The 114,142-nt window shown below is 72.4% G+C and carries 103 protein-coding genes (1 of these 103 cut by a window edge); 41 read left to right on the top strand and 62 right to left on the bottom strand.

The features are described from left to right. The 4 genes from PYR91_RS06755 to hutI form a co-directional block, all read right to left on the bottom strand. Positions 1–228, bottom strand: a 228-nt coding sequence (locus tag PYR91_RS06755) for a hypothetical protein (protein ID WP_279778279.1), incomplete at its 3' end; no start/stop codon positions are given. Positions 229–609: 381 nt separating this feature from the next. After that, a complete protein-coding gene (locus PYR91_RS06760) occupies positions 610–1,413 on the bottom strand; it encodes a ComEA family DNA-binding protein (RefSeq protein ID WP_279778280.1) in 804 nt (267 codons plus the stop codon). A gap of 550 nt (positions 1,414–1,963) precedes the next feature. After that, positions 1,964–2,845, bottom strand: coding sequence for a DegV family protein (locus PYR91_RS06765; RefSeq protein WP_279778281.1), 882 nt, complete (start codon positions 2,843–2,845; stop codon positions 1,964–1,966). Positions 2,846–2,944: 99 nt separating this feature from the next. Next, on the bottom strand, positions 2,945–4,153 hold the full coding sequence (gene hutI, locus PYR91_RS06770) for an imidazolonepropionase (RefSeq protein WP_279778282.1): 1,209 nt from the start codon (positions 4,151–4,153) through the stop codon (positions 2,945–2,947). Between the two features lie 619 nt (positions 4,154–4,772). Here hutI and PYR91_RS06775 point away from each other — a divergent pair. The 6 genes from PYR91_RS06775 to PYR91_RS06800 are packed head-to-tail and all read left to right on the top strand — an operon-like array spanning position 4,773 to position 10,368. Then, positions 4,773–5,630, top strand: coding sequence for an STAS domain-containing protein (locus PYR91_RS06775; protein ID WP_279778483.1), 858 nt, complete (start codon positions 4,773–4,775; stop codon positions 5,628–5,630). After that, the gene (locus PYR91_RS06780) at positions 5,630–6,016 is read left to right on the top strand and encodes an STAS domain-containing protein (protein ID WP_279778283.1); all 387 of its coding nucleotides are present in this window, start codon (positions 5,630–5,632) and stop codon (positions 6,014–6,016) included. Before PYR91_RS06775 ends, PYR91_RS06780 begins: the two co-directional genes overlap by 1 nt. Next, positions 6,013–6,432: an ATP-binding protein gene (locus PYR91_RS06785; RefSeq protein WP_279778284.1), complete on the top strand. Its 420-nt coding sequence runs from the start codon at positions 6,013–6,015 to the stop codon at positions 6,430–6,432. Before PYR91_RS06780 ends, PYR91_RS06785 begins: the two co-directional genes overlap by 4 nt. Beyond that, the gene (locus PYR91_RS06790; protein WP_279778285.1) at positions 6,420–7,427 is read left to right on the top strand and encodes an ATP-binding protein/SpoIIE family protein phosphatase; all 1,008 of its coding nucleotides are present in this window, start codon (positions 6,420–6,422) and stop codon (positions 7,425–7,427) included. Before PYR91_RS06785 ends, PYR91_RS06790 begins: the two co-directional genes overlap by 13 nt. Continuing rightward, positions 7,427–8,794: a sensor histidine kinase gene (locus PYR91_RS06795; RefSeq protein WP_279778286.1), complete on the top strand. Its 1,368-nt coding sequence runs from the start codon at positions 7,427–7,429 to the stop codon at positions 8,792–8,794. Before PYR91_RS06790 ends, PYR91_RS06795 begins: the two co-directional genes overlap by 1 nt. Beyond that, entirely contained in the window at positions 8,791–10,368 is a 1,578-nt protein-coding gene (locus tag PYR91_RS06800; protein ID WP_279778288.1) for a fused response regulator/phosphatase, read from the top strand. Before PYR91_RS06795 ends, PYR91_RS06800 begins: the two co-directional genes overlap by 4 nt. Positions 10,369–10,411: 43 nt before the next feature. Here the strand turns inward: PYR91_RS06800 and hflX are convergent, their stop codons facing one another. After that, a complete protein-coding gene (gene hflX, locus PYR91_RS06805; RefSeq protein WP_279778289.1) occupies positions 10,412–11,818 on the bottom strand; it encodes a GTPase HflX in 1,407 nt (468 codons plus the stop codon). 166 nt (positions 11,819–11,984) lie between these two features. Continuing rightward, on the bottom strand, positions 11,985–12,680 hold the full coding sequence (locus PYR91_RS06810) for a DUF4097 family beta strand repeat-containing protein (RefSeq protein ID WP_279778291.1): 696 nt from the start codon (positions 12,678–12,680) through the stop codon (positions 11,985–11,987). Positions 12,681–12,838: 158 nt separating this feature from the next. On the opposite strand from PYR91_RS06810, the gene aceB reads away from it, so the two are divergent. Genes aceB through PYR91_RS06835 form a run of 5 tightly spaced genes read left to right on the top strand, consistent with a single transcriptional unit; the run spans position 12,839 to position 19,169 of the window. After that, positions 12,839–14,443: a malate synthase A gene (gene aceB / locus PYR91_RS06815; protein ID WP_279778292.1), complete on the top strand. Its 1,605-nt coding sequence runs from the start codon at positions 12,839–12,841 to the stop codon at positions 14,441–14,443. Further along, positions 14,440–15,894 carry an FAD-linked oxidase C-terminal domain-containing protein gene (locus PYR91_RS06820; protein WP_279778293.1) on the top strand — a complete coding sequence of 485 codons (1,455 nt, stop codon included), beginning with the start codon at positions 14,440–14,442 and terminating at the stop codon, positions 15,892–15,894. The genes aceB and PYR91_RS06820 overlap by 4 nt, the downstream gene beginning before the upstream one ends. A 52-nt stretch (positions 15,895–15,946) precedes the next feature. Further along, a complete protein-coding gene (locus PYR91_RS06825; RefSeq protein ID WP_279778295.1) occupies positions 15,947–17,167 on the top strand; it encodes an FAD-binding oxidoreductase in 1,221 nt (406 codons plus the stop codon). Then, on the top strand, positions 17,167–18,435 hold the full coding sequence (locus PYR91_RS06830; protein ID WP_279778297.1) for a heterodisulfide reductase-related iron-sulfur binding cluster: 1,269 nt from the start codon (positions 17,167–17,169) through the stop codon (positions 18,433–18,435). Before PYR91_RS06825 ends, PYR91_RS06830 begins: the two co-directional genes overlap by 1 nt. Continuing rightward, positions 18,432–19,169 (top strand): IclR family transcriptional regulator, encoded by a 738-nt coding sequence (locus PYR91_RS06835; RefSeq protein WP_279778298.1) that lies wholly within the window; start codon positions 18,432–18,434, stop codon positions 19,167–19,169. Before PYR91_RS06830 ends, PYR91_RS06835 begins: the two co-directional genes overlap by 4 nt. A gap of 28 nt (positions 19,170–19,197) precedes the next feature. On the opposite strand, the gene PYR91_RS06840 is transcribed toward PYR91_RS06835, so the two are convergent. Together PYR91_RS06840 and PYR91_RS06845 are read right to left on the bottom strand one after the other, a co-directional pair. Beyond that, a complete protein-coding gene (locus PYR91_RS06840; RefSeq protein WP_279778300.1) occupies positions 19,198–19,986 on the bottom strand; it encodes a VOC family protein in 789 nt (262 codons plus the stop codon). 71 nt (positions 19,987–20,057) lie between these two features. Further along, positions 20,058–21,008 carry an SPFH domain-containing protein gene (locus PYR91_RS06845; RefSeq protein ID WP_279778302.1) on the bottom strand — a complete coding sequence of 317 codons (951 nt, stop codon included), beginning with the start codon at positions 21,006–21,008 and terminating at the stop codon, positions 20,058–20,060. On the opposite strand from PYR91_RS06845, the gene PYR91_RS36380 reads away from it, so the two are divergent. Beyond that, the gene (locus PYR91_RS36380; protein WP_347942919.1) at positions 21,007–21,300 is read left to right on the top strand and encodes a PepSY domain-containing protein; all 294 of its coding nucleotides are present in this window, start codon (positions 21,007–21,009) and stop codon (positions 21,298–21,300) included. The genes PYR91_RS06845 and PYR91_RS36380 overlap by 2 nt on opposite strands. Before the next feature lie 28 nt (positions 21,301–21,328). On the opposite strand, the gene PYR91_RS06855 is transcribed toward PYR91_RS36380, so the two are convergent. The 9 genes from PYR91_RS06855 to miaB all read right to left on the bottom strand — a co-directional run bounded on the left by PYR91_RS06855 (position 21,329) and on the right by miaB (position 31,929). Further along, positions 21,329–22,066, bottom strand: a complete 738-nt coding sequence (locus PYR91_RS06855; protein ID WP_279778305.1) for an HNH endonuclease family protein — start codon at positions 22,064–22,066, stop codon at positions 21,329–21,331. Positions 22,067–22,277: 211 nt separating this feature from the next. Next, entirely contained in the window at positions 22,278–22,640 is a 363-nt protein-coding gene (locus PYR91_RS06860) for a phosphomannose isomerase type II C-terminal cupin domain (protein WP_279778306.1), read from the bottom strand. 95 nt (positions 22,641–22,735) lie between these two features. Then, positions 22,736–25,024 (bottom strand): tetratricopeptide repeat protein, encoded by a 2,289-nt coding sequence (locus PYR91_RS06865; RefSeq protein ID WP_279778307.1) that lies wholly within the window; start codon positions 25,022–25,024, stop codon positions 22,736–22,738. Between the two features lie 111 nt (positions 25,025–25,135). Beyond that, positions 25,136–25,984, bottom strand: coding sequence for a diaminopimelate epimerase (gene dapF / locus PYR91_RS06870; RefSeq protein WP_279778308.1), 849 nt, complete (start codon positions 25,982–25,984; stop codon positions 25,136–25,138). A gap of 11 nt (positions 25,985–25,995) precedes the next feature. After that, the gene (gene miaA, locus PYR91_RS06875) at positions 25,996–26,913 is read right to left on the bottom strand and encodes a tRNA (adenosine(37)-N6)-dimethylallyltransferase MiaA (RefSeq protein ID WP_347942920.1); all 918 of its coding nucleotides are present in this window, start codon (positions 26,911–26,913) and stop codon (positions 25,996–25,998) included. Further along, entirely contained in the window at positions 26,910–27,452 is a 543-nt protein-coding gene (locus PYR91_RS06880) for a methylated-DNA--[protein]-cysteine S-methyltransferase (RefSeq protein WP_279778309.1), read from the bottom strand. The genes miaA and PYR91_RS06880 overlap by 4 nt, the downstream gene beginning before the upstream one ends. Positions 27,453–27,532: 80 nt before the next feature. Beyond that, a complete protein-coding gene (locus PYR91_RS06885; protein WP_279778310.1) occupies positions 27,533–28,255 on the bottom strand; it encodes a hypothetical protein in 723 nt (240 codons plus the stop codon). A gap of 99 nt (positions 28,256–28,354) precedes the next feature. Beyond that, the gene (locus PYR91_RS06890) at positions 28,355–29,518 is read right to left on the bottom strand and encodes a CAP domain-containing protein (protein ID WP_279778312.1); all 1,164 of its coding nucleotides are present in this window, start codon (positions 29,516–29,518) and stop codon (positions 28,355–28,357) included. Between the two features lie 911 nt (positions 29,519–30,429). Next, the gene (gene miaB, locus PYR91_RS06895; protein ID WP_279778313.1) at positions 30,430–31,929 is read right to left on the bottom strand and encodes a tRNA (N6-isopentenyl adenosine(37)-C2)-methylthiotransferase MiaB; all 1,500 of its coding nucleotides are present in this window, start codon (positions 31,927–31,929) and stop codon (positions 30,430–30,432) included. Positions 31,930–32,105: 176 nt separating this feature from the next. Here miaB and PYR91_RS06900 point away from each other — a divergent pair, with 176 nt between their 5' ends. From PYR91_RS06900 to PYR91_RS06925, 6 genes are read left to right on the top strand one after another with little or no spacing between them, the layout of a single operon-like run. Continuing rightward, entirely contained in the window at positions 32,106–32,861 is a 756-nt protein-coding gene (locus PYR91_RS06900) for an amino acid ABC transporter ATP-binding protein (RefSeq protein WP_279778316.1), read from the top strand. A 47-nt stretch (positions 32,862–32,908) separates the two neighbouring features. Next, positions 32,909–33,766, top strand: coding sequence for a glutamate ABC transporter substrate-binding protein (locus PYR91_RS06905; protein WP_279778317.1), 858 nt, complete (start codon positions 32,909–32,911; stop codon positions 33,764–33,766). Between the two features lie 60 nt (positions 33,767–33,826). Then, positions 33,827–34,510 carry an amino acid ABC transporter permease gene (locus PYR91_RS06910; RefSeq protein ID WP_279778319.1) on the top strand — a complete coding sequence of 228 codons (684 nt, stop codon included), beginning with the start codon at positions 33,827–33,829 and terminating at the stop codon, positions 34,508–34,510. Continuing rightward, on the top strand, positions 34,507–35,382 hold the full coding sequence (locus PYR91_RS06915) for an amino acid ABC transporter permease (protein WP_279778321.1): 876 nt from the start codon (positions 34,507–34,509) through the stop codon (positions 35,380–35,382). The genes PYR91_RS06910 and PYR91_RS06915 overlap by 4 nt, the downstream gene beginning before the upstream one ends. Before the next feature lie 53 nt (positions 35,383–35,435). Further along, a complete protein-coding gene (locus PYR91_RS06920; RefSeq protein ID WP_279778323.1) occupies positions 35,436–36,290 on the top strand; it encodes a transporter substrate-binding domain-containing protein in 855 nt (284 codons plus the stop codon). Positions 36,291–36,328: 38 nt separating this feature from the next. Then, positions 36,329–38,227: a prolyl oligopeptidase family serine peptidase gene (locus PYR91_RS06925; protein WP_279778324.1), complete on the top strand. Its 1,899-nt coding sequence runs from the start codon at positions 36,329–36,331 to the stop codon at positions 38,225–38,227. A 123-nt stretch (positions 38,228–38,350) separates the two neighbouring features. On the opposite strand, the gene rny is transcribed toward PYR91_RS06925, so the two are convergent. Continuing rightward, positions 38,351–39,970 carry a ribonuclease Y gene (gene rny / locus PYR91_RS06930; protein ID WP_279778326.1) on the bottom strand — a complete coding sequence of 540 codons (1,620 nt, stop codon included), beginning with the start codon at positions 39,968–39,970 and terminating at the stop codon, positions 38,351–38,353. Between the two features lie 407 nt (positions 39,971–40,377). Between rny and PYR91_RS06935 the strand changes: the two genes are divergently transcribed. Beyond that, positions 40,378–41,343: an LLM class F420-dependent oxidoreductase gene (locus PYR91_RS06935; RefSeq protein WP_279778328.1), complete on the top strand. Its 966-nt coding sequence runs from the start codon at positions 40,378–40,380 to the stop codon at positions 41,341–41,343. 218 nt (positions 41,344–41,561) lie between these two features. On the opposite strand, the gene recX is transcribed toward PYR91_RS06935, so the two are convergent. From recX to PYR91_RS06955, 4 genes are all read right to left on the bottom strand, one after another. Beyond that, positions 41,562–42,560 carry a recombination regulator RecX gene (gene recX / locus PYR91_RS06940; protein ID WP_279778329.1) on the bottom strand — a complete coding sequence of 333 codons (999 nt, stop codon included), beginning with the start codon at positions 42,558–42,560 and terminating at the stop codon, positions 41,562–41,564. 19 nt (positions 42,561–42,579) lie between these two features. Next, positions 42,580–43,692, bottom strand: coding sequence for a recombinase RecA (gene recA, locus PYR91_RS06945; protein ID WP_279778331.1), 1,113 nt, complete (start codon positions 43,690–43,692; stop codon positions 42,580–42,582). 188 nt (positions 43,693–43,880) lie between these two features. Beyond that, entirely contained in the window at positions 43,881–44,075 is a 195-nt protein-coding gene (locus PYR91_RS06950; protein WP_279778332.1) for a DUF3046 domain-containing protein, read from the bottom strand. A 57-nt stretch (positions 44,076–44,132) separates the two neighbouring features. Further along, positions 44,133–44,621: a VOC family protein gene (locus tag PYR91_RS06955; RefSeq protein WP_279778333.1), complete on the bottom strand. Its 489-nt coding sequence runs from the start codon at positions 44,619–44,621 to the stop codon at positions 44,133–44,135. Between the two features lie 137 nt (positions 44,622–44,758). Here PYR91_RS06955 and PYR91_RS06960 point away from each other — a divergent pair, with 137 nt between their 5' ends. Further along, complete coding sequence (locus PYR91_RS06960; RefSeq protein ID WP_279778334.1) at positions 44,759–49,711, top strand: ATP-dependent helicase; 4,953 nt, start codon at positions 44,759–44,761, stop codon at positions 49,709–49,711. A 64-nt stretch (positions 49,712–49,775) separates the two neighbouring features. Beyond that, positions 49,776–50,261, top strand: coding sequence for a hypothetical protein (locus PYR91_RS06965; RefSeq protein WP_279778335.1), 486 nt, complete (start codon positions 49,776–49,778; stop codon positions 50,259–50,261). A 406-nt stretch (positions 50,262–50,667) separates the two neighbouring features. Here PYR91_RS06965 and PYR91_RS06970 read toward each other — a convergent pair whose 3' ends face one another. Then, positions 50,668–51,315 carry a M15 family metallopeptidase gene (locus PYR91_RS06970; protein WP_279778336.1) on the bottom strand — a complete coding sequence of 216 codons (648 nt, stop codon included), beginning with the start codon at positions 51,313–51,315 and terminating at the stop codon, positions 50,668–50,670. A 425-nt stretch (positions 51,316–51,740) separates the two neighbouring features. Continuing rightward, a complete protein-coding gene (locus PYR91_RS06975; protein ID WP_279778337.1) occupies positions 51,741–53,120 on the bottom strand; it encodes an ROK family transcriptional regulator in 1,380 nt (459 codons plus the stop codon). A gap of 211 nt (positions 53,121–53,331) precedes the next feature. On the opposite strand from PYR91_RS06975, the gene PYR91_RS06980 reads away from it, so the two are divergent. Genes PYR91_RS06980 through PYR91_RS06995 form a run of 4 tightly spaced genes read left to right on the top strand, consistent with a single transcriptional unit; the run spans position 53,332 to position 58,048 of the window. Then, the gene (locus tag PYR91_RS06980) at positions 53,332–54,666 is read left to right on the top strand and encodes a sugar ABC transporter substrate-binding protein (protein ID WP_279778338.1); all 1,335 of its coding nucleotides are present in this window, start codon (positions 53,332–53,334) and stop codon (positions 54,664–54,666) included. A gap of 2 nt (positions 54,667–54,668) precedes the next feature. Beyond that, on the top strand, positions 54,669–55,685 hold the full coding sequence (locus tag PYR91_RS06985; RefSeq protein WP_279778339.1) for a sugar ABC transporter permease: 1,017 nt from the start codon (positions 54,669–54,671) through the stop codon (positions 55,683–55,685). Continuing rightward, positions 55,682–56,533: a carbohydrate ABC transporter permease gene (locus tag PYR91_RS06990; RefSeq protein WP_279778341.1), complete on the top strand. Its 852-nt coding sequence runs from the start codon at positions 55,682–55,684 to the stop codon at positions 56,531–56,533. The genes PYR91_RS06985 and PYR91_RS06990 overlap by 4 nt, the downstream gene beginning before the upstream one ends. A 42-nt stretch (positions 56,534–56,575) precedes the next feature. Next, positions 56,576–58,048, top strand: coding sequence for a glycoside hydrolase family 3 N-terminal domain-containing protein (locus PYR91_RS06995; RefSeq protein WP_279778342.1), 1,473 nt, complete (start codon positions 56,576–56,578; stop codon positions 58,046–58,048). Between the two features lie 133 nt (positions 58,049–58,181). Here the strand turns inward: PYR91_RS06995 and PYR91_RS07000 are convergent, their stop codons facing one another. Next, complete coding sequence (locus PYR91_RS07000) at positions 58,182–59,360, bottom strand: ROK family transcriptional regulator (RefSeq protein WP_279778345.1); 1,179 nt, start codon at positions 59,358–59,360, stop codon at positions 58,182–58,184. Positions 59,361–59,606: 246 nt separating this feature from the next. Here PYR91_RS07000 and PYR91_RS07005 point away from each other — a divergent pair, with 246 nt between their 5' ends. Together PYR91_RS07005 and PYR91_RS07010 are read left to right on the top strand one after the other, a co-directional pair. Next, complete coding sequence (locus PYR91_RS07005; RefSeq protein WP_279778346.1) at positions 59,607–60,056, top strand: Rrf2 family transcriptional regulator; 450 nt, start codon at positions 59,607–59,609, stop codon at positions 60,054–60,056. 6 nt (positions 60,057–60,062) lie between these two features. Continuing rightward, positions 60,063–60,854, top strand: a complete 792-nt coding sequence (locus tag PYR91_RS07010) for a DNA-formamidopyrimidine glycosylase family protein (RefSeq protein WP_279778348.1) — start codon at positions 60,063–60,065, stop codon at positions 60,852–60,854. A 95-nt stretch (positions 60,855–60,949) separates the two neighbouring features. On the opposite strand, the gene PYR91_RS07015 is transcribed toward PYR91_RS07010, so the two are convergent. The 6 genes from PYR91_RS07015 to PYR91_RS07040 form a co-directional block, all read right to left on the bottom strand. After that, positions 60,950–61,315 (bottom strand): helix-turn-helix transcriptional regulator, encoded by a 366-nt coding sequence (locus tag PYR91_RS07015; protein WP_279778349.1) that lies wholly within the window; start codon positions 61,313–61,315, stop codon positions 60,950–60,952. A 253-nt stretch (positions 61,316–61,568) separates the two neighbouring features. Then, on the bottom strand, positions 61,569–62,075 hold the full coding sequence (locus PYR91_RS07020) for a nicotinamide-nucleotide amidohydrolase family protein (RefSeq protein WP_279778350.1): 507 nt from the start codon (positions 62,073–62,075) through the stop codon (positions 61,569–61,571). After that, on the bottom strand, positions 62,072–62,674 hold the full coding sequence (pgsA, locus tag PYR91_RS07025; protein WP_279778351.1) for a CDP-diacylglycerol--glycerol-3-phosphate 3-phosphatidyltransferase: 603 nt from the start codon (positions 62,672–62,674) through the stop codon (positions 62,072–62,074). Before pgsA ends, PYR91_RS07020 begins: the two co-directional genes overlap by 4 nt. After that, positions 62,671–64,077: a 30S ribosomal protein S12 methylthiotransferase RimO gene (gene rimO / locus PYR91_RS07030; RefSeq protein WP_279778352.1), complete on the bottom strand. Its 1,407-nt coding sequence runs from the start codon at positions 64,075–64,077 to the stop codon at positions 62,671–62,673. The genes pgsA and rimO overlap by 4 nt, the downstream gene beginning before the upstream one ends. Positions 64,078–64,171: 94 nt before the next feature. After that, positions 64,172–64,915, bottom strand: a complete 744-nt coding sequence (locus PYR91_RS07035; protein ID WP_279778353.1) for a helix-turn-helix domain-containing protein — start codon at positions 64,913–64,915, stop codon at positions 64,172–64,174. Positions 64,916–65,015: 100 nt separating this feature from the next. After that, complete coding sequence (locus tag PYR91_RS07040; RefSeq protein WP_279778354.1) at positions 65,016–67,547, bottom strand: DNA translocase FtsK; 2,532 nt, start codon at positions 67,545–67,547, stop codon at positions 65,016–65,018. Positions 67,548–67,733: 186 nt separating this feature from the next. Between PYR91_RS07040 and PYR91_RS07045 the strand changes: the two genes are divergently transcribed. Beyond that, positions 67,734–69,230, top strand: a complete 1,497-nt coding sequence (locus tag PYR91_RS07045; protein WP_279778355.1) for a Na+:solute symporter — start codon at positions 67,734–67,736, stop codon at positions 69,228–69,230. Between the two features lie 67 nt (positions 69,231–69,297). Here the strand turns inward: PYR91_RS07045 and PYR91_RS07050 are convergent, their stop codons facing one another. Further along, a complete protein-coding gene (locus PYR91_RS07050; protein ID WP_279778356.1) occupies positions 69,298–69,483 on the bottom strand; it encodes a tautomerase family protein in 186 nt (61 codons plus the stop codon). 80 nt (positions 69,484–69,563) lie between these two features. Between PYR91_RS07050 and PYR91_RS07055 the strand changes: the two genes are divergently transcribed. Further along, positions 69,564–70,502: a sugar kinase gene (locus tag PYR91_RS07055; RefSeq protein WP_279778486.1), complete on the top strand. Its 939-nt coding sequence runs from the start codon at positions 69,564–69,566 to the stop codon at positions 70,500–70,502. Between the two features lie 44 nt (positions 70,503–70,546). Here PYR91_RS07055 and PYR91_RS07060 read toward each other — a convergent pair whose 3' ends face one another. The 9 genes from PYR91_RS07060 to PYR91_RS07100 all read right to left on the bottom strand — a co-directional run bounded on the left by PYR91_RS07060 (position 70,547) and on the right by PYR91_RS07100 (position 79,073). Then, positions 70,547–71,326, bottom strand: coding sequence for an IclR family transcriptional regulator (locus PYR91_RS07060; RefSeq protein ID WP_279778358.1), 780 nt, complete (start codon positions 71,324–71,326; stop codon positions 70,547–70,549). Positions 71,327–71,358: 32 nt separating this feature from the next. Continuing rightward, positions 71,359–72,105, bottom strand: coding sequence for an SDR family oxidoreductase (locus PYR91_RS07065; RefSeq protein WP_279778359.1), 747 nt, complete (start codon positions 72,103–72,105; stop codon positions 71,359–71,361). Further along, on the bottom strand, positions 72,105–72,917 hold the full coding sequence (kduI, locus tag PYR91_RS07070; RefSeq protein WP_279778360.1) for a 5-dehydro-4-deoxy-D-glucuronate isomerase: 813 nt from the start codon (positions 72,915–72,917) through the stop codon (positions 72,105–72,107). The genes PYR91_RS07065 and kduI overlap by 1 nt, the downstream gene beginning before the upstream one ends. A gap of 89 nt (positions 72,918–73,006) precedes the next feature. Then, complete coding sequence (locus PYR91_RS07075; RefSeq protein WP_279778361.1) at positions 73,007–73,789, bottom strand: IclR family transcriptional regulator; 783 nt, start codon at positions 73,787–73,789, stop codon at positions 73,007–73,009. A gap of 40 nt (positions 73,790–73,829) precedes the next feature. After that, positions 73,830–74,606: an NAD(P)-dependent oxidoreductase gene (locus PYR91_RS07080; protein ID WP_279778364.1), complete on the bottom strand. Its 777-nt coding sequence runs from the start codon at positions 74,604–74,606 to the stop codon at positions 73,830–73,832. Then, positions 74,600–75,751 (bottom strand): enolase C-terminal domain-like protein, encoded by a 1,152-nt coding sequence (locus PYR91_RS07085; protein ID WP_279778365.1) that lies wholly within the window; start codon positions 75,749–75,751, stop codon positions 74,600–74,602. Before PYR91_RS07085 ends, PYR91_RS07080 begins: the two co-directional genes overlap by 7 nt. A 173-nt stretch (positions 75,752–75,924) precedes the next feature. Then, on the bottom strand, positions 75,925–77,250 hold the full coding sequence (locus PYR91_RS07090; protein WP_279778366.1) for a sugar ABC transporter substrate-binding protein: 1,326 nt from the start codon (positions 77,248–77,250) through the stop codon (positions 75,925–75,927). 27 nt (positions 77,251–77,277) lie between these two features. Then, the gene (locus tag PYR91_RS07095; RefSeq protein WP_279778367.1) at positions 77,278–78,165 is read right to left on the bottom strand and encodes a carbohydrate ABC transporter permease; all 888 of its coding nucleotides are present in this window, start codon (positions 78,163–78,165) and stop codon (positions 77,278–77,280) included. A gap of 11 nt (positions 78,166–78,176) precedes the next feature. Further along, a complete protein-coding gene (locus PYR91_RS07100) occupies positions 78,177–79,073 on the bottom strand; it encodes a sugar ABC transporter permease (protein WP_279778368.1) in 897 nt (298 codons plus the stop codon). Positions 79,074–79,297: 224 nt separating this feature from the next. Here PYR91_RS07100 and PYR91_RS07105 point away from each other — a divergent pair, with 224 nt between their 5' ends. Continuing rightward, positions 79,298–80,239: a 5-dehydro-4-deoxyglucarate dehydratase gene (locus PYR91_RS07105; protein ID WP_279778369.1), complete on the top strand. Its 942-nt coding sequence runs from the start codon at positions 79,298–79,300 to the stop codon at positions 80,237–80,239. Positions 80,240–80,297: 58 nt separating this feature from the next. Then, the gene (locus PYR91_RS07110; protein ID WP_279778371.1) at positions 80,298–81,632 is read left to right on the top strand and encodes a pectate lyase; all 1,335 of its coding nucleotides are present in this window, start codon (positions 80,298–80,300) and stop codon (positions 81,630–81,632) included. Positions 81,633–81,715: 83 nt separating this feature from the next. Here PYR91_RS07110 and PYR91_RS07115 read toward each other — a convergent pair whose 3' ends face one another. From PYR91_RS07115 to dapA, 3 genes are all read right to left on the bottom strand, one after another. Beyond that, the gene (locus PYR91_RS07115) at positions 81,716–82,246 is read right to left on the bottom strand and encodes a DUF402 domain-containing protein (protein WP_279778373.1); all 531 of its coding nucleotides are present in this window, start codon (positions 82,244–82,246) and stop codon (positions 81,716–81,718) included. A gap of 72 nt (positions 82,247–82,318) precedes the next feature. Continuing rightward, positions 82,319–84,004 (bottom strand): ribonuclease J, encoded by a 1,686-nt coding sequence (locus PYR91_RS07120; protein ID WP_279778374.1) that lies wholly within the window; start codon positions 84,002–84,004, stop codon positions 82,319–82,321. A 216-nt stretch (positions 84,005–84,220) separates the two neighbouring features. Next, positions 84,221–85,135 (bottom strand): 4-hydroxy-tetrahydrodipicolinate synthase, encoded by a 915-nt coding sequence (gene dapA, locus PYR91_RS07125; RefSeq protein WP_279778375.1) that lies wholly within the window; start codon positions 85,133–85,135, stop codon positions 84,221–84,223. Between the two features lie 458 nt (positions 85,136–85,593). On the opposite strand from dapA, the gene PYR91_RS07130 reads away from it, so the two are divergent. From PYR91_RS07130 to PYR91_RS07140, 3 genes are all read left to right on the top strand, one after another. Next, entirely contained in the window at positions 85,594–86,340 is a 747-nt protein-coding gene (locus tag PYR91_RS07130; protein WP_279778377.1) for a GntR family transcriptional regulator, read from the top strand. Positions 86,341–86,658: 318 nt separating this feature from the next. Next, a complete protein-coding gene (locus PYR91_RS07135) occupies positions 86,659–87,240 on the top strand; it encodes a GNAT family N-acetyltransferase (RefSeq protein WP_279778378.1) in 582 nt (193 codons plus the stop codon). Between the two features lie 378 nt (positions 87,241–87,618). Further along, positions 87,619–88,494 (top strand): 1,4-dihydroxy-2-naphthoate polyprenyltransferase, encoded by an 876-nt coding sequence (locus PYR91_RS07140; protein ID WP_279778380.1) that lies wholly within the window; start codon positions 87,619–87,621, stop codon positions 88,492–88,494. Between the two features lie 48 nt (positions 88,495–88,542). On the opposite strand, the gene dapB is transcribed toward PYR91_RS07140, so the two are convergent. The 13 genes from dapB to rimP form a co-directional block, all read right to left on the bottom strand. After that, the gene (dapB, locus tag PYR91_RS07145) at positions 88,543–89,283 is read right to left on the bottom strand and encodes a 4-hydroxy-tetrahydrodipicolinate reductase (RefSeq protein ID WP_279778382.1); all 741 of its coding nucleotides are present in this window, start codon (positions 89,281–89,283) and stop codon (positions 88,543–88,545) included. Between the two features lie 79 nt (positions 89,284–89,362). Beyond that, positions 89,363–90,676: a pitrilysin family protein gene (locus PYR91_RS07150; RefSeq protein WP_279778384.1), complete on the bottom strand. Its 1,314-nt coding sequence runs from the start codon at positions 90,674–90,676 to the stop codon at positions 89,363–89,365. Further along, the gene (locus tag PYR91_RS07155; protein ID WP_279778387.1) at positions 90,673–92,985 is read right to left on the bottom strand and encodes a polyribonucleotide nucleotidyltransferase; all 2,313 of its coding nucleotides are present in this window, start codon (positions 92,983–92,985) and stop codon (positions 90,673–90,675) included. Before PYR91_RS07155 ends, PYR91_RS07150 begins: the two co-directional genes overlap by 4 nt. Before the next feature lie 405 nt (positions 92,986–93,390). Then, positions 93,391–93,660, bottom strand: a complete 270-nt coding sequence (gene rpsO, locus PYR91_RS07160) for a 30S ribosomal protein S15 (RefSeq protein ID WP_279778389.1) — start codon at positions 93,658–93,660, stop codon at positions 93,391–93,393. Between the two features lie 172 nt (positions 93,661–93,832). After that, positions 93,833–94,780, bottom strand: a complete 948-nt coding sequence (locus PYR91_RS07165; RefSeq protein ID WP_279778487.1) for a bifunctional riboflavin kinase/FAD synthetase — start codon at positions 94,778–94,780, stop codon at positions 93,833–93,835. A gap of 128 nt (positions 94,781–94,908) precedes the next feature. Continuing rightward, a complete protein-coding gene (gene truB / locus PYR91_RS07170; RefSeq protein WP_279778391.1) occupies positions 94,909–95,811 on the bottom strand; it encodes a tRNA pseudouridine(55) synthase TruB in 903 nt (300 codons plus the stop codon). A 28-nt stretch (positions 95,812–95,839) separates the two neighbouring features. Next, a complete protein-coding gene (locus PYR91_RS07175) occupies positions 95,840–96,958 on the bottom strand; it encodes a bifunctional oligoribonuclease/PAP phosphatase NrnA (protein ID WP_279778392.1) in 1,119 nt (372 codons plus the stop codon). Continuing rightward, the gene (gene rbfA / locus PYR91_RS07180; protein WP_279778488.1) at positions 96,955–97,452 is read right to left on the bottom strand and encodes a 30S ribosome-binding factor RbfA; all 498 of its coding nucleotides are present in this window, start codon (positions 97,450–97,452) and stop codon (positions 96,955–96,957) included. The genes PYR91_RS07175 and rbfA overlap by 4 nt, the downstream gene beginning before the upstream one ends. Before the next feature lie 69 nt (positions 97,453–97,521). Beyond that, complete coding sequence (locus PYR91_RS07185; RefSeq protein WP_279778393.1) at positions 97,522–97,821, bottom strand: DUF503 domain-containing protein; 300 nt, start codon at positions 97,819–97,821, stop codon at positions 97,522–97,524. An 86-nt stretch (positions 97,822–97,907) separates the two neighbouring features. Next, positions 97,908–101,255: a translation initiation factor IF-2 gene (infB, locus tag PYR91_RS07190; RefSeq protein ID WP_279778394.1), complete on the bottom strand. Its 3,348-nt coding sequence runs from the start codon at positions 101,253–101,255 to the stop codon at positions 97,908–97,910. 151 nt (positions 101,256–101,406) lie between these two features. Continuing rightward, the gene (locus PYR91_RS07195) at positions 101,407–101,700 is read right to left on the bottom strand and encodes a YlxR family protein (protein ID WP_279778395.1); all 294 of its coding nucleotides are present in this window, start codon (positions 101,698–101,700) and stop codon (positions 101,407–101,409) included. Continuing rightward, positions 101,684–102,685, bottom strand: coding sequence for a transcription termination factor NusA (gene nusA, locus PYR91_RS07200; protein ID WP_279778397.1), 1,002 nt, complete (start codon positions 102,683–102,685; stop codon positions 101,684–101,686). The genes PYR91_RS07195 and nusA overlap by 17 nt, the downstream gene beginning before the upstream one ends. A 23-nt stretch (positions 102,686–102,708) precedes the next feature. Next, positions 102,709–103,224, bottom strand: a complete 516-nt coding sequence (gene rimP, locus PYR91_RS07205; RefSeq protein WP_279778399.1) for a ribosome maturation factor RimP — start codon at positions 103,222–103,224, stop codon at positions 102,709–102,711. Positions 103,225–103,410: 186 nt separating this feature from the next. Between rimP and PYR91_RS07210 the strand changes: the two genes are divergently transcribed. From PYR91_RS07210 to PYR91_RS07220, 3 genes are all read left to right on the top strand, one after another. Next, positions 103,411–103,929, top strand: a complete 519-nt coding sequence (locus tag PYR91_RS07210; protein WP_279778401.1) for a hypothetical protein — start codon at positions 103,411–103,413, stop codon at positions 103,927–103,929. Beyond that, positions 103,926–104,387, top strand: a complete 462-nt coding sequence (locus tag PYR91_RS07215) for a ferritin-like domain-containing protein (protein WP_279778403.1) — start codon at positions 103,926–103,928, stop codon at positions 104,385–104,387. The genes PYR91_RS07210 and PYR91_RS07215 overlap by 4 nt, the downstream gene beginning before the upstream one ends. A gap of 97 nt (positions 104,388–104,484) precedes the next feature. Next, positions 104,485–104,679 (top strand): DUF4236 domain-containing protein, encoded by a 195-nt coding sequence (locus tag PYR91_RS07220; RefSeq protein ID WP_279778405.1) that lies wholly within the window; start codon positions 104,485–104,487, stop codon positions 104,677–104,679. Positions 104,680–104,697: 18 nt separating this feature from the next. Here the strand turns inward: PYR91_RS07220 and PYR91_RS07225 are convergent, their stop codons facing one another. Then, positions 104,698–106,455, bottom strand: a complete 1,758-nt coding sequence (locus tag PYR91_RS07225) for a proline--tRNA ligase (RefSeq protein WP_279778406.1) — start codon at positions 106,453–106,455, stop codon at positions 104,698–104,700. A 544-nt stretch (positions 106,456–106,999) separates the two neighbouring features. Here PYR91_RS07225 and PYR91_RS07230 point away from each other — a divergent pair. Beyond that, positions 107,000–108,331 carry an FAD-dependent oxidoreductase gene (locus tag PYR91_RS07230; protein ID WP_279778407.1) on the top strand — a complete coding sequence of 444 codons (1,332 nt, stop codon included), beginning with the start codon at positions 107,000–107,002 and terminating at the stop codon, positions 108,329–108,331. Positions 108,332–108,388: 57 nt separating this feature from the next. Here PYR91_RS07230 and PYR91_RS07235 read toward each other — a convergent pair whose 3' ends face one another. From PYR91_RS07235 to PYR91_RS07250, 4 genes are all read right to left on the bottom strand, one after another. Beyond that, positions 108,389–109,585 carry an aldolase gene (locus PYR91_RS07235; RefSeq protein WP_279778408.1) on the bottom strand — a complete coding sequence of 399 codons (1,197 nt, stop codon included), beginning with the start codon at positions 109,583–109,585 and terminating at the stop codon, positions 108,389–108,391. Between the two features lies 1 nt (position 109,586). After that, positions 109,587–110,267, bottom strand: a complete 681-nt coding sequence (locus PYR91_RS07240) for a copper homeostasis protein CutC (RefSeq protein WP_279778410.1) — start codon at positions 110,265–110,267, stop codon at positions 109,587–109,589. A 127-nt stretch (positions 110,268–110,394) separates the two neighbouring features. Then, positions 110,395–111,048, bottom strand: coding sequence for a GNAT family N-acetyltransferase (locus PYR91_RS07245; RefSeq protein WP_279778412.1), 654 nt, complete (start codon positions 111,046–111,048; stop codon positions 110,395–110,397). Positions 111,049–111,246: 198 nt separating this feature from the next. Continuing rightward, positions 111,247–111,996 (bottom strand): GntR family transcriptional regulator, encoded by a 750-nt coding sequence (locus PYR91_RS07250; protein WP_279778413.1) that lies wholly within the window; start codon positions 111,994–111,996, stop codon positions 111,247–111,249. Positions 111,997–112,270: 274 nt separating this feature from the next. On the opposite strand from PYR91_RS07250, the gene PYR91_RS07255 reads away from it, so the two are divergent. The 3 genes from PYR91_RS07255 to PYR91_RS07265 all read left to right on the top strand — a co-directional run. Continuing rightward, positions 112,271–112,489, top strand: a complete 219-nt coding sequence (locus PYR91_RS07255) for a hypothetical protein (protein WP_279778416.1) — start codon at positions 112,271–112,273, stop codon at positions 112,487–112,489. 343 nt (positions 112,490–112,832) lie between these two features. After that, the gene (locus PYR91_RS07260) at positions 112,833–113,348 is read left to right on the top strand and encodes a flavin reductase family protein (RefSeq protein WP_279778418.1); all 516 of its coding nucleotides are present in this window, start codon (positions 112,833–112,835) and stop codon (positions 113,346–113,348) included. A gap of 96 nt (positions 113,349–113,444) precedes the next feature. Continuing rightward, on the top strand, positions 113,445–114,142 hold the 5' portion of the coding sequence (locus PYR91_RS07265) for an SDR family oxidoreductase (RefSeq protein WP_279778419.1). It continues 61 nt past the right edge of the window; only the first 698 of its 759 coding nucleotides appear in the window; the start codon lies at positions 113,445–113,447; the stop codon falls past the right edge of the window.

The following is a 114,142-nucleotide window of genomic DNA, read 5'->3' on the forward strand; positions in this document are numbered from 1 at the left end:
GTCATGGAAGCCCCGGCCGATACCAGGAACGCGGTGATCGAGGACCTGACCGATGCCGGGGACGCCGTCATGGAAGCCCCGGCCGATACCAGGAACGCGGTGGTGAAAGGCGAGCACGGCCATCGCGGCGAGCGCCGCGAGGGCGGTGGCGAGTGCGGCGACGGCGGGCAGCCCCAGCAAGACGGAGGCCGTCGCCCACACGGCGCCCGCCGGCGCCAGGAGCCCCATCGACCGCGCCCCACCCCCGCGCCCGCCGTCGCCTCCACCCGCCCCCCACCCACCGTCCCGCCCACCATCGCCCCGTCGCGAACTCCGCCCGACATCACCCCTTCGAGCACCCCGCCCGGCATCCCGTGCGCCCTCGCCCGCTCTAACAGCATGCTCACCATCACCTTCTGGGCCATCCCGCTCCGCGTCGCCACCTCGGCCACTCCACCCGGCATCGCCCTTCTCGAACACTCCGCCGGCATCCCGGACGCTCTCGCACGCTCTGACATCTCGTTCGCCATCGCCCCCTCGGGAATCGCGTCCGCCTTCGCCCTGTTGGAGGTCCACTCGTCAGCCCTTTCACCGGTCGTCATGGAGGCCCTGGGGGTCGGGGGAACCGGGTCATACGCGGACCCGGGCGCGGAGCTCGGCGTACTTGCGGTCGCCTATGCCGGTTACTTCGCGGAGCTGGTCGACGCTTGTGAAGCCGCCGTGGCTCTGGCGGAACTCCGTGATGCGGCCGGCGAGGACCTCGCCGACTCCGGGGAGCGTCTCCAGTTCGGCGGTGGTGGCGGCGTTGAGGTCGACGACGGTTGCCTGGCCGGGGACGGTCACCGGTGCGGGGGCCGCGACGGTGCCGGCGGGGGCTCCGACGACGATCTGCTCGCCGTCGACGAGGCGGCGGGCCAGGTTGAGCCCTCCGGCCTTGGCACCGGCACGCATGCCGCCGGCCGCCGTCACGGCGTCGGCGATGCGCGCGCCGCCGGGCAGGGTGATCAGGCCGGGCTTGCGGACCTTGCCGGTGACATGGACGATGACCTGCACTGACGGCGAAGGCGTGGCGGCGGCCGAGGGTGGGAGCGGCACGCTCACCGGGACCGGCGGGGGCAGCGGCTCGGAGACCGGACGGGACCGCCATGCGAAGAAGCCACCCACCAGCACGGCCACCAGCCCGAGCACCAGCAGCACCCGCAGCCCCGGGCGTCCGGGGTCGAGAAGCGGCACCTGCCCGGCCAGCGCCTCGGCCACCCGGTCGCGCAGCGAAAGCAGCGGACGCGGGCCTTCGCCCCCCTCACCCGGCCGCTCGCCCCCCGCCCCGGCCCCGGGACTGAGCCGGTGGACCCTGAAATCACTCGACCGTTCGGGCCACGTGCTCTGGCGGTCGTGCTCCCGCAGGGGCCCGTCGAGCCCTTCATGCGATGACACCCCCGACCCGGGATCGAACTGCGGCCCGCCCGACCTGCCATCCCTTACCACCTGCCACCTCGGCCCCGTCGGCGCCGTATCGGCTGAGGCCTCCAGGTCGGCCTCGAGATCCGTCGCGTTCGGCCCGCCACCATTGAGCGCCCGCCACCGTGATCGGGGGGCTCCATCAGGCGGGACGTGCTGGGAATGAGGCCGGGCGCTTCGGACGGCGTCGCGGCGAGGCTGGGGGATTCGGTGGGTGGCCCGCCCGGGTTGCGGAATCGCCGGGGCGGGATCGGGAGGATCGGGGCGGTCGACGAGTCTGAGACGGGATTCGGCGACTTCGCCTTCTGGGGGACCGCTGGTTCTGCGCACGGGCGTGACATTAGGAGGGTCACGCCCGGCGGAAATCGGCGAACGCCGTTCTGTGGATAACGGCGAGCGCGGTCACCGGGGGGCGGGTCGCAGGCTTGGCGATCGCCAGGCGCCCAGGCCCCTGAGGAAGATCGCCACGCACCCAGGGAGGGCCAAGGCCCGCGAAGGCTGGGGAGCGGCTTGAACGGGCGGACCCTCAGGAGGAGGGAGTGGCAGGGCCGTTGGTGGGGGTGAGGCTGGGGGTGAGGGTGACACCCAGCATGCCGGGGCCTACATGGACGCCTACGGCGGCGCCTACCTCGACGACGCGGAGCCTCACCAGGTGGGGGATGCGGTTGGACAGGTGACCGGCGAGCGTGCGGGCACGGGCGGGCGCCTGCAGGTGGTGGACGGCCACGTCGACCGGGCGGTTGCCGGACGCCCGCACCGCGAGGTCCTCCAGTCGGGCGATCGCACGTCCCGTGGTGCGCACCTTCTCCAGCGGCGCGATCGTGCCGTTGGTGATGTGCAGCAGCGGCTTGATCGACAGCGCCGACCCGAGAAGGGTGGCCGCGGCTCCGATGCGCCCTCCCCGGCGCAGGTGCTCCAGGGTGTCCACGTAGAAGTAGGTGCGTGTCACCTCGGCGCAGGCGCGGGCCACCGCGACGACCTCCTCGCGGGTGGCGCCCCTGCGCGCGGCCTCGGCGGCGGCGAGCACCGGGAACCCGAGCCCCATCGCCAGCGAGCCGCTGTCGACGACGTCCACGGGCACCGGCGCCTCGGCCGCCGCGATGCGGGCGGACTCCACCGTGCCCGACATGGCCTCGGAGAGGTGGATGGAGACCACCCCCACCGCGCCGCGCGCCGCGGCCAGCTCGTAGGCGTCGGCGAAGCGGGGCGGGCCCGGCCGCGAGGTGGAGACCGGGGACCAGGCGCCCAGCGCGGCCGCCACTCCCCCCGCGTCGATCTGCACGACGTCGTCAAGCGTGCGGCCGCCGACCACCACCTGGATGGGGATCACGACGATGCCCAGCCGCTCGGTCTCCTCGGATTCGAGATAGGCGGTGGAATCGGTTACCACGGCGACCGCTTGCGACATGTCCCGAATCGTACCCGTAGCGTGACCGCTCCCTCCCGGAGAGGGATGATCGCCTGACAGTTGTCACTTATCGGACGGACGGCCGGAAAACGGGAGGGGCTACTGGACCGGGGTGCCACCGCGCCACACGCGGCGCGGCTTGAGACCGAAGGCCCAGGCGAAGGCGCCCTCGTGGTCGGCGTCCCACTGGACGATGTCGGCCAGGCGGCCGGGGGCGAGCACGCCGCGGTCGGGAGCGCCCAGCACGGTGGCGCCGCCGAGGGTGGCGGCGCGCAGGGCGTCGCCCACGCTGATGCCGAAGGCGGCGACGGCCAGGCTGATCACCAGGGACATCGAGGTGATTCCGCAGTGGCCGGGGTTGTGGTCGCTGCCGAGGGCGACGGTGACACCCTGGGAGAGCATGCGGCGGACCGGCGGGACCGTGCCGAGCTGCATGGCGGTGCCCGGGCAGACGACGGCGGGCACGCCGTACCTGGCGAGGAGCGCGATGTCCTCGTCGGTGGCGTTGTGCAGGAGATCGGCCGAGGCGCAGCCGAGCTCCGCGGCGAGCTGAACCGCGCCACGGCGCTTGTGGGCACCCGCGTGGACGCGGGGCTGGAGGCCGACGTTGCGGCCGGAGGCCAGGACCCAGCGGGCCTCGTCGGTGGTGAAGTGGCCGTCGTCGCAGTAGACGTCGACGCTGTCGGCGCCGGCCGCCGCGGCGTCGGCGCACCAGGAGCCGACCGCCTCGACGTAGTCGCGCTGGCGGCCGAAGTACTCCGGCGGCACCACGTGGGCCGCGAGGAAGGTGACGTGCACCCGCGGCATCATGGGCTCCTTCTCGAGCTCACGAAGCAGGCGGACGTCGGCCAGCTCGCCGTCGCGGGTGAGGTGGTAGCCGGTCTTGGCCTCCACCGTGGTGGTGCCGTTGAGCAGCCAGTCGCGCAGGCGCTCGCGGACGCCGTTGCACAAGGTCCACGGGTCGGTGCCTCGCGTGACCGTGACGGTGGACGCGATGCCGCCGCCCGCGGCGGTGATGGCGCTCGGCGTGGAGCCGCCGGAGCGCATGGCCATCTCGGCCCAGCGGTTGCCCGCGTAGACGGGGTGGGTGTGCGCGTCGATGAGGCCGGGCGTCACGAGGGCGCCGCCGAGGTTCTCGACGTGGTCGACGTCGACGATGTCGTCCACGACTCCGGGCACGCTCTGCGGGAGGTCGGCCGCGCGGCCGACCCAGGCGATGCGATCGTTGTGCACGAGGATCGCGGCGTTGCTGCAGACGTCGTTGCCCGTCCAGAGCCGTCCGATGTTGGTGAGCAGCCGAACCGTCATGGCATCACCGCCCCGCCGATGGCTGTGGAGACGCCCGGCGACGCCATCGGAGCCCAGCTCACGCCGGGCGCCACGCCCGCTGGGTCCGCCAGGTTTCCGGACGTCATTGGGGGGTCTCCTGATCTCATCCGCACTGGTGTGCGATGACGGTACCGCCCGGATCTTGGCCAGGCGATTTCAGTTCAGTTACGTTATTTCACAGGTCGGCTCGCTGTACAGGGTTATTGAGAAGAACGCCGGTTCGTCTCGCCCCGCTTGGGCGGACCACCTTCAGCCTGTCACGCCGAAACTCCGTCCCCGGGCGACGCCTCACACCGGCCAGCCCCTGCAACAGCAGCAGTCACATCTGTCGCCACGGCGAAACCAGCACCAGAATGTCTCGTTAGGGTTTGCATATCGTAGCAATAATCGGCCCGCGCGGGCCACAGCGCTTTTCCTGCGCTTATGCGAAGTTTCCTCCGCCACCGCGCGTCTGCGCCGTTTGAGCCCCTTCATTCCAGCCGGGCTCCGGCCCCCGGCCGGTCAGGCGGAATGATCTTCAACTGACTCGGTGTAGCCTGCCTGATGAGAACGACTTTGCTTGTCGAAACATAGGGTTGGCCCGGGAGTTGCCTTGACCGTGCAGGAGAATACCAGCAAGCGTCACATCGAGGAGCTGCTGCGCGGCAAAGAGGAGGAGATCCTCAAGCGCTGGGTGGAGATCTCAAGCCGGCCGCTCCGCGGACGCCTGAACGAGACCCAGACCGCCAAGGAGCTGCGCGAGATATACCGGGCGCTCCTGCGCTCCTTCGACCACGCCGACGGCGCCACGGAGCTGCGCGCCCTGCTCGCCGAACTGTCCCGGTCGCGCGCCCAGCAGGGGTTCACTCCCGGCGAGACCGCGATGGCGGTCTTCGGGCTGAAGGACGCCGTGTCCGAGCTCGTCGAGGCCGAGGCCGGCGTCGAGGCCCTTCGCGGTTTCCTCTGGCTGTCCAGCACGATCGACGGCCTGGGGCTGTACACCTTCGAGGCCTACACGACCGCCCGCGAGAAGATCATCGCCGACCAGGCGGAGGAGCTGCTGGAGCTGTCGACCCCCGTGGTCAAGCTCTGGGAGGGCATCGTGGCCGTCCCCCTGGTGGGCACGCTCGACTCGGCGCGCACCCAGGTCGTCATGGAGAAGCTGCTGCAGACCCTGGTCGACACCGGCTCCGAGTACGCGGTGATCGACATCACCGGCGTCCCGGCCGTCGACACCCAGGTGGCCCAGCACCTGCTGAAGACCGTGATGGCCGCCCGGCTGATGGGCGCCAACTGCGTCATCTCCGGCATCCGCCCTCAGATCGCCCACACGATCGTCACGCTCGGCATCGAGTTCGGCGACATCATCACCAAGGCCACGCTCGCCGACGCCCTGGCGTACGCGCTGCGCAAGAGCGGGGTCGAGGTCGTCGGCAGGAGACAGACCCGCGTCGCCGTGCGCACCGAGGAGAGCTGATGGAGCGCGTCCCCATCCTGAAGATCGGCGACGTCCTCCTGGTGTCCATCCAGGGCGACCTCGACGACCAGGCGGTGCTGACACTCCAGGAGGACCTGGCGGAGAAGGTCGTCACCACCAGCGCGGTCGGCGTGATCATCGACATCACGTCGGTCGAGATCGTCGACTCCTTCGTGGGGCGCATGCTCTCGACGATCGCCGGTATGGCCCGCATGCTCGACGCCGAGACGATCGTCGTCGGCATGCGCCCCGCCGTGGCGATCACGCTCGTGGAGCTCGGCCTCACCCTGGGCGGCCTGCGCACCGCGCTCGATCTGGAGAAGGGCATCGCCCTTCTGGGCCGCGCGAACGAGTCCGCGGAGACGCTCACAGCGGTCGCGAAGTGAGTCAGCCGCCCGTGGTGGACACCGCGGAGGAGCTCGCCATCACCTCGAACGACCAGGTCGTGATCGTGCGTCAGAAGGTGCGCTCGACCGCCATCGACCTCGGCCTGTCCCTCATCGACCAGACCAAGGTCGTCACGGCCGCCAGCGAGCTGGCCAGGAACACGCTCGTGCACGCCGGAGGCGGGCGGGCGCGCATCGAGATCGTCCAGGCCGGCCTCCGCCGGGGGCTGCGCCTGGTGTTCAGCGACGAGGGCCCGGGCATCTCCGACCTGAAGCTCGCGCTCACCGACGGCTGGAGCAGCGGCGGCGGCCTCGGCCTGGGCCTCAGCGGCAGCCGCCGGCTGGTCGACGAGTTCATCCTCGACTCCGAGCCCGGCCGCGGAACCATCGTGACGGTGACGAAATGGACGCGCTGAGCCCCAGCCGTCAGGACGTCTGGCTGCACATCGAGGACGCCAGCGCCATCGGCGCGGCGCGCAGGATCGCCGTCGCCCTCGCCCGCGAGGGCGGTTTCGACGAGGAGCACACCGGCCAGATCGCCGTCGCCGTCAGCGAGGCCGCGAGCAACCTCGTCAAGCACGCCAGCGCCGGCATGATGCTGCTGCGCACCCACCCCGCCTCCTCCGCCACCATCGAGATCATCTCGCTGGACACCGGCCCCGGCATGGCCGACGTGGCCGCCCCCGCCCGCGACGGCTTCTCCACCGCCGGCACCCTGGGCATCGGGCTCGGGGCGATGATCCGCCTGGCCGACCCCTGCGACATCCACTCCGCCCCCGGGCGCGGCACGGTGGTCAGCATGCACTTCACGGCCAGGAACGCGGCGCCCGCCGGCGACCGCTCCTGCGGGCTGTACCGCCCGGTCGGGGAGGAGATGGTCTGCGGGGACGCCTTCGCCGTCGAGGACACCGGCGAGACGATCACGGCGATCGTCTGCGACGGGCTGGGGCACGGCATCGCCGCCGCCGAGGCCTCCAGGGAGGCCGTGAGCGTGTTCCGCGCCGATCCCGCCGCGTCCCCCTCCGCCATCGTCCGCAACGTCCACGAGGCGCTCGGCCGCACGCGCGGCGGGGCCGTCGCGGTGGTCCGCGTCGACCGGGCCGCGAGCGCGGTCACCTACTCCGGCGTGGGCAACATCTCGGGGTGGATCGTCCACTCGGCCGGCCGCCAGGGGCTGGTGTCGGTCCCCGGCATCGCCGGGCACAAGGCCAGGAACCTCCGGGAGTACACCTACACCCTGCCCCCGCACGCCGTCGTCGTCATGCACTCCGACGGTCTCACCGAGCGGTGGGACCTCGCCGCCTACCCGGGCCTGCTGGCCCACTCGACCCACGTCATCGCCGGCACCCTGCTGCGCGACTGGGCGGTCCGGCGCGACGACGCGTGTGTGCTGGCCCTACGGGCGGCGTGATGACCGAGCACCTCGTCACCATCGTGGTGCGCGACGACCGCGACGTCTTCGCGGTGCGCCGGCTGGGCCGTGAGGTGGCCGAGGCGGTGGGCCTCGACGATCTCGACCGCATCCGCGTCGGCACCGCGCTGAGCGAGGTCGGCCGCGAGATCGTCGCTGGAGCCCGCGACGCCGAGGTCACGTTCCGGCTCAACGGCCCCAACGTGCTCGTGGTGAGCATCGACTACTCCCCCGGCGCCGGCGGCATAGCGCCCGCCGGGGTGACGCTCGCCGGCCGTCTGATGGACATGGTCGACCACGACACCGACCGGCGCACCATCACCATGAGCAAGCGCGTCACCGGCGGGCGCCCGCCCGACAGCGCCTCCCTGGCCGAGATCCGCGAGCGGCTCGGGGAGCCGATCCCCGAAGGCATGCTGGAGGAGCTGCGCCAGCAGAACCGCGAGCTGGCCGCGGCCCTGGAGGACGCCCAGGAGCAACGCGAGCGGCTGCTGCACCTCAACGCCGAGCTGGAGGAGACGAACCAGGGCGTGCTGGCCCTGTACAACCAGCTCTCGGAGGAGCTGGAGGAGACCAACCGGGGCGTGGTGGCGCTCTACGCCGAGCTGGACGAGAAGTCGGCCCAGCTCCGCGAGGCCAGCGAGGCCAAGAACCGGTTCTGGGCGACGATCAGCCACGAGCTGCGCACCCCGCTCAACTCGGTGATCGGCCTGGTGCGGCTGCTGCTCGGCCCGGGCGGGGAGGATCTGAGCGAGGAGCAGCACCTGCAGGTCGAGCTGATCGGCGACTCCGCGCGCACGCTGCTCGCCCTGGTGTCGGAGCTGCTCGACATGGCCAAGGCCGAGTCGGGCCTGCTGACGCCGCAGTTCGCGCCCGTCGACCTTCCGGCGCTCGCCGACGGGCTGCGCCTCACGCTGCGCCCCACCAGCGGCAGCGAGGGCCTGCGCCTCACCGTCGACGTCTCCCAGGGCCCGGCCGTCGTGACCACCGACGAGGTGCTGCTCACGCGCATCCTGCGCAACCTGCTCTCCAACGCGCTGAAGTTCACCGCCTCCGGCGAGGTGAGCCTCAAGGCGGGCATCGAGGACGACACGGTGCTGTTCGTCGTCACCGACACCGGCATCGGCATCCCCGAGCAGTACCAGCACCGCGTGTTCGAGGAGTTCTACCAGGTGCCCGGCACACTGAAGGCTGACGCGCGGGGCACCGGCCTGGGGCTGCCGTATGCCCGCCGGCTCGCCGAGGCGCTGGGCGGAACGCTGACGCTGGCGAGCACGCCCGGCGAGGGCACGACGGTGACGGTGCGCCTGCCTCCGGCCCCAGTCGCCGCGGCGGACGGCCCGGGGAGTATCAAAGAGGGACGATGACCGATAACTCCAGCACTATCCTCGTGGTGGATGACACGCCGACCAAGCGCTACATCCTGGGGAGCTGGCTGCGTCGCGCGGGCCACGAGGTGGTGGACGCGACCTGCGGCGAGGAAGCGCTGCGGCTCGTCCGCACGCTCTCGCCCGACCTGGTCGTCCTCGACGTCCGGCTGCCCGACATCAGCGGTTACGAGGTGTGCGAGCGCATCAAGGCGGATCCCGTCACGACCGCGATCCCGGTGATCCAGATCTCCGCGCACGCGATCTCGGTGACCGACCGCACGCGCGGCCTCGACCGGGGCGCGGACGCCTACATGGTGGAGCCGATCGAACCTGAGGAGTTCATCGCCACCGTGCGGGCGGCGCTGCGGTACTACAACGCCCGCCAGCGCGCCGAACGCATGGCGCAGCGGTTGCGGCAGCTCACCGAGGTCACCCTGGAGATCAACTCCGCCATCACGCTGGACGAGCTGCTGCGTGTGGCGGTCCAGGGCACCGCCACCATCCTGGGGCGCCGCAGCGGCGCGCTGGCCATCGGGGTCGACGGGCGGATCCGCCGGTACACCGTGCTGGTGCCGGGTGAGAGGGCGACGTCCCTGGCCGCCCCGCAGGAGACGCTGGTCAAGATCACTAGCATGGTGCTCGGGGACGCCGCGGGCACCGCCGAGTTCTCGCTGCCGCTGTCGTCCTGGCTGGAGCTGCTGCCCGACCCCCGCACCCGCGGCGAGTCCTCCGGCGTCGTCTCGCGCACCAAGGCGGGACGCCCTCCGGTCTATCTCGGCGTCGAGAGCACCGACCCGCTCGACCCCGACGAGCTCGACATGCTCAAGCAGCTCGGCCAGGCCCTGGCGCTCGCGGTCGACGCGCTGCGCGCCTACGCCGAGGAGCACCTGATCGCGCTCACCCTGCAGCGCAGCTTCCTGCCGTCGCGCATCCCCGTCGTCCCGGGGCTGGAGGTCGCGGTGCGCTACCAGCCGACCGTCGACAACGTGGAGGTCGGCGGCGACTTCTACGACGCGATCCCGCTCGGCGACCGCCTGCTGGTGGCCATCGGCGACGTGCAGGGGCACTCGCTCTACGCGGCCACGGTCATGGCGGAGCTGCGCCACGGCCTGCGCGCCCTGGCCGTCGTCGGCGCCGACCTGGGCAGGATCATGGGGCGGCTCAACGACATGCTCCGCCGCGACCACCCCAACATGACGGCCACCATCTGCCTGATGCTGATCGACCCGGTCAGCGGCGAGGTCGAGATGACCAACGCCGGCCACATCCCGCCGGTGATCGTCAGCGACGGCAAGGCGCGCTACCTCGGCTGGGGCAACCTGCTCATCGGCGCGGCGTCGGAGATCTACCGCGTCGACCGGTTCTTCCTGCCGGAACGGTGCGCGGTCCTGCTGTTCACCGACGGCCTGATCGAAGACCGCTACATTCCGCTCGACCGGAGCATGGAGGTCGTCCGCCAGATGGCGACCGCGTTCGACAAGGACCCCGAGGTGTTCTGCGACCGGCTGATCGACCACTTCGGGGCCAGGGAGGACGACGTCGCGGTGGTCGCCCTGCGCCGCACGCGCTGACGCCCCGCCCGGCGTGGCCGGGCGGGGCGTCGAGGCGGGTGGGTCAGACGGTCTCGACCGGCTTGGCGACGCGCTCCAGCTCGGCGTAGAGGCCGGCCGGCACGCGGGCGTGCAGCACGGTGCCGTCGGGCGTGTGGTCGACGGAGACCACCTCGCCCTCCTGGTGCGCCCGTGCCACCAGGTCGCCGCGGTCGTAGGGCACGAGCAGGTGCACCTCGTGGTCGAGCCGCGGCAGCTCGCGCTGGATGACGTCGATGAGCTCCTCGATGCCGGCGCCGGTGCGCGCGGAGACGACCACGCTGCGCCGCTCGCGCGTCGCCAGCCTGGCCAGCACGACGGGGTCGGCGAGATCGGCCTTGTTGATCACGATGAGCTCGGGGATGCCGGAGGCGCCCTCGATGTCGGCCAGCACCTCGCGGACCGCCGCGATCTGCGACTCGGGGTCGGGGTGCGAGCCGTCCACGACGTGGACGATGAGATCGGCGTCGCCGACCTCCTCCAGCGTGGAGCGGAACGCCTCGACGAGCTGGTGCGGCAGGTGCCGGACGAACCCGACGGTGTCGGCGAGCGTGAACAGCCTGCCGTCGGGCGTGCGGGCCTGGCGCACGGTGGGGTCGAGCGTGGCGAACAGAGCGTCCTCCACCAGCACTCCGGCGCCGGTGAGCCGGTTCAGCAGCGACGACTTGCCGGCGTTGGTGTAACCGGCGATCGCCACCGACGGCACCTCACGCCGCGTGCGCTTGGACCGCATGGTCTCCCGGGCGACGGACATGCCGCCGATCTGCCTGCGCAGCTTGGCCATGCGCTCGCGGATGCGCCTGCGGTCGAGCTCGATCTTCGTCTCACCGGGGCCGCGGCCGCCGATGCCGACGCCGCCGGCCGCCCGGCCGCCGACCTGGCGCGACAGGTTGCCGCCCCAGCCGCGCAGGCGCGGCAGCAGATAGCTGAGCTGGGCCAGCTCGACCTGCGCCTTGCCCTCGCGGCTCTTCGCGTGCTGGGCGAAGATGTCGAGGATCAGCGCCGTGCGGTCGATGACCTTGACCTTGACGACCTCTTCGAGCTGGCGGAGCTGGCCGGGGGTCAGCTCGCCGTCGCAGATCACGGTGTCGGCGCCCGTGGACTCCACGATGTCGCGCAGTTCGACGGCCTTGCCGGAGCCGATGTAGGTGGCGGTGTCGGGACGCTGGCGCCGCTGGATCAGACCTTCCAGCACCTCCGAGCCCGCGGTCTCCGCCAGCAGCTTCAGCTCCTGCAGGGAGTTCTCGGCGTCGGTCAGGGTGCCGGTGGTCCAGACGCCGACGAGGACGACCCGCTCCAGCCGCAGCTGCCGGTACTCGACCTCGGTGATGTCCTGCAGCTCCGTCGACAGGCCCGCCACGCGCCGGAGCGCCTGCCGCTCTTCGAGCTCGTAGTCGCCGTTTGCCGCGTACTCGCCTGGCTCGTTGTACATGTACGTCATCTCTGTGGCTATTTCGCGCTCCTAGGCGCTCGTGGGTTCACCGCTTCGCAACAGTTCAACACGGGGACCCCTGCGGTGTCTTCCCCGATGGTGCCACGGCGGCCATCGGGATTCACCTCTTTATCCCCCACCTCGCCCGCGCGTCTCCGGGGAGCGCTCAGACCTTGAGCACCTTCGCGTCGCCCGACCCGGTCTTGACGACGATGCGCCGCGGGGCGGACTCGTCGGTGGTGACCTCGACCTGCCGGCTGCCCGAACCCGTGCTGGTGGTGACGTGGTAGGTGCCCTGCGGCACCCACACGGCGCCCGTGCCCGAGCCGGTGCCCACCTTGACGTCGTCGGGCGTGGTGGTGAAGCGGAGCTCGACGTCGCCCGAACCGGTCTCGGCGATCGCGCGCTTGCCGCCCAGGCCGTTGGCGTCGATCGCCCCGGACCCGGCCTTGGCGTGGACCTCCCCCGACAGGGCCCTCAGGGTGATGTCCCCCGAGCCGCTGTCCGCGTTGACCCGCAGGCCGCGCGGGACCTCGACCCGGTAGTCGACGCCGCATCCCCAGTCGTTCTCGCCGCAGTTGTAGTCGAGCAGCAGCGTGCCGCCGTCGACCGGGTGCCGCGTGACCGGCTTGTCGCCCTTCCAGTGCATCGTCTCGACCACCTTCACCGAGGAGCGCGAGGACTCGGAGACGACGATGGTGCCCGACCCGCTCTTGACGTGCAGCACGCCGAGCGTGCCGGTGACGTCGTAGGTCTTGGTCTCCTCCTTGGTGGGGGAGGCGATGTGCTGAAGGCCGCAGCCGCTGAGGATGAGGCCTGCGCCGAGCACGGCTCCCGCGGCGATGAGGGGTGTCTTCGTCATGTCTTGAGCGTGGCCCGTGTGACGGCCCGGGCCCATCGGGGAAGGCCCCGAGTGGGCCCTGGCCCGACCCTCAGGGTCGGGGGGCGTTGACCCCTGAGTCGGCCATGAAGTAGCGTCGATTCCGCGATTCAGAACTGAGTTTCCGCAGAATGGAAACCATGGAGAGGACGGCCATGGACGGCGTCGAGATCAAGGGCCCCATGCTCGCGGGCTTCGACCAGATCCTCACCCCCGAGGCGCTGGCCTTCACCGCCGCCCTGCAGCGTGAGTTCGACGGGCGCCGGCGCGAGCTGCTGGAGGCCCGGCGGGCCCGCCAGGCGAAGCTGTCCGCCGGAGGCACGCTCGACTTCCCGCCCGAGACCGCGTCCGTACGCGAGGACGACGGCTGGCGGGTCGCCGAGCCCGCGCCCGGCCTGGTCGACCGCAGGGTCGAGATCACCGGCCCGGTCGACCGGAAGATGACGATCAACGCGCTCAACTCCGGCGCCAAGGTGTGGCTCGCCGACTTCGAGGACGCAAACTCCCCGCTGTGGGAGAACGTCGTCAACGGCCAGCTCAATCTGCGCGACGCCCTCGACCGCGAGATCGACTTCGAGGCGGGCGGCAAGAGCTACACGCTGCGTCCCGACGACGAGCTGGCCACCGTCGTGGTCCGCCCGAGGGGCTGGCACCTCACCGAGAAGCACGTGGAGGTCGACGGCGCCCCCTTCTCCGCCTCGATCTTCGACTTCGGCCTGTACTTCTTCCACTGCGCGGACCGCCAGATCGCCAAGGGCCGCGGGCCCTACTTCTACCTGCCCAAGATCGAGTCGCACCTGGAGGCCCGCCTCTGGAACGACGTGTTCGTGCGTGCGCAGGAGCTCCTGGGCATCCCGCACGGCACGATCAGGGCCACCGTCCTCATCGAGACCTACCCGGCCGCGTTCGAGATGGAGGAGATCCTCTACGAGCTGCGCGACCACTCGGCGGGGCTCAACGCCGGCCGCTGGGACTACCTCTTCAGCGTGATCAAGTCGTTCCGCACCCGGGGCCGGGAGTTCCTGCTTCCCGAGCGCAACGCGGTGACCATGACGGCCCCCTTCATGCGCGCCTACACCGAGCTGCTGGTGCGCACCTGCCACCGGCGCGGGGCGCACGCGATCGGCGGCATGGCGGCGTTCATCCCCTCGCGCCGCGACCCCGAGGTCAACAAGGTCGCGCTGGAGAAGGTGCGCGCCGACAAGTCCCGCGAGTCCGGCGACGGGTTCGACGGCTCGTGGGTGGCCCACCCCGACCTGGTGCCGATCTGCCGTGAGGTGTTCGACTCCGTGCTCGGCGAGCGGCCCAACCAGCTCGACCGGCTCCGCGAGGACGTCTCGGTGTCGGCCGGCGACCTGCTGGCCGTCTCCAGGACGCCCGGGGACATCACCGAGACCGGCCTGCGCAACAACGTGGACGTCGCCCTGCGCTACCTGGCCGCCTGGATGGGCGGCACCGGCGCCGCCGCCATCCACAACCTCATGGAGGACGCCGCGACCGCCGAGATCTCCCGCTCGCAGATCTGGCAGTGGATCCACAACGACATCAAGCTGGCCGACACCGGCGAGGTGGTCACCAGGGAGCTGGTCGAGCGGGTGATCTCCGAGGAGCTGGCCGCCGTCCGCGAGGAGCCGGGCTACGACGCGGCGCTGTTCGAGCAGGCAGCCGAGCTGTTCAAGGAGGTCGCCCTGGACGACGACTTCGCCGACTTCCTCACCCTGCCCGCCTACGCCCGCATGCCGTGACACCCGCACTGGCCGAGCTGTCCGGCCTCCTCCCCTCCCTGCTGGGCCCCGACGCGGTGATCACCGACCCGGTGCGGCTGCGCACCTACGAGTGCGACGGGCTGACCTACCACCGGGCGACGCCGGCGATCGTGGTGCTGCCGGAGACCGCCGAGCAGGTGGCGGCCGTCGTCACCGAGTGCGTGCGCACCGGCACGCCGTTCGTGGCCCGGGGCTCGGGCACCGGCCTGTCCGGCGGCGCCCTGCCACGCACCGACGGCGTGCTGATCGTCACCTCGCGCATGCGCCGGGTGCTGTCGGTGGACGCCGGGAACCGGCGCGCGGTCGTGGAGCCGGGGGTGACCAACCTGGCGATCACCGAGGCGGCGCGGCCGTACGGCTACTACTACGCCCCCGACCCCTCCAGCCAGCAGATCTGCTCGATCGGCGGCAACGTCGCCGAGAACTCCGGCGGCGCGCACTGCCTGAAGTACGGCTTCACGGTCAACCACGTCCTGGCCGTCGAGCTGGTCACCCCGGACGGCGAGATCGTGTGGCTCGACACCATGGATCCCGGTTACGACCTGCTCGGGGCCTTCATCGGCTCGGAGGGCACGCTCGGCATCGCCACGAAGATCGTCGTGCGGCTCACGCGGGCGCCCGAGGTGGTGACCACGCTCCTGGCCGCCTTCCCCGACGTCGAGTCCGGCGGGGTGGCCGTGTCGGCGATCATCGCGGCCGGCATCGTGCCCGCCGCGATCGAGATGATGGACGCGCTGGCGATCGAGGCCGCCGAGGCCGCGGTGCGCTGCGACTACCCGGCCGGGGCCGGGGCGGTGCTCATCGTCGAGCTCGACGGGCCGGGCGCCGAGGTGGCCGGCCAGTTCGCGCGGGTCGAGGCCATCTGCCGCGACAGCGGGGCCTTCGAGCTGCGCGTCGCCGACGACCCCGACCGCCGGGCGGCGATCTGGAAGGGCCGCCGGTCGGCGTTCGCGGCGGTGGGCCGCATCAGCCCCGCATACCTCGTGCAGGACGGCGTGGTGCCGAGGACGGCACTGCCCGCCGTATTGGCCGGCATCGAGGAGCTGTCGGCGCGGTACGGGGTGCGCGTGGCCAACGTCTTCCACGCCGGCGACGGCAACCTGCACCCGCTGGTGCTGTTCGACGACCGTGAGGAGGGCGCGGGCGAGCGCGCGGAGCAGGTGTCCGCCGAGATCCTCGACCTGTGCCTGGCGCACGGCGGGTCGATCACCGGGGAGCACGGCGTCGGCGTGGACAAGTCCCGGTACATGCCGAAGATGTTCACCGCCGAAGACCTGGACACCATGCAGCTCGTGCGGTGCGCCTTCGACCCCCGGGGGCTGTCCAACCCCGGCAAGATCTTCCCCACGCCCCGGCTCTGCGGCGAGGCGCCGGGCGTGCGCAAGGGCCCGCACCCCCTGGTGGCCTCCGGAGAGGTGGACCTGTTCTGATGCTCCCGTCTCCCCCCGCCCACGCCCCCGCGCCGCTCCCGGGCGGGCCGAGGTGAACGCCGGCGAGGCGCTGGCCGCGAGCGGCGTGACGGTCCGCGCGGCCGGGCCCGGCGACGCCGTCGCCGGCGCGTCGCCCCGCTGGGTCGCCCTGCCCGCCACCACCGCCGAGGTCGCGGCCGTCATGGGCGCCGCCGCCGAGCACGGCCTGGCCGTCGTCCCGGTGGGCGGCGGCACCAAGCTCGGCTGGGGCGACCCTCCCGAACGCTGCGACCTTCTGCTGGACACCCGCCGCCTGAACCGGGTGCTGGAGCACGCGGCGGGCGACCTCGTCGTGCGGGCGCAGGCCGGCGTGACCATGCGGGCCCTCGCCGGGACGCTCGGCACGGCGGGGCAGGAACTCGCCCTCGACGTGCCGCACGAGGGGGCCACCGTCGGCGGAACCCTCGCCGCCGCCACGGCGGGCCCGCGCCGGCTGCGGTACGGCACCGCCCGCGACCTGCTGATCGGCGTCACCGTGGTGCTGGCCGACGGCACGACGGCGCGGTCGGGCGGCAAGGTCGTCAAGAACGTCGCCGGCTACGACCTGGGCAAGCTGTTCACCGGCTCGCTCGGCACGCTGGGCGTCGTCGCCGAGGCGACGTTCCGCCTGCACCCGCTGCCCGCCGCCCGCGCCTGGATCACCGCCGACGCCGACGCCGGCACGATCGGCGCGGTCGCGGCCCTGGCGGGCTCCCAGCTCGAACCCAGCGCCCTGGAGGCCGACCTGCCCGGGGCCGGCGCACCGGGCACGGTGGCCGCGTTGTTCGAGGGCGCGGCGGCCGACGAGCGGGCCAAGGCCGCCGCCGAGCTGGTGGGCGCCGGAGCGCCCGCCGCCGAGCCGCCCGCGTGGTGGGGACGGCTGCCGGGCGAGGAGTTCCTGCTCGAACTGCGCGTGCTCCCCGCGGCCGTCCCCGGCGCGTTGGAGGCCGTCGCGCGGGCGGCCGAGGCGGCCGATCTCCGTCCACGTCTTCGCGGGTCGGTGGCCTCGGCCGTCCTGCACCTGGCGCTGCCCGCGGACACCCCCGCCCGGGCCGCCGAGGCCTTCGTCCCGGCCCTGCGGGCGGCTCTGGCCGCCCACGGCGGCAGACTGGTGGTGTGGACGGCGCCGCGCGAGGTCGCCGCGCGCCTGGACCGCTGGGGGCCCGCCGGGGCCGCCACGCTGATGGGCCGGGTCAAGGAGCGCTTCGACCCCGGCGGCCGGATGTCGCCGGGACGGCTGAGGAGCGGACGGTGATGGACCCCGAGCTGATCAGGGACTGCGTGCACTGCGGGTTCTGCCTGCCCGCCTGCCCCACGTACGCGCTGTGGGGCGAGGAGATGGACTCGCCGCGCGGCCGGATCCACCTGATGAAGCAGCACGTCGAGGGCACGGCGCTGACGCCGGAGATGGCCGGGCACTTCGACGCCTGCCTGGGCTGCATGGCCTGCGTCCCCGCCTGCCCGTCCGGCGTGCGTTACGACAGGCTGATCGAGCAGACCCGGGCCGAGGTCGAGCGGTCCCACCCGCGCTCCCCCGCCGACCGGGCGTTCCGGGCCGCGGTCTTCAGCATGTTCCCCTATCCGCGCCGGCTGCGGGCGATGCGCCTGCCGCTGCGGCTCGGCCGGCGCCTCGGGCCGCGCCTGCAGCCCCTGCTGGAGCGGCTCGACCCTCGCCTGGCCGCCCTGGTGGCGCTCGCCCCCCCGGCCCCCCGCCGCGTGCGGCTGCCGGGCCGGGTGGCGGCGCGCGGGCGGCGGCGGGCCACCGTCGGCGTGCTCACCGGCTGCGTGCAGGGGGAGTTCTTCCCCGGCGTGAACGCCGCCACCGTCAGGGTGCTCGCGCTGGAGGGGTGCGACGTCGTGATCCCGCCCGCGCAGGGGTGCTGCGGGGCCCTTTCCGTGCACTCGGGGCGCCCGCAGGAGGCGGCGCGGTTCGCCCGCCGGACGATCGAGACCTTCGAACGCGCGGGCGTCGACACCGTCGTGGTGAACGCGGCCGGGTGCGGGTCGAGCACCAAGGAGTACGCCGACCTGCTCTCCGGCGACCCGGCGTGGGCGGGCCGGGCGCGGGCCCTGCGCTTCGCCGACCTCGCCGAGTACCTGGCCGAGCTGGGCCCCGCGGCCGAGCGCCGCCCTTTGCCGATCACCGTCGCCTACCACGACGCCTGCCACCTGGCCCACGCGCAGGGCGTGCGCGCGCAGCCGCGGACGCTGCTCGCCGGCATACCCGGCCTGCGCCTCCGGGAGATCCCGGAGGGCGCGATGTGCTGCGGCTCGGCGGGCACCTACAACCTGTTCCAGCCGGTGGCCGCGCGCGAGCTCGGCGACCGCAAGGCCGCGCAGGTGCTGACCGTCGCCGCCGACCTGCTGGTGTCGGCCAACCCTGGCTGCACGATGCAGATCGCCTCCGCGGCGCGGCGGCGGGGTGAGCGGATCGCGGTCGCCCACACGGCCGAGGTCCTGGACGCCTCCCTGCGCGGCCTGCCCCCCTCGGCGCTGCTCGCGCCGGGCCGGAGCACGCCGTGAGCACCGTGCAGAGCGTCGACCGGGCGCTCGACGTGCTGGAGGCGCTGGCCGACCAGGGCGGGGAGGCCGGCCTGTCGGAGATCGCCGCGCGGACCGGGCTGCCGTACGGGACGATCCACCGGCTGCTGCGGGCCCTGCTCCTGCGCGGGTACGTGCGCCAGGAGTCCGACCGCCGCTACGCCCTGGGCAGCGCGCTGGTGCGGCTCGGCGGGGCGGCCGAGCGCATGGTCGGGGTGTGGGCGCAGCCCTACCTGGAGAAGATGGTCGCGCTGTCCGGCGAGACCGCCAACCTCGCCGTGCTGGAGGGCGACTTCGTGGTGTACGTCGCGCAGGCGGCCTCCCCGCGGCGGCTGAGGATGTTCGCCGAGGTGGGGCGCAGGGTGATGCCGCACAGCACGGCGGTGGGCAAGGTGCTGCTCGCCGAGCGGCCGGACGCGGCGGCCGTCCTGGCCCGCACCGGGCTGCCGCGCCGCACCGAGCACACGATCACCTCGGTCGACGCCATGCTGGCCGAGCTGGAGGTCGTCCGGCGGCAGGGATACGCGGCCGACCTGGGCGAGGAGGAGCTGGGCGTGCACTGCCTCGCCGTCCCGGTGCGCGACGGCGGGCGCGTGGTGTCGGCCATGTCGGTCTCCGGGCCGACCGCCCGCATCGAGGCGCTCGACCTCGGACGGCTGGCGGACGGCATGCGCGGCATCGCCGCCGAGTTCGGCGCCGAGATGTCGCCTCCCTGACCGCCGCCGCGGCGCCGGGCGAGGGGGGTCAAGGAACGGCGGCGTTGCCGTTGTCGTGCTGGCAGAGGGCGAAGCGGGCACCGCCCGGGTCGGCCGCCAGCGCGACGAGGCCGTGCGGCATCTCGTAGGCGTTGATCAGCACCGAGCCGCCCTCCCGCTCGATGACGGCCTGGCTCTTCCCGATGGTGTCGACGGTGAAGTAGTTCACCCATCGGGGCGCGAACCCGTCCTGCTCGTACGGGATGCGCAGCCGCCCGCAGGCCGTCTCCCCCCGCACCTTCCACAGGACGTAGTCGTAGTCGACGCCGTCGCCGGTCTGCTCGCACTCGTACCCGAACAGCGACTGGTAGAAGTCGTCGGCGGCGCCCGGGTTCTGGACGTGCAGCTCGTTCCAGCACAGCGTGCCGGGTGTCCCCTTCGGCGGCGGCCGCACCCGGGAGCTCGGCTGCAGGAGCCCGAAGGGCGCCCCCTCGCGGTCGTGGACCACCGCCATCCGCCCGAGGGGCATCTGGGTCGGCAGCACGAGCGGTTCGCCGGAGTTGGCCTGGACCCGCACCAGAGAGGCCTCGACCTCCGAGGTGGCCATGAAGATCGTCCACGACGGCTTCGGGACGTCCAGGCCGGGGGGAGGGGGCGCCATGCCCGCGACCGGGCTGCCGTCCAGCAGGCACAGCGTGGAGTTCCACACCCGCGGGCCGAGGTGCTCGTACGTCCAGCCGAAGAGGCGCCCGTAGAACCGCGTCACGGACGCGGGTTCCGGTGTGGTGAGCTCCGGCCAGCAGGGGAAGCCGTCCAGGTAGCCGGCGTTATAGGCCATGACCCCTCCTAGCTGGACGGATACCCCCATATCCTCATGGTTTCATCAACCGCCACGGGCCCCGCGGCGGGTCAGCGGGTCTGCGGGGTGATGTTCACCGACCCGTTCTGCGGGACCGGAACGACCTGCACCCTGCCGTCCTGCACCGCCTTCCACAGGATCGCGCCCTGGGGGCCGAGCACCTCGACCAGGTCCTTGATCGACTCCAGCTCGGTCTTCACCTTGGTGTTGATCTGCTGCTGCGCCAGGTTCTGCTGCTTGGCGGCCTGCTCGGCGGCCAGGGCGTCGATCAGGCTCCGCGGCGGCTCGGGCTTCTGGATCGTCAGCACCACGTCGCCGCAGTCGCCGACGCCGGCGAAGTTCGGCTGGCAGAAGTAGTCGGCGCCGGCCGTCTCCTTGATGAACTGCCGGGCGAGCTGGCCCACCCGCTGCTCCCACTGCTGCTTGGCGTTGGGGTCGTTGAACAGCTTCTTCCACTCGAACTCCTGCGAGGCGGCGTCCATCGCGCGGTCGAGCGGCTGCTTGAAGTAGAAGTTCAGCATGCGCCGCCAGCCCGACGACGTACGCTCCTCGTCCTCCAGGTAGGCCCCGTACTTCAGCCCGATCTTCTCGTGGAACTGCCGCAGGGTCGTGCACGAGGTGTTCAGCGTGAACGTCGCCGAGCCCGCCACCTGGAGCTCGACGTTGTCCTTGGACACGATGCTGATCGGCTTGGACTCGGAGTCGTCGACTCCGGAGAAGTCGAAGGTGCGCTGCCCGAACGGGTAGGGGTAGGAGGTGTCGCCCGGGCCGAGGAACGTCGCGCCGCTGGAGGGGTTCACGCATTTGACGAACTTGATCGGCTCGAACGGCCCGCCCGCGTAGTGCAGTCTCACCTCGTCGGGAGCCGTGCTGATCTTGGTGGAGCAGCTCGCCACGATGCCGAGGAGCACGACGGCGATGACGCCGAGCAGCACCCCCCTGATCGCCAGCCGCCTGCCGCGTCCCCCTGGTGCCCCGTCGACGTCCTTGCGTGCGCTCATGATCGTCCCCGCCTTTACTCGCGCTTTACGGGCGACCCTAGAGCACCCCGGCGTCAGTCGTTCCGCACTTCGGGGACCGGCCGCCCGCCGGAGCGGCCGACCTCGGTCATCACCGACGTGCGGCGCTCAGAGGAAGGTGCCCGGCGCGCGGGTGACCAAGATCGAGCGCGAGTGGGAGCACGGCCACCGCGCCCGGAAGATCGAGCTGCACAAGGGGCACCGGGAGTACCGGGTCTACGTCTCCGCCCGCACCGGCAAGATCGTGAAGTTCCGCCAGAAGTACGACGACTGACGGGACGTGCCGGCCGCCGGGTGCGCGGCTACGCGCACTGGGCGAGCATCGCGTCCTTGTCGGCGGCCGTGACGGCCAGGTCGTACTTCAGCGCCACCTGGGCGAACCGCACGGCGTAGGAGCAGCGGACGCCCTTGGCGGGCGGCAGCCAGGACGCGGGCCCGGAGTCGCCCTTGGAGGAGTTGGTGGAGCCGTCGACCGGCATGAGGTTCAGCGGGTCGTTGGCGATGCGCACCCGCTTCTCCTTGCTCCACCGCGACGCGCCCATCTGCCAGTTGTACGACAGGGGCATGACGTGGTCGATCTGGACCTCGGCCGCGTCCTGCTTGGTCCACTCGATCGTCCTGCCGGTGTAGGGGTCGTCGAGCGTCATGGAGGTCAGGACGCACGACGACCCCGACCGGTACTTCAGCTTCTGGCCGTCGCGGGCCAGCACGTCGTTCCTCGTGTCGCAGCCGTTGCGCGCGAACGGCACGTCGACCGCGTTGTCGGCCCACGCGTACCCGAACTCGTCGCGGTCGTAGCCGGTCTTCGGGCCGCGCCCCTTGGTCGCCACCTTCTCGATCAGGTTGACGGCCGCAGTGCGGTCCTTGCCGGACTTGATGGGCGCGAGGCCGGGCTCGGTGCCCTTGGGGTTGTCCAGCGGGATGACGCCGGACGAGGAACCGCCGCCGTCCCCGGACCCGGACCCTCCGTCGCCCCCCGCGCTGGTGGCGTCGATCGGCCCGCATCCGGACAGCATGACGACCGCCGCGAAACCGGCCACGATCCCGCGAGCTCCGCGCAGGCGCACCGCCACCCCCAGGTAAAGGAGAAGTAATCCCGAGGTAGAGCATCTACCCGCGAAAACCCGCAATATCGCAAAAGCCCCCGGAAACCGCGCGCGGTTGATTCCGGGGGCGCCACGTTGCGCGGACGCCGTGAAAGCGTCCGCGCGTCCGGCCGGGACGCCCCGGCCGGACGGTCAGGCCGGACGGTCAGGCCCGGCCGTAGGCGTCGTCGAGGCGCTCGATGTCGTCCTCGTCGAAGTGGCCGAAGGCGACCTCGAGGATGCGGGTCGCCGGCCCGGAGGAGCTGAGGCGGTGGGTCTGGCCCGCCCGGATCAGCACGCGGTCGCCGACGGACGGCTCGATGCGCTCGCCGTCGATCTCGAACACCACCCCCGGGTCGAGCGCCACCCACAGCTCGTCGCGCAGCTTGTGCCGCTGCAGGCTCAGCCGCTGCCCCGCCGCCACTTCGATGATCTTGACGGTGGACGTCTCGTTGTGGGTGTACCGCTCGAAGTTGCCCCACGGGCGCTCGTCACGGATCACCGCGGCGAGCCGATCGCTCTCCAGCACACTGCCTCCAGCACCTGATGGTCGTTCCGGTGCGACTCTCCCACAAACCGGCCAAGCACGCGCAACGGGGACCAGGCCAGGAGGCGACGCCCGGGCTACAGGCCGTACTCCTTGGTGATGCGCTCGTGCCGCTCCACCTCGATGCCGGCGCTGCGCGCGAGGTCGAGCCAGGCCAGCGGATGCACCCACCGCTCGGTGGCGTCGTCCAGCAACGCGTCGACCTCGACGTCCTCGACGTCCGGCGGGACGGCGATCCAGCCGTAGACGCCCTGGAGCCGCTCGCCCGTTCCCGGGTGGGTGACGGTGTAGTTCTCGTCGCTGTACACCCACATGGGCCAGCCGCGCTCGGCCATCACCTCGTTGAACTCGGTCCAGTCGTCCTCGCTGGGGGCGACGCCGTCGAAGAACCAGCTGGTGTACCCGCCCGGGCGCAGCATCGACACGGCACCGAACGGGATGACGAAGTTCTCCTGCTCCTCGGCGCTCTCGGGGACCGGCTCCAGCGGGCGGGGGTCGATGACCACGATGTCGCCCGCGTTGTAGTCCATGCCGCGGGGCTGGGGGATGAGCAGGCGCGCCGTGGCGGGGCCCGTGCGCACGGCGAGCACCTCGCGGCGGCTGCCGTCGGAGGCGGGCAGGACCACCCTGACCAGGTGCCACTCCTCCTCGATCGGGCCCTCGGTGGTGGCCACCGGCATGCCCAGCGCCTCGGCGCCCTTGCGGACCAGCGGCCAGTCCTCGGAGGCGGTCGCCATGACGATCATGCGCCAGACGTCCTCCTCCTCGGCGACCCCCGACGCGACCAGGTCGCGCAGGATGGCCGCGCCCTTGGCGTTGTCGCCGGTCTGCTGCGCGGCGCCGGCCAGCAGGCGGCGCGCCTCCAGCGCGGTGACGCCCTCGGCGCCGGCGGCCAGGGACTTCTCGGCCTCGGCCTGCGTCTCGGCCCAGCGTTCGCGGGCGCGGTGCAGGCGGCCGAGCACGAGGTGCGCGGACGGCGCGGACAGCATGGCGGCGAAGCTCTCGACCCGCTCGTCCTGGCCGGCCTCGACCAGCACACCGGTGAGGTAGGCGATGTCCTCCTCCTCGGCGGAGGCGGGGTCGCCGTCGTCGACGACCTGCTTCCACAGGAAGTCGGCGCCGAGGTCGGCGTAGCCGAGGAAGGCGAGCGTCGTGGCGTGGCGGCGGGTGGCCTCCAGGTCGGTGCCCGACAGCGGCCAGAGCCAGCCCACCCACCGCTCGGGGTCGGCGTTGTGGCCGTCGGCGGCGTCGAAGTAGGCCACCAGCTCGTCCTGCGGGCCGGGGGCGGCAAGCGGCCGCGCGGCCTCGGCGGAGGCGCGCAGCGCGGCCACGCGCTCGGGCAGGTCGCCGGGACGGCGCAGCGCGCCCAGCCCGGACTCGGCGAGGTCGGCGAGGGCGCGGGCCTGCCAGATGCCCTGGCGCGCCACGGCCAGCTCGCCGGCGATCAGCGCCAGCTCGACCCGGCCGTGCTCGACGCCCATGGTCTCGAAGTAGGTCACCCACTGCCGCATGACGCGGCCGAGCTGCCAGGTGTTGGAGATCACCGACGTGAGCAGGCGGACGGCGCGCGCCCACTCGACCCAGTCGCGCGGATGCTCGCCGACGACGTCGAGGTCGGGAAGGGCGGCGAGCGCCTCGGCCGACCGGCCGGTCGTGGCCAGCACCAGGGCGCGCAGCACGCCCTCGCGGTGCTCCTTGGCCGCGGGGTCGTCGGCCGGGAAGTCCTTGGCGGCGTCGAGCTCGCTCAGCGCCTCCTCGGTGCGGCCCGCGGCGAGCAGCGCGCGCACCCCCATGGCCGCCAGCTCCCAGCTCACCTGCCCGTCGGCGCTCCTGCGACCCGCGACGGCCGACTGGTAGTAGGTGACGGCCTGCTCGACCTCACCGGCGTCGGACAGGGCCGACACGTACTGCGTGGCCAGGCCGTTGAACGCGGGAGACGCGTGCGGCACGTCGGCCATGGCCGCGCCCAGGGCGGCGAGCCGCTCGGCGGCGTACCCGGGGCCGTCGGTGTTGGCCTGGGTGACCGCCAGCGCCTCGACGGCCGCCGGGGCCGAGGGGCAGTCCTTGGTGTCCTCACGGCGGGAGAAGGCCAGCAGCGCCTCGGCGTCGCCCAGGGCGACCCTCCCCTGGGCCCGGTCGCCGATGCGGCCGGCCAGATGCCAGTGCCGGGCGAAGAACTCCAGCCAGGGCAGCTCCTGCGACTCGGCCTGCTGGGCCACCGCGGGCGCCATCACGTCGAGCTGGGCATAACGGCCCTCGAACGCCTGCGCGGGCAGATCACCCAGCGCTATCGCCAGCCCGGTGTTGCCGCCTTCGTGCAGTCGCCGCTGAGTGTCTGCGACCCATGCCCAGATGTCCACGTCCATGGCAGGTCAGTCTGCCAGTTCACGGGGCCTGCCCCAAACATGCGGGCGGTGCGGTGGGCGGCGCGGTGCCCGCGCCGGCCCGCGGGGCGCCGGCGCGGGGACGGGCGTGGATCAGAGGACGCCCGCGGCGACCTCGCCCGACGCGACCAGGACGGCCGGGCCCGACAGGTGGCTGGTGTGCTCCTCCAGGCCGACCGTGAGCAGGCCGCCGAGGACCTCGACCGACCAGGTGCCGGTGGTCTCGCCCGCCAGGCGCGCGGCCGCCACGGCCGCGGCCACCGCGCCCGTGCCGCACGCGCGCGTCTCGCCCGAGCCGCGCTCGTGGACGCGCATCACGACCCGGCGCTCCCCCACGGAGTTGAGCAGCTCGACGTTCACGCCGGTGGGGAACACCGCAGGGTCGAAACCGGGCTGGGAGGTGAGGTCGAGCCGGGCCACCGGCTCGCCGGTGACGCAGGCCAGGTGGGGGTTGCCCATGTTGACGACGACCCCGGTGTACTCGCCGCCGCCGACGCTCGCCCAGCTCTCGCCGAGGACCTCCGGCGCGCCCATGTCGACGGTGACGTCGCCCTCGGCCCCGAGGCGCACCCACCGCACCCCGGCGCGGGTGACGACGTCGAACTCGCCGGCGTCGGCGAGTCCCGCGTCGACCAGGTAGCGGGCGAAGACCCGCAGGCCGTTGCCGCACATCTCGGCGACGCCGCCGTCGGCGTTGCGGTAGTCCATGAACCACTCGGCCCCGCCGGGACGCGGGCGCCCCGAGCGGGCGGCCCGGTCGGCGATCGCGGTGGCCTCCTCGCTCAGTTTGGCGGGCAGCACACGCAGCACGCCGTCGGCGCCGATGCCGGCGCGGCGGTCGCAGAGCGCCGCCACCCGGGACGCGGGCAGTTCCAGGGTGCCGTCGAGATCGGGGAGGATGACGAAGTCGTTCTCGGTGCCGTGCCCCTTGACGAAACGCATGGCACGACAGTTTACGCCCCGACCAGCTCCAGTGCTCGTTCGAGCAGGTCGGGGGCGTCGAACGGCAGCCAGCGCACGCGGGGGTCGCGCCGGAACCACGATTCCTGGCGGCGGGCGAACCGCCGGGTCGCCCTGATGGTGTCCTCGCGGGCCTGCTCCTCGGTCCACTCCCCGGCCAGGAAACGCATGACCTGGGCGTATCCCAGGGCCCTGCCGGCCGTCCGCCCGCCGGCCAGGCCCCGGGCCGCCAGCCCCCGGACCTCTTCTACGAGCCCGGCCTCCCACATGCGGTGCACGCGCAGCTCGATGCGCTCGTCGAGCAGCGGGCGCGGCACCAGCAGCCCGATCTGGACGTTGTCGTAGACGGCGTCGTAGGAGGGCATCGTCGCCGAGAACGGGCGGCCGGACAGCTCGATCACCTCCAGAGCGCGCACGACGCGGCGGCCGTTGCCGGGCAGCACCGCCTCGGCCGCCACCGGGTCGAGCTCCTTGAGGCGCTGGTGGAGCGCGGCCGGGCCGAGCAACTCCAGCTCCGCCTCCAGCCGCTCGCGGACCGCCGGGTCGGTGCCGGGGAACTGGAGATCGTCCAGCACCGCGCGCACGTAGAGCCCGGAGCCGCCGACCAGGACGGGCACCGTGCCGGCGGACAGCAGGCCGTCGACGACGTCGCGGGCCATGCGCTGGTACTCGGCCACGCTCGCCGTCTCGGTGACGTCCCAGACGTCCAGCAGGTGGTGCGGCACGCCGTGCCGCTCGGCGAGGGACAGCTTGGCCGTGCCGATGTCCATGCCGCGGTAGAGCTGCATGGAGTCGGCGTTCAGCGCCTCGCCGCCGAGGCGGCGCGCCAGCTCCACCGCGAGGTCGGACTTGCCTGCGGCCGTCGCGCCCACCACGGCCACCACCGGCGGCCGCCCCGTCGCGGGTGTCACGGCAGCTCCCAGTCGAGCGTCGGGGGCAGGTAGCCCTCCAGGGTGAGCAGCCAGCGCTTGGACTCGACGCCGTCGCCGCCGCTGAACCCGCCGAGGCCGTCGCCGGCGACGACGCGGTGGCACGGCACGATGACCGGCACGGGGTTGCCGCCCATGATCGAGCCGATGGCGCGGGCCGGCAGCCCCGCGCCGCTTTCGGCGGCCAGGCCGCCGTAGGTGGTCACCCGGCCGTATCGCACCGTCTCGTACAGGGTGCCGAGCACCCGCCGCTGCGCCGGGGTGAACAGCCGCCAGTCGACCGGGACGGTGAACGCCCGCAGCCGCCCGGCGAAGTAGGCGGCGAGCTCCTCCTCGACCCGGCCGGCCCACGCGCCGGCGTCCGCGCCGGCCTCCCCGGCGCCCGCGCCGAGGCGGGCGAGCATCCGGCGCCGCGTGGCCGGGGCGTCCCGGAAGTCGGTCGCCGCCACGCCGTCCGGGGTCACCGCCGCCACGAACCGGCCGAGCGGCGTCAGCACGCTTCCGAAGGCGACGTCTACCATCCGATCATGTCCATCCACGAGCCGGTCGGGGGCCCGGCCGTCGCCGTGCCCATCCCCTCACCGTAACGACCCGCGCGGCCTCACGAGGCACCGCCGGGGTCCTGCCGCGTCCAGCGGGCCACCGGGTAGCCGACGCCGTAGGGCGCCTGGTGGTGGAGCAGCTGGCCCCGGAACGCCGGGGCGTCGGCCCCGCCCGCCGCGGCGGCGCCCGCCAGCACCTGGAACGCCGCCCGGCCGCCCACCCACAGCTCGTCCGCCTCGGCGGGGTCGAGCGCGGCCAGGGCCGGGACGTCCGCGGCGGCGAGCGCCGCCGTCAGCGCCGCGTCGTACGGGGCGGCGCGCGGGTGCAGGTAGCCCGGCGAGTGCGCGGCGAGCCGGGCCGAGCCGTCCCCCACGACCAGCAGCGCGACCCTCGGGGCGCGCCCGGCCAGCAAGGCGCCGAGCCGCAGGCACTCGCGCGTCGCAGCGTCGCACGGCACCGCCTCGTAGCCCGACGGGCACCCGGCCCCGGCGAGGTCGAGCAGCCAGCGGCCGACCGTCAGGGACAGCGGGAGCACGGGCGGCCCCTCCCCCACCCGCACGTCGGCGCCCCAGGGCGCGAACGTGCCGCCCGCGCCGGAGTCGTAGGACTCGGCGGTCTCGGCGCCGCCGACCACGAGCAGAGCGTCGGGCGCGGACCGGGTCAGGGAGCGCACGGCGCCGGCGCACGCCTCGCGCAGCCCGGCGAGCTCGGGCGCCGCCGCGCCGGCGAGCCGCGGCACGAGGAGCGGAGGGCAGGGGCAGACGGCCGCGGCGACGAGCACAAGATCAGGCTAGCCGGGCCGGGACGCGCTCCCGACCAGACGGGCACGGGCCCCGGAGCCGCGGCTCCGGGGCCCGTGACGATCGGGGCGGACCGGCGATCAGGTGCCGCCGAAGTCCTGCGTCCACCAGGGGCCGCCGTTGCCCGTGTGCACGCCGACGCCGATGGCCTTCAGCTTGCAGTTCATGATGTTGGCGCGGTGCCCGGGGCTCTTCAGCCAGGCGTCGACGACGGCCTTGGGCGTCGCCTGTCCGCGGGCGATGTTCTCGGCGAAGCTCGACGACTGGTAGCCGGCCGCCTTGATGCGGTCCCACGGGGAGCGGCCGTCGGCCGAGGTGTGGTCGAAGTAGCCCTTGGCGGCCATGTCGTCGGAGTGGCCGCGCGCGGCCTTGCGCAGCTTCTCGTCGATGCGCAGCGCCCCGCAGCCCTCCTCGGCCCGCGCGACGTTCGTCAGGCGCGCCACCTCGTCCTCCAGGGTGACCAGGTTGGAGGAGCCGCCGGTCGGGGCGGACGGCGCCTTGGTCGGGGTCTTCGTCGGCTTGGCCGAGGGCTTGGTGCTCGGCTTGGCGCTCGGGGACGCCGTCGGCCTGCGGGTCGGCTTGCGCGTCGGCTTACGCGTCGGCTTGGCCGACGGCTTCGCGCTCGGCGTGGCCGAGGGCGTGGCGGACGGCTCGGTCGTCGGGAAGTCCAGCGACCGGTCTCCGGTCGCGCGCCCGGGGTTCGCGGCGCCCGGCGGGACGTACCCGGCGGGCCCGTCGGGACGCGGCCCGGTGCCGCCGACGGCGTCGGTGCCGGAGTTCTGCTTGTTCTTGGTGCTCTCGGAGTCGCGGACGGGCGCCTCGGAGTCCCCCTGCGGGGAGTCGGGCTGGGCGGCCGTGCCGCCGGAGCCGCCCGTGCCGCCGCCGGAGATGTCGGACGCGCCGCCACCCCCCGCCGAGCCGGTGTCACCGGCCCCGGCGGCCTCCTCCTGGGAGGCGTCGTTCGGGTCCGACTCGGTCTCCTCCGCGGGAGCCTCCTCGGCGGGCTGCTCCTGCTGGTTCGCCTGCTGCTGCGTCGCCGTCTCCGGAGCGCCCGACTCGCCGCCCGTGAGCGCGATGACTCCACCGGCGGTCACGCCGGCCGCGAGCACCGCGGCGACCGCGCTGATCACCAGGGTCCGCCGGCCGGAGCCAGGCCGGGACGGCGGCTCGGAGGCCAGGTATTCGGTGGGGAGCGGGGCGGACTCTTCGTAGCGATTCGGCGACTGACGGTCGTGCCGACTCATGTAGGTAACTCCTGCGGCCTATCGGGGGAGAAAGCACACCGGCTTCCGCGAGTGGTCGTCACACTAGCCCCAGGAAGTCGATTACCGCACCTCAATCACGGAAGAATCACGACTTGTCATCCATTGGACCGATCTCATCTCGAATGGCGGCCGCCCTCGGCGGGGTGACCGTCGTCGCCCTCGCGGGCGGACTGTGGATCACCGTCGGAACCGCACCCCTCGCGGCGCGATCGCCTGCCGCGAAGGGGAATGCGGGCCCCGGCGCGCCGCACGCCGCCTCCCCCGTTCCCGTCCTTCCGGGCACGCCCCCGGCCGCCCTTCCCTGGCCGGAGTCACCGGCCGGCGGAGGAGAAATCTCACGAGCCGATCGCCGGCCTCAGGCACCCTCCCTGGCGCCGGTACGGCCTTCCGGGCGCCCGTGGTCGGGGTTCGTCCCCGCGCCCGGCCCGACCGCCCGGCGAGACGCGGCCGTCCCCGGCCCCGGTTCGACCGGCGTCACGCCGCACCGCGGCCAGAGGGCACCGTCGGCCGCCACGGCTCCCCGCACGCGGCGACCGCGCCCACCGGGGCCGACGGGACGTCCAGCGCCGCCCAGGGCGCGTGTCGGGCTGCCGCCCCGAGCACGTGTGGGGCTGCCGCCGCGGCCCTCGCCGTCCGCGCCCGGGCCGTCTCCATCACGGCCGTGGCCCGCGCCGCGACGACCGGCGCCCCCGGCGGACCCGCCGAACCCGGCCGTCGACCACTGCGCGAGGTTCACGGACTTCCGCCGCGCCTACTGCGAGCGGCTCGTCAGGGAGCACCCGGCCCTGCGCTGACCCGCCACGAGGCGGTCTGTCACGGCGCCCGCCCATCGTCCACGTGGCGCCGTCTCTTTCGCCACGCCTCGGCGCCGCGCGCGCCGCGGGGGGCCCTCAGGAGCGGCGCAGGGACGGCATGCCGAGGGACACCGTGCCGGGGGCGCCTGCGGCGGCGCCGAGAGCGGGGCCGCAGGCGGCGCTCTCCCTGGCCTCCCAGGCGTCGCCCGCCCTGGTGCGGCGGACGGCCAGCGCGGGGCCGTCGGCCACCAGGTGGTGCGGGGCCGCGTAGGTGACCTCGACGGTCGCCATGTCGCCCGGCCTGGGCGGTGCGGCGGCGGGGTCGCCGGCCACCGCCGGCACGAAGTGCACCAGGCGGTTGTCGGGGGCGCGGCCGGACATGCGGTGCGTGGCGCCGTCCTTGCGGCCCTCGCCCTCGGCCACCAGCACCTCAAGGGTGCGGCCGACCTGCGCCTTGTTCTCCTCCCAGGAGATCTCGGTCTGCAGGGCCACCAGCCGCTCGTACCGCTCCTGGACGACCTCCTTGGGCACCTGGCCCTCCATGGTGGCCGCGGGCGTGCCGGGCCTGATGGAGTACTGGAAGGTGAAGGCGTTCGCGAAGCGCGACCGCCGCACGACCTCCAGCGTGCCCTGGAAGTCCTCCTCGGTCTCGCCGGGGAAGCCGACGATGATGTCGGTGGAGATGGCGGCGTCGGGCATGGCCGCGCGCACCCGCTCGATGATGCCGAGGTAGCGCTCGGCGCGGTAGGAGCGGCGCATGGCCTTCAGCACGCGGTCGGAGCCCGACTGCAGGGGCATGTGGAGCTGGTGCATGACGTTCGGCGTCTCGGCCATGGCGGCGATGACGTCGTCGGTGAACGCGGCCGGGTGCGGCGAGGTGAAACGCACGCGCTCCAGGCCGGGCACGTCGCCGCAGGCGCGCAGCAGCTTGCCGAAGGCCAGCCGGTCGCCGAACTCCACCCCGTAGGTGTTGACGTTCTGCCCGAGAAGCGTCACCTCAAGGACGCCGAGCTCGACCAGCGAGCGCACCTCGCCCAGGACGTCGCCAGGGCGGCGGTCCTTCTCCTTGCCGCGCAGGGCCGGGACGATGCAGAAGGTGCACGTGTTGTTGCACCCGACCGAGATCGACACCCAGGCGGCGTAGGGGGACTCGCGCTTGGTCGGCAGCGTGCTGGGGAAGACCTCCAGCGACTCCTTGATCTCGACCTGGGCCTCGCGCGCGACGCGGGCGCGCTCCAGCAGCACGGGCAGCGAGCCGATGTTGTGCGTGCCGAAGACGACGTCGACCCAGGGCGCCTTCCTGACGATCTCGCCCTGGTCTTTCTGCGCCAGGCAGCCGCCGACGGCGATCTGCATGTCGGGGTTGCCGACCTTGGCGGGGCGCAGGTGGCCCAGGTTGCCGTACAGCCTGTTGTCGGCGTTCTCGCGCACCGCGCAGGTGTTGAACACGACGACGTCGGCGGTGCCGCCGTCGGGCGCGCGGACGTAGCCGGCGTCCTCAAGCAGGCCCGAGAGGCGCTCGGAGTCGTGGACGTTCATCTGGCACCCGTACGTGATGACCTCGTACGTGCGGGCGCGCTCATCAATGACAGTCATCTCACCGACAAGCGTAGGCGTTCCGCGCCGCCCGTCGAACGCCGCTCCCGCGCACGGCGCCGCCGCCCGCCCCCAAGGGCTGGAGCAGGAGCGCGAACGATGCCGTGACCAGGCCGTGATGGGATCGGTACCGCCTGGTTAGTGACCAGCGTCTTCGACCACCTACGTTGTGCAGCATGACGGAGAACGGGGACGCGACTCCTCTCGTCAGAGTCGAGAACGTCAATAAGAACTTCGGTGCCCTGCATGTGCTCAGGGACATCAACCTGACGGTCTCCCGAGGCGAGGTCGTCGTGGTGATCGGCCCTTCGGGGGGCGGCAAGTCGACGCTGTGCCGGGCCATCAACAGGCTCGAGACCATCGACTCGGGAACCATCACCTTCGACGGGCAACCACTCGCGGCCGAGGGCAAGGCGCTGGCGCGCCTGCGGTCCGACGTGGGCATGGTTTTCCAGTCCTTCAACCTGTTCGCCCACAAGACGATCCTGGAGAACGTCACACTGGGCCCCATCAGGGTGCGCGGCCACTCGCGCGAGAAGGCTGAGAAGAGGGGCATGGAGCTGCTCGAACGGGTCGGCATCGCCACCCAGGCCGACAAGTACCCGGCCCAGCTCTCCGGGGGGCAGCAGCAGCGCACGGCCATCGCACGCGCGCTGGCGATGGACCCGAAGATGATCCTCTTCGACGAGCCGACCTCCGCCCTGGACCCCGAGATGGTCCAGGAGGTGCTCGATGTCATGATCGGGCTCGCCCGCGAGGGCATGACGATGGTGGTCGTCACCCACGAGATGGGCTTCGCCCGGCGGGCCGCCCACCGCGTCGTGTTCATGTCCGAGGGGCAGATCGTCGAGGAGAACACCCCCGACGAGTTCTTCACCAACGCCCGCACCGACAGGGCCAAGGACTTCCTGTCCAAGATCCTGACGCACTGATCCGCCGCGCCGGCACTCGACCGCTCGTCACGAAGAAAGGGATACAAATGCGTTCACGACAGATCGGGGCGACCCTCCTGTCTGCCGCGGCACTGGTCGGCAGCCTCGCCGCCTGCGGCGGCGGCGAAGCCACAACCGTCCTGCAGAAGGCGACGAACGACAAGAAGCTGACGATCGGCGTCAAGTACGACCAGCCCGGCATGGGCCTGAAGAAGCCCGACGGCACCGTCGAGGGCTTCGACGTGGACGTTGCCAAGTACATCGCCAAGGAGCTCGGCGTCGAGGAGTCCGGCATCACCTGGAAGGAAGCCCGCTCCGCCAACCGCGAGACCTTCCTCCAGCAGGGCCAGGTCGACCTCATCGTCGCCACGTACTCCATCACCGAGGCGCGCAAGCCGAAGGTCACCTTCGCCGGGCCGTTCTACGTCGCCCACCAGGACACCCTGGTGCGCGCCGACGACACCTCGATCACCTCGCTCGACAGCCTCAAGGGCAAGCGCATCTGCCAGGTGACCGGCTCGAACTCCTGGAAGAACATCGCCGAGGGCACCAACCTGCAGAGCAAGAAGATCGACGTGACGCTGGTCGCGGCCGGCGCCTACGACGAGTGCATCACCAAGCTCAAGGGTGACGCCCTGGACGCCGTGACCACCGACGACATGATCCTCGCCGGGTACGCCAAGCGCGAGGGCAGCTCCCTGAAGGTCACCGGCGCGCCGTTCACCGACGAGAAGTACGGCGTCGGCCTGAAGAAGGGCGACAAGGAGACCTGCGAGGCCGTCAACAAGGCGATCACCAAGATGTACAGCGACGGCACCATCAAGACCCTGTTCGACAAGCACTTCAGCGGAACCGGTCTTAACTTCACCGCCACCGCCGCGCCCCCCGCGGAGGGCTGCGCCTGAGTCCCTTCCCGGCGCCGGTGAGGTCCCCTCACCGGCGCTCCTCATATCCGGTGGAGACCGATGGAATCCCTGCTCGACTTCGGCCCGCTCGCCGAGGAGTTCACCACCATCCTGGCGGGCTTCTGGGCGACGGTCCGCCTCAGCGCCATGAGCGCGCTCCTGGCGCTACTCCTGGGCACGATCCTGGTGGCGATGCGGGTGTCGCCCACCCCGGTGCTGCGCAGCGTGGGGACGGCCTACGTCAACGTCCTGCGCAACACCCCGCTGACGCTGGTGCTGCTGCTGTCGGCGCTCGGGCTGAGCGACACGCTCCAGCTCACCTTCTCCCGCGACCCGGGCGTCAACTACTACTGGTGGGCCACGCTCGGGCTGTCGGCGTACACCGCGGCGTTCGTCTGTGAGGCGCTGCGGTCGGGCGTCAACACCGTGCCGCCGGGGCAGGCCGAGGCCGCCCGGGCCATCGGGCTCACCTTCACGCAGACCCTGCGGCTCGTGGTGCTGCCGCAGGCGTTCCGCTCGGTGATCGCCCCGCTGGGCAGCATCCTCATCGCGCTCATCAAGAACACCACGATCGTCATCGTGGCCGGCTACATCGAGGCGTCATCGGTGATGAAGCAGATGTTCGACGACTACGGCGGCACGCTGCCGATCTTCCTCGGGTTCGCGCTCGGCTACATGGTGCTCACCCTGCCCACCGGCTTCTTCTTCGGCTGGCTGGCCAAGCGCATGGCGGTGGTCCGGTGAGCGCCAGCGTCCTGTACGACGTCCCCGGCCCCCGGGCGCGTCTGCGCAACAACATCCTGACCCTGGTCTCGTTCGTCCTGGTCCTGGCCGTCGCCTACGTGCTGATCAAGGGGCTGGCCGACAAGGGGCAGTTCGACGCCAAGATGTGGACGCCGTTCCTCGAGGCGGACGTCTGGAAGAACCAGATCCTCACCGGCCTGATCGCCACGCTCCAGGCCGCGGCGCTCTCGGCCGTCCTGGCGCTGCTGTTCGGCGTCGTGTTCGGGCTGGGCAGGCTCTCCGACCGCGCGTGGATCCGCGTGCCGGCCGGGGCGGTCGTGGAGTTCTTCCGCGCCATCCCGCTGCTGCTGCTGATCTTCTTCGTGCAGGCGTTCCCCGCGACCGCCAGCGGCTACACGGTCAACGTGCCGGCGTTCGCCGCCGTCGTGATCGGCCTCACCCTGTACAACGGCTCGGTGCTCGCCGAGATCTTCCGGGCGGGCGTGCTCGCGGTGCCGCGCGGGCAGGCCGAGGCGGGTTACGCGCTCGGGCTGCGCAAGGGCGGCGTGATGCGCCTGATCCTGCTGCCGCAGGCCACGACCGCGATGATGCCGGCGATCGTCAGCCAGATGGTCGTGCTGCTCAAGGACACCGCGCTCGGCTGGGTGATCGCCTACGAGGAGCTGCTGAACTTCGGGCTCAAGCAGATCCCGGCCAACTTCGGCAACCTCATCCCCAGCGCCATCGTCATCTCGGTGGTGTACATCGCGATCAACATGGTGCTCAGCTACGTCGCCACCGTCCTGGAGCGGCGGAGCAGGCGCAGCAACCGGACGACCGCGGCCCCGGTGCAGGCGCCCACCGCGGTGGGGGTCGGCGCCGGCGGAGCGTAAAGCTTCGCCTTGTTCCCGGGCGGGAGGCGCGCCGGGCGGCTGTAATGCTGCGAATGAGCAGCACGCCGCCCGTCGCGCCCCCGCCCTTCGCACGCCCGGCGGGGCGCGTACGGGCGCGGCTCGCCGCGGCGGCGCTGGCGCTGGCCGCCGCGACGGCCGCGCCGGGGTGCGGTCAGGCCCCCGCCCTGGCCGTCGGCGTACGGCCCGACCGCCCGGGGCTGGCCGAGCGCACTCCGGGCGGCGGCTACCGGGGGTTCGAGATCGCGATCGCGGGCTACGTGGCCAGACGGCTCGGCTACCGCGACGACCAGGTCAGGTACGTCGACCTCGGGCGCCCGGCGGCCTCCGGGCAGGGCCGGCCCGACCTCGTCATGGGCACGCCCTCGGCCGGCCGGGGGACGCTCGCCGGGAGCGCCACCGTCTCCCGGCCCTACCTGGTGTCCGGGCAGGACATCCTGGCGGCGTCCGGAGACCTGTCGATCCGGGCCGTGGGCGATCTCACCCAGAAGCGGGTGTGCAGCTCCTCCCCGGGCCCGCTGGTCGCCCGGTTCGGCACGGCCTGGCAGCGCGTCTTCATGATCAGCTCGAACGCCGAGGACTGCGTCCGGATGCTCGCCGCCCGGCGGGTCCAGGCCGTCACCGACGACGCCGCCGTGCTCGCCGGTCTCGCCGCCGCGTGGCCGGGACGCTTCCGCCTCGTCGGATCCCCGTTCACCCGCGACAGCCACGCGATCGGCCTGGGCCGGGGCGGCGACGACCTGCGCGGGCGGGTCGACGACGCCCTGCGCGCGATGTTCGAGGACGGCACCTGGCGTGGCGCCATGATCGACCACCTCGGTTCGCTGGCGGCGAACCACCCGTCCCCGCCGGACTCCGCGTACCACACCACACCACCATCGCCGCGGTAGCGCCCACACGCCGGAGGGTTTTCCGGCAGGATGCCGCTATGCCCCCCGAGCGCACGTACGGGCACCTGCCGTTCGGTGCCTGGCCCTCGCCCATCTCCTCCGCGCACGTCGCCCGCGCCGGGCTTCGCCCCGGCTACCCCACCGTGCTCGGCCGACAGGTCTGGTGGGAGGAGGACCGCCCCGCCGAGGGCGGGAGGCGCACCATCGTGCACCACGCCGCCGACGGCGCCCGCACCGAGCTGCTGCCGTCCCCCTGGGACGCCCGCACCCGCGTCCACGAGTACGGCGGGCGGTCCTACGCCGTGGCCCCGGGGGTGGGCGTCGTGTTCGCCAACCACGCCGACCAGCGGCTCTACCTCGTCGGGTTCGAGGGCGCCGGGCGCGCCCTCCCCCGGGCGATCACCCCAGAGCCCGAGATCGGCTCTGGCCTTCGGTACGCCGACCTCGTGGTCCACGGCGACGAGGTGTGGTGCGTCCAGGAACGGCACACCGGCGGCGGCAAGGTGTTCCGCTCGATCGTCTCCGTGCCGCTCGACGGGGACACCGAGCCGCGCCAGCGGGCGGGCGGCAGCGACTTCTACGCCTTCCCCGCCATCTCCCCCGACGGCGCCCATCTCGCCTACATCTGCTGGGACCATCCGCGCATGCCGTGGGTGGGCACCGAGCTGCGCGTCACCCGGCTGTCCGGCGGCGGCTCGTGGTGCGTCAAGGGCGGCCCGTCCGAGTCGGTCCTCGCGCCGCGCTGGAAGGACACCCGCACCCTGTACGCCGTCTCCGACGCGTCGGGCTGGTGGAACCTCCAGCAGATCGCGATCGACGGCTCCGGCGCGCGGGCGCTGCACCCGGCCGAGGAGGAGTTCGCCTGGGCGCTCGGCGAGCTCGGCGGCGCGCCGTACGCCGTGCTCGACGACGGCAGGCTCGCGGTGCTGCACGGCCGGGGCGACATGCGGCTCGGCCTGCTCGACCCCGCCACCGGCGCGCTCACCGACCTCGACACCCCCTACGACGGCTGGGTGCCGTGCCTGAGCGCCGACGGCTCCACCCTGTGCGGCGTCGCCTACGGGGCGGCGGTATCGCGCACGGTGGTGCGGGTCGACACCGCCACCGGGCGCACGGAGGGGCTGCGGCGCGATGTCGAGACGGCCGACGCCGCCTACCTGCCGGTCCCCCGGCCCGTCGAGATCCACAGCCGTCTCGGGCGCCGGGTGCACGCCTACCTCTACCCGCCCGCCAACCCGGCGGTCACCGTCGCCGAGGCGGCGCCGCCGTACGTCGTGTTCGTGCACGGCGGCCCCACCTCGCACAGCACCACCGCGCTCGACCTGCACAAGGCCTACCTGACCAGCAGGGGCATCGGCGTGCTCGACGTCAACTACGGAGGGTCGACCGGCTACGGGCGCGACTACCGCGACCGGCTGCGCGGCCGGTGGGGCGTCGTCGACGTCGAGGACACGGTCGCCGCCGCCGAGTGGCTGCTGTCGGAGGGGCTGGCCGACCCCCAGCGCATCGCGATCAGGGGCGGCAGCGCCGGCGGGTGGACCACCATGGCGGCCTGCTGCGCCTCCGGGGTGTTCTGCGGCGGCGTGTCCATCGCGGGCGTCAGCTCGCTGGCCCCGTTCGCCGCGGCCACCCACGACTTCGAGTCGAGGTACGTCGAGTGGCTGGTGGGCCCGAGCGACCCCCTGCTCTACGCCTCCCGCGAGCCGCTGGCCAGGGCCGGGCAGGTCGACTGCCCGATGCTGCTCCTGCAGGGCCAGGACGACCCCATCGTCCCGCCGGCCCAGTCGGAGGCGTTCGTGGCCGCGCTGACCGAGCGCGGCGTGCCCTGCACCTACCTCGCCTTCGAGGGCGAGGCGCACGGCTTCCGCAGGTCCGAGACACGAAGCGCCGCCCTCGCCGCCGAGATGGCGTTCTACCTCCAGCTCTTCCGCCTCTGAACGTCCCGCCCGGCGGCGGGCGAACCCGGCGGGAAGAGGCGGGCGATCTGATCGGGCCGCCGAGAGCCCGGCCGCCCGCGCCCGCCGGACCCACCGGCGCCGGGGGCGCGACGGCCGTGGCCGTCAGCGGGCGAATTCGGTGGCGCGCGACTCGCGGACGACGGTGATCCTGATCTGGCCGGGGTAGGTCAGCTCCTCCTCGACCTGCTTGGCGACGTCGCGGGCGATCACCTGGGCCTGGATGTCGTCGACCCCATCCGGCCGCACCATCACCCTGATCTCGCGGCCCGCCTGCATGGCGAACACCTTCTCCACGCCCTCGTAGGACTGCGCGATCTCCTCCAGCCGCTCCAGCCGCTTGACGTACGCCTCCAGCGACTCGCGCCGCGCGCCCGGGCGGCTGCCGCTGATGGCGTCGGCGGCCTGGGTGAGCACCGCCTCGACGGTGCGGACCTCCACCTCGTTGTGGTGGGCCTCGATGGCGTGCACGACGTCCTCGTGCTCGCCGTACCGGCGGGCGATCTCGGCGCCGATGAGGGCGTGGCTGCCCTCGACCTCGTGGGTGAGCGCCTTGCCGATGTCGTGCAGCACGGTGCACCGCTTGAGCAGCATGGGGTCCAGGCGCAGCTCGGAGGCCATGATGCCCGCGATGTGCGCCGCCTCGATGAGGTGCTTCAGCACGTTCTGCCCGTACGAGGTGCGGTAGCGGAGCTGGCCGAGCAGCGTGACGAGCTCGGGATGCATGTCGGTGATGCCCAGCTCCACGAGGGCGTCCTCACCGGCCCGGACACAGAGCTGCTTGACCTCGTCCTTGCTGCGCTCGTGGGCCTCCTCGATGCGCTGCGGGTGGATGCGACCGTCCAGGACGAGCTTCTCCAGCGTCAGCCGGGCCGTCTCGCGGCGGACGGGGTCGAAGCACGACAGCAGCACGGCCTCGGGGGTGTCGTCGATGATGAGGTTGACGCCGGTCGTGGACTCGAAGGCGCGGATGTTGCGCCCCTCACGGCCGATGATGCGGCCCTTCATCTCGTCGCCGGGCAGGTGCAGCACGCTGACCACCGACTCGGCCGTCTGCTCGGTCGCCACCCGCTGCACCGCCAGGGTCACGATCTTGCAGGCGCGCTTCTCGCCCTCCTTGCGCGCCTCGCTCTCGATCTCCCGGACGATCAGCGCGGCCTCGCGCTTGGCCTGGTTCTCGATGGTCGTCACCAGCTCGGCCTTCGCCTGGTCGGCGGTGAGCCCGGCGACCCGTTCGAGTGCCTCCCGCTGCTTGTGCTCGATCTGGTCGAGCGCCTTGCGCCGGTCGGCGAGCTCGTTCTCGGAGTCGCTCAGCTTGCGAGACTGGTCGGCCTGCCGGCGAGCCTCCTCGTCCAGCCGCTCCTCGCGCTCGGCCAGGCGGTTCTCCCGGCGTTCGAGATCGGCCCTGAGCTCCTTGATCTCGTGCTTGAGGGAGCGGGTCTCCTCCTCGACCTCCTGACGCATCCGCAGCGCGCCCTCCGAGGCGGCCTCCGCCCTGCGGATCACCTCGCCGGCGTCGCTCTCGGCCTTGACTCGGATCTGCGCGCTCTCGCGGCGGGCCTCCTCCAGCTCGGCCTGGACGTCGGCGAGCTGGTCGGGGGTCGGGCCGCGGCCGGGGGACCTGTCACCGCCGGTGCGGCGTATCAACACCACGAGCGCGACAATCGCGATGCCTGCCAGCAGGACGACCGCTACCGCCAGCATGATCACGATCGTCGAATCCATGCGCGCCAACTCCTCCTCGCGTCGCGAGCCTTGCAGCACGCGAGGGGTCACACGAGCAGCACGGAACAGCCCGACCGGGCGATTCGGGCCAGACGAATATGATCCAAGCGTCCCGGCGCCGAGGCACCTGGACGTTGGGAGTGATCGGTCTTGATCGTCCGTCGTTATGGCAATCCGCACTGCGCGGAGTAACTCCTCACTGTGGTCGAGATTAAGCGTCAGAGAGGTAACGAGCAAGCAAAGTTCCCCCGTCAAGCCACTTTGACCCCCTAGGGGTGCCGGCGGCCGCGCCCACCGGCGGGCAGACCCGCTGGTGATCATCATTTCGGCCGTCTGGCGTGCCGCCCGATCGGGGCAATTTTTCGGCGGGCCGGCACTAAGCCGGAGGGCGGGGGTAGGTGCCTGCCATGGCGAACATCGGTTACACCATGATGTGCGAGCAGACCCCGCCCAAGCAGCTCGTGCACGACGTCGTGCAGGCGGAACGTGCGGGGTTCGACTACGCCGTCATCTCCGACCACTACTTCCCCTGGCTCGAAGAGATGGGCCACTCACCGTACGCGTGGTCGGTGCTCGGCGCCGCGGCGTACGCCACCGAACGCATCCCGCTGATGACCTACGTCACCTGCCCGATCATGCGCTACCACCCCGCGGTGGTCGCGCAGAAGGCCGCGACGGTGGGGGCGATGTCCGACGGGCGCTTCACGCTCGGCCTGGGGGCCGGGGAGAACCTCAACGAGCACGTCGTCGGGCGGGGATGGCCCCCGGCCAACATCCGCCACGAGATGTTCGGCGAGGCCGTCGAGATCATCCAGGCGCTGTTCGAAGGCGGGTACGTGAACTACCGCGGCGACCACTTCACGGTCGACTCGGCCAAGTTGTACGACCTGCCGGACGAGCCGGTGGGGATCGGCGTCGCGGCGTCGGGGTCGCAGTCGGTCGACCTGGCCGCCGAGTACGGCGACGCGCTGATCGCGGTCGAGCCCGACGCCGAGCTGGTGGAGCGCTTCCGCGCGAGCGGCGGCGAGGGCAAGCCGGTGTACGGCCAGCTCGCCATCGCCTACGACACCGACGTGGAGGCCGCCAAGGAGCGAGCCCACCGCCTGTGGCGGTGGTTCCCGGCCGGCTGGAAGGTGATGGCCGAACTTCCCGCCCCCGTCAACTTCGCGGCCTACTCCAAGTTCGTACGCCCCGACGACGTAACCGCCCAGGTGCCCTGCGGTCCCGACGTGGAACCGGTCGTCGAGGGCGTCAAGCGCTTCACCGACGCCGGCTTCACCCACGTGGCCCTCGTCCAGATAGGCGCCCCCAACCAGCGCGACTTCCTGGCCTGGTCGGAAAAGGAACTCCTCCCCGCCCTGCGCGCCCTCTAGACAAGCCCCGGGGCAGGCGAAGTACGACAACCGGGGCTGTCGAACGCTCACCCGAGCCGGCCGCGTGCGGGCGCCAAAGGCCCGACTCCGCTCCACGCTCTTGCGGCCCCGCGGCTCCCGCCCCGCTCCGAATGGCCGGACGCTCACCAGAGCGTCCGGCGACGAGGCCCCCGGGCGTCGAGGGCACGGACCCCGGCCGGCGATGAGCACCGGCGGGCTTACTCCAGGCCGTCGAGCAGGTCGTCGGCGGGCTGGCCCTCGCTTTCGAGGGCCTCGCGGACGACGCGGTAGGCCAGGGCCCCGGAGTAGCCCTTGCGGGCGAGCATGCCGGCGAGCCGCCGTACGCGGGCGGCGGGCTCGAGGCCGCGGGTGCCGGGCAGCTTGCGGGCGACGAGCGCGCGGGCCGTCTCCAGCTCCTGATCGGGGTCGAGCTGGTCGAGGGCGTCGCGGACGGTCTCCTCGGCCACGCCGCGCGTGCGCAGCTCGGCGGCGAGTGCCCGGCGGGCGAGACCGCGCCCGGCGTGCCGGGAGGTGACCCACGCCTCGGCGAACGCCTCGTCGTCGATCAACCCCACGTCGGAGAACCGGGCCAGGACGGCCTCGGACGCCTCGTCGGGGATGTTCCTCTTGCGGAGCGCCTCGGCGAGCTGCGCCCGGGTGCGCGGCGCGAGGGTCAGCAGCCGCAGGCAGACGGCACGCGCCACCACCCGCGGATCGGCCGGGGGCCCATCGGCCGCGGCGGACCCCTCCGCCGGCCCGTCGAACCCACCGCCGTTCCGAGACGGCCCGTCGAACCCACGCCCGTTCCGAGACGGCCGGTCGAACCCGCCCTCGTCACGAGACGGCCCGTCGAACCCACCCCCGTCACGGGAACCACCCCGCTGACGGCGCCCGCCCCGCCGCCCCTCCCGGGACGACCGGCGCCCTGCGCCCGCCTCGGCACCGGGCCACTCACCTTCGCCCGCCTCGGCACCGGGCCACTCGCCCGGCTCAGCACCGGGCCACTCGCCCGCGCCGTCCAGAGCGGCGTCATCGACCCCCGCCCCAGACCGCCGGCGTCCCGCCTCCGGCGTGGTGGTCTCGGGGGCAGAGGATGTCGGCGGCCCGCCAGGCTCGACAGGGCCGGGCGCGGCGCCCGGGCTCCTCTTCGGCGGCTGCTCTATCCATGCGCCCCAGTCGCCTGGGCGAAGGCGGCCGGGGGCGTCGTCGGAAGGCATACGCGATCAACCAGGGGGATCAGACGTCACCCGGCTTGGGCGCCTTGGCGCCGCGGGCCGCCGGAGCGGGCGCGCCACCGCGGGCGGCGGACGCGGACGCGACCGGAGACGCCGGGGGCTCGGCGGGAACGTCGACGCGCGGCCCGACGCCGAGCTTCTCCTTGATCTTCTTCTCGATCTCGTTGGCGATGTCGGGATTGCTCTTCAGGAAGTTGCGGGCGTTCTCCTTGCCCTGCCCGAGCTGGTCGCCCTCGTAGGTGTACCAGGCGCCCGCCTTGCGGACGAAGCCGTGCTCCACGCCCATGTCGATCAGGCCGCCCTCGCGGGAGATGCCGAAGCCGTAGAGGATGTCGAAGTCGGCCACGCGGAAGGGCGGGGCCATCTTGTTCTTCACGACCTTGACCCGGGTGCGGTTGCCGACCGGCTCGGTGCCGTCCTTCAGGGTCTCGATGCGGCGTACGTCGAGCCGGACGGAGGCGTAGAACTTCAGCGCCTTGCCGCCCGTGGTGGTCTCGGGCGAGCCGAACATGACGCCGATCTTCTCGCGGAGCTGGTTGATGAAGATGGCGGTCGTGCCGGTGTTGCTCAGGGCGCCGGCCACCTTGCGCAGGGCCTGCGACATCAGCCGGGCCTGGAGGCCCACGTGGCTGTCGCCCATCTCGCCCTCGATTTCGGCCTTGGGCACCAGGGCCGCCACGGAGTCGATGACGACGAGGTCGATCGCGCCGGAGCGGATCAGCATGTCGGCGATCTCCAGCGCCTGCTCGCCGGTGTCGGGCTGGGAGACCAGCAGGGCGTCGGTGTCGACGCCGAGCTTGCCGGCGTAGTCGGGGTCGAGGGCGTGCTCGGCGTCGATGAACGCGGCGATGCCGCCCGCCCGCTGCGCGTTGGCGACGGCGTGCAGCGCCACGGTGGTCTTACCGCTGGACTCCGGGCCGTAGATCTCGACGATGCGGCCGCGCGGGAACCCGCCGATGCCGAGGGCGACGTCGAGGGCGATGGCCCCGGTGGGGATGACTTCGATGGGAGCCCGTGCGTCATCGCCGAGGCGCATGACAGAGCCCTTGCCGAACTGCCGCTCGATCTGGGCGAGCGCGGTCTCAAGGGCCTTCTCGCGGTCGTTGGCTGCCATGGATTGCCCCCTGGAGGGTGTCGAGTCTTTTCCGTCGCCTGAAAGCTACGGGGTGCCACCGACAATTCCGCGAGGCGCGGCTCCGGCGTGGCGGATCCCAATATAGCGAACGACTGTTCGATCCGTGGAGTAACGCCCGCCGCCTCGCCGGAATCCCCGGGAGACCTCCGGCGGGGCCGGCGGGCCGGTCAGCGCAGCCGGGAGTCGACGTCGGCGACCTCGCACACCGCGCGCCAGACCTCCTTGGCCGCCACTCCCTCGTCGAGGGCCTGCGTGACCGTTCGCCCGCCCAGCCCGGCGATCACGTAATCACGCGCCCAGGACTGGGCGTACCTCTCACCGAAGTGCCGGTTCATTCGGTTCCAGAAGTCCGTCAGGCGCATCCTTCAAGTATGGTCCCGACGCCGACCTGCGCGGACCCCGCCCCGGGCGGCGCCGGGTCACAGCACGCGCGAGCCGTACATCTCCCCGAGCGGGTCGGCGAGCAGTTCGAGGCGGGCGCCGTCGGGGTCGCGGAAGTAGATCGAGGCGTCGCTCTCGAGCTGGTACGGCACTCCGGCGGCGTCGAGCTTGCCCCGCAGTCTCTCCCAGTTCCCGCGCTCGACGGAGATGGCGATGTGGTGCAGCCCGCCGAGCACCTCCTGGTAGGGCCCGAGGTCGAGCCCGGGCAGGTCGAAGAAGGCCAGCAGGTTGCCGTTGCCGATGTCGAAGAAGAAGTGGTTGGACCCCTCGTAGTCGCGGTTCTCGAAGATCTCGGTCAGCGGGAACTCCAGGAGGCCCTGGTAGAAGTCGATGGTCCGCTGCACGTCGGAGCAGATCAACGCGAAATGGTGAAGGCCCCGGGCGCTGCTTTCGGGACGCTCCGCGTGCAGATGCTGCCTGCGGATCCGCTCCCTGGTCGCCTCGATGGCCGCGTAGTCGATGCTCATGCCTTCAGGTGACGGCCCCCGCGCCTGCCGTGTCAAGTTTTCGGTCCTCATGGTGGCAGGTCATCGCCACGCGACGGCCGGGCGCCGCCGCCGGGGCGGCGGCGCGTTCTGTCGGTGGCGAGTTGCATGATGAAGCGGTGACGGATTCCGTGCTCGATCTCTTCACGCCGGTGACCAGGCAGTGGTTCACCGCCGCCTTCGCCGCGCCCACCGCGGCGCAGGAGGGCGCGTGGCGGTCGATCGCCAAGGGCGACAACACGCTCGTGGTCGCGCCCACCGGGTCCGGCAAGACCCTCGCGGCCTTCCTGTGGTCCCTCGACCGCCTCGCCGCCGAGCGCACGGCCGCCCCGCCGTCCCCGGCCGCCGGGGCACGGCCAGAGGGCGCCGCGAAGGCGCACGCCGCCCCCGCGGCCAGGGGCCGCAGGGCGCCGAAGGCCGGGCGGGCGCCCGGCCCCGAGGGCTCCGAGAGCCGGTGCCGCGTCGTCTACGTCTCGCCGCTCAAGGCCCTGGCCGTCGACGTCGAGCGCAACCTGCGGGCGCCGCTCGCCGGGCTCGAACAGACGGCCCGGAGGATGGGGCTGCCCGTCCCGGAGATCTCGGTGGCGATGCGTTCTGGCGACACCGCCGCCGACGACCGCCGCCGGTTCGCCGCGCACCCGACCGACATCCTGATCACCACCCCCGAGTCGCTCTACCTGATCCTGACCAGCAAGGCCCGCGAGGCCCTGCGCGGCGTCGAGACCGTCATCGTCGACGAGGTGCACGCGGTGGCCGCCACCAAGCGCGGCGCGCACCTCGCCCTCACCCTCGAACGGCTGGACGCCCTGCTCGCCCGGCCCGCCCAGCGCATCGGCCTGTCGGCCACGGTGCGCCCGGTCAGCGAGGTGGCGGCGTTCCTCGGCGGGTCCCGCCCGACGACCGTCGTGCAGCCCCCCTCCGAGAAGGTCATCGAGGTCGAGGTCGTCGTCCCGGTCGAAGACATGACCGAGCCCGACTCCGCCTCCCCTCCCGGGGCCGGCGCGGGCGCCGACGAGATGCCCTGGGCCCCGGAGCCGCCGGCGCGCCGGTCGATCTGGCCGCACGTCGAGGAGCACCTGCTCGATCTGATCGGCGCCCACCGCTCGACCATCGTGTTCGCCAACTCCCGCCGGCTGGCCGAGCGCCTGTGCTCCCGGCTCAACGAGCTCGCCTACGAGCGTGAGACCGGCGAGCCGGCCGCGTCCTCGTCCACGCCGGCCGAGGTGATGGCGCAGGCCGGCTCCACCAGGGGCGTGGTGCCCGAGATCGTGCGGGCGCACCACGGGTCGGTGTCCAAAGAGGAGCGCGCGCAGATCGAGGAGGCGCTGAAGTCCGGGCGCCTGCCCGCCGTGGTGGCCACCTCCAGCCTCGAACTCGGCATCGACATGGGCGCGGTCGATCTGGTGGCCTGCGTGGAGGCGCCGCCGAGCGTCGCGAGCGGCCTGCAGCGCATCGGCCGGGCCGGGCACCAGGTCGGCGCGGTGTCCAGAGGCGTGATCTTCCCCAAGTACCGCGGCGACCTCGTCCAGACGGCCGTCGTCTCCGAGCGCATGCAGTCGGGCGAGATCGAGGAGATGCGCTACCCGCGCAACCCGCTCGACGTCCTCGCCCAGCACATCGTGGCGATGTGCGCCCTCGACGAGTGGACCGTCGAGGAGCTGGAGGCCCTGGTCAGGCGGGCGGCTCCGTACGCCACGCTGCCCAGCTCCGCCCTGGCCGCCACGCTCGACATGCTCGCGGGCCGCTACCCCAGCGAGGAGTTCGCCGAGCTGCGCCCCCGCATCGTGTGGGACCGCGTGACCGGCCGCGTCACGGGCCGTCCCGGCGCCCAGCGCCTGGCCGTGACCAACGCCGGCACGATCCCCGACCGCGGCATGTTCGGCGTGTTCCTCGCCGGCGGCGACACCGGCCGCGGCGGCAGGCGGGTCGGCGAGCTCGACGAGGAGATGGTCTACGAGTCCCGGGTCGGCGACGTCTTCGTGCTGGGCGCCACCTCCTGGCGCATCGAGGACATCACGACCGACCGCGTGCTGGTCACCCCCGCCCCCGGGCAGCCGGGCAAGCTGCCGTTCTGGCACGGCGACTCGCCGGGCCGCCCGGCCGAGCTGGGCCGGGCCATCGGAGCCTTCCTCCGCGAGCTGGCCGAGGGTAAGACCACCCGCCTCGGCGAGGCCGGTCTCGACGCTTACGCCGCCGGCAACCTCCTCGCCTACCTCGACGAGCAGCGGCAGGCCACCGGCTACGTGCCCGACGACCGCACGGTGGTGGTCGAGCGGTTCCACGACGAGCTCGGCGACTGGCGGGTCGTCGTGCACTCCCCCTACGGCGGGCGCGTGCACGCGCCATGGGCCCTGGCGATGGGGCGGCGGCTGCGCGAGCGGTACGGCGTGGACGCGCAGACCATGCACTCCGACGACGGCATCGTGCTGCGCATCCCCGACACCGCGGAGGGCGCGCCCACCGATCTCGCGATCTTCGACGCCGACGAGCTGGAGCAGATCGTCACCGAGGAGCTGGGCGGGTCGGCGCTGTTCGCCTCGCGGTTCCGCGAGTGCGCCGGGCGGGCGCTGCTGCTCCCCCGCCGCACCCCGGGCCGGCGGTCGCCGCTGTGGCAGCAGCGGCAGCGCGCGGCCGATCTGCTGAAGGTGGCCAGCGGCTACGGCTCGTTCCCGATCGTGCTGGAGACCATGCGCGAGTGCCTGCAGGACGTCTTCGACGTCCCGGGCCTGGTGCGGCTGATGCGAGACGTCGCCGCCCGGCGGGTGCGGGTGGTGGAGGTCGAGACCGACCAGGCCTCGCCGTTCGCGGCGTCGCTGCTGTTCGCCTATGTCGGCGCCTTCATGTACGAGGGGGACGCACCGCTGGCCGAGCGGCGGGCGCAGGCGCTGTCCCTCGACACCCACCTGCTGGCGGAGCTCCTGGGCGAGGCCGACCTGCGCGAGCTGCTCGATCCCGACGTGGTGGCCGACACCGAGCGTGAGCTGGCGCGGCTCGACCGTCCCCTGCGCGACGCCGAGGCCCTCGCCGATCTCCTGCGCACGCACGGCCCGCTGCAGGAGCAGGATGTCCTGGTCCGCGAGGGCGATCCCGGGTGGCTGATCGGCCTGGAGTCCGCCCGCAGGGCGATCCGGGTCCGGGTGGCCGGTGTGGAGCAGTGGGCGGCCATCGAGGACGCCGCCCGCCTGCGGGACGCCCTCGGCGTCCCGCTGCCCATGGGCGTGCCGCACGTCTTCCTCGAACCCGCGGCCGATCCGCTCGGCGATCTTCTGGCCCGGCACGCCCGCACCCGCGGGCCCTTCCCGGCCGCCACCGCCGCGACCCGGTTCGGTCTGGGAGTCGCCGTGGTCTCCGACGGGCTGCGGCGCCTCGCCGCGTCCGGCCGGGTCGTCGCGGGCGAGTTCCGGCCGGGCGGCCGGGGCGAGGAATGGTGCGACGCCGGGGTGCTGCGGCTGCTGCGCCGCCGGTCGCTGGCGCGGCTCCGCAAGGAGGTCGAGCCCGTCCCGCCCGAGGCGCTCGCGGCGTTCTCCCCCGCGTGGCACGGCATCACCGCCGGCCGGCAGGCCCGGGGCATGGACGCCCTGGTGCACGCGATCGAGCAGCTTCAGGGGGCGGCGGTGCCGGCGTCCGCGTTGGAGACCCTGGTGCTGCCCAGCAGGGTGGCCGGGTACGAGCCCGCACTGCTCGACGAGCTGACCGCCTCCGGCGAGGTCGTCTGGGCCGGTCAGGGGTCCCTGCCGGGCGGTGACGGCTGGGTGGCCCTGTTCTTCGCCGACACCGCGCCACTGCTGCTCCCCCCGCCGGCCGAGATCACCATGACCCCGCTGCACGAGAAGGCGCTGGAGGCGCTCGGCGGCGGGGGCGCCCTGTTCTTCCGCGACCTCTCGGGCCGCGTCGGCTCGCTGGACGACACCGCGCTCGCCGGCGCGCTGTGGGATCTCGTGTGGTCCGGGCGCGTCTCCGGCGACACGCTGGCGCCGCTGCGGGCGGCGCTCGGCTCCGGGCGCCCGGCGCACCGGGCGGCGTCCGCGCGCAGGCGCAGGGCGGTGCTGCCCACCCGTTCCGGGCCGCCCACCGTCAGCGGGCGGTGGTGGCTGCTGCCCGAGCCCGCGGGCGACGCGACGCAGCGCGCCCACGCCCAGGCCGAGGTGCTGCTCGAACGGCACGGCGTGGTCACCAAGGGAGCCGTCGCGGCCGAGCGCCTCACCGAGGGGTTCTCCACCGTCTACCCGGTGTTCCGCGCGTTCGAGGAGAGCGGCCGCTGCCGCCGCGGCTACTTCGTGGAGGGCCTCGGCGGCGCCCAGTTCGCCCTGACCGGCGCCGTCGACCGCATGCGCGCCATCGCCGCCACCCTGGACTCCGGCACCACAGGCTCAGGCACAGACGACGCCCCCATCACGGACGGCCCCGGCGCGGGCGGCTTGCGTGCGGGCGGCCTCAGCGCGCAGGGCCCCGGCGCGGAGGGGCTCGGCGCGGGCGGCTTCCGTGCGGACGGCCTCAACGTGCAGGGCCCCGGCGCGGAGGGGCTCGGCGCGGAGGGGCTCGGCGCGGAGGGCCTTGGTGTGGAGGGGCTCGGCGGCCCGGAGGTGATCGGTTCGGCGATGGACGCGTATGCCGGTCGATCGGCGCCGTCCGGCGGAGGCCGTCCACGTGCGGCGGGCATGGGTGGGGGTGCCCCTGCGCGTCGCACGACCGCGCCCGACGCCGGCCCCCGGGCTGTGGTCCTGGCCGCGACCGATCCCGCCAACCCGTACGGCGCGGCGCTGGGGTGGCCGCCCCACCCGGGTGAGGTCACGCACAAGCCCGGCCGCAAGGCGGGCGCGCTGACGGTGCTGGTCGACGGCCACCTGGTGCTCTACGTCGAGCGAGGCGGCCGCACGCTGCTGTCGTTCACCGACGACGACCGCCTGCGTCCCGCCGTGGACGCCCTGGCGCTCGCCGTCCGCGACGGAGCCCTCGGCAAGCTGACCGTGGAGAAGGCGGACGGCACCCCCATCATCGCCTCCCCCCTCGCCGCCGCCCTGGAGGCCGCCGGCTTCCACCCCACCCCCCGAGGCCTGCGCCTACGCGCCTGACCCCCACGCGGCCGATCGAACGGCCCAAGCCGCGCGCGGAGCCCACGAACAGGCGCCGGGCCACGTGAAGTACAGCGACGCCGGCCTGCCCCGGTATCGGATCGTGCCGCGCGGGCCGCTCGCGGTGGGCGTGCCGACCACGGTCGCGCCGATCACGCGGGTGGCCAGGGAGGCGCGCGACACCCAGTTCGAGCCCGAGGCCGTCTGCCGGGTGGCCCACACGGTGCCGCCCGAGACGCCGGCCGGGCTGCCGTTCGCCGACCCTCCTGACGCGCCCCGCACCAACCTCCCCCGCCGCCGCCGTCACCTGACCGAGCGCCGTCACCTGACCGAGCGCCGTCACCTGACCGAGCGCCGTCACCTGACCGAGCGCCGTCACCTGAAATGGCGCCTGCGGCACAGCCTTCCTAAGGGCGATTTCACCCGACATCTCCCCACCGTCGCGCAAGCGAGCGCCGCCGGTCGCCGCAGGACACACGTCGCCGAGATCACGCCTGTTGGAGGCCCGGCGGCGTGGGTGGGTGCTGGAGCGAGCCGGTGTGGCCGGTGAACTGGTGGGCGCTGGGCGCGAGTGATGTGGGTCGGTTCTAGGAGCGAGTCGACGAAGGTCCACGAGTGGTAGGTACCGGTGGCGGGCGATGAGGTCGATGTCGCCGGCTCGGGTCAGGGCAGGGGTCGGAGTCCGGCCACAACGCTCCCCGGCCTTCCCGGGAACGACCTCCGACCGGTGAGGTACCCCTTCCGCCGCCACTCGGAGATACGCCCACGCGAGTCCGCCTAGTTGAGCGGTGTGGCCTCGATGACGACCGTCCTGGACGACTGAGGACAGCTACTCGCGCGAAGGTGGGTGCGGAGTCTGGTGAGGGTCGCCGTTATGAGGCTGCGCCGAAGGCGCCATTTCCAGGACGGTCGGCGATTACGGGCATTGCGGGTGTTGGTGGGCGGGGTTCGGCTGGTCAGGGGAGGGGGCGGGGGCCGTAGAGTGCGGCTTGGGTGTTGGTGGTCATGGCCCAGTAGCGGTCGCCGTAGGACCAGTGCCACCACTCGGTGGGGTAGTTGACCAGGCCGGCGGACTCCAGGGCGCAGGCGAGGGTCTTGCGGTGCTGGCGGGCCTCGGCGGAGATGTTGGGGGCCGCGGTGTAGCAGGCGCCGTCGCTCTGCTCGGGGGTGTCGTTGACCTGCGTTCCCATGTCGAGCTCGATGCCGTCCTCGTCGGTGAGCGTGAGGTCGACGGCCGCGCCCGCGGTGTGCGGGGCCACCTCGATCGGCGAGACGTAACGGCTGGCCGCGGTGTGCAGCTCTTCCGGCGACAGGTCGGGGAAGACCGCCCGGAGCCCGTCCTTGTACTCCTCGAAGTAGCGCCGCTGGAGCGCCGGAGGGCGGTAGCCCTCGACGACCAGAAGGCGGTAGCCGTACGGGAGCTGCCGCTGCGCGTCGCGCAGGCGGTCGAGCAGGCCGGTGCGCAGGTGGGCGTAGGCGCCGTCGGGGTCGGCCAGGCGCTTGTCGACGGCCAGGACACCCCGCGCGTCGGCCAGCGCCTCACCGCACTCCTCGACGGGGATCGAGGTCACACGAGGGTCGGAGATGAGCACGACGTTCCGCATGGGCATCGATTTTCGCACAGGCACCACCCTTGAGACGCACATTGATCTCCGGGCGCCGGCCGCCGGAGCGCCGACCCGGCGAACTTGGCCGGCATCGCTTCGCGAGCCTGTCGAGCATCGCTCCACGAGCGTGTGGAGCGTCGACCCACGACAGGTCGGCCGTCCACCAGGGAACATGGCGGGTATCGATCAAGATCGTCCCTGGATCGATCCCGGTCGGGTGACGAACCACGATGCCCTCGAACGACACGGCGTCTCAGGGGTCTCCCCAGTATCACCAGACGACCCCCGGCCCAGACGTCCAGGCCGCCCAGTGGGCCAGCCGGTTCCAGTCCCCGACCGCGGCTCAGACGTGCGGAGCGTTCGCCGGGCCCGGCTCCCGCCGTCTCTCCCGGTCTGCTCCGGTCAGGTGTCCACCGGTTCGGTCAGGCGTCGACGGTGCTGGAGAAGACCTCTTCGCGGGCCTGTTCCAGGGCCGCGGTCACGGCGCCGCGCAGGACGGCGTTGCCCTCGACGGCGGTGACGGCGACCGTGGGGCGGCTGGGGCAGATGCGGGCCACCGCTCTCTCGACGCGGGACGCGAGCTCCCGGCCGCCCGCCCTTCCCACGTCGCCGCTGAGCACGACCAGGCGCGGGTCCAGCACGACCGTCACCGCGGCGACGCCGATGGCCAGCCGCAGCGCGACCTCGTCCAGGAACGTGTCGGCACCGGTCTCGACGGCCGCGCGGACGAGGTCGGCGGAGCGGACGGCGTCCGGTCCGAACCCGGGCGGGGCGAGGGACGGCGCGGAACGGATTCCGTCCGCGCCGGAACCGGACTCGGCACTGACGCCGTCCTCCCCGGAACCGGGCAGGGCGGAGGACGGCGCGCGACGGACGCCGTCCACGCCGGAACCGGGCGGAGCGGGGGGATCCGGGATGGAGCCGGACGGGGCGGCGGCCGGGGTGAGGGGGGTCAGGAGGGAGGGGGCGTGGGTCCGGACGAGGGCGGTGAGGCCCGCGGTGCCCACGAGGCGTTGGAAGGAGCCCGACTGGGGGGCGGTGACGTCGACGGGGAGGGGCTCGCCGGGGACGGGGAGCCAGCCGATCTCGCCGGCGCCTCCGGTGTGACCCCGGTGCAGGCGGGAGCCGAGCATCACGCCCAGCCCCTGGCCGACCCCCACCCACAGCAGGGCGAAGTCGTCCACGCCGCGCGCCGCGCCGTAAGCGTGCTCGGCCAGGGCGGCGAGGTTCACGTCGTTCTCTATGGCCACCGACGCGCCCAGCGTGGCGCGCAGGTCGGCCAGCACCCCCGCGTGCCAGGACGGCAGGTCGAAGGAGAAGCGCACGTCGCCGGTCCGCGGGTCGACCACGCCCCGGGTGCCGATCACCAGCGTCCGGAGGCGGGTCATGCTGATGCCCGCCGCGTCGCACACCTGCCGCACGGCGCTGTGCACCGTCTTGACCGGATCGGCCGTCTCCCCCGGCTCCACGGTGGCCTCGGCGACGATGTGCCCGGTGATGTCGGCGACCCCCGCGGTGACGCCCTCGGGCAGCACCTCCAGGCCGGCGACGTACGCGCTGGAGGGCACCACCGCGTACAGCGCGGCGTTGGGCCCGCGCCCGCCGGGTCGCTGTCCGGATACGGCCACCAGCCCGCGTTCCTCCAGGCGGGACAGCAGCTGGCCGGACGTCACCTTGGACAGGCCGGTGTGGTAGCCGAGCTCGGCCCTGGTCAGCGGTCCTTCGGAGAGCAGCAGCTCCAGCGCGGCGCGGTCGTTGAGCTGGCGCAGCAACCGGGGCGTCCCGGGGGGTCTCTGGGGCATGGACCGGCCCTCTCGTCACGATACGCTAACGGGCGTTTTTTTTAAGAAAGTTTCTTGTTAGTTTAGCCGCAGTCACCCCGGAGGCAAGCGATCACAGCCTCAGGATGCCAGCGCAGCGCACGAGGATCGGCGCCTTGACCAGGTGCACCGCCCGGTAGTGCACCTTCGATGAGCGCGAGCCCGAGCGAAGCCGGGAAGGGAGAAACCAGACGTGAAACTCACCAAGATCGCTGCTGTCTCGGTCACGACGGCCGCTCTTGCCATTGCCGCCTCCGCCTGCGGAAGCGCGGAGCCCGCCGGTGAGGCCGCCCCCACGGGGTCGGCCGCCGCCTCCGGGCCGAAGTTCGCCGGACAGAGCCTGACGGTCTGGCGGCTCGGCGCCCCGAACGAGGTCCAGGACAAGTTCATGGCCGACCTGGACGCCGAGTTCAAGGAGCAGACCGGCGCCGAGGTCCAGGTCCAGTGGATCCCCTGGCCCGACGCGCAGAAGAAGTGGACGGCCGCGCTCGCCGGCGGCGAGGGCCCGGACATCACCGAGTTCGGCAACGACCAGGTGGCCGCGTGGGTGGCGCAGGACGCGCTGACCGACATCACCGAGCTGGTGAAGTCCACCCCCGACTTCCAGGCGATCCCGCAGAACCTGTGGAGCTACGAGACCATCGAGGGCAAGATCTACGCCGCGCCGTGGGGCGGCGGCACGCGGGCCGTCCTCTACCGCAAGGACTGGTTCGAGGACCTCGGCATCCAGCCGCCCAAGACCTGGGAGGAGCTGGTGGCCGCGGGCAAGAAGGTCGTCGCGGAGAAGGGCAAGGACGTCGACGGCTTCGCCTTCAACGGCGGCTCCGACGCCAACATGTCGCTCTCGCCGTTCGTCTGGTCGGCCGGAGGCGACTTCGCCGCGTTCGAGGGCGGCAAGTGGGTCGGCAAGGTCACCGAGCCGGCCTTCAAGGAGGGCTTCCAGTTCTACACCGACCTGGTCGCCAAGGAGGGCGTGTCCGGCAAGTCCCGCCTGTCGCAGAACTCGGTCGACATCAGCACGCGCTTCGCCGCCGGCAAGGTCGGCATGTACGTCACGGGCGGCTGGGACATCGCCACCATCAAGGAGCAGAGCAAGGGTAAGATCGGCGACGACCAGATGGCGTTCTTCTCGCTGCCCGCCAAGGACGGCAGCGGCCCGGCGCCCGCGTTCCAGGGCGGCAACGACATCGCCATCTGGAAGGACGCCAAGAACCCCGAGCTCGCCGCCGAGTACCTGAAGCTCGCCGCGGGCAAGGAGTTCGGCACCCGGTACGCCAAGGAGGGCGGCCTGCTGCCCCTGTACCCCGAAGCGCTGGCCGAGTTCGCCAGCGACCCGGTGCAGGCGCCGTTCGCCGAGACCTTCAAGGTCGCCAAGGGCTTCCCCGCCGACCCGAACTGGGCCGAGGCGAACGACACCAAGGCGGTGCTGCAGAACGCGGCGCGCGCCGTGATCGAGGGTAAGAAGGACGTCGACACCGCTCTCGCCGACGCCAACGCCGAGCTCGAGACCATCCTGAACCAGCAGTAGTCATGGCCCAGACATCCACGATCGCCCGGGGCGGAGGCAGCTCCTCCGCCCCGGCGCGGCGCCGGTCGCACCGGCCCCCGCGCCGGTCCGGCGCCTTTCCTCCCCGGGCGATCCCCTACCTGCTGCTCCTGCCGGGCCTGCTGGTCATCGCGGCGCTGCTGCTGTACCCGCTGTACCAGATGGTGGACATGTCCTTCCATCGGGTCGGGCTGCGGCAGATCCGGCCCAACCCCCAGCCCGCCGAGTTCCTCGGAATGGGCAACTACACGCAGGTCTTCGCCTCCGACCTGTTCTGGATCTCGCTGCGCAACACCGTGGTCTTCGCCGCGGTCACCGTCGCGCTGACGCTGCTCGCCGGCACGCTGGTGGGCCTGCTGCTGCACCGCCTGGGCAAGAAGATGTCCACCTTCCTGATCGTCGGCATCATGGCCGCCTGGGCCACCCCGCCCACCGCCACCGCCATCATCTGGAAGTGGCTGTTCGACGCGGACGCCGGCGTGGTCAACTGGGCGCTCAACCTGCTGCCCGACGGGCTCGCCACCGCCCTGCTGGGCCGCGCCGACTGGTCGGGCGAGCCGTGGCTCAACTCCGCGACCACCATCTACCTGGTGCTGATCGTCGCGGTGGTCTGGGCGTCGTTCCCGTTCATCGCGGTCTCGGTGCTGGCCGGGCTGAAGAGCATCCCCTCGGAGCTGTTCGAGGCGGCCCGGGTGGACGGGGCGTCGCCGTTCACCATCTTCAGGAGAGTCACCTTTCCCCTGCTGAAGCCGGTGTTCTCCGTGCTGCTGGTGCTCTCGCTGATCTGGGACTTCAAGGTGTTCACCCAGCTCTACGTGCTCGCCGGCGGCACCACCAACAGGGAGGCGTTCAACCTCTCGCTGTGGGCGTACACCGAGGCCTTCAGCGCGCCGCCCAAGATGGGCTTCGGCGCCGCGATCGCCGTCGTCCTCACGGTGATCATGCTGCTCATCACCGCCGTATACGTCCGGCAGATCGTGAGAACGGAGGACGTGCGATGAACCCGCGGACCGCCAAGCGGCTCAGGAGGCACGGGCTCAACGGCACCGCCGTGGTGGTGTTCCTGTTCGCGGTGTTCCCCGTCTACTGGATGGTCGCGACCGCGTTCAAGCCCAACGACGAGATCTTCACCACCCGGTTCATCCCGTTCCCGCTCGCCCCGACCTTCGACCACGTGTCGCGGGTGCTCACCAAGGGCGTGGCCGGCCACTCCATCTGGCAGTACCTGCTCAACAGCGCCATCGTCGCGCTCGGCACCGTGCTGATCGGCTCGCTGTTCGCGCTGCTGGCGGCGACCGCGGTCGCCAGGTTCCGGTTCCGCTTCAGGACCAGCTTCCTGATCCTGCTGCTCATCGTGCAGATGGTCCCGGCGGAGGCGCTGCTGATCCCGCTGTTCCTGATGGTGCGCCGGCTCGGCATGTACGACCAGCTCCTCGGCCTGATCGTCATCAACGTCGGCTTCACGCTGCCGTTCGCGATCTGGATGCTGCGGACGTTCGTCGCCGCGGTGCCCAAGGAACTGGAGGAGGCCGCCGCCATCGACGGCGCCACGCGGTTCGTGACCTTCTGGAAGGTGCTGTTCCCCCTGGTGGCGCCGGGCCTGGTGGCGACGAGCATCTTCTCGTTCATCACCGCGTGGAACGAGTTCGTCTTCGCGCTGACGCTCATCAGCGACCAGGGGCGCTACACGATGCCGGTGGCGTTGCAGTTCTTCACCGGTCAGCGCTCGACCGACTGGGGCGGCATCATGGCCGCCTCGACGCTGATGACCATCCCGGTCATCGCGTTCTTCATGCTGGTGCAACGGCGCATGGTCTCCGGCCTGGTCGCGGGCGCCGTGAAAGGCTGAGGACAGCCTCACCACCTCATCTGTTAGGAGTCGAGTACAGCCATGTCTGAGTTCCTCGCGGGCGCGTCGTCCCAGGGCGAGGGCGACCCCGGGCTGCGCCGTCTGGCGGCCGGTACGCTGCTCGCCGCCTTCCCCGGCACCACCGCCCCCGACTGGGTCGTCCGCCATCTGGAGAACGGCCTCGGCGGCGTCACCCTGTTCGGCTTCAACGTCGAGAGCGCCGAGCAGCTCGCGGGGCTCACCCGGCGGCTGCGCTCGGCGGGCGAACCGGTCATCTCCCTGGACGAGGAGGGCGGTGACGTCACCCGGCTCGCCTACCACGTCGGCAGCCCGTACCCGGGCAACGCGGCCCTCGGCGCCGTGGACGACGTCGAGCTGACCCGCAGCATCTACCGCTCGATCGGCGACGACCTGGCCCGCTGCGGGGTCAACCTCGACATGGCGCCGGACGCCGACGTCAACACCGCCGACGACAACCCCGTCATCGGCACCCGGTCGTTCGGCTCGGACGCCGCGCTGGTCGCCCGGCACACCGTGGCCGCGGTCAGCGGCCTGCAGGACGCGGGCGTCGCCGCCTGCGTCAAGCACTTCCCCGGCCACGGCGCCACCCGGCAGGACTCCCACCTGGAGATCCCCACGGTGGACGTCTCCCGCGAGGTGCTGTGGGAGCGGGAGCTGGTGCCCTTCCGCGCCGCCATCGCGGCGGGCACGCGGTCGATCATGACCGCGCACGTGCGGGTGCCGGTGCTGACGGGCGGGGCCCCGGCCACGCTGTCGGCCGCCGCGCTGACCGAGCTGCTCAGGGGTGAGCTCGGTTACGACGGCGTGGTGGTCTCCGACGCGCTGGACATGCACGCGATCACCGACAGCGTGGGCCTGGACGGCGGCGCGGTGCTCTCGCTGGCCGCGGGCTCCGACCTGCTCTGCCTGGGGCCGCTGCCCACCCGCGAGCAGATCCTCGTGGTCCAAAACGCGATCGTGGCGGCGGTCCTGGACGGCCGCCTGCCGGCCGCCCGCCTGGAGGAGGCCGCCGAGCGCGTGGCCAGGCTCCGCGGCTGGTGCGGCGCGCCCCGCGAGCAGTCCAGGGACGGCAACGTGATCGGCCTGGTCGCGGCGCGGCGCGCGGTGAGCGTGTCGGGCACGGCGGCGCCGTTGGTCGACCCGTTCCTGGTGGAGGTGGACACCCCCCCGACGATCGCCGTCGGCGACGTGCCGTGGGGGTTCGCCGCCTGGCTGCCGGACGCCGAGATCACCCGGGTCAAGCCGGACGACGCCGACCCGGCCGGCCTGCTGGAGCGCGCGCGCGGACGCTCACTGGTGATCGTGGTCAAGGACGCCCACCGCCACAGGGCGAGCCAGGACGTCGTCTCGGCCCTGCTCGCCGCCCGGCCGGACGCGATCGTGGTCGAGATGGGCCTGCCGATCTGGCGCCCCACGGCCGCCGCCTACATCGCCACCTACGGCGCCGCACGCGCCAACGCCCAGGCCGCCGCGGAGCTGCTGCTCACGGCGTGACCCACGGACCGGGGCGCCTCCCCGGCGGCGGCGGCTGGGAGCGCTCCGGCCGCCGGGGAGGCGTTCCCCGCGGCCCACGGCGGCCTCGCCCGCGAACGGTTCCCCGGTACGGGCCCGGGGCCGTTCGCGGGTGTCAGGAGGTGAAGAGCTCTTCGCGCGCCTGGTCGAGGGCGGCCAGGATGGCGCCGCGCAGGACGGGCAGGCCCTTGACGTCGCTGACCACGACCTCCGGCCTGATGGGGCAGATGCGGGCGACCGCCTCCTCGACCCGGCTGGTCAGCGCGCCGCCGCCCGCGCGCCCGACCTCGCCGTTCAGCACCACCAGCGTCGGGTCGAGCACCACGCAGACCGACGCGACGCCCAGCGCCAGGCGGTGGGCCAGCTCTTCGAGGAAGGGCTCCCCCATGCCGCCGGCCTGCACGGCCGCGCGTACGGCGTCGGCGGCCGAGCCGCCCGCGAAGCCGTACGGCTTGGCCAGGTCGGCGACGGCCTCGGCGCTGATCAGCGACTGAAGGCCGCCGGCGAGCGCCGGGAGGCGGCCGGGCACGGCCTTGACGTCGGCGGCCAGCGGGACGCCCGGCACGGGGAGGTAGCCGATCTCCCCCGCGCTTCCCGAGCGCCCGCGGTGCAGCCGGCCGCCCAGCACGACGGCCAGGCCGACGCCGCGCTCGATCCACAGCAGGACGAAGTCGTCCACGCCCCTGGCGGCGCCCTCGTAACGCTCGGCGATCGCCGCGAGGTTGACGTCGTTCTCGATGGTCACCGGCCGGCGCAGGTCGCGGGCCAGGGCCTCGTGGCTGCCCTCGTGCCAGCCGGGCAGGTCGAAGGAGAAGCGGACGTCGCCGGTGCGCGGGTCGACCACGCCCGGCGTGCCGATCACGATGCCCCGGAGTCGGGACAGGGCGACCTTGCCGGAGCGGCAGGCCTTGACCACGGCGCTGTGCACCATCGCGACCGGATCATCATGACTATTGGGAGAAACCGTCACTTCGGCCACGATTTCGCCGTTGATATCGGCGATGGCCGTCGTCACCAATTCGGGGCCGACGTCGAGCCCGGCCACATAGGCGGACGACGGAATCACCCCGTAAAGCGCGGCATTGGGCCCCCGGTTCCCGGCCTGTTCCCCCACCACCTCGACCAGCCCGCGCTCTTCGAGCCGGGACAGCGTCTGGGAGGCGGTGACCTTGGACAGGCCGGTCAGGTCGCCGATCTGCCCCCTGGTCAGCGGCCCGGAGGCGAGCAGCAGCTCCAGCGCCGCCCGGTCGTTGATCTCCCGTAGCAACCTGGGCACGCCAGGACGTCGCTCCATCGCATGCTTTCTTGTTCGTCGGTCCCCGATCGGGTTTATCACAAACACGCCGATGCCGGCGGGCAACCATTCATCAGTAAAGCTTCCTACCAGTTTAGCGCCCTAGCTGTATCACGGCCCCGCCCCGCCGGACGCCACGCCGGAGCACGTCCCGGGACGCCTCCCGGGCGCCCGGATGGCCCCGAAACCCGCGCCGCGGGCCCACGCGCGGTCATCCCGGGCTGAGCAGGCGGGATAATCGACTCCATGCGACTTTCCGCCCGCGTCGACTACGCGCTGCGCGCCGCCGCCGAGCTGGCCGCCGCCGGCAGCGGCCCCACCACGGTGGGCGAGCTCGCCAAGGAACAGGAAATGCCCCCGAAGTATCTGGAGAACATCCTGTTGCAGATGCGCAGGGCGGGTCTGGTGCGAGGCCAGCGGGGGCCGGAAGGCGGGTACGTGCTGGCCAGGCCCGCGGCCGAGATCTCCCTGGCCGATGTCATCCGCGCCGTGGACGGCCCCCTGGCGAACGTGCGCGGGGAGCGTCCCGAGCATGTCGGCTACCGGGGCGCGGCCCGCTCCCTCCAGCAGGTCTGGATCGCCCTTCGCGCCAGCGAACGCGCCATCCTGGAGGAGGTCACCCTGGAACACATCGCCGCCGACACCCTGCCCGACCGCGTGATGGAGCTCGCGGCCGATCCATCCGCCTGGGACTGACCGCCCATGCCCGAGGGGGACGCCGTCTACCGCACGGCCGCCAGGCTGCGCGCGGCCCTCGACGGGCGGGTGCTGGTGCGCTCCGACTTCCGGGTTCCGCGCCACGCGACGGCCGACCTCTCAGGGCGCGCCGTCCTCACCACCGCGTCACGCGGCAAGCACCTGCTCACCCGGGTGGAGGGCGGGCTGACCGTCCACACCCACCTGCGCATGGACGGCAGCTGGCGCGTGCAGCGGGCGGGCGCGTTCCCGCGCCGCGGGGACGTCGTGCGGCTGGTGCTGGTGAACGACCTGTGGCAGGCGGTCGGGCTCAGGCTCGGCGTGGTCGAGCTGGCGCCCACCGACCAGGAGGACCGCATGGTCGGCCACCTGGGGCCCGACCTGCTCGCGCCCGGCTGGGACGCCGGGGACGCCGAGCTGGCCGTCGCCAACATCGCCCGTGATCCGGAGACGACGATCGCGGAGGCGCTGCTCGACCAGCGCAACGTGGCCGGCCTGGGCACGATCTGGCGGGCGGAGACGCTGTTCCTGTCGGGGGTGCACCCGTGGACGCCGGTGGCGGAGGTCCGCGATCTCACGAAGGTGGTGGCGCTGGCCCACAGGCTGCTGGCGGCCGGCAAGGACGAATCCGGCGGCCCGGTCACCACCGGCGACCGGCGCCCGGGACGACGGCTGTGGGCGTACGGGCGGGCGGGAAGGCCGTGCCTGCGCTGCGGGACCACGATGGCGAAAGGCGAGATCGGCACGGGGCCATACGAAAGAGTGGTGTTCTACTGCCCCGCCTGCCAGCCTCGCTGAGGGCGCGAGGATCAGACGGCGCGACTAAGACGGACCGCCACGGGCGCACCCCCGTGCCAGTCCGGAAGGTCAGGACATACCGCCGGTGGCCGCGGTCAGGCGGCGACCATGTCCTTGACTTCGGGAAACCCGTCGAACTCGGGCCCCGAGATGGTGGTCGAAACGGTCTCGGAGATAGGCAGACGCTCGTGCTCGGGCACATCGGCCAGAACGGGTGCGTGCTGCAGTTCCGCCAGCGCGAACTGGTCGGAGACCTCACGGAGCACCTGCGAGAGCGGCACGCCCAGGGCACCGCAGATCGAGGCGAGAAGCTCCGAGGAGGCTTCCTTCTGGCCACGCTCCACCTCGGACAGGTAGCCAAGGGAGACGCGCGCCACGGTAGAAACCTCACGCAGGGTGCGTGCCTGCCGCACCCGCAGCCGCCGCAGCACGTCACCGAGCAGCTGACGCAGCAGGACCATCTGTCGCTCCCTCCCGGGCGCAGGCGTCTTCACGACGCTCCGCGCGGTCGGTTCGTAACGCCCATTCTTCGAATGCCCTTCGTACATGCTCCTCGCCGTCATCGCTGGTTCGCTCGGCGCCAACGCCGGGCGTACGCCGGACCTGCTCATCACCGATGGGTCACGAACCTCACTCACAGCTCCACCGTACCTGCATCGACCAATCGCGCGGCAGACCGTGGGGAGCATGTTCGCTGGTGACGTAACGCGGTAATCATCCTGAATGTTCCCCCACAAGGGCCTCCAGCACACCTCTCAGAAGATCCAAACCCTCCCTTACTGTGGTTTCGCGGATCTGTTCCCGGGAACCGCTCAAGGCCACCTCACGGTGCCATACGGCGCCTCCGGGACCTGCCACGGCGAGGTGCACGGTTCCGACGGGCTTGCCGTCCTGCTCGTCGGGCCCGGCCACCCCGGTGGCGGCCAGCCCGTACGTCGCCCCGGCGAGCCGCCGGACCCCCCCGGCCATGGCCGCCGCGACCGCGGGATGCACGGCACCCTCCCGCTCAAGGAGATCTTCCGGCACGCCGAGCAAAGAGTGCTTCAGGTCGGTCGCGTAGACGATCGCGCCGCCGCGGAAGGCGGCGGAGGCGCCGCTCGGGCGGGTCAGCGCGGCCCCGATGAGACCGGCCGTGAGCGACTCGGCGACGGCGACCGTGGCCTCACCGCGCACCAGCAGAGCCAGCACGCGCGCGGCGTCGGCGGTCGCCGCGGGGGTCATTCCCCGCGGGCCTTCTCGGCCACCGCCCGCAGCCGCACGGCGCGGATGACGTAGTCGACGCCGGTCACCACGGTGACGGCCAGCGCGGCGCCGAGCAGCACCCACCGCAACAGCCCCGGCACGCCCGGCAGGATGAACAGCGCGATGGCGGCGATCTGCAGCACGGTCTTGACCTTGCCGCCGTAGCTGGCCGGGATGACGCCGTGCCGGATCACCGCCACCCGCAGGGCCGTGACGCCGGCCTCGCGCACCAGGATGGCCACCGTGACCCACCAGGGCAGCTCGGACAGCAGCGAGAGCGCGACCAGCGCGGCGCCGATCAGCGCCTTGTCGGCGATCGGGTCGGCGATCTTCCCGAAGTCGGTGATCAGGCCGTACCGCCGGGCGAGCCAGCCGTCGAGCTGGTCGGTCAGGGAGGCCAGCAGGAACACCACGAGCGCGGTGTAGCGCCAGCCCGGGCCGGAGAAGAGGCACACGACGAAGAGCGGCACCACGAGCAGCCGGAGGACGGTCAGCACGTTGGCGATGTTCCACGGGCTGACGGGCCGGGTCACGGGCTGGGTGAGCGGCTCGGTGCCGGTCTCCGGCGGGTTGGTCATGGCCCGGCCTTGATCCGCGCTATCAGGTCGACCCCTTCGGCGTCGACGACCGTGGCCCGGACGATCTGGCCGGGCACCAGGCCGATGCCCTGGACGGTGACCGAGCCGTCGACCTCGGGGCCCTGGTGGGCCGCGCGGCCCTCGTAGCCGCCGTCACCGAGATCCTCCTCGATGAGGACCTCCAGGTCGGACCCGATGCGCTCCTCGGCGCGCTGGGCGGTGAGCTGCTCGGCGAGCGCGCTCAGCGTGGCCAGCCGCTCGTCGACGACCTCCTGCTCCAGGTGGCCGTCCAGCCGCGCGGCCTCGGTGCCCTCCTCGTCGGAGTACCCGAACAGGCCGATGACGTCGAGCCCGGCCTCCTCCAGGAACCCGGCGAGCTCGCCGAACTCGGCCTCGGTCTCGCCGGGGAAGCCGACGATGAAGTTGGAGCGCACCCCGGCCTCGGGCGCCCGGTCGCGGACGGCCTGGAGCAGATCGAGGAAGCGGCGGGGGTCGCCGAAGCGGCGCATGCGGCGCAGCACCGGGCCGCTGGCGTGCTGGAACGACAGGTCGAAGTAGGGCGCCACGCCCTCGGTGCCGGCGATGACGTCGATCAGGCCCGGCCGCAGCTCGGCCGGCTGCAGGTAGCTCACCCGGACGCGGGCGAGGCCCTCGACGGCGGCCAGCTCGGGGAGCAGCTTCTCCAGGGCCCGCAGGTCGCCGAAGTCCTTGCCGTAGGAGGTGGAGTTCTCGCTGACCAGCACGAGCTCCTTCACGCCCTGCGCGGCCAGCCAGGCGGCCTCGGCCAGCAGCTCCTCGGGGCGGCGGGAGACGTAGGACCCGCGGAACGCCGGGATGGCGCAGAAGCTGCACCGGCGGTCGCACCCGGAGGCGAGCTTCAGCGACGCGACCGGGCCGCCCGACAGCCGCTTGCGCAGCGTGCGCGGGCCGCTGGCGGGCGCCAGCCCCTCGGGCAGCTCGCCGTGGCCCGGGATGTGGACCGCGTGCGCGGATCGCTCCACCGGGCTGATCGGCAGCAGCGTGCGCCGGTCGCGCGGGGTGTGCGGGACGAGCGGCCGGCCGGCCAGCACGTCGTCCAGCCGGTCCCCGATGGCGGCGTAGTCGTCGAAGGAGACGACCGCCGACGCCTCGGGCAGGGCCTCGGCGAGCTCCTTGCCGTAGCGCTCGGCCATGCAGCCCGCGGCGACGACCTTGGCGCCGGAGTCGGCCGCGGCGAGCACGGTGTCGATCGAGTCCTTCTTCGCCGAGTCGATGAAGCCACACGTGTTGACGACGACGACATCGGGGTCGTCGTCGTCGAGCCGCCACCCGGCGGCCTCCAGTCGGGCGGCGAGCTCCTCGGAGTCGACCTCGTTGCGGGCGCAGCCCAGCGTTATCAGCGATGCGGTACGGCGGGAAGACATGATGGCTCTACGGTATCGGCACTTGGCCACCGGGGGACGCACTCCCCCCGTACTCGCCGCGCCCCGGCGCTCCCGACGGCCGCCACCATGCCTTTCACCTGGACTTGGGCACCTCGGGGCCGAACGACCTGTGGACGAGCTGCCCCACCTTGCCCGGCACCCCGAGACGCTTGCCGTTGACCTTCAGGTCGACGCCTCCGGCGTTGCCGATGGTGACCCGCACCTCCTTGCGCGCCTTCCAGATCGAGATCTGCCCGGCGGGCATGGTGCCGCGGAACATCTGCTTGCCCTTGGAGTCGCTCACCTCCAGGAAGGAGGCGCTCCTGGTCTTCACCTGGAGCGTCACCAGGTCGCTCACCGGCTTGGCGGCCTTGGGGTTGGCCGGTGGCCGCGAGGACGCGGAGGAGGTCGGCACGGCGCTCGGCCGAAGGTCGGCGCCGGTCGCGACCGGCTCTCCCGACCCGCTCATCACGCGGGTGACGCCGAACACCGCGACGATGGCGAGGGCGATGGCCATCGCGGTCGACCAGTTGGGGTTGCGGCGCTCGCGCAGCTTGATCGTGCTCTCGGCCTGGAAGACGGCCGCGGCCCTTACCGGGCGCGGGACGCCGCCGTGCTCCTCGTCGTACTGGTGCACCACGGCGTCGGGATCGAGCCCGAGCGCCTTGCCGATGTTGCGGACGTGTCCCCTGGCGTAGAAGTCGCCGCCGCAGAGCGAGAAGTCATCCCGCTCCATGGCGTAGATCACCGTCTCCCTGATGCGCGTATGGGCGCTCAACTGAGCGACCGTCATCCCCGCCGCGTTCCGTGCCGCGGCCAGCGTCACCCCAATGCTCATGCGTCCCCCTCGCCGTGCACCCTGCGCTACGCGCCCGTAATCCGACGATGCGTAGTCATTCACATTCAATCAGTTATCGAGAGGGCCGGTCGCGGAGGGGTCACTCTCCCCGCAAGTCGGCGAGCAGACCGGGTAGTTCGTCCGGTTTCACCATGACCTCGCGGGCCTTGGAGCCCTCGCTCGGCCCGACGACGTTGCGGCTCTCCAGCAGGTCCATCAGGCGGCCGGCCTTGGCGAAGCCCACGCGCAGCTTGCGCTGGAGCATCGAGGTGGAGCCGAACTGCGTGGAGACGATCAGCTCGGCCGCCTGCACCAGCAGGTCGAGGTCGTCGCCGATGTCCTCGTCGATCTCGCGCTTGGCGGTCGCCACGGCGGCGACGTCGTCGCGGTACTCCACCTGCATCTGTGCCTTGCAGTGCCCGACGATGTCGGCGATCTCCTTCTCGGAGACGAAGGCGTTCTGCAGGCGCATCGGCTTGCTGGCGCCCATCGGCAGGAAGAGCGCGTCGCCCTGCCCGACCAGCTTCTCGGCGCCGGGCTGGTCGAGGATGACGCGCGAGTCGGCCAGCGAGGAGGTGGCGAACGCGAGCCGCGAGGGCACGTTGGCCTTGATCAGGCCGGTGACGACGTCCACCGAGGGGCGCTGGGTGGCGATGACCAGGTGGATGCCGGCCGCCCGCGCGAGCTGGGTGATGCGGACGATGGAGTCCTCGACGTCGCGCGGGGCGACCATCATCAGGTCGGCCAGCTCGTCGACGATCACCAGCAGGTACGGGTAGGGCTCGTAGACGCGCTCGCTGCCCGGCGGCGGCACCAGCTTGCCCGCGCGCACGGCCTTGTTGAAGTCGTCCACGTGACGGAAGCCGCTGGCCGCCAGGTCGTCGTAGCGGCGGTCCATCTCCCCGACGACCCATTCGAGGGCCTCGGCGGCCTTCTTCGGGTTGGTGATGATCGGGGTGATCAGGTGAGGGATTCCCTCATAGGTGTTGAGCTCCACCCGCTTGGGGTCGACCAGCACCATCCGCACCTCGTCGGGGGTGGCGCGCATCAGCACCGAGCAGATCAGGCCGTTGATGCACGTCGACTTGCCCGCTCCGGTGGCGCCGGCGATGAGGATGTGCGGCATCTTCGCCAGGTTGGCCACGATGGTGCGGCCCTCGACGTCCTTGCCGAGCCCCACGATCATCGGGTGGTGGTCGGCCTGCGCCACCTGCGAGCGCAGCACGTCGCCCAGGCTGACCAGGTCCTTGTCGGTGTTGGGGATCTCGACGCCGATCGCCGACTTGCCGGGGATCGGCGACAGGATGCGGACGTCGGCCGACTTGACGGCGTAGGCGATGTTCCTGGTGAGCGCGGTGACCTTCTCCACCTTGACGGCCGGGCCCAGCTCGATCTCGTACCGGGTGACCGTCGGGCCGCGGGTGAAGCCCACCACCTGGGCGTCGATCGCGAACTGCTCCAGCACGCTGCTGAGGGCGTTGACCACGACGGAGTTGGCCTTGGTGTGCGGCTTGGGCGGGGTGCCCGGCCTCAGCGCCTTGGGGTCGGGCAGGGAGTACGGCCCGGCCTGGGGGGACAGCACGAGCTGCTCGACCGTGCGCGGCGCCGGGGTGGGCTCGGGCGGCTCGGGCACGCGCGCGGGCTCGGCGGGCTCGTCCTCGTCGACCAGGCCCGGAACGATCTCGGGCGAGTGGTCGGGGACACGGCCGGGGCCGCCCTCGACCAGGGGGGTGTCGTACGGCTTGACGTGCTCGCCGACCACGGGAGCTTCGGCGTCCCGCTTGGGCGCCCCGCGCGAGCCGCGCGGGGTCTTGGACGCCGGCTTGGGCTTGGCCTGCCCGTCGCCCTTCTGGAAGAGCATGTGCCGGATCTCCGACAGGCGCTCGGGCACCCGGTGGACGGGCGTAGCGGTGATGACCAGGACGCCGAAGCCGGACAGCAGCAGGAGCAGGGGGATGGTGATGAACGCCGGCAGGATGCTGGAGGGCGGCGCCGAGACGATGAAGCCGATCATGCCGCCGGCCGCCGAGACCTTGTCCATGCCGTCGGTCGCGCTCGGCCCGGAGGGGTACGGCGTGGCGTGCGCGACGTGGACGATGCCGAGCAGCCCGGCGAGCAGGGCGGTCCAGCCGATCATCATGCGGGCGGTGTCGGCGTTCTGGTCGGGATGCCGCAGCAGGCGCCAGGCCACCAGGGCGAGCAGGAGCGGCACCGCCCAGGCCAGGGAGCCGAGGGTGCCGCGCAGCACGGCGTCGACCACGGAGGCGAACGTGCCGCGCGTGGTGCGCCAGGTCATCGCCGCCAGGACGACCGCGGCGGCCAGCACCGCGAGGCCGAGGCCGTCGCGGCGGTGCGCGGGGTCCAGCTCGCGCGCCTGCGCTCCCAGGGCCCGCGCGGCGCTGCCGATGCCGTTGGCGAACAGCAGCCACACGCCGACGAAGAGCCTGCCGATGGCCAGGAAGACCCAGCCGATCGGGTCGGGCTGCGTGGAGGCGCCGCGGCGCGCGGCCGGCCTCGCGCCGGAAGCGCGCCCGCTCCGCGTGGCGGCCGGCCGCTTGGCGGAGGCCGCACGCGACGGCGCCGACCGCTTCGCCGACCCTTTTGGGGTGCTTTTCGACGTACGGGTGGCCATGTTAGGGAGGGTACGGCCGAGGCGGGCCGGACGCGCGAAGGCGCGCCGGGCACACGGGACTCGCGGCCCCCATCCGCCCCGCGCCCGCGGGGGGCCATCACGGCGAACACGAGATTGTGTTCTATGTATTGACATGATGTTTCATGTAATGGAACCTCCATCCATCAACCGTTGGAAGGAGGACCGATGTCCGCGCTCGACTGGTCCGTACTGGGGGCCTATTTCGTGATCATGGTCGCGATCGGGGTGTGGTCGAAGAACCGCATCAAGACCGTGATCGACTACTTCACGGCCTCCGGGAGGATCCCCTGGTGGCTCTCGGGGATCTCCCACCACATGTCGGGTTACAGCGCGGTCATGTTCGTCGCGTTCGCGGCCGTGGCCTACGACTACGGCCTCACCGTCTACGTGTGGTGGGCGATGACCATCGGCGTCGGCGTCGGCATCGGCGCCTTCCTGTTCGCCGCCCGCTGGAACCGGCTGCGGTCCAAGCACGGCGTGGTGTCACCGCTGGAGTACCTGACCAGGCGCTACAACCTGCCCACCCAGCAGGTGATGGCCTACAGCGGCGCGCTGCTGAAGGTGGTCGACATCGCCGCCAAGTGGGTCGCCATCGCGGTGCTGCTGAAGGGCTTCGCCGGCATCCCCATCCAGTACGGCATCGCGCTCACCGGCGTGGTGACGGTGATCTACGTGACCGTGGGCGGCCTGTGGGCCGACGTGCTGACCGACTTCGGGCAGTTCGTCATCCAGGGCGTGGCCGGCGTGGCGATGTTCGTGGCCGTCCTGGGCCAGCTCGGCGGCGTGCCCGCCCTGTGGACCATGTGGGACAGGCTGCCGGAGGGGCACGGCGACCCGCTGACCGGGCCCTACACCGGCACCTACCTCCTGGCCTTCCTGCTGATCAAGACCTTCGAGTACAACGGCGGCATGTGGAACCTCGCCCAGCGGTACATGAGCGCGCCGTCGGGCACCCAGGCCAAGAAGGCGGCGCTGCTGTCGAGCGCGCTGTGGCTGGTCTGGCCGCTGATCCTGTTCATCCCGATGTTCGCCGCGCCGCTGATCGTCCCCGGCCTCGCCGACTCCGACCAGTCGTACGTGCGGCTGGCGCAGGAGCTGCTGCCGGCCGGGCTGATCGGCCTGGTGCTCGCCGGGTTCTTCTCGCACACCATGGCGATGGTGTCCTCGGACGCCAACGTGATCTCCGCCGTGATCACCCGCGACATGCTGCCCGTGTTCGTGAAGCGGGTGCGCACGATGTCGGCCCAGGCGGCGCTGCGGCTGGCGCGGATCACCACGTTCGTCTTCGTGGCCACCAGCATGACGATCGCGATCGTCACCCAGGGCCAGGGCGTGGTGCTGAAGATCGTGGTGGACATCGTGGCCGCGACGATGGGGCCGATCTCGATCCCGCTCATGCTGGGCCTGCTGCCGTGGTTCCGGCGCAGCGGCCCCACGGCGGCCATCGTGTCCTGGGCCGCGGGCCTCGGCGTCTGGACCGTGCTCAAGTGGGTGATCGCCTCGGCGAACCTGACGCTGGTCGTCGCCGCGCCCCTGGTCACCTCGCTGATCCTCTACGTCGTCATCGGTTTCCTGCGGCCGGAGAACCGGCCCGACAGGGACGAGCTGATCGACTCCCTGGACGACGACGACGTCTCCGGACGGCACACCGTCACGGCGTGAGCGCCGCCGTCGCCGGTACGCGGCCGGAGGGGGAGGTCCCCTTCCGGCCGCGTCGGCGTCCCCGCGGCTACTTGTCCGACTCCAGGGTGCCGCCGTTGGCGACGTCGGACTTCTCGATCTCGGTGAAGACGATGCGCACCGACTCCCTGCGCGCCTTCAGGATGCCGATGGCCGCTTCGGTGACCGCCGCGACGAACTCGCGGCGCTGGTCCATCGTGCGACCCGACAGCAGTTCTACGGTGATGTTGGGCATGATGTCCTCCAATGTACGGCTGTACCGTTACATGAAATCAGAGTCCGCTACATGAACAAAGGAGTCCGTCGTTGGACGTGATGGTGATCGGCGAGCCGTTGATCGAGTTCTCGGCGCCCGCCCCCCTGACCGAGGCGGACACCTTCCAGCTGTCCTTCTCCGGCGACGCGCTGAACGCCGCCGTGGCGGCGGCCGCGGCGGGGGCGCACGCCGCCCTGGTCACGTTCGTCGGCGACGACGAGTTCGGCGAGCGCCTGATCCGCTTCGCCGCCGGCCGCGGCGTCGACACCCGGTGGATGCGCAGGGGCGCCGGCTCCACCGGCGCCTACGCCGTCGGCGCCGACCCCGGCGGCGACCGGGCCTTCGCCTACATGCGCGCGTGCAGCGCGGCCTCCCGCATGGGCCCCGCGGACCTCACCGACGTGCCGCTCGGCGAGACGGCCGTGCTGCTCGTCTCCGGGATCACGTCGGCGCTGTCGGACTCCTGCGCCCGCGCCGTGCGGCACGCCGCCGCCACCGTCCACGGCGCCGGCGGCGGCGTCGTCTACGACCCCAACTACCGCTTCCGGCTCACCGGCCCGCAGGCCGCCCGGGAGGCGCTGGAGGCGGTCGCCCCGTACGCCGCCCTGGTGACCCCCTCGTGCCCGGGGGACAGCGGGCCGCTGCTGGGAGCCGACGACCCGGAGAAGGCCGCACGAGCCTGCCTGGGGCTCGGCGCGCGCGCGGTGGCCGTCACCCTGGGGCCCGAGGGCGTCCTGGTGGGCGAGCGCGGCGCGGACGGCGTCCGGCTGCGGCGGGTGCCGGCGATCCCGGCACGGAAGATCGTGGACCAGACGGGGGCCGGCGACGCCTTCGCGGGCACGCTGGCCGCCCGGATGGCCGCCGGGGACGAGCTCGCCGACGCCGTGCGTGCCGGCACGGCCGCCGCCGCCATCAGCCTGGAGGGACAGGGCGGCACCGGCCGCGTCGCCACCGGGGAGGAGATCAGGCGCCTGCTCGACGGGACGCGCTCGCCCTAGCGCGGCCAGGTCTGGCCACGAACCGGGCCCCTCTGCCCGTCGCCTCAGCCCGCCGGGCGGGCGCGGGAGAAGGCCGTCCCCGGGGCGCCCAGGGCCACCGAGACGTCCCGGGCCGTGGCCGCCACGACGGGGGCCAGCCGCTCCAGGGCGTCGGGCTCCATGTCCATGGCGAGGGTGGAGATCGAGATGCCGCCGAGCACCCGGCCGGTGTGGTCGAAGACCGCCGCGCCGACGCAGCGGATGCCCGGCTCGTTCTCCTCGTCGTCCAGGGCGTAGCCGAGCGCGCGCACCTTGCCCAGGTGCGCCAGCAGCTCCTCGACGCCGGTGAGGGTGGCCGCGGTCAGGCGGGGCAGGCCGGTGCGGCCGGCGATCGCCCGCACCTCGTCGTCGTCCAGCTCGGCCAGGATCGCCTTGCCGATCGCGGTGCTGTGCAGGCGCAGGCTCATGCCCACCCGGGACGGCATCTGGTAGGGCCTGCGCCCCTCCAGCTTGTCGACGTAGACCGCCTCGTCGGCGCTGCGGATGCCGAAGTGGGTGGTGTAGCCGGTGCGCTCGTGCAGCGCCCGCAGGGCCGCCGACGCCTGCCGCGAGGGGTCGAAGCGGCTCATCACCTTGCCCGCCAGGGTGAGGATGCGCGGCCCCGGCTCGTAACCGCCCGCGCCGTCGGCACGGGCGAAGCCCCACTCGACGAGCGACTGCAGGATGCGGTGGACGGTCGACTTGGAGACGCCGGTCGCCGCGGCGATGTCGGTGACGCGGTGGTGCTCGGCGATAGCCTCCAGCACCGCCAGCGCCTTGTCGATGGAGCTGCCTTCCCTGACCACGCTCCGAGCCTACTAACAGCGCGGCGGGAACATCACCTGGCGAGCCAGCCGCCGTCCACGGCGAGCACGTGGCCGTTGACGTAGTCGGCGCCGCGCGAGGCGAGGAAGACGGCCGCGCCCGTGAGGTCCTCCGGCATCCCCCACCGCCCGGCGGGGATGCGGGCCCGGATCGCCGGCTCGCGCTCGGGGTCGGCCCGCAGGGCCCCGGTGTTGCCGGTGGCGATGTACCCGGGGGCGATGGCGTTGACCTGCACGCCGTACGGCGCCCACTCGCAGGCCAGGGCGCGGGTGAGGCCCGCGACGGCGTGCTTGGCCGCGGTGTAGCCGACGACGTTGACGCCGCCCTGGAACGAGAGCATCGACGCGATCATGATGATCTTCCCGGCGCCGCGTTCGAGCATCGGCACGCCCACGGCCTTGCTGAGCAGGAAGGCGGCGTCCAGGTCGACGTCCATCACCGCCCGCCAGTCGTCGAAGGAGTGCTCCGCCGCCGGGGCCCTGCGGATGATCCCGGCGTTGTTGACCAGGATGTCGACGCGGTGCCGGGCGAGCAGCTCGCCGGCCGCCCGCCCGAGCAGCGAGACGTCCGACAGGTCGGCGATCCAGCGCCAGGCCTCCCTGCCGGTCTTGCGGACCTCGGCCTCGACCTCGTCCAGGTCGTCGCGGTGGCCGTGCAGGACGACGTCGGCGCCCGCCCGCGCCAGCCCCACCGCGATTGCCCGGCCGATGCCGGTGCGGGTGCCGGTGACCAGCGCCGTCCTGCCTTCGAGGCTGAACATCACCGCATCTCGCCGATCGCGACCTGTTCCATGTCGTCGTAGGCCTGGTTCTCCCCGCCCATCGCCCAGACGAAGGAGTAGGCGCGGGTGCCGAACCCGCAGTGCACCGACCAGGGCGGGGAGATCACGGCCTGGCGGTCGGCGACCATGATGTTGCGGGTCTCGTCCGGCCTCCCCATGAGGTGCACGACCCGCTGGCCGGCCGGGACGTCGAAGTACAGGTAGACCTCGGTGCGGCGCTCGTGGGTGTGGCAGGGCATGGTGTTCCACATGCTGCCGGGCTCCAGCACGGTGACGCCCAGGACGAGCTGGCAGCTCTGGATGCCCTTGGCGTGGATGTACTTGTAGATCGTCCGGTCGTTGGACCCCTCCTGCGAGCCCAGCCGCACCGGCTCGGCGTCGTCCAGCCCGGCCCCGGCCGTCGGGTACTCGGTGTGGGCGGGGGTGGAGACCAGGTAGAAGGCCCCTCCCGCGAACGAGACCGCGCGGGCTCCCCTGCCGACGTACAGGCACTCCTTGGTGCCGAGCCGGTGCGGCGTGCCGTCGACGGTCACGGTGCCGGGGTCGCCGAGGTTGACCACCCCGAGCTCGCGGCGTTCGAGGAAGTACTCCGAGCGCAGCTCGCCGGGGCAGGGCAGCTCGATCGTCGTCTCCTGCGCCAGGGCGCCCCCGACGATGATGCGGTCCTCGTGGGAGTACACCAGGCGCACCTGCCCGGCGACGAACAGCTCCTCGGCCAGGAACCGGCTCCGCAGCCGGTCGGTCGTCATGCCGGGCACCTGGTCGGGTGCGGTCGCGTACCGTACCTCCACCACGCCTCCTATTCCGTTACATAGAATGCAATATTGCTATATAGAACAACCACAGGCGTGTGCGGTCAAGCGGCCGGGCCGGGCGGGCGCTAGTAGGTGCGGCGGACGCCTCGGGCGGCGACCTCGATGCGGTCGCGCGCCTCCAGCAGGCAGGCCGCGATCTCCTTGTCGCGGCCGGCGGTCAGCCGGGGAATCGGCACCGAGACGCTGACGGCGTCGCGCGGCGGGTAGGCGATGTCCAGCGCGACGCCGAAGCAGCGCAGGCCCTCGGTGTTCTCCTCGCGGTCGACGGAGTACCCGCGCTTGCGGATGCGGCGCAGGTCGGCCACGAGCTGCGCCTGCTCGACGATGGTGTTCTTGGTCAGCCGGGGCAGCGTCGCCGGCACCAGCCGCGCCACCTCGTCGTCGTCGCGGGTGGCCAGGATCGCCTTGCCGAGTGAGGTCGTGCTGGCCGGCAGGCGGCGGCCCACCCGCGTGAACGGCCGCAGGTAGTGGCGCGAGGCACGGGTGGCGAGGTAGACGACGTCGAAGTGGTCGAGCCGGGCCAGGTGGACGGTCTCCCCGGTGACCTCGGCCAGCCAGTCGAGCGCGTCGCGCGCGAGCTGCACCACCGGGTCGCCGTCGATGTACGTGGCGCCGACCAGCAGCGCCCGCATGCCTATGCGGTAAAGGGTGCCGGTGACGTCGGTCTCGATCCAGCCGAGGTCGACCAGGGTGCGCAGCAGCGCGTGCAGGCTGCTCTTGGGGTAGCCGAGCTTGCCCTGCAGGTCGGAGAGACTGTGCAGACCGGGGTACTGGGCGAAGAAGTCGAGAAGCTCCACCGTGCGGACGGCGGACTTCACATGCGGCACAGCGATCCCCTGCTCGGTCATGTCCGTCCTCCCTGCCGCATCTTTCCTCTATTCTCGCCGGTCAGGACTCGACAACGCGCCCACCCAGCCAGGCGTATTCGGGGTCGTCCTGATCCAGCTCGGGCATCCGATCGGCGTACGGCTCCGCGTCGTCGCGCGGGTGGTAGCCGAGGGCGCGGCCGGGGCCGAGGTCCCACCAGTTGCGCGTGTTGGCCGACACGCCCCAGAGCACCGCGTAGGTCAGCTCCGGCGCCGTCAGGCACGCGTGCATCAGCCGCACCATGTCGGCCGGGCTGATCCAGGTCGACAGCGTGCGCGCGTTCACCGGCTCCGGGCAGAACGAGCCGATGCGCAGCGACGCCACCCGCATGCCGTACCTGTCGGAGTAGTAACGGCCGAGCGCCTCGCCGTACGCCTTGGAGACGCCGTAGAGCGAGTCGGGGGCCACGGGGGTGTCCGGCGCCACCAGCTCCTGGCGCCGCGTGAAGCCCGCGGCGTGGTTGCTGCTGGCGAAGACGACCCGCTCGACGCCCGCGCGCCTGGCCGCCTCGAAGACGCGGTAGGTGGCGTCGATGTTGGCGCCGAGCACCTCCTCCCACCCCGCCTTGGGCGACGCGTTGCCGGCCATGTGGACCACGGCGTCCACGCCCTCCACCGCCCGCGCCAGCACGGCCGGGTCGTCGACGTCCCCCACGATCGTCTCGTGGAGGGTGTCCTCGACGGGGCGCCTGTCGAGGAGCCGCAGCGTGTAGCCGTGTTCGGGCAGCCCCGCGGTCAGGCAGGTGCCGATCCTTCCGGCCGCGCCGGTCAGGAGTACGTTCTTCACGGTCTTCACCATGTGGCAACCGTATGGGCGGCGACGTGGTCGAAGTCAAGATCGTCCCCGAGGCCGGGGCGTAACGGAAGCGTGACGTTCCCCGACTCCTCCAGCGGGTCGACGATGGAGCGCAGGTGCGGCGGCGGGGTGTCGTAGTCGGAGTGCGGGTGCAGCAGGCCGCGCTCGTACCACTCGCCGCACATCGTGGCCCCGATGACGGCCAGCGCCCCCGAGCCGTTGCCGTGGATCTCGCAGCCCATGCCGAACGACTCGGCCGTGTGCACCGCCTTCAGGGCCGGGATGACGCCGCCCGAGCCGACCACCCCGACGCGCAGGATGTCGCAGGCGCCGGCCGCCACCCACTCGGCCCGCGCCATGTGCTTGCCCCAGGAGGTCTCCGGGCCGAGGATCGGCGTGGCCAGCTGCTCCGCCAGCCACCGGTACGACTGGACGGACGCCTCCTCCATCGGCTCCTCGTACCAGGCGAAGCCCAGCTCGTCGAGCGCCCGGCCGAGCCTGAGCGCGTCGGTGCGGCTGTACCAGTGGTTGCTGTCGAGCATGAGCGCGACGTCGGGCCCCACGGCCTCGCGCACCGCCGTGCACGCCTTGATGTCCAGGTCGACCCCGAACGGCATCGGCGGCATCCAGGTGTGCAGCTTGATCCCGCGGTAGCCGCGCGCGACCAGCTCCTTGGCGAAGTCGGCGTAGTCGGAGAAGGACGCGAGGCCGCCGGGGATGTCGTCGCCGCACATGGTGCTGGCGTAGGCGGGGATGGTGGCGCGCGCGCCGCCGAGCAGCTTCCACACCGGGACGCCGAACGCGCGGCCCGCCAGGTCCCACAGCGCCTGGTCGACGGTGCTGAGCAGGCGGTCGGTGAGGTGGCCGTGCGCCCCGCGCTGCCGCCGCGCGAGCGCGTGCCACAGGCGCTCGCGGTCGAGGCCGTCCTGGCCGACGAGCACGGGCCGGACATGGGCCTTGATCATGCTCTCCCTGAGGGTCTCCGCCTGCCCCAGGCAGTAGCCCTTGACGCCGTCGCTGTCGGTGATCTCCAGCAGCGCCTCCTGGACCTCGCGCGGCGGGCCCGGATGCCGGTGCCCGTGGCCGTCCACCACGGACCGGATGACGGTGCTGAACACGGTGACGGTGACACGCTCGATGACGGCCATGACGCTCCTTCTCGTGCGACCTCGTGCGACTGGCGACGGCGCGCGGGGCGCCCCGGGGCGGGTGCCGGCCCGCCACGGCCGGCGCGCCCGGTGCGGAGCCGGCTCCGGGGCCCCCGCCCGTGGTCAGGTGACGGGCGCGGGCCCCGGGCCGCCGCCGGCCCCGCGGGCCGGGTCTAGTTGGAGTGGGACTTCTTCCACTCGGCCTGAGCCTCCGTGAGCATCTGGCCCATGGTGTCGAGGAACTCCTGCGGCTTCATCTGGCCCAGCAGCACCTTCTGGAACAGCGGCTCGGTGTCGGCCTTGGTGATGGAGGAGAACTGCGGCAGGTGGTAGGGCGGGGAGACGACGACCGTGGCGGGGTCGGCCAGCACCTCGACGGCGCTCTTGAGGTAGGGGCGCTCGTCGATCCAGGCGTCCTGCTGGGCGTCCTTGTTCGCCGGGATCTGCCCGGTCTGCTGGTTCCAGTAGGAGTTGTTCTCCTTGGAGACCAGGAACTCGACGAACTTCCAGGCGGCTTCCTTGTGCTCGCTGTTCTTGAAGACGCCGAACCCGTCGACCGGGTTGGCCACGATGGTGCGCTTGCCGGAGGCGCCGACCGGCAGCGGGTAGGCGTCGATCTTCTCGGCGCCGAACGCCTTGACGTGGTCGTTGTAGGACCCCAGGTTGTGGTGCATCATCGCGACCTTGCCGCTGGTGAACTGGGCCACCATCTTCGGGAAGTCGTTGGTGACGTCGGCCTCGGGCGTGGCCTTCTTGTACAGCGCGGCGATCTTGCCGACCAGCTCGGCGTTCGCGGGGTCGTTCACGGTGCTCTTGCCCGAGGCGTCGAAGAACTCCGTGACGCCGGAGTAGGCGTAGGCCTCGGCGAGGAGCTGGAAGATCGATCCGGCGCCGCCGCGGATGGTCCAGCCGTACTGGTCGGGCGTCTTGGTCAGCTTGCCGACGGCGGTGAAGAACTCGTCCCAGGTCTCGGGCGCCTCGACCCCGGCCTCGGCGAGCTTGTCCTTCTGGTACCAGACGACGTCGAGGTTGGAGGTCGCCGGCACCATGTAGAGCTTGCCGTCGGGGGTGGCCTGCTTGACCGAGGCCAGCATGCTGTCGAGCACCTTGCCGTTCACCGCGCTGCCGGCGAGCCAGGCGTCGGCCGGCTCCAGCGCCTGCTGCCCGGTCAGGTTGGCCAGGTAGCTGGTGGTCACGCCGCCGACGTCGGGGGTCTCGCCGCCGGCGATGGCGGTGTCGTACTTCTGCTGCACCGAGGCGATCGGGATGCCCACGTACTCGACCTTGATCGTCGGGTTGGCCGCCTCGAAGCGCTTGATCAGCTCCTGGTAGATCGGGGTGCGCACGCCGCCGTTGTTGTCCCAGAACGTGATGGTGGTCGCGCCGGATCCCTCGCCACCCCCGCCGCCACCGCCGGAGTCGGACCCGCATGCCGCCGCGGTGACGCACAGGGCGAGCGCGGCGACGGCCGCCGAGCAGACCTTCGTGATTCTTCTCATCTTCCGGTGTCCTTCTTTCGGGGGGTGCTATCCCTTCACGGCGCCGGCGCTCAGGCCGTGCACGAGATAGCGCTGGATCACGGCGAACACGAGCACGACGGGGACGGCGGCTATGACGCCGCCCGCCGCCAGGGCTCCGAAGTCGGCGCTGTACTCCCCGATGGTGTAGCTGAGGCCGACGGGGATCGTGAAGTTGTCCTGCCTGCTGATGAACATCAGCGCGAACAGGAAGGTGTTCCAGGTGTCGATGAACGCGAACGAGCCCACGGCGACGAGCCCGGGGCGCAGCTGGGGCAGCACGACCGCGAGGAACGCGCGGCCCCGGGTGCAGCCGTCGACCATCGCCGCCTCCTCCACCTGGAAGGGGACCGAGGAGACGAACCCGCTCATGAGGATGATCGACAGCGGCAGGTTGAAGACCGTGCCGGCGATCACCAGGCTCCACAGGGAGTTGATGAGCCCCAGGCCCTTGAAGATGGTGAACAGCGGGATCAGCATCATGGCGCCCGGGATGAACTGCGTGCACAGCAGCACGACCAGGAAGACCGTCCTGCCGCGGAAGCGGAACCGCGCCAGCGCGTAGCCGCCCATGAGCGCGATGCCCGTGGTGAAGAACAGCGACAGCACGCCGACGATCACGCTGTTCTTGAAGAAGACGGCGTACCCGATGTCATTCCAGACGGTGTCGAAGTGCTCGAAGGTGATCGGCCACGGCACCGGGGCGGTCGACCCCGTCGGCCGCAGCGCGAACACGATCATCCAGTAGAAGGGGACGAGCGTGAACACCAGGTAGAGCCCGAGCGGGACGTACAGCCGCAGCACCCGCCCCCGGTCCTTGCGCGGGTCCTTCCGCGCGCCGGGCGGGGTGCCCGCCGCCGTCCGGGGACGGTCTCGCACGATGACCTCGGTCGCCATGGAACCGCCCCTCATCCCTTGTGGTCCGCGCCGAAGCGGCTCAGCCGGAGGTACAGCAGCGAGCAGAACAGCAGGATCAGGAAGCCGGCCGTGGTGAGCGCCGACCCGTACCCGAAGTCCTTGGAGTCGATGGCCCGCTGGGCCACGTACAGGGGCAGGGTGGTGGTGGCCTGCGCGGGCCCGCCGCCGGTGAGGGTGTAGATCAGGTCCACGTTGTTGAACTCCCACACCGAGCGGAGCAGCGTGGCCAGCACGATCGCGTCGCGCAGGTGCGGCAGCGTGACGTGCAGGAAGCGGCGCACGCGGCCCGCCCCGTCCACGGCCGCCGCCTCGTACAGCTCGCCGGGGATGCCCGCGAGGCCGGCGAGCAGCAGGATGGCGAAGAACGGCACGCCCCGCCACAGCTCGGTGATGACCAGGGCGCCGAAGACGGTGTCGGGGTTGCCGAGCACGGCCGCCTCCGGCGCGCCGAGGTAGCGCACGATTCCGGTCGTGGGGTTGTAGAGCAGGATCCAGATGCTGGTGGTGAGGACGCCGGAGACCGCCCACGGGGAGAACACCAGCGATCGGGCCAGCCCCCGGCCGATGAAACTTTCATTCACTATGAGCGCGAGCGCCAGGCCGAGGACGAGCTGCAGCACGATCTCCACGAGCACCCATTGGGCGGTGAAGCCCAGGCTGGACCAGAAGAGAGGGTCCTCGAACAGCATCTCCCGGAAGTTGTCCAGGCCCGCGAAGCCGTTGGCCCACGGCCTGGTCAGGTTGTAGTGCTGCAGGCTGTAATACAGAACGCTGCCGATGGGGTAGACGAGGAACACCGCGATCAGCACGACGGTCGGGGAGATCAGCAGGTACGGCGCCCAGCGCAGGGCCAGGGGGCGTCTCTCCGCCGAAGCTGTCCTCGCCAAGGTCACCTCGCGATTCCTTTCACGTTGCGACACGTTTCTGAACGACGTTCACAGATGTGGACGCGCCGTCAACGTAGGAACGCGGCCGGGGCACTGTCAAGCCTTCGGCAGGTAACCAAAGCATTTCGAAAGACCGTCGCCCGTGTTTCCGCCGCTCCCTTGACTGCCGCCTGCTTCGAGTCATACCTTCCCTGTGTTCATGTATATGAATACAGTCCTTAGATATGTACACACGAGAGGACCGCATGACTCCGCTGGCGGATCGACTCGACGGCCCGCTTTTCTTTCCCGTCACACCTTGCGACGCGCGGGAGCGGCTCAACATCGACGTCTTTCGCGAGCACGTCCGGGAAGGCGTCGAGGCCGGCTGCGGTGCCGTGTTCGCCTGCTGCGGCACCGGGGAGTTCCCCTCGCTCAGCCTGGACGACTACGCCGCCTGCGTCGCGGCGGCCGTGGAGGTGACGGCCGGCCGCGTGCCCGTGATCGCCGGCACCGGCTACGGCGTGGCACTGGCGTCACGGTTCGCCGCCACCGCGCGGGACGCCGGGGCCGACGGCCTGCTCGCGCTGCCGCCCTACCTCGTCCACGCCCAGCAGGAGGGGCTGCGCCGGCACTACGAGGCGCTTGCCGACTCCTCGCCGCTCCCGCTGATCCTCTATCAGCGCGACAACGCGATCTTCGACCCCGATACCGTCGTCGCCCTGGCGCGCCACCCGCGGATCGTCGGGCTGAAGGACGGGTACGGCGACCTCGACCTGCTGCAGCGCATCATCAGCGCCACCAGGTCCGCCTCCGTCGACCTGCTCTTCTTCAACGGGCTGCCCACGGCCGAGATCTCGGCGCTCGCCTACCGCGGGCTCGGCGTCACCCGCTACTCCTCAGCGGTCTTCTGCTTCCTCCCCGGTGTGGCCAAGCGGTTCTACCACGCCCTCGTGGGCGGCGACGACGCCACGGTCGGCCTGCTGATCGACGAGTTCTACCGGCCCCTGGTCGAGCTGCGCCGCCAGGGCGCCGGATACGCCGTCTCGCTGATCAAGACAGGGGTCAGGCTGCGCGGCCTGGACGCCGGGCCGGTGCGCGCCCCGCTGTGCGAGCCCGCGCCCGAGCACGTCAAGCGTCTCGGCGAGCTGATCGAGCACGTGCTGGAGCTCGTCGAGGAGCCTTGACCGGACCCCCTGGAGGCGCCCTCCCCCGGAAGGCACCTCCCTGACCAGGAGGTATCCCTTGAGAACACCCGCGATCCTGGCGGCGGCGCTCCTTTGCGCGTCAGCGCTCGTCGCCGCCCCCGCGTCCGCCGCGGCGCCGCCGGGGGCCGACGGCTCCCGATCGGGCGGGGCCGTCCCGCTCGGACGGCAGGTGCTGCCCGCCGGCGACGGCTGGGCGTCGGCGACCACCGGCACGACCGGCGGCTCGGCGGCCGACGCCGCCCACGTCTTCACGGTCACCGACCGCAAGGGGCTGGTCGCCGCGCTGGCCGGGGGCGACGCCACCCCCAAGATCATCTACGTCAAGGGTGAGATCGACGCCAACACCGACGACTCCGGCGCCCGGCTGACCTGCGACGACTACGCCGTCAACGGGTACACCACGCAGGGCTACCTCGCCGCGTACGACCCGGCGGTGTGGGGGCGCGACGCCGAGCCCTCCGGCCCGCTGGAGGACGCCCGCGCGGCCTCCGCCGCGAAGCAGACCGCGTGGATCCGGCAGAAGGTGGGATCCAACACCACCATCGCCGGCCTCGGGCGCGCGGTGATCAAGGGCATGAACCTGCACGTCGACCAGGCCGACAACGTCATCATCCGCAACATCCAGTTCCGCGACGCCTACGACTGCTTCCCCCAGTGGGACCCCACCGACGGCGACGAGGGCAACTGGAACTCCCTCTACGACAACATCTCGGTCACCCGCTCCACCCACGTTTGGGCCGACCACAACGGCTTCGACGACGGCGCCAACCCCGACTCCGGGCAGCCGGTGTACTTCGGGCGGCCCTACCAGGTGCACGACGGCCAACTCGACGTCACCAACGGCTCCGACCTGGTCACCATCTCGTGGAACCGGTTCGCCGACCACGACAAGACCATGCTGATCGGCTCCACCAACAACCCCGCCACCGACGCCGGCAAGCTGAACGTCACCGTGCACCACAACGCGTTCGACACCGTGCTCCAGCGGGCGCCGCGCGTGCGGTTCGGCCAGGTGCACGTCTACAACAACTTCTACGACGTGCCCTCCGGCGACGACTACGTATACGGCCTGGGCGTCGGCGTGCAGTCGAAGATCTACGCCGAGAACAACTTCGTCCGGCTGGGGCGGGGCGCCGGCGCCGACCAGATCATCTACGACTGGGGCGGCACCGCCGTGCACGTCACCGGCACCCTGGTGGCGAGCGGCGCGTCGGTGCGCCGCGTCGACCTGCTCGCCGCCTACAACGCCACCCACGACCCCGACCTGTCGGGGGACGTCGGATGGACTCCCACGCTGCACACCGGGGTGGATCACACCGCCCTGGTGCCGGTCGAGGTGCCGCTCTGGGCAGGCCCGGGCCGCCTGCGCTGAGCCGGCCCTCCCCGGCCGGGGCCGCGCTTCGGCCGGCCCCGGTGCCGACCGGACCCGTCACGCGGCGGTGGCGGGTCCACCGGTCAGCACACCTGCGAGAGCCAGGGCTGGTGCCCGCCGCCGAACGGGGCGGCTCCGCGGCCCACGGCCGACATCAGCCAGGCCGCCGACCGCTCCGCCCGAGCGACGACGTCCCCGGGGTAGCAGTAGCGCACCCGGTGCTCGGCGAACTCGTCCTCGTCGTCGACGAACAGGCGCCCGCTGCGCAGCAGCAGCACGTCCAGATCGAGATCGACCATCGTGACCTGCCCGTCTCGCCACCGCGGGACGGTGGCGACGTCGCAGTAGATCGCGGTCTCCTCAGGCTCGCCGTTGAAGCAGGCGGTCCACCAGGCGTCCCGGGGGAACAGCATGACGAACGGCTGCCGCCACACGACGGGCGGCTCGAAGCCGCGCCGGCCGCTGGTGCCGGCCGGGCAGCCCGCCCAGACGCCGTGCTCGTCCTCCCCCAGCAGCCGGGCGCCGTGGTGCCAGTGCAGCGACCCGTCGTACTTGGTGAAGACGACCTGGATGGCCGCGCCGGTGACGCCCTCGCCGTGGGCGGGGGCGTTCACCGGCGACCAGCCTGGATGCTGACCATGGCTCTCCTCGGCACGGGGATTCCGGCACGAGAAACCTACGCCAGGTCAGACCTCCACGACCACCGGGATGATCATCGGACGCCGGCGGTAGGTGTCGCTGACCCACCGGCCGACGATGCGCCGGGTGAGCCTGCGCATCTGCTGCGGATCGGCGACGCCGTCGGCCGCCGAGTCCTGCAGGGCGGCCTCGATCAACGGGATGACCGCGTCGAACGCCTCGGTCTCGATACCCGACCCGCGCGCGTAGATCTCCGGCCCGCCGGTGACCTTGCCCGTCGTCGAGTCGACCACCACGACCACCGAGATGAACCCCTCGTCGCCGAGGATGCGCCGGTCCTTCAGCGCCGTGTCGGTGACCGCGCCGACCGAGCTGCCGTCGACGTAGACGTAGCCGCACTGCACCGCGCCCACGATGCGGGCCCGGCCGTCGACCATGTCGACCACCACGCCGTCCTCGGCGATGACGATGTGATCGTCGGGCACGCCGGTCAGCGCCGCGAGCTTGGCGTGCGCGCGCATGTGGCGCCACTCGCCGTGCACGGGCATGAAGTTGGACGGCTTGGTGAGGTTGAGCACGTACAGCAGCTCGCCCGCGGCCGCGTGACCGGAGACGTGCACCGTGGCGTTGCCCTTGTGCACGACCCGGGCCCCCCAGCGGGTGAGCCCGTTGATCACCTTGTTGACCGCGGTCTCGTTGCCGGGCACCAGCGAGGACGCCAGCACCACCGTGTCGCCCTCGGCGACGCGGATCGGGTGGTCGCGGTTGGCCATCCGCGACAGCGCCGCCATGGGCTCGCCCTGGGACCCCGTGCAGATGAGCACGACGTCCTCCGGCGGCCACTCCTCGATCTCACGGGAGTCGACCAGCAGGCCCGGAGGGACCTTGAGGTAGCCGAGCTCCCGCGCCACCGTCATGTTGCGGACCATCGACCGCCCGATGAGCGCGACCTTGCGGCCGTTCTCCTGGGCGGCGTCGAAGACCTGCTGCACGCGGTGGACGTGCGAGGCGAAACAGGCGACGATGATGCGCTTGGCCGCGCTGCGGAACACCTCGTCGATCACCGGGCCGATGGTGCGCTCGCTCGGGACGAACCCGGGCACCTCGGAGTTGGTGGAGTCGGACATCAGCAGGTCGACGCCTTCGGCGCCGAGCCTGGCGAAGGCCCCGAGGTCGGTGAGCCGGCCGTCCAGCGGAAGCTGGTCCATCTTGAAGTCGCCGGTGTGCAGCACGATGCCCGCGGGCGTCCTGATCGCGACGGCCAGGGCGTCCGGGATGGAGTGGTTGACCGCCACGAACTCGCACTCGAACGGCCCGAACCGGCGGCGGTCGCCCTCGACCACCTCGGCCTTGACCGGCTGAATGCGGTGCTCGGTCAGCTTGCTCTCGATGAAGCCCAGCGTGAGCCGGGACCCCACGAGCGGGATGTCGGCGCGCTCGCGCAGCAGGTAGGGCACGGCGCCGATGTGGTCCTCGTGCGCGTGCGTGAGCACGACGGCCTCGATGTCGTCGAGGCGGCCCCTGATGTAGTCGAAGTCGGGCAGGATCAGGTCGACGCCCGGCTGTTCCGGATCGGGGAACAGCACGCCGCAGTCGACGACCAGCAGACGGCCGTCGAACTCGAAGACCGCCATGTTGCGGCCGATCTCGCCCAGTCCGCCGAGCGCGACGATGCGCAGCCCGTTCTCAGGGAGCGGAGGCGGCGGCCCGAGCTCCGGGTGTGGATGGCTCATGCTCGTCCCCCGCGTGTTCCGGCCCGCCCGCGCACGGCTCCCTCGCCGAGCCGTCCGGCGCGATGCCGGCCGTGATCGCTGTGTCTCTCTCTCAAACTTTCTGTTTCCTCTCCGCCGCGTTAAGCGCACGGCACCACTCGAACATTCCCCCGCCGATTACGCCCGGCGGCCGGCGGCACGTCTTGGCGTCCCCACGCGACGCGGGGACGCGGCCCTTCAGTCGGACAGCTTCAGCCCTGACGCGACCAGGTCGGCGCGCAGGAGCGCGATCTGCTCGCGGGTCGCCTCCACCAGAGGCAGCCGCAGCGGACCGACGCCTCTGCCCACAAGAGCCAGCGCCGCCTTGACCATGATCGCACCTTGCGTGCGGGTCATGATGCCGGTGACCGCGGGCAGCAGCCGCTGGTGCACCTCGCGCGCGGCCTTCACGTCGCCCGCCTCGTACAGCTGGATCATGGACGCCAGATCGGCGCCGACCACATGGCTCACGACGCTGACGAAGCCGACCGCGCCCACCGACAGCCAGGGCAGGTTCAGCGTGTCGTCACCACAGTAGAAGGCGAGGTCGGTGCGCGCCATCACCTGGGAGCCGGCGAACAGGTCGCCCTTGGCGTCCTTCACGGCCTGGATGCGCGGGTGGACGGCCAGGCGCGTCAGCGTCTCGCCGCTGATCTCGACGCCGGAGCGTGTCGGGATGTCGTACAGCATCACGGGAAGCCCCGTGGAGTCGGCCACCGCCGTGAAGTGGCGGTACAGGCCCTCCTGGGGCGGCTTGTTGTAGTAGGGCGTCACCACGAGCAGACCGTGCGCGCCGGCCCGCTCGGCGGCCTGGGCCAGCTCGATCGAGTGCCCGGTGTCGTAGGTGCCCACACCGGCCACGACGGTCGCCCGGTCGCCCACGGCCTCGACGACCGCGCGCAGGATGCGGTCTTTCTCGGCGTCGCTCGTGGTCGCGGACTCGCCGGTGGTGCCGCTCACGACCAGGCCGTCGTTCTTCTGCTCATCCACCAGGTAGGTGGCCAGTCGCTGGACGCCGTCGGCGTCGACGGCGCCGTCGCGGTCGAAGGGCGTGACCATGGCGGTCAGCAGGCGGCCGAAGGGCGCGCCGGAAGTCTGTGTTGGCGATGCCATAGAGGGAACGGTACCTGGATCCTGGAAGACGGTGGACCCCGCCACCCCGGTTCCCGCTCCCGGGTATTTGAACCTGGTGTGTGCGGCTTCGCCCGGAGCGCCCCCCGAACAGAGATTGAGGCCGCCGATATGTGCTCGGGGGTACACACATCGACGACCTCTACCCCTGCAATCGGACGGGCTTACGGGTGTGTTACATGGATTCGAGGAGAATTTTCCGATCGTCCGTCGCCGCCCGCCGCGGCCTTCCCGGAGCGGGACGGCCCAGGCCGTGCTCCGCGGGAGGCCATCCGCCGGAAGCGCTTCCTCGCGGCGCCCGGAGGCTCGCGATCACCCTCCGTGGGCGTTGAATGACCTTTCGTAAAGTTGGAACTCCAATTTTCGGTCATTACTCCCCGTTGTCCAATGATTACGGCAAGATAGGGAACGATCTCGAAGCGGCCCGAGGGATGGGACGGATGACTGGCAACGACCCGGTGTATCTCCGTGTGGTCGAAGAGCTGCGGGGGCAGATCGTCGACGGCACCCTGCCGCCGGGCGCGCCGATCCCCTCCCGCGCGCAACTCACCCAGCGCTTCCGCGTCGGCGAGACCGCCGCCAGGCACGCGCTGCGCGTCCTGGCCGCCGAGGGCCTGATCATCGGCAAGGTCGGCTCCGGGCACTACGTGCGCGAGAAGTCGGTGCTCTACCCCCTGCAGCGCAGCCGCCACGTCGACCACGACATCCCCTTCGCCGCCGACATGCAGGCCGGGGGCCACCGCGCCACGTGGGACTGGCGCAGCGAGCACGCCAAGGCGGGCCGCGAGATCGCCGGGCGGCTCCACCTGGCCGAGTCCGCCGCCGTCACCCGCACGCGTTACGTCTTTCGCACCGACGGCAGGCCCATGCAGCTCGCCACCTCCTACGAGCCGGCCGAGCTCTCCCGGGCACAGCCCCCCGCCGAGGAGGGCACCAACGGCAACGGCCGCAAGGGCCTGCTCGCCCGCATGTCCGCCGCTGGCATGCGCGTCACCGACATCCGCGAGAGCGTCCACACCCGCGTCCCCCAGCCGACCGAGAGCGACCTCCTCGGCCTGCCCACCGGTGTGCACGTCCTGCACATCGAGCGCACCCACTGGTCCGGCGACCGCCCCGTGGAGACCAGCGACATCGTCGTACCCGGCGACCGCTTCCGCCTCGTCTACTCCGTCTCCCCCAACCCCTGACCCCCACCCGCTCGCCCCGCCGTACGCCCACCCGCCGCGCCCCCGACCACCGCGCCCCCGCCCGCCGCACACGCGACCGCCGCACGCCCACCCACCGCGCCCCCGACCCGCCGTGCGCCCACCCACCGCGCCCCCGACCCGCCGTACGCCCGCCGCCACGCGCCTGCCCGCCGTGCGCGCGACCGGGCGCCGGGCCGCACTTCCCGGGACACGGCGGCGAGCACGCCGCCCCTGAGGGCGCCGGCGGGTTACTCGGGGTGCGTCCGCGCCTCCGCGCCCCGATACGGTGGGGATGCACATGAAGGGGGGTCTGTCGCCATGGCAGACGTGGGGGTGCGCGCCGCGCGGGTCGACGACGTCGCGGCGGTGACGGCCACCCAGATCCGGGCCTGGAAGGCCGGTTACCGGCCGTTCCTGCCCGAGGGCCCGCTGGAGCAGATGACCGGCCCGTCGGCCGAGAAGCTCTGGGCGCGCCAGTGGGAGGAGGCCGTGCTGACTCCGCCCACGCCGCGGCACCGGCTGCTGGTGGCCGTCGAGACCGACGACCCGCTGACGTCACTGGCGAGCGGGCCGGGCGGCGGCGCGCAGCAGGTCGTCGGCCTCGCCTCGCACGGCCCCGCCGAGGACCCCGACCTCGACCCGTCGGCCGAGGCCGAGTTGCTCACGCTGCTGGTCGACCCCGGCCACGTCCGGCGCGGGCACGGCAGCCGCCTGCTCAACGCCACCGTCGACCACCTGCGCGAGGACGGCTTCACCACGGTGGTCACCTGGGTGTTCGCCGAGGACGACGCCATGCTGGGCTTCTTCGGCTCCGCGGGCTGGGCGCCCGACGAGGCCGAGCGCGTGCTGGAGATGGGCCGCCCGATCCGCATGATCCGCCTGGCCACCGACATCGCCTGAGCCGCCACCCGCGACGCGTTTCCACCGGCGCCTCCCGGCTTCCCCGGCTTCCCGGGGCATCCAGAGCTTCTCGTGCTTAGGGGGCGTCTGGGACGCGGCGTCCCACCACGACCGCCGCTCCCCACGGGAACGCCCCGAACGCCCTCCACCGGGCGCCCGGCGCCTCCGGGGCTTCCCGGGCGTCCGGCGGCATTCCGGTCATCCCGGGCTTCCGGGATGGCCTGGACGCGGTGCCGTGCTCGGTCGCCGCTCTCCACGGGGGCACCCCTGGTTCGGGTCTACGGGGCATCAACTAGCCTGCTTAGTCGAAATCCGGGAGGCCGCGCCGCAGCGGCGGCGAGGGCGTTCCGGGACCCGACTCTTGGTGGAGGACGACCCGTGGCGACACCCGCTCAGTGGCTCGCGGGAGCACGACCCCGCACCCTCCCGGCGGCCGTGGTCCCCGTCGCCGTGGGCACGGGCGTGGCCGCCTCCTACGACGGGGCCGTCTGGTGGCGCGCGCTGCTGGCCCTGTTCGTGGCGCTGATCCTGCAGGTGGGCGTCAACTACGCCAACGACTACAGCGACGGGGTGCGCGGCACCGACCAGGACCGCGTCGGCCCGCTGCGCCTGGTCGGCTCCGGGGCCGCCTCCCCGCGGTCGGTGCTGCTCGCGGCGGCGGGCTGCTTCCTGGCGGCGGCGGTGGCGGGCCTGGCGCTGGTCGTCGCGACCCGCGCGTGGTGGCTGCTGCTCGTCGGCGCGCTGGCCATCGCCGCCGCCTGGTTCTACACCGGAGGCTCCCGCCCCTACGGCTACCGCGCCTTCGGCGAGATCTCGGTCTTCGTCTTCTTCGGCCTGGTGGCCGTGGCGGGCACGACGTACGTGCAGCTGGAGAGCCTGCCGTGGCTCGCGGTGGTCGCCGCCGTGCCGGTCGGGCTGCTCGCCTGCGCGCTGCTGGTGGTCAACAACCTGCGCGACATCGCCACCGACGGGCCCGCCGGCAAGCGGACGCTGGCCGTCGTGCTCGGCGACGCCCGCACCCGCCTGCTCTACGGCGCCTGCCTGCTGCTGCCGTTCGCCATCGCGCTGGCGCTGGCGTTCGCGCGGCCGTTCGCGGCGCTCACCGTGCTGGCCCTGCCACTGGCCCTCGCCCCGGCCGGCGCCGTGCGCTCCGGGGGCGCCGGCCGCACGCTGATCACGACGTTGCAGCAGACCGGCCGCGCCCAGCTCGTCTTCGGCCTGCTGTTCGCCCTCGGCCTCGCCCTCACCCTCTGACCCGGCCCCCGAGAGGCCGCTGAAGGCCTTTCGGGCCCGCGGGGGGCCTCACAGGCCGAGCAGGGACTCCAGGCCCACCGTGAGGCGGTCGGGCAGCTCGCGGACGCGGCGGACGCCGAGCAGCACGCCCGGCGTGAACGAGGAGCGGTTCATCGTGTCGTGCCGGATGGTCAGCGTCTCGCCGTCGCCGCCGAGCAGGACCTCCTGGTGGGCGATGAGCCCGGCCAGCCGCACCCCGTGAACGCGCACCCCCTCGACGTCGGCGCCCCTGGCGCCGGGCAGCTCGGAGCTGGTGGCGTCCGGCATCGAGCCGAGGCCCGCCGCCCGCCGCGCCTCGGCGACCAGCTCGGCCGTGCGGCGGGCCGTGCCCGAGGGGGCGTCGGCCTTGCCCGGGTGGTGCAGCTCGATGATCTCGACCGAGTCGAAGTACCGGGCGGCCCGCTGGGCGAAGTGCATCATCAGCACGGCGGCGATGCCGAAGTTGGGGGCGATGAGCACGTTGACCCCGGGATGGGCGTCCAGCCGGCCCCGCAGCTCGTCCAGACGGCCGGCGTCGAACCCGGTGGTGCCCACCACGGCGTGCACGCCGTGCTCCACACACCACCTGAGGTTGTCCATGACCACGTCGGGGTGGGTGAAGTCGACCACCACCTCGGCGGCGGACAACGCCTCGATCGGGTCGCCGACGTCGACGGCGGCCACCAGCTCCATGTCGTCGGCGGCGTGCACGGCCTTGCAGACCTCGGCACCCACGCGCCCTCTGGCGCCCAGAACTCCAACGCTGATCACGAGCCCCTAGCGTAGCGTCAAGCCCGGGCCCCCAAGAGGGAACCCGGGCTTGATCACCGCTTGCGACGGGTGAGGCCCGTCAGGCGACGAAGGCGCTGAAGTCCTTGTCGCCGAAGGGCCCGATCACGGCGAGCGTGAGCGGCTGCGAGAGCACCTCGCGGGCCACCGCGTCGACCTCGTCGGGCGTGACGGCCTCGATGCGCGCGAGCACCTCGTCGACCGGCATCAGCGTGTCGTACACCAGCTCGCTCTTGCCGATGCGCGACATGCGCGAGCCGGTGTCCTCCAGGCCGAGCACCAGGCCGCCGCGCATCTGGCCCTTGCCGCGGACGATCTCCTCGTCGGTCAGGCGCTCGGCGATCACGCGGTCGAGCTCCTCGCGGCAGATCTTCAGCACGTCCTCGATCTTGGCCGGGAGGCAGCCGACGTAGATGCCGAACTGGCCGGTGTCGGCGTACTGGGCGGTGTAGCTGTACGCCGAGTAGGCCAGGCCGCGCTTCTCGCGGATCTCCTGGAACAGGCGCGACGACATGCCCCCGCCCAGGGCGGCGTTGAGCACGCCCAGCGCGAAACGGCGGTCGTCGGTGCGCGACAGCGCGGTGGTGCCGAGCACGAGGTTGGCCTGCTCGGTCGGCCGGTCGACCACGCGCACGCCCGAGCGGGGCGAGGCGCCGGGGCCGGACAGGCGCGGCGGCGTCGGCGCGGCGGTGCCGCCGAGCGCGCCCGCCCGCTCGTAGGCCGCGGCCACCAGCTCCACCACCCGCTCGTGGGAGATGTTGCCGCTCACCGAGACGACGGTGTGCGGCGGCCGGTAGTAGCTGTGGTAGTACTCGGCGATGCGGTCGCGCGACAGGGTCTGGATCGACTCCACCGAGCCGAGGATGGGGCGGCCCAGGGGGATGTCGCCGTACAGCTCGGCCGAGAACTGCTCGTGCACGACGTCGGAGGGATCGTCGTCGTGCATGGCGATCTCCTCCAGGATCACCCCCCGCTCGGACTCGACGTCCTCGGCGGTGACCAGCGAGGAGGTCACCACGTCGGCCAGCACGTCGATGGCCAGCGGGAGATCCTCGTCGAGCACCCGCGCGTAGTAGCAGGTGTACTCCTTGGCGGTGAAGGCGTTGATCTCGCCGCCGATGCCCTCGATCGCCGCGGAGATCTCCAGGGCGTCACGGGCCGGAGTGCCCTTGAACAGCAGGTGTTCCAGGAAGTGGGTGGCCCCGGTGTGCTCCTGGGCCTCGTCGCGGGATCCGATGCCGACCCACATGCCGACCGCGACGGAGCGCACGGTCGGCATGGTCTCGGTCACCACGCGGAGCCCGCCGGGCAGGACGGTGCGCCGCACCACCCCGGCGCCGTCGCCGCCGGGGTGCAGCAGGGTGGTGGAGCTCACGAGTTGCGGTCGTCCCGTCCACCCCGGGTGCGGGTGCGGCGCGGACGGTCGCCGCCGCGGTCGCCGCGGTCGTCACGAGGGGCGGCGTCGGCCGGGGGGGCCTCGACGTCCCCGCCGGACTCGGCGCGGGCCGCGGCCTCCTTCTCGACGACCTCGACCGGGACCAGCGACAGCTTGCCGCGTGAGTCGATCTCGGCGATCTCGACCTGCACCTTGTCGCCGACGTTCATGACGTCCTCGACGTTCTCGATGCGCTTGCCGCCGTGCAGCTTGCGGATCTGGGAGACGTGCAGCAGGCCGTCCTTGCCGGGCAGCAGGCTGACGAACGCGCCGAAGGCGGCGATCTTGACGACCGTGCCCAGGTAGCGCTCGCCGATCTCGGGCATGTGCGGGTTCGCGATCGAGTTGATCGTGGTCCGCGCCGCCTCCGCCGAGGGACCGTCGGTCGCCCCGATGTAGATCGTGCCGTCGTCCTCGATGGTGATCTCGGCGCCGGTGTCGTCCTGGATCTGGTTGATCATCTTGCCCTTCGGGCCGATGACCTCGCCGATCTTGTCGACCGGGACCTTGATCGTGATGATGCGCGGCGCGGTCGGGTTCATCTCCGCCGGGGAGTCGATCGCCTCGCGCATCACGTCGAGGATGGCCAGGCGGGCGGCCCGGGCCTGCTTGAGCGCGGCCGCGAGCACGTCGGCCGGGATGCCGTCGAGCTTGGTGTCGAGCTGCAGCGCCGTGATGACGTCACGGGTGCCGGCGACCTTGAAGTCCATGTCGCCCATGGCGTCCTCGGCGCCGAGGATGTCGGTCAGCGTGACGAACTGGTCGCCCTCGCCGATCAGACCCATCGCGATGCCCGCGACCATCTCCTTGAGCGGCACGCCGGCGTCCAGCAGCGCCATGGTGGACGCGCAGACCGAGCCCATGCTCGTGGAGCCGTTGGAGCTGAGCGCCTCCGACACCTGCCGGATGGCGTACGGGAACTCCTCGCGGGTCGGCAGCACGGGCATCAGCGCCCGCTCCGCGAGCGCGCCGTGGCCGATCTCGCGGCGCTTGGGCGAGCCCACCCGGCCGGTCTCACCGGTGGAGTAGGGCGGGAAGTTGTAGTTGTGCATGTAGCGCTTGGTGCGCTCGGGGTTCAGCGTGTCGATCATCTGCTCCATGCGGAGCATGTTCAGCGTGGTGATGCCCAGGATCTGGGTCTCGCCGCGCTCGAACAGGGCCGACCCGTGCACCCGCGGCACCACGTGCACCTCGGCGCTGAGCTGGCGGATGTCCTTCGGCCCGCGGCCGTCGATGCGGACGCCCTCCTTGATGACGCGCTCGCGCATCAGCTTCTTGGTGAGCGAGCGGTACGCCGCGGCGATCTCCTTCTCGCGCCCCTCGAAGTCGGAGCCCAGCTTCTCCAGCGCCAGTGCCCTGACCCGGTCGAGCTCGACCTCGCGCTCCTTCTTGCCCGCGATGGTCAGCGCGGAGGCCAGCTCGCTGGAGACGGCGCCGGCGACGGCCTCGTACGCGTCCTCCTGGTAGTCCAGGAAGATCGGGAACTGGGCGGTCTCCTTGGCGGCGACCCTGGCGATCTGGCTCTGCGCCTCGACCAGCACCTTGATGAACGGCTTGGCGGCCTCAAGGCCCTCGGCCACGGTCTCCTCGGTGGGGGCGACCGCGCCATCGGCGACGAGCTTCAGCGTGTCGCGGGTGGACTCGGCCTCGACCATCATGATCGCGACGTCGCCGTCGGGAAGCACACGGCCGGCGACGACCATGTCGAACGTCGCGCCCTCAAGCTCGGTGTGGGTGGGGAAGGCCACCCACTGGCCGCTGATCAGCGCGATGCGGACGCCGCCGAGCGGGCCCGAGAACGGCAGGCCCGCGAGCTGCGTCGACAGGCTGGCCGCGTTGATGGCCACCACGTCGTACAGGTGGTCGGGGTTGAGAGCCATGACGGTCGCCACGACCTGCACCTCGTTGCGCAGGCCCTTGACGAACGAGGGGCGCAGCGGACGGTCGATCAGCCGGCAGGTGAGGATGGCGTCCTCGGAAGGACGGCCCTCACGCCGGAAGAACGAGCCGGGGATGCGCCCGGCGGCGTACATGCGCTCCTCGACATCCACGGTGAGCGGGAAGAAATCCAGGCTCTCCTTGGGGTTCTTGGACGCGGTGGTGGCGGACAGGACCATCGTCTCGTCGTCAAGGTAGACGACGGCGCTTCCCGCCGCCTGGCGCGCGAGCCGTCCGGTTTCGAACCGGACCGTACGCGTGCCGAATGAGCCGTTGTCGATCACGGCTTCCGTGCTGTGGACACCCTCCACGGGGGACCTCCTCTTGGGTCGGTCGCCCGCGTCCGTGCTCTGGTCGCACTCGCTCAGGCACGTGCCGGCCGGCCGGTGTCTTCGCGGTCGGCCGACTCGTGCCCGGCTTCCGTATGACGGCTCCCCGTCATGTGCAGCGCCGGTCTTCGATCGAAGCACCCGGCCTGTGCGGCATACGCCGCAGACATCCGGAAGCCACTACCGAGGACCGGCCCGCAGGCGTCACGGGACGCGCGTTCTTGTGTGCTGTGCGGACGCGGGGCACTTTTCTCGGCTGTTCAGTTGTCTTTCGGACCATATCGGTGCGGTGCCGCGCCGTCGTCCGGCGCGGCCGCCGCGTCCCCGCCGGAAGGCCCGGCACCGGCGGGGTTGCGAAGGAGCGGCGCGAGACCGCTCCCTCTCAGGTTATCGGCGCAGGCCGAGCCGCTCGATGAGGGTGCGGTAGCGCTCGATGTCCTTGCTCATGAGGTACTTCAGCAGCCGGCGGCGACGGCCGACCAGCAGCAGGAGCCCACGGCGGCTGTGGTGGTCGTGCTTGTGGGTCTTGAGGTGCTCGGTGAGCTCGCTGATGCGCTTGCTCAGCAGCGCGATCTGCACCTCGGGGGACCCGGTGTCACCATCACCGGTGCCGTACTCGGAGATGATCTGCTTCTTGGCGGCGGTGTCGAGCGACACGGCTCTCCTTCTACTGTCTACGGGCACACGTGGCAGGTTGGTTTTTCCTACGAACGACCGTGTATGCCTACAGTCGCCGTAACCGGTCGGCGGGCAGCGCACAGCGCGCCGAAGCCGAGCCGACACGTCAGGCTACCACCGCGCGGACCGCGCCGCGCCCTGCTCGCGCCGCTCAGCCGTCGGTGAGGCGGCGCGCGTCGTCGACGTCGTGGTCCATCTGGTCGATGAGGGCGTCGATGGAGCCGAACTTCAGCGTGTCGCGGAGCCGCACGGCGAAGTCGACCAGAACGTGCGCGCCGTACAGATCGAGGTCGTCGCGGTCGATGGCGTACGCCTCGACGGTGCGCTCGATGCCCTCGAAGGTCGGGTTGGTGCCGATGGAGATCGCCGCCGGCCACCGCTGCCCCTGGTACGGCGAGGGCGACTGGGTGCATTCGAGCCACCCGGCGTAGACGCCGTCGGCGGGAATGGCGGTGTAGGCGGGCAGCTCGACGTTGGCCGTGGGGAAGCCGAGCGCCTTGCCGCGCTGGAACCCCCGGACGACCACACCCTCCACCCGGTGCGGGCGGCCGAGCACCTCGGCCGCCGCGGCGACGTCTCCGGCGGCCAGGCTCTCGCGGATCGAGCTGGAGGAGATCGCCTCGCCGTCGCTGACCACCGGGACGCCCTCGGCGACGAAGTCGTACTTCTCACCGAGCTCCCGCAGGGTGTCGAGGTTGCCCGCCGCCTTGTGGCCGAAGCGGAAGTTCTCCCCCACCACGACCCCCGCGGCGTGCAGGCGGTCGACCAGGACGGCCTGGACGAACTCGTCGGGGGTCATCCGGGAGAACTCCAGCGTGAAGGGCAGCACGCAGACGGCGTCGACGCCGAGGGCACCGAGCAGCTCGGCGCGGTGCCGGGGCGTCGTCAGCCGGGACGGGTGGGTGCCCGGCCGGACCACCTCTTCCGGATGGGGGTCGAAGGTGACCACGACGGAGGCGACGCCCAGCCTTCGCGCCATCGCGACGGCGCTGCCGACCATGCGCTGGTGGCCTCGGTGCACGCCGTCGAACACGCCGATAGTGATGACGGATCTGCCCCAGTCTGCGGGCACGTCGTCGAGTCCGTGCCAAGCCTGCACCTCGACCTCGTTCCTGTGCTGACGGTCGCGTTCACTCACCCGACCACCCTACCGGCGGGCCGCGGCATCACGAGGGGCCCGCACCCCACCCCTACGCGGTCACGCAGGCGGGCCGGGGTGCGCCGGCGCTAGGGGACGAACACCGCGAGGGGTCTGGCGGCGCCGCCGCGCTCCTCCACCAGGGCCAGCAGGGTGCCGTCGGGGGCGAAGACGCCGATGGGGCCGGCGCCCTGGCCGGCGGCGGGAAGGCGCCCGCCGTGCGCCACCAGCCTGGCCTCCTCCTCGGTGACGTCCCTGCGGGGGAAGGCTGCGGCGACGGCGTCGGCGATGGGCAGGATCGCGCAGTCCTCGGCCAGTTCCTCGATCGTGCGGGCCATCGCCAGGTCGTACGGGCCGACGCGGGTGCGGCGCAGGCGGGTCAGGTGGCCGCCGACGCCCAGGGCGTCACCGAGGTCACGGGCCAGGGAGCGGATGTAGGTGCCGCTGGAGCAGCTCACCGTGGCGTCCAGGTCGACGGCGTCGCCCTCGCGGCGGACGGCGGTGACCTCGAAGGCGTGGACGGTGACCGGGCGGGCCCGCAGCTCGACCTCCTCACCGGCCCTGGCTCGCTTGTAGGCGCGCTCGCCGTTCACCTTGATCGCGCTGACCTGCGGCGGAACCTGCATGATGGCGCCGGTCAGCGCGGCCACGCCCGCCCGGATCGCCTCGTCGGGCACGTGGCCAGCCGGGGTCTTGGCGACCGGCTCCCCCTCGGCGTCGTCGGTGCCGGTGGTCATGCCGAGCCGGATCGTGGCGTCGTAGCCCTTCTCGGTGAGCGCCAGGTGGCCGAGCAGCCGGGTGGCCTTCTCGACGCCCACGACGAGCACGCCGGTCGCCATGGGGTCCAGCGTGCCCGCGTGCCCGACCCGGCGGGTGCCGGCCAGGCGCCGCATCCTGCCCACCACGTCGTGGGAGGTCCAGCCGGCCGGCTTGTCCACGACGATCAGCCCGCTGGGCGGCACCGGCCGCCCGGCGCGACCCGCCGTGCTCATCGCGCACATCGTGAAGGCTCCTTGCCGGTCAGGGGGAAGGATGGTCGGCGGCCAGGGCCGCGCGGAACCTGGCCATGGTCTCCTCGGGCGAGGTGTGGGAGGTGAACCCGGCCGCCCGCACGTGGCCGCCGCCGCCCAGGGCCGTGCAGGCACGCCCGACGTCGACCGCCCCCTTGGAGCGCGTGGACACCTGCCACGCCCCCTCGTCGTCCTCCTTGAGCACGACCGCGACATCGGTGCCGTCGGTACGGCGGACGACGTCGATGACGCCCTCCACCTCGTCGTACGGCAGGAGGTACGCGGCCCGGTCGGCGCGCGGCACGAAGGTCCACACCAGGCCGAGGCCGCCGGCGGCGTCCTGGTCGACCTCGCAGCGGCCCAGCGCCAGGCCCAGCACCTTGAGGTAGCCGAACGGGGAGCGGTCCCACAGCTCGCGGGCGATCTCGTCGGTGCGCAGGCCGGCCTCGACCAGGCGGGCCGCCATGCGGTGCGCGGCCGGGGTGGTGCAGGAGTGCCGGAACGACCCGGTGTCGGTGACCAGGCCGGTGTACAGGCAGGTCGCGACGTCGCGGTCGACGGGCAGGCCCAGCCGGGCCATCAGCTCCTCCACGATCATGGAGGTGGACGCGGCGGACGCGTCGACCAGCGGCAGGGTGCCGAAGCCGGTGTTGGACGGGTGGTGGTCGGCGACGATCAGCTCGCGCGCCTTGGCGGCGTTGGGCGCCAGCAGGCCCAGGCGGTCGACCGTGGGCGCGTCGAAGCTGATCATCAGCTCCGGCTCGGCCGGGTAGTCGCCCGGTGGCACGAGCAGCTCCTGGCCGGGCAGGTACCGCAGCAGCCGGGGCACCGCGAACCGGCGGTCGCCGAACGACGCCGTCACCCGCTTGCCCGCCCGGCGCAGCGCCATGCCGAGGCCCAGCATCGAGCCGAGCGCGTCGCCGTCGGGCGACACGTGGCACACCAGCGCCACCTCGGGGGCCGCCTGGATGAGCTCGACGGCCCGGCGCCAGCCGTCCTCCGGCACCGCGAGGTCGGTGAGCCGCGCGGCCTGGCCGCCCGGCGCGGCGCCGGACGGCCCCGAGGGTGTCTCCGGGGACGGCGCGCCCGGCGCGGCGGGCCGCGTGCGGGCGCCCGCGCCGGGGGTCACGGCGCCGAAGGGCGCGCGCGGTCCAAGGAGTCGGCACCGGTCTCGCCGGCCAGGTCGTCCTCGGCCTCGTCGCCCTCTTCGGGCTTGCGGTAGGGGTCGGGCTCGCCCGCGTGGACGGCGCCCTCCGCCTTCTTGGCGATCTCCTCGTCTCGCTCCCTGGCCTCGGCGAACAGCTCGTCCAGGTGCCGGGCGCTGTCGGGGAGCGGGTCGTGGTGGAACGTCAGGGTCGGCGTGTACCGCACGCCGGTCTGGCGGCCGACCTCCGACCGGATGATCCCCTTGGCGCTCTCCAGAGCCGCGGCGGTGTCGGCACGCTCGGCCTCGGAGCCGAAGACGGTGTAGTAGACGGTCGCGTCGCGCAGGTCGCCGGTGATCCGGGTGTCGGTCACCGTCACGAAGCCCAGCCGGGGATCCTTGATCCTCCGCTCGAGCATCTCGGCGACAATCTGCTGGATGCGGTCCGCCAGTTTCCGGGCGCGTGCTGCGTCCACGATCGCGCTCCCCCTCCTTGGTCGCTTCTCTCGCTTAACGGCCCCCGGGAAGCGAGGCTTCCCGGGGGCCTTTCAGTCCTCGTCATCGCCGATGAGCCGTTGCCTCGCGGAGAGCAGCTCGATCTCGGGGCGGGCCGCGATGAGGCGTTCGCACGCCTCCATGACCTCTCCGCAGTTGGCCGCCGTCGACGACACCACGGCCACCCCGATCTCGGCGCGGCGGTGCAGGTCGAGGCTGCCGGTCTCGGCCACCGCGACCGCCGGGAACCGGCGGCGCACCTCGGCGATGATCGGACGCACCACGGAGCGCTTCTGCTTCAGCGACCGAACGTCGCCGAGCAGGATGTCCAGGGTAAGTGCACCTATGTACATGGCAGTCGCCACGGTACCCGGTGAGAAGGGCGGGCCCGGCGCCCGCGGGGATCAACCCCGCGGGCGCCGGCCGCCTCACTCGCACATCAGGGGCGCGGCTTCTCCCGCATCTCGAACGTCTCGATGACGTCGTCGATCTTGATGTCGTTGTACCCGACACCGATACCGCACTCGAAGCCCTCGCGGACCTCGGTCGCGTCGTCCTTGAAGCGGCGAAGCGAGGAAACGGTGAGGTTGTCGGCCACGACGACACCGTCGCGGATGATGCGGGCCTTGCTGTTGCGCGTGATCACACCGGAGCGGACCAGGCAGCCCGCCACGTTGCCGATCTTCGGGACCTTGAAGACGTCGCGGACCTCCGCGGTGCCCGTCTGGGCCTCCTCGAACTCCGGCTTCAGCATGCCCTTCAGGGCCGCCTCGATCTCCTCGATCGCCTGGTAGATGACCGAGTAGTACCGGATGTCGACGCCCTCGCGCTCGGCCAGGTCGCGCGCCCGGACCTCCGGGCGGACGTTGAAGCCGATGATGACCGCGTTGTCGTCCGCGATCGCCAGGTTGACGTCGTACTCGGTGATCGCACCGACGGCCCGGTGGAGCACCCGAAGGCGCACCTCCTCGCCGACGTCGATCTTGAGCAGGGCGTCCTCAAGGGCCTCCACGGAACCGGACACGTCACCCTTGATGATGAGCTTGAGCTCGTCGACCTTGCCCTTCTCCATGTCGCTGAAGAGCTCTTCGAGGGTGCGGCGCCGGCTGGACTTGGCCATGTCGGCGATGCGCTGGCGGGCCGCCCGCTGCTGGGCGATCTGCCGGGCCATGCGGTCGTCGGTGACGACGATGAAGTTGTCACCGGCGCTCGGGACCGCGGTGAGACCGAGAACCAGCACCGGACGCGACGGGTCGGCCTCGGCGACCTGCTCGCCGCTGTCGTCCAGCATCGCCCGGACGCGGCCGAAGGCCTCGCCACAGACGATGGAGTCGCCGACCCGAAGCGTTCCGCGCTGCACGAGCACGGTCGCCACCGGGCCGCGGCCCTTGTCGAGGTGCGCCTCGATGGCGATGCCCTGGGCGTCCATCGTCGGGTTGGCCCGCAGGTCGAGCTCGGCGTCCGCCGTGAGCAGGATCGCCTCCAGCAGCTCGTCGATGCCGAGCCCCTGCTTGGCGGAGATGTCCACGAACAGCGTCGAGCCGCCGTACTCCTCGGCGACCAGACCGTACTCGGTGAGCTGCGCCCGCACCCGCATGGGGTCGGCGCCCTCCTTGTCGATCTTGTTGACCGCGACCACCACGGGCACGCTCGCCGCGTGGGCGTGGTTCAGCGCCTCGATGGTCTGAGGCTTCACGCCGTCGTCGGCCGCGACCACCAGCACGGCGATGTCGGTCGCCTGCGCGCCTCGGGCACGCATGGCGGTGAACGCCTCGTGACCCGGGGTGTCGATGAAGGTGATCTTGCGGTCGGCGCCCTCGTGCACGGTCGCCACCTGGTAGGCGCCGATGTGCTGGGTGATGCCGCCCGCCTCGCGCGCCACCACGTTGGTGTTGCGGATGGCGTCCAGCAGCTTGGTCTTACCGTGGTCGACGTGACCCATGACGGTCACGACCGGCGGACGGGACTCCAGATCGCTCTCGTCGCCCTCGTCCTCGCCGAACTCGATGTCGAAGGACTCGAGAAGCTCGCGGTCCTCCTCCTCCGGGCTGACGACCTGGATGGCGTAGTTGAGCTCGGCGCCCAGGAGCTGCAGGGTCTCCTCGTTCACCGACTGGGTGGCGGTCACCATCTCGCCGAGGTGCAACATGATCTGCACCAGCGACGCGGGGTTCGCACCGATCTTGTCGGCGAAGTCGGACAGCGAGGCTCCGCGCGGCAGGCGCAGGACCTGGCCGTTGCCGCGGGGGACCTGCACGCCGCCGATCGACGGGGCCTGCATGTTGTCGAACTCTTGACGCCTCTGGCGCTTGGACTTGCGGCCACGCGTCGGACGACCGCCGGGACGCCCGAAGGCACCCGCCGTACCGCCACGCCCGCGGGCGCCGCCGCCACCGGGACGACCGCCGAAGCCGCCGCCACCGCCGCCGGGACCGGCACCCGTGCCGGGACCGCCGGGACGACCGCCGGTGCCCGTGCGGGCACCGCCGAAGCCGCCGCCACCGCCGCCACCGGGACGACCGCCGAAGCCGCCGCCACCGCCGCCGCCGGGACGGCCACCGCCGCCACCGCCGCCGGGACGGCCGGGACCGCCACCGCCGGGACGACCGCCACCGCCGGCGCCACCGCCGCCACCACCACCGGGACCGGAGGGGCGCGAAGGCATCATCATCGGGTTGGGACGCGGGCCGCCGGGACGGGGGCCGCCCGCACCGGGACCGGGACGCGGACCCGCCGAACCGGGACCCGGACGCGGGCCTCCGGCACCGGCCGGGCCGGGACGCGCACCCGGGGGACGCGGCATCGCGCCGTCGCGGGGGCCGTCACGGCGCGGCTCGCGCGGACCGGCGCCCTCACGGCGCGGCTCGCGGGGACCGCCGTCGCGCGGGGCGGAGTCGCGGCCGGGAGGGCCACCACCCTCGCGGCCCGGACGCGGCGGGCGCTGGCCCATGCCGCTCGCGGTGGAGCTGAACGGGTTGTTGCCCGGACGCGGGCCACGCGGGCCCGGCTTCGGGCCAGAGGGGCGCGAGCCGCCGGGCGCCGGAGCGCCGGGACGCGAGCCCGTGGGCGCGGCGCCGCCGGGCGCCGGGGCGCCCGGGGCGGTGCCACCGGGAGCGGCGCCGCCGGGGCCCGCCGAAGCGGCCGGACGCTGAGCCGGACCGGGCCGGGGGCCGGGCTTGGGAGCCGTGCGCCCGCCGGAAGCGGCCGGACGCGCGACATCGGGACGCGGCGCGTCGGAACGGGGCCCGTCGAAACGGGGACCGTCGGCACGCGGAGCGTCGGAACGGGGCGTCTCGGGGCGCGGAGCCTCGAAACGAGGAGCCTCGGTGCGGGCGGCCTCCGGACGGGGCACCGCGGGACGCGGCTCCTCCTGCCGGGGCGCTTCGGCGCGCGCGGGACGCGGCGCCTCCTGCGGAGGCTGGTTGACGTGCGGCATCGGCACCGGAGGACGGGGCCCGGTGTTCGCCGGACCCGGCCTCGGGACGGGCCCGGGCCTCGGGCCGGGACCAGGCCGCGGCGCCGCTTGACCGGGCGCCGAAGCGCCGTTTCCGCCCTGGCTGTGCGCCGGACGGGGAGACGCCTTCTGAGGCGCCCTGGACGACCTGTCGCCGCCCCTGGAATCGGAGGATCCCCTGGAGAACGCCTCCGTAAGCTTGCGGACCACCGGCGCTTCTATCGTTGAAGACGCCGATCGAACGAACTCGCCCATTTCCTGGAGCTTGGCCATCACGACCTTGCTCTCTACTCCGAACTCCTTGGCGAGCTCGTAGACTCGGACCTTCGCCACTGCACTCCCTAACTCGGCCCGGGAGGCTGTGCCGCCGGACCGTCGCTACCTGGACGTACTCATCGCCGCATGCTCATCAGGCGCTCATCGCTATCTGACCCGCCTATCGACTCGGCGTCCTACATGACAGTTGGTAACCATTCACCCGGTCCTACTCGGCGTCAAGCCCCACCAGTGAAGCTCGCAAACACACGACGTCGAGCGGCCCCGCGACGCGAAATGAACGCGGAAACGCTCGGCGACGTTCGGCGAGCTCCAGGCAACGCAGGGCCGGATGCACGTATGCACCGCGGCCCCGCAGCCGCCCTCGCAGGTCGGGGACGATCTCGCCCTCGACCACCACCAGGCGGAGCAGCTCGGACTTTACCGTGCGAACCCGGCAGCCCACGCATGTTCTCAGCGGGGCGGCCCGGCCACCGTTCTCAAGCTTACCTTGTGGAGGCATCGGCGGGACCGGCGGTGTCGCCTGCGGCCGTCGCCTGCGTATCGGGCCTGATGTCGATGCGCCACCCGGTGAGGCGAGCGGCGAGGCGGGCGTTCTGCCCCTCTTTGCCGATCGCCAGCGAAAGCTGGTAGTCAGGCACCGTCACCCGGGCGACCCGACCATCAAGGTCGAGGACCTCCACGTGTGAAACCCGCGCGGGCGACAGGGCATTCCCCACGAACTCCCCCGGGTCGTCCGACCAGTCGATGATGTCGATCTTCTCGCCGTGCAGCTCGGTCATCACGTTGCGCACCCGTGACCCCATGGGGCCGATGCAGGCGCCCTTGGCGTTGACCCCGCCGCGCCGCGACCTTACCGCGATCTTGGTGCGGTGGCCGGCCTCGCGGGCGATGGCGGCGATCTCCACCGTGCCGTCGGCGATCTCGGGAACCTCCAGGGCGAACAGCTTCTTGACGAGGTTCGGGTGGGTGCGGGACAGCGTGACCGACGGGCCCTTGTGCCCCTTCTTCACCTGCACGACGTAGCAGCGCAGCCGCTCGCCGTGCACGTACTCCTCGCCGGGGACCTGCTCGTTGTGCGGCAGGATCGCCTCGATCTTGCCGAGGTCGACCAGCACCACGCGGGGGTCCTTGCCCTGCTGGATCACGCCCGCGACCAGCTCGCCCTCGCGGCTCGCGAACTCGCCGAAGTTGATCTCGTCCTCGGCGTCCCTGAGCTGCTGGAGGATCACCTGCTTGGCCGTGGTCGCGGCGATGCGGCTGAAGTTGCCGGGGGTGTCGTCGTACTCCCTGACGACCCCGCCCTCGTCGTCCAGCTCCGCGGCCCAGATCGTCACGTGCCCGGAGGCGCGGTCGAGATGCGCGCGCCCCTTCGGGGCCGCGCCCTCGGTGCGGAGGTACGCGATGAGCAGGGCGTCCTCGATGGCCTTCACAACCAGGTCGAAGGAGATGTCCTTCTCCCGCTCCAGGCTGCGCAGAACGGTCATGTCGATGTCCACAAGGCTCCCCCCTAGACCTCGTCGCCGTCGCCGGCGTCTTCCTCGTGCCGGTCGTCCTCGTCGCGCCGGCGGAACTCGACCTGCACCCGCCCCTTGGCGAGCTCCTCCCACGCGAGCAGCCGCGGCGTGCCGGTGTCGTCGGGCCGCAGCTCGACGCCGGAGTCGCCGACGGCGGCGATGCGGCCCTCGGCGAGGCTGCCGTCACGAAGGTCGGCCTTGACGAGCCGCCCCTTGTTCCGGCGCCAGTGGCGCTGCTCGGTGAGCGGGCGGTCGACACCGGGCGAGGTGACCTCCAGGACGTAAGGGCCGGTGCCCATCACGTCGCTGTCGTCGAGCGCCTTGGAGACGCCCTGACTCACTTCGGCGACCTGGTCGAGGTTCACGCCGCCGTCGCCGTCCACGACGACCCTCAGGAGGCGTCGCCGGCCGGCGGGGGTGATCGTGACGTCTTCGAGATCGAGCCCCTTCGCGGCGGCGACGGGCTCGAGAAGTTTGAACAGGCGGTCACGTCGAGCGTCTGCGCTCATGCTGACCTCCCAGTTGTAATTATGGGCCGTCGTACTCGACGGCCGAAGGCGGACCTCGCCCAACGGTTCACCAGCCTATCGACACCAGGGCGTGGAAAGAGCGCCACTCGGCCACCCACCCGGTGACGCGCCGTACGATGCTAGTGCCAAGCCAGGAGAAGCCGTCATTCCACGGGAGGCCGCACCGTGCGCCAGCGTGCCCTGACCCGGCGCGCCCTGCTTCGCGGTACCGCCGCCGGAGCCGCCGCCGCGGTCGCCGGCTGCTCGCCCACACCGGGCGCGCCGCCCGCGGCCCCGCCCGCGCCGCCCGACCCCGAGACCGTCCTGCTCACCGGCGTCATCGCCGCCAAGGAGGAGATGGTCGCGCTCTACCGGCGGGCCGGCGAGGCCGACGCCGCGACGGCCGCCGAGCTGCTGCCGTTCCGGCAGCGCCACGAGGCCCACCTGGCGGAGCTGCGCCGCCGCCTCCCGGCGTCCGCGCCCTCCGCCACGCCGACGGCTCCGGTCTCCCCCGCGCCGACCTCGCCGGCGCCGACGCCCTCCCCCTCGGCGGTGTCCGTCGGCGCGCTGCGCACCCTGGAGCGCAAGGCGGCCGCGGCCCGGCCCCGCCAGGCCGAGGGCGTCTCCCCCGCGCTGGCCCAGCTCCTGGCCTGCATCGGCGCCTGCGAGGCCGTGCACGCGACGGCCCTGCCGAGGACGTCGTGACCGATCCGCTGCGCGCCCTGATCAAGGTGCTGGACGCCGAGCACGCCGCCGTGTACGCCTACGGCGTCGTCGGCGCACGCGCCGGCGGCGCACGCGCCGCGGCGACGGCCGGCTACGAGGCCCACCGGGCCCGGCGCGACCAGCTCCGCGCGATGATCAGGGCCAGGGGCGGCACGCCCTCGGAGGCCGGCGCGGCCTACGACCTGCCGTTCCCGGTGCCGACGGCGCGCGACGCCGAGCGCCTGGCCGCCCACGTCGAAGAGCGGGTGACCGCCGCCTACCTCGAACTGGCCGCCGTCGCCGACCCCACGCTGCGCCGCCTCGCGTTCACGGCGATGCAGGAGAGCGCGGTCAGGGGCTACGGCTGGCACTCGCCGATCACCGCCTTCCCCGGGCGGGCCCGGGCCGCGGCGCCGGCGCCCGCCGTGACCCCGTCGCCGAGCACCACCGGGCCGTAGCCCCGTCGCCCGGCCTCACGCCCAAGGTCATTCGCACGTTTGCGATCTGTTCCGTGGGTAGACGCTGTTTCGTCGAAATACAGCCACGGAGGGCACGATGGGACTCAGTTACCGTAAGTCGATCAAGATGGGGCCGTTCCGGCTCAACCTTTCGCGCAGCGGTGTGGGGCACAGCTACGGCGGACGTGGCTTCCGTGTCACCAAGACCGCCGACGGGCGCCGCACCCTCACCGTGAACCTGCCCGGCGGCTTCCACTGGAAGAAGACGCTCGGCTCCCGAAGCAGCAGGTGACCGTCGCGGACCGTATGGTCAGACGGCGCCGGACACCGGGTGGACGGCGGCGACGACGCGGGTGACCGCCTCGTCCAGGGGGATCTCCTCCCTGCCGCCGCCCGCCCGGTCACGCAGCTCCACGACTCCTTGAGCCAGGCCGCGCCCGACGATCAGGATCGTCGGGACGCCCAGCAGCTCGGCGTCCTTGAACTTCACCCCCGGCGAGACGCTCGCGCGGTCGTCGACGAGCACGCGCAGGCCCTTGGCCTCCAGCTCCTCGGCGAGCCGTGTCGCCACCTCGACCTGGTTGTCCTTGCCGGTGCCCACGACGTGCACGTCGGCGGGCGCCACCTCGCGGGGCCAGACCAGGCCCAGCTCGTCGTGCGTCTGCTCGGCCAGCACGGCGACCGCCCGTGAGACGCCCACCCCGTAGGAGCCCATGGTGATGCGGATGGGCTTGCCGTCGGGGCCGAGGGCGTCGAGCCCGGCGACGTCGGCGTACTTGCGGCCGAGCTGGAAGATGTGGCCGATCTCGATGCCGCGGTCGATGGACAGGTCGTGGGCGCAGCGGGGGCAGGAGTCGCCGGCCCGCACCTCGGCGGCCTCGATCGTGCCGTCGGCCTCGAAGTCGCGGCCCGCGACGACGTGCGCCGCGTGCTTGCCCTCCTCGTTGGCTCCGGTGACCCAGGAGGAGCCGGCGACCACGCGGGGGTCGACGAGGTAGCGGATGCCCAGCTCCTTGAGGACCTGCGGGCCGATGTAGCCGCGCACCAGGCCGGGGTGCCTGGCGAAGTCGGGGGCCTCGAAGATCTCGGGAACGCCGGGCGACAGCGACGCCTCCAGCCGCTTGAAGTCGACCTCGCGGTCGCCGGGCAGGCCGACGACCAGGGTCTCGGTCTCGCCGGAGCCGGGCGTGCGCACCTTGACCACGACGTTCTTGAGCGTGCCCGCGGCGGTGACGCCGAGGCCGTACCGCTCGTTGACGTAGGCGACCAGCGAGTCGATGGTCGGGGTGCCGGGGGTGTCGAGCACCTCCAGGGCGGGGTGGTCGCCGCTCACGGCGGGCGGCGCGGGCGTGACGACGGCCTCGGCGTTGGCCGCGTAGCCGCAGTTGCGGCAGGCCACGAAGGTGTCCTCGCCGGTCTCGCAGGGGGCGAGGAACTCCTCGGACGCGGAGCCGCCCATGGCGCCGGACATCGCGAAGCAGATCTTGTAGTCGATGCCGAGCCGGTCGAACAGCTTGATGTAGGCCTCGCGGTGCAGCTCGTAGGAGCGCTTGAGACCGTCGTCGTCGAGGTCGAAGGAGTAGGAGTCCTTCATGATGAACTCGCGCCCGCGCAGGATGCCCGCCCGGGGCCGCGCCTCGTCGCGGTACTTCGTCTGAATTTGGTAGAGGATGACCGGGAAGTCCTTATAGGAGGAGTACTCCCCCTTCACCATGTCGGTGAACATCTCCTCGTGCGTGGGGCCGAGCAGGTAGTCGGCGCCCTTGCGGTCCTTCAGGCGGAACAGCGTGTCGCCGTACTCCGTCCAGCGGCCGGTGGCCTCGTAGTACTCGCGGGGCAGCAGCGCCGGGAACAGGACCTCCTGACCGCCCATGGCGTTCATCTCCTCGCGCACCACGCGGGCGACGTTCTCCATGACGATCTTACCGAGGGGCAGCCACGAGTAGATGCCCGGCGCGACCCGGCGGACGTAACCGGCGCGGACCAGCAGCCGGTGGCTCGGCACCTCGGCGTCCGCCGGGTCCTCACGCAGGGTGCGAAGGAACAGGGTGGACATACGCAGCAGCACGGCTACTCCTCGGTCGCGGGGATCGGCAGGTATACAGGCTATCGACTCCCGCGCGGACCTCGCCCGCGGTTAAAGCCCGCACCGTCGCCGCCGGACGGGGGCGCCCGGCCGCCGCCGGCGGCGCGTGAACCGGTGTCGCCGGAGGGTGGGGCGAGTGTACGCCCCCGGCCGCCGAAAGTCCCCCGAGCCCGGACCCCGGCGCGAACGCCCCCGGGGACGGGCGGAGCCTACGCGGCACCCCGGCGCGGGCACCGGGGCCACCCCAGACGGGATCATAAGCTGGACCTGGGAGCCGGCCGGCGCAGCCGCGCGGAGCCCCGCGCGCGAACGCCGCCGTCCCACGCCGTGTCACCGCGAAGGCCGAGGTGAGCGAGGGGGCCGTTCCGTCACCGGACCGCCGGAAAGGGCGGTGCCGCCCGTTTCCCGCCGACGACCGGAACCGGATCTCCCCGGCGACGCGGCCGTGTACGTCTGGCCCGAGGGGGCGGGTTCGGCGACAATCACCAGCATGACACCGTGGGGCCCCGGCCCCGAAGGAGGCCACATGCCGCTCCGCGTTGCGGTCGTGGGATCCGGTCCCGCCGGCATCTACACGGCCGAGGCCCTGACCAAGCAGGCGGGCGAGCCGGTCGAGATCGATGTGCTGGACCGGCTGCCGACCCCGTACGGACTGGTCAGGTACGGCGTAGCACCCGACCACACCTCCATCAAGTCGATCGCCGGCTACCTGCGCCGCGTCCTGGAGCAGCCGGCGGTGCGGTTCCTCGGCGGCGTCGAGCTCGGCGCCGACATCTCGGTGGACGAACTGCGATCCAGCTACGACGCGGTCGTGTTCTGCACGGGCGCCATGGTCGACCGGCGTCTGGGCATCCCCGGGGAGGACCTCCCCGGCAGCGTCGCCGCCACCGACTTCGTCAACTGGTACTGCGGGCACCCCGACGTGCCGCCGGAGGCCTTCCTGCTCGACAGCCCCGACGTCGCCGTGATCGGCGTCGGCAACGTCGCGGTCGACGTCGTCCGGATCCTCGCCAAGACCGCCGAGGAGCTCCGCTCGACCGACGTTCCGCAGGAGGTGCTCGACCGGCTCTCCAAGAGCCAGGTGCGGGGCATCCACATGATCGGCCGGCGCGGCCCCGAGCACGCCAAGTTCACGCTCAAGGAGCTGCGCGAGCTGGGCGAGCTGGAGAACTGCGACGTCACCGTGCGGCCGGAGGAGGCCGGCGACAGCGACGTCAGCGAGCTGTCGCGGCAGGTGCGCGGCAACGTCGAGGTGCTGAGGTCCTGGTGCACCAGGGCCCCGGCGGGCCGGCCGCGCCGCCTGGACGTGCGCTTCTGGCTGCGCCCGGTGGAGATCCTCGGGTCCTCCCGCGTCGAGGGGCTCCGGCTGGAGCGCACGACGCTGGAGAACGGCCGGGTCGTCGGCACCGGCGAGTTCGAGACCATCCGCGCGGGCATGGTGCTGCGCTCGGTCGGGTACCAGAGCGTCCCGCTGCCGGGGGTGCCGTTCGACAGCGCCACGATGACCGTCCCGAACGTCGCCGGCCGGGTCGACGAGGGGCGCTACGTCGCGGGCTGGCTGAAGCGCGGGCCCTCCGGGGTCATCGGCACCAACAAGTCCGACGCCGCCGAGACCGTGCGCACCCTGCTGGCCGACCTCGCCTCGCGCCCCGACCGCCCGGCGCCGTCGACCCGCCTGGACGACCTGCTGGCGGCGCGCGGCGTGGCGCCGGTGACCTACGACGAGTGGCTGGCGATCGAGGCGGCCGAGGCCGCGCTGGCGGCGACGCTGGGCCGGGGCGAGGCCGTCAAGCTGGTCGGGCGCGGCGCCATGCTGACCGCCACCGGGCGCGCCTGGCCGCCCGCGGAGAAGGTCTGAGGCCGGTGAGCGTCCCCGGTCGCCCGTAGCCGGGCGGCCGGGACGGGCCGGCGGGCGTCAGCCCGGGCCGTCGAGCGCGAGGCCGGCGCGGCGCAGGGCCGCGGCCAGGGTCTTGATCGTTGCCGGCTCGTCCATCACCCCGCCGCCCGCCTCGCGCCGCGCCTCCCAGGCGCGGACGCGCTCGGCGTAGGCGTCGTAGGAGGCGAGGTGGAAGGCGTAAACCGTGGCGTAGCGGCTCACCAGGTGTGAGGGGTGCATGTCCCAGCCCTGGTAGAAGCCGTGGCGCAGCGAGTGGCGCACCGTCGCGGCGTGCGCGCGCCACAGCGCGTGGACGTCCTCGGTCGTCTTGGAGGCGGGCGAGGCGGCCAGCGAGCCGTCCGACAGCTCCACGCCGGTGCCGGCCAGGGCGACGCGCATGACCTCGCGCGCGTGGTCGCACACGGGGTGGTCCAGGCGCTGCTCGGCCGGCGGCAGGCCGCAGGCGGCGGTGTAGTCGAAGACCCCGAAGTGCGCGGCCGCCAGGCGTCCGCCCAGGGAGGGCACCAGGTCCGGCGAGCGCTGCAGGAACAGGACGGTCTGCGGCGCCTCCACCTGCATCTCGAACCGCAGCGTCCCGGGGGCGAGCCCGAGGGCTCGCTCGCGGTCCGCCAGGCAGGCGGCGAACTGCCCCAGATACGCCTCCATCAGGACCTTCGGGAAGGTGACCGTGAAGCCGCCCGGCAGGCCGCCGGCCCCGCCGATGACGCCGGTCAGCAGCACGTCCAGGGTGCGCAGGGTGCGCGCGGGGTCCCCGTCGGCGAACGACCGCAGCCGCAGCCCCCAGCGGCGCGGCAGCGTGCCCTCGGCGCTCAGCAGGGCGACCGTCTCGGCGGCCCGCTCGGCGTGCCGGTCCTCCTCCTCGGCCGGCCGCGCGCCGTAGCCGTCCTCGAAGTCGATCCTCAGGTCCTCGACCGGCTCGGCGGCGAGCTTGCGTGCCACCCGGCCGCGCACGTCGTCCGCCAGGCCGCCGGGGAGGGGGCCGAACACCCGCGACAGCGCGGCGGCGCCGGGCAGGTGGGCGTCCAGCAGCCCGAGCGCGGCCTCGCCCCAGGAGCGGACGGTGTCGCGGTCGAACCGGTCGGCGGGGACGTAGACGGTGTGCACGGGCTGCCATCCGTCGGCCGGGCCCGGGTACCGCTCCCCCTGCTCCCGGAAGGCCGCGGCGAAGCCGGGCACCGCCTCGGAGGCCGCGTTCTCGCCGGAGACGGGCGGCATGTCAGATCGTGTCCACCAGCTCGCGCCACCGCCGTACCCGCTCGCGGTCGACGGGGGCCGACCACGACTCGCGGACCGGGCTTCCCACGTGGAAGCCGCGCACGCCGTAGTCGAGCAGCGGGGCGACCAGATGGGGTTCGAGGCCGCCGCCGGCGAGGATGAGGGGCGCGTCCCCCATCTCGGCGCGTGAGCGCAGCACGGGCAGACCGGAGGCGATGCCGGAGGGGCTGCCGGAGGTCAGGACGGTCGCGAGGTTGGGCAGCAGCCGTACCGCGCGCCATGCGGCCTGGACGTCGGCCGCGTTGTCCACCGCGCGGTGGAACGTCCAGGGCAGCGGGGTGACCGCGTGGATCAGCGCCTCGGTCGCGGCGAGGTCGACGGCGCCGGCGGCGTCCAGGAAGCCGAAGACGAAACCGGCCGCGCCGGCGTCCGTGAGGATCCGCGCGTCCTCGGTGAGCCGCTCGAGCTCCTCGGAGGTCACGGTGTAGCCCGCGTTGGACCGGAGCATCACCATCTGAGGCAGCGCGGACTGCTTGGCGATCGCCGCGACCGTCTCGGGGGCGGGGGTGAGCCCGCCTACCGACATGTCGGACACGATCTCCAAGCGGTCCGCGCCGCCATCCTCTGCGGCCACGGCGTCGCGCACGTCGAGCGCGATCACCTCTAGCAGCGATCCGGTCATGGGTTCAGAGGGTATCGGACGGTCCTGTCCGGAGTTGGACCGCTACCAGGTATAGATCAGCACCTGTCCTGTCTTGCAGGGCTACGTGGTATCTCTACCGTCCTGTGGTGACTTGCCAGGAGTGCCGTCAGGCAGCCCCCGAGTACGAGCGCGCCATGCTCCGCAGCGAGACGGCGTGCTCGCGGCTGCGCGAGCCGGTGTGCTCGTGCACGTCGGCCGGGCGCTCGAACAGCGCGCCCGAGGCGCGGTGCGGCAGGTCCACCGTACGCACGTGCCGGAAGCCGTGGCCGCTGTAGTAGGCCTGGAGCGCACGGTTGTGCTTGGCGCAGTCCAGGCGCAGCCACCGCCGCCCGGTGGCCGCCACGCGCAGGGCCGCCCAGTCGAGCAGGGTCTCGCCCAGCCCCTGACCGGAGAAGGCCCGCCCCACCGCGAGCTTGTGCACGTACAGCGCGCTGTCGGGACGGTCGGCCGGGGTCCAGAACTCGGGGTCGGCGTGGTCGTCCAGGGCCAGTGTCGCCGCGGGGACCATGCCCGCGCCGTTCGCGCCGCGGCCGTCCGCGGCGCCCGTCCCGCGCCCGTCGTCCACCACGTACAGGGTCCCCTCGGCGATGAGCGGCTCGATGCGCGCGGCGGGGAAGCCGCCCGCCGGCCACTGCCGGATGCCGCGGCCGTTCAGCCAGTCGGCGGTCTCCGCCAGCAGCGCCAGAACGCCGGGGAGGTCGGCGGCGGTGGCGTTACGGAGGGTGAGGGGACGGGCCTGCTGGAGGGTGTCGGAGTACATCGGTCATCCTTTCGGTGCCGCTGGTGACGCCTCGAACACGGAAAGTGCTCGATCGGGGGCGCGCGGCTTTCCCAGTCAAAGCCCGTGTCAACGACATTCGCCGCAGGGGTCGCAGGCGTCACCGGCGAAGGCGGGGACGGCCTGGCGCCGCAGGGGGAGGGCGCCGCCGCACCGCGGCGGCGGGCGGTGCGGGAGCGGTCAGCTCAGCGCGAGCTCATACCTGATCAGGTGCTTGTCGGCGGGCAGGACCGACACGGCTACACGCACGGGGGTGCGCTCACGGTCGTAGCCAACTCGGACATATACGACGACAGGCGTACCAGGTTCGAGTTGCAGACGCGAGGATTCTTCAGGAGTCGGCATACGTGCCGAGATGTCGTCCACGACGCGCACCTGGCGGTGGCCCAGTTCCTCCAGCACCCGGTTGGCCCCGCGGGTGATGTCCCCCGGGCGCGCGATCTCCGAGTCGCGGACGAGGGCGTGCGGGAAGTAGGAGTCGTTGGTGTTGTACGGCTGGTCGTCGACGTAGCGCAGCCGGCGGCGCACGACCGCGACCGCGCCCTCGTCCAGCTCCAGCCGGGCGGCGATCTCCTCCGGCGGCTCGACGATGGAGACCTGGATCTCCTGGCCGGGCTTGCGCCCCTCCTTGGTGACCGCCTCGGCGAAGGCCTCTCTGCGCACCATGCCCTGGGAGGCGTTCAGCTCGTCCTGGGGGCGCATCAGCAGCGCGCGGCGGTCGCGGACGAAGCTGCCGCGGCGGCGCATCCGGGTGATCAGGCCTTCGTTCTCCAACTCGGCCAGGGCGAGGCGTACCGTGTTGCGGCTGACCTCATGGGAGTCCATGAGGTCCATCTCCGTCGGAAGCTGGGCCCCGGGCCCAAGCTCGCCGGAGTAGATGGCTCTGCGAAGCTCGCCGGCCACCTGCTGGTACAGCGTCGACCGTGCCAAATCTCACCTACGGTTCGTCCTTTTGTACCTACGAATCTAGACGATCTCGATCTGACAGCAAACAACCCCTTGACCACGGCGTCGCGACCACGCATTATCCAAACGTTGGTACAAATCCATCAAAGGGTCGGCGAGGGGGTGAGGGCCGGTGCTGGCGGTACGAGCGGGTACGCCTTATCTGCCCTGGCACGATCCACGCGAGGCAACGCGTTTGCTGCGCTACGCGTTGCACCGTGAGGGCTTCACTCACACGTACCAGAGCAGCGGAAACGGCATGTCAGTGCTGTCTGTGACCACCGAGCTCACCGTCTGGTGCCGCAAGGGCTGCTTCATCTGGAAAGAGGACGGCTTCACCGTCACCCACTCCGCCGCCGACCCCGTCGGCGCCGCACGGCTGATCACGCGCCACTTCCGCAGGCCGGCCGACGAGGAGTCCCCCGACACCCGGGAGCACGACTCCGCCGACCGGCCTCCCACAGACTCCGTGCGGTAAACGACCGCCAGGACCCCAACCCTCGCCGGGGTCCTGGCAGTCGCGCCGGGGCGGACGTGTCCTGGCGGGTCCCCCACGCCCGCCAGGACACGTTTCCGTTTCTCCCGCCCATCGCGTCGCCGGGGGCCCACTGGGCGGTAATCGGCCTGTTCTCCTGCAAAACAGCCTGAGATACGCTGCGTGCGCCGGGACGGATGCGACACCTGGGGGCGCGCATGCCGATGACCACCGGCTCCGGCCGTGGCCGGGGCGCGGGCACCCGGAACGGCCTCGATGCCGGGACTCCCGGCCCGGCCGGTGGGGCACTTTCGGCCCACCGCCGTCACGACGATGGGGGAGCCGGTTGACCTGCGCCGATGAATACCGTCCGGCCTCACCACCGACCGACGGGCGCCACTTCCGCAACGTGCTGGGACGCTTCGCCACCGGTGTGGTCGCCATCACGGCGATCGACCCGTCCACCGGCGAGCCGTGCGGTCTGGCGGCCAACTCCTTCACCTCGGTCTCCCTGCGCCCCCCGCTGGTCGCGTTCTGCGTCGCGCACACCAGCACCACGTGGCCGCGCCTGCGGACCGCCGCGCGGCTGTGCGTGAGCGTGCTGTCCGAGCGGCACGAGAAGGTCTGCGAGCAGCTCGCGGCCAAGGGCTGGGACAAGTTCGCCGGCCTGCGCTGGTCGCCCTCCCCCGGCGGCTCGCCGGTGATCGACGGCTCGCTGGCGTGGATCGACTGCGCCGTGGAGGCCGAGCACGTGGCGGGCGACCACGTCATCGTCGTGGCCCGCGTGCTGGACCTCGACACGCACGTCGACCACGCTCCGCTGGTGTTCTTCCGCGGCACCTACGGCCGGTTCGAGAAGTGACGGTCATCGGCCGGCCCGCCCGAGGTCACGGCCGGGCCATGCGAACCGACCGGTCGGTATGGACGGGCGCCGGGACGTGCGGCATCATCGGTTGGCATGTCACTGTTCTCTGTTGAAGGCAAGACGGTCGTCGTCACGGGCGGTTCCCGGGGCATCGGCAGGATGATCGCCTCGGGGTTCGCGGCGGCGGGCGCGACGGTCTACATCTCCTCGCGCAAGGCCGCCGAGGTGGAGAAGACCGGCGCCGAGCTGGGCTGCGTCGCCGTGCCGGCCGACCTGTCCACCCCCGAGGGCGTCGAGACCCTGGTGTCGGCCGTCGCCGAGCGGGAGGACCGGCTGGACGTGCTGGTCAACAACGCGGGCGCCACCTGGGGCGCGCCGCTGGAGGAGTACCCCGGGCACGCCTTCGACAAGCTGTGGGGCATCAACGTCAAGGGCGTGTTCTTGCTGACGCAGCGGTTCCTGCCGCTGCTGCGCGCGGCCGCCTCGCCCGACGACCCCGCCCGCGTCGTCAACATCGGCTCGGTGGACGGCATCCGAACGCCGACGGTGGAGAACTACGCCTACTCGGCGGCCAAGGCCGGCGTCCACATGCTCACCAAGCATCTGGCCAAGACGCTCGCCCGCGAGTCGATCACGGTCAACGCCATCGCCCCCGGGCCGTTCGAGTCGAAGATGATGGCCTACGCGCTGGACGACCCGGCCATGCGCGGACTGGTCGAGTCGCAGGTGCCGCTCGGCCGCATCGGGCGGCCCGACGACATGGCGGGGGCCGCCATCTTCCTCTCCTCGCG

The sequence above is a fragment of the Sphaerisporangium sp. TRM90804 genome (assembly GCF_029846175.1).
Taxonomy (GTDB): Bacteria; Actinomycetota; Actinomycetes; order Streptosporangiales; family Streptosporangiaceae; genus Sphaerisporangium.

Excerpts from the sequence above, each read along its gene's own strand:
- PYR91_RS06920 (WP_279778323.1), top strand. The coding sequence starts at position 35,436 with ATGAGCAGCACGCCGCCCGTCGCGCCCCCGCCCTTCGCACGCCCGGCG.
- PYR91_RS07235 (WP_279778408.1), bottom strand. The coding sequence starts at position 109,585 with ATGCCGCCCGTCTCCGGCGAGAACGCGGCCTCCGAGGCGGTGCCCGGC.
- PYR91_RS07020 (WP_279778350.1), bottom strand. The coding sequence starts at position 62,075 with ATGACCCCCGCGGCGACCGCCGACGCCGCGCGCGTGCTGGCTCTGCTG.
- PYR91_RS06780 (WP_279778283.1), top strand. The coding sequence starts at position 5,630 with ATGGAGCGCGTCCCCATCCTGAAGATCGGCGACGTCCTCCTGGTGTCC.
- PYR91_RS07010 (WP_279778348.1), top strand. The coding sequence starts at position 60,063 with ATGCCCGAGGGGGACGCCGTCTACCGCACGGCCGCCAGGCTGCGCGCG.
- PYR91_RS07040 (WP_279778354.1), bottom strand. The coding sequence starts at position 67,547 with ATGGCCACCCGTACGTCGAAAAGCACCCCAAAAGGGTCGGCGAAGCGG.
- PYR91_RS06955 (WP_279778333.1), bottom strand. The coding sequence starts at position 44,621 with ATGAGCATCGACTACGCGGCCATCGAGGCGACCAGGGAGCGGATCCGC.
- PYR91_RS07240 (WP_279778410.1), bottom strand. The coding sequence starts at position 110,267 with ATGACCGGATCGCTGCTAGAGGTGATCGCGCTCGACGTGCGCGACGCC.
- PYR91_RS07000 (WP_279778345.1), bottom strand. The coding sequence starts at position 59,360 with ATGGAGCGACGTCCTGGCGTGCCCAGGTTGCTACGGGAGATCAACGAC.
- PYR91_RS07105 (WP_279778369.1), top strand. The coding sequence starts at position 79,298 with ATGTACACACGAGAGGACCGCATGACTCCGCTGGCGGATCGACTCGAC.
- nusA (WP_279778397.1), bottom strand. The coding sequence starts at position 102,685 with ATGACCGTTCTGCGCAGCCTGGAGCGGGAGAAGGACATCTCCTTCGAC.
- PYR91_RS06975 (WP_279778337.1), bottom strand. The coding sequence starts at position 53,120 with ATGCCCCAGAGACCCCCCGGGACGCCCCGGTTGCTGCGCCAGCTCAAC.
- pgsA (WP_279778351.1), bottom strand. The coding sequence starts at position 62,674 with ATGACCAACCCGCCGGAGACCGGCACCGAGCCGCTCACCCAGCCCGTG.
- PYR91_RS06795 (WP_279778286.1), top strand. The coding sequence starts at position 7,427 with ATGACCGAGCACCTCGTCACCATCGTGGTGCGCGACGACCGCGACGTC.
- PYR91_RS07230 (WP_279778407.1), top strand. The coding sequence starts at position 107,000 with ATGCCGCTCCGCGTTGCGGTCGTGGGATCCGGTCCCGCCGGCATCTAC.
- PYR91_RS06910 (WP_279778319.1), top strand. The coding sequence starts at position 33,827 with ATGGAATCCCTGCTCGACTTCGGCCCGCTCGCCGAGGAGTTCACCACC.
- PYR91_RS06830 (WP_279778297.1), top strand. The coding sequence starts at position 17,167 with ATGGACCCCGAGCTGATCAGGGACTGCGTGCACTGCGGGTTCTGCCTG.
- PYR91_RS07185 (WP_279778393.1), bottom strand. The coding sequence starts at position 97,821 with ATGTACATAGGTGCACTTACCCTGGACATCCTGCTCGGCGACGTTCGG.
- PYR91_RS07050 (WP_279778356.1), bottom strand. The coding sequence starts at position 69,483 with ATGCCCAACATCACCGTAGAACTGCTGTCGGGTCGCACGATGGACCAG.
- PYR91_RS07095 (WP_279778367.1), bottom strand. The coding sequence starts at position 78,165 with ATGGCGACCGAGGTCATCGTGCGAGACCGTCCCCGGACGGCGGCGGGC.
- PYR91_RS06990 (WP_279778341.1), top strand. The coding sequence starts at position 55,682 with ATGAACCCGCGGACCGCCAAGCGGCTCAGGAGGCACGGGCTCAACGGC.
- miaB (WP_279778313.1), bottom strand. The coding sequence starts at position 31,929 with ATGACTGTCATTGATGAGCGCGCCCGCACGTACGAGGTCATCACGTAC.
- PYR91_RS07080 (WP_279778364.1), bottom strand. The coding sequence starts at position 74,606 with ATGGTGAAGACCGTGAAGAACGTACTCCTGACCGGCGCGGCCGGAAGG.
- PYR91_RS07255 (WP_279778416.1), top strand. The coding sequence starts at position 112,271 with ATGTCAGTGCTGTCTGTGACCACCGAGCTCACCGTCTGGTGCCGCAAG.
- PYR91_RS07135 (WP_279778378.1), top strand. The coding sequence starts at position 86,659 with ATGGCAGACGTGGGGGTGCGCGCCGCGCGGGTCGACGACGTCGCGGCG.
- PYR91_RS06810 (WP_279778291.1), bottom strand. The coding sequence starts at position 12,680 with ATGACGAAGACACCCCTCATCGCCGCGGGAGCCGTGCTCGGCGCAGGC.
- rimP (WP_279778399.1), bottom strand. The coding sequence starts at position 103,224 with ATGAGCGCAGACGCTCGACGTGACCGCCTGTTCAAACTTCTCGAGCCC.
- PYR91_RS07195 (WP_279778395.1), bottom strand. The coding sequence starts at position 101,700 with ATGCCTCCACAAGGTAAGCTTGAGAACGGTGGCCGGGCCGCCCCGCTG.
- PYR91_RS06995 (WP_279778342.1), top strand. The coding sequence starts at position 56,576 with ATGTCTGAGTTCCTCGCGGGCGCGTCGTCCCAGGGCGAGGGCGACCCC.
- PYR91_RS07120 (WP_279778374.1), bottom strand. The coding sequence starts at position 84,004 with ATGAGCCATCCACACCCGGAGCTCGGGCCGCCGCCTCCGCTCCCTGAG.
- PYR91_RS07015 (WP_279778349.1), bottom strand. The coding sequence starts at position 61,315 with ATGGTCCTGCTGCGTCAGCTGCTCGGTGACGTGCTGCGGCGGCTGCGG.
- rimO (WP_279778352.1), bottom strand. The coding sequence starts at position 64,077 with ATGTCTTCCCGCCGTACCGCATCGCTGATAACGCTGGGCTGCGCCCGC.
- PYR91_RS06970 (WP_279778336.1), bottom strand. The coding sequence starts at position 51,315 with ATGCGGAACGTCGTGCTCATCTCCGACCCTCGTGTGACCTCGATCCCC.
- PYR91_RS06935 (WP_279778328.1), top strand. The coding sequence starts at position 40,378 with ATGGCGAACATCGGTTACACCATGATGTGCGAGCAGACCCCGCCCAAG.
- PYR91_RS07220 (WP_279778405.1), top strand. The coding sequence starts at position 104,485 with ATGGGACTCAGTTACCGTAAGTCGATCAAGATGGGGCCGTTCCGGCTC.
- PYR91_RS07005 (WP_279778346.1), top strand. The coding sequence starts at position 59,607 with ATGCGACTTTCCGCCCGCGTCGACTACGCGCTGCGCGCCGCCGCCGAG.
- PYR91_RS07130 (WP_279778377.1), top strand. The coding sequence starts at position 85,594 with ATGACTGGCAACGACCCGGTGTATCTCCGTGTGGTCGAAGAGCTGCGG.
- PYR91_RS06845 (WP_279778302.1), bottom strand. The coding sequence starts at position 21,008 with ATGAGCGCACGCAAGGACGTCGACGGGGCACCAGGGGGACGCGGCAGG.
- recA (WP_279778331.1), bottom strand. The coding sequence starts at position 43,692 with ATGGCAGCCAACGACCGCGAGAAGGCCCTTGAGACCGCGCTCGCCCAG.
- aceB (WP_279778292.1), top strand. The coding sequence starts at position 12,839 with ATGGAGAGGACGGCCATGGACGGCGTCGAGATCAAGGGCCCCATGCTC.
- PYR91_RS06840 (WP_279778300.1), bottom strand. The coding sequence starts at position 19,986 with ATGGCCTATAACGCCGGCTACCTGGACGGCTTCCCCTGCTGGCCGGAG.
- PYR91_RS07090 (WP_279778366.1), bottom strand. The coding sequence starts at position 77,250 with ATGAGAAGAATCACGAAGGTCTGCTCGGCGGCCGTCGCCGCGCTCGCC.
- PYR91_RS07075 (WP_279778361.1), bottom strand. The coding sequence starts at position 73,789 with ATGACCGAGCAGGGGATCGCTGTGCCGCATGTGAAGTCCGCCGTCCGC.
- PYR91_RS06765 (WP_279778281.1), bottom strand. The coding sequence starts at position 2,845 with ATGTCGCAAGCGGTCGCCGTGGTAACCGATTCCACCGCCTATCTCGAA.
- PYR91_RS06880 (WP_279778309.1), bottom strand. The coding sequence starts at position 27,452 with ATGGTAGACGTCGCCTTCGGAAGCGTGCTGACGCCGCTCGGCCGGTTC.
- PYR91_RS06790 (WP_279778285.1), top strand. The coding sequence starts at position 6,420 with ATGGACGCGCTGAGCCCCAGCCGTCAGGACGTCTGGCTGCACATCGAG.
- PYR91_RS07245 (WP_279778412.1), bottom strand. The coding sequence starts at position 111,048 with ATGTACTCCGACACCCTCCAGCAGGCCCGTCCCCTCACCCTCCGTAAC.
- dapA (WP_279778375.1), bottom strand. The coding sequence starts at position 85,135 with ATGGCATCGCCAACACAGACTTCCGGCGCGCCCTTCGGCCGCCTGCTG.
- PYR91_RS06865 (WP_279778307.1), bottom strand. The coding sequence starts at position 25,024 with ATGGACGTGGACATCTGGGCATGGGTCGCAGACACTCAGCGGCGACTG.
- PYR91_RS06900 (WP_279778316.1), top strand. The coding sequence starts at position 32,106 with ATGACGGAGAACGGGGACGCGACTCCTCTCGTCAGAGTCGAGAACGTC.
- PYR91_RS07065 (WP_279778359.1), bottom strand. The coding sequence starts at position 72,105 with ATGTTCAGCCTCGAAGGCAGGACGGCGCTGGTCACCGGCACCCGCACC.
- PYR91_RS07045 (WP_279778355.1), top strand. The coding sequence starts at position 67,734 with ATGTCCGCGCTCGACTGGTCCGTACTGGGGGCCTATTTCGTGATCATG.
- hflX (WP_279778289.1), bottom strand. The coding sequence starts at position 11,818 with ATGTACAACGAGCCAGGCGAGTACGCGGCAAACGGCGACTACGAGCTC.
- PYR91_RS06905 (WP_279778317.1), top strand. The coding sequence starts at position 32,909 with ATGCGTTCACGACAGATCGGGGCGACCCTCCTGTCTGCCGCGGCACTG.
- truB (WP_279778391.1), bottom strand. The coding sequence starts at position 95,811 with ATGAGCACGGCGGGTCGCGCCGGGCGGCCGGTGCCGCCCAGCGGGCTG.
- PYR91_RS06800 (WP_279778288.1), top strand. The coding sequence starts at position 8,791 with ATGACCGATAACTCCAGCACTATCCTCGTGGTGGATGACACGCCGACC.
- recX (WP_279778329.1), bottom strand. The coding sequence starts at position 42,560 with ATGCCTTCCGACGACGCCCCCGGCCGCCTTCGCCCAGGCGACTGGGGC.
- PYR91_RS06890 (WP_279778312.1), bottom strand. The coding sequence starts at position 29,518 with ATGAGTCGGCACGACCGTCAGTCGCCGAATCGCTACGAAGAGTCCGCC.
- PYR91_RS06985 (WP_279778339.1), top strand. The coding sequence starts at position 54,669 with ATGGCCCAGACATCCACGATCGCCCGGGGCGGAGGCAGCTCCTCCGCC.
- hutI (WP_279778282.1), bottom strand. The coding sequence starts at position 4,153 with ATGACGGTTCGGCTGCTCACCAACATCGGACGGCTCTGGACGGGCAAC.
- PYR91_RS36380 (WP_347942919.1), top strand. The coding sequence starts at position 21,007 with ATGATCGTCCCCGCCTTTACTCGCGCTTTACGGGCGACCCTAGAGCAC.
- PYR91_RS07055 (WP_279778486.1), top strand. The coding sequence starts at position 69,564 with ATGGTGATCGGCGAGCCGTTGATCGAGTTCTCGGCGCCCGCCCCCCTG.
- PYR91_RS07035 (WP_279778353.1), bottom strand. The coding sequence starts at position 64,915 with ATGAGCATTGGGGTGACGCTGGCCGCGGCACGGAACGCGGCGGGGATG.
- rny (WP_279778326.1), bottom strand. The coding sequence starts at position 39,970 with ATGGATTCGACGATCGTGATCATGCTGGCGGTAGCGGTCGTCCTGCTG.
- PYR91_RS06925 (WP_279778324.1), top strand. The coding sequence starts at position 36,329 with ATGCCCCCCGAGCGCACGTACGGGCACCTGCCGTTCGGTGCCTGGCCC.
- PYR91_RS06950 (WP_279778332.1), bottom strand. The coding sequence starts at position 44,075 with ATGCGCCTGACGGACTTCTGGAACCGAATGAACCGGCACTTCGGTGAG.
- dapF (WP_279778308.1), bottom strand. The coding sequence starts at position 25,984 with ATGCGTTTCGTCAAGGGGCACGGCACCGAGAACGACTTCGTCATCCTC.
- PYR91_RS07085 (WP_279778365.1), bottom strand. The coding sequence starts at position 75,751 with ATGGCCGTCATCGAGCGTGTCACCGTCACCGTGTTCAGCACCGTCATC.